Origin of the sequence: Nonomuraea sp. B5E05, from assembly GCF_039880665.1 — a bacterium.
In the GTDB taxonomy this organism is placed as follows: Bacteria; Actinomycetota; Actinomycetes; order Streptosporangiales; family Streptosporangiaceae; genus Nonomuraea.
In genome coordinates this window covers 1-108,020 of sequence record NZ_JBDPMJ010000018.1, presented here as the reverse complement: position 1 = coordinate 108,020, position 108,020 = coordinate 1, and the positions used below count along the sequence as shown (strand labels likewise).

Sequence of the window (108,020 nt, the reverse complement as noted above, 5' to 3'; positions counted from 1 at the left end):
ATCGCTGGCGCTACAAGAAAGCGTGTGAAGTCTGGGTCGCCCTTCTCGACGGCGGGGCTCAATAAGCGGGCACGACGGGAGGCGAGTTCAGGGGTGCTGAACCGTCGTGTCTTGGAGCTGGTGGAGGGGCTTGCCGTCGCGCAGTCGGACAGTCCCTCCACCAGTCCGTACGCTTCCTATGACAGAGGGGAAGACAGGCTGTCCAACTCCAACTAGGCTTTACGACAAGTCGAGTTGTTGGATGGTCGTCATGTCCTCTGAAGAGTTCGCGCCACCGAAGTACGCCCAGATCGTGCAGACGATCAGGCAGAAGATCGCGGACGGGACCTATCCGGCCGGCTCTCTGCTGCCCTCTGAGACGCAGCTTGTTCGAGACTTCAAGGTGAGCCGTCCAACGGTCGTACGCGCCCTCCAGGTTCTCCAGCTCCGCGGCGTCATCGAGCGGGAGCATGGCAAGGGCTCCTTCGTGAAGGCGGCCCCACCGGGCGCATCCAACCAGAATCCCCGTCTGGGACGGGCCGTCCTGGATCGCGTGGAAGCCGACGAGAGCAGCACGGTCATCGACGCCGGACCCGTGGCGGCCTCTGCGGCAGTCGCCAAACTGCTGGACGTGCCGGAGGGATCCACGGTCGTACGGCGCCGTGTTCTCTTCCACGATGACGAGCGTCCGACAGACCTGTTCACCGTGTGGTGTCCGGTGCATCAGGCCGAGGGAACGCAGCTCGGCGAGGCGGAGCCTCTCCACGCCGGCATCAGAGAACATCTCCGAGAGAGCAAGGGTCTCAAGCTCCAACACGTCGTCGAACGGCTGAGCGCTCGGCACCCCTCGACGGACGAAGCCAAGCTCATGGAGATACGCAAGAGCGCGCCGGTTCTCGGAGTGCTGGCCAGCGTGTTCAACGGCGGCGGACGGCCCGTGCTTGTCGTGGATCTAGTGCTGCCGGGCGATCTTCACGAGTTGGAAGACTCCTACTCGCTCTGATTCAGAACCTGCCCCACAGCTCCCCCATTTCGCAACACTCGGCCTAAGCCGGGACATTCTCCGCATTACTGCTTTCCTTGCTATGTCATGAATTGATCCGGTTGGCCACGTGGCTTATGTGCGCATTTCTCCTAGCTCTATAAAGATCTTGAAGAAATCCCGCTAACTCGTGTTGTCAAGTCCCTGAGCTGCGGGTACCTTCATGACAACTCGACAAGACGAGTTAGCGACAAGACGACAAGCTAGGAGCAAGCCTCATGGCACTGCAAGGTCCCATCCCCGTCACGTTCGACATGGTCTTCCCGCACGGCTGCTACATCGTGGGCGAGGTCGAGCCCGTCAAGGACTTCGACGCCTCGACCAACGGGCGCTTCGTCCAGACCCGCGACAAGCAGAGTGGAGAGCTCGTCTGGCAGGTCAGCGTCATGGACGCCGACCCCACGCTCAAGGCGGCTCAAAAGACCGTCTCCGTCAAGATCCTCAGCCCGGTGCAGCCGGTTCCTCCGGCTCCGATGGCCGGGCTGCCGTTCACGCCGGTCGAGTTCGACCACATGACCGCAACGCCGTACGTCAACCAGGCCGGAAGGCTGGCCTACTCGATCAAGGTCCGTGAGATGCGGGCTCCTCGTCCGGCCGGTAAGACGAACGCTCCTGCCAAGGACGCGGCGTGATGGGGCGGCGGAAGGCGCGTCCGGTCAGCACGATCGCGCTCAAGGTCGGTCAGGGCGCTGACGTGCGGAACCATCCGTATCCACAGCGCTCACCGGTCCTGGGACTGGTCTTCGGCGGCACGCAGGTGCTCGTCACCACCTCGGCCAACGATCACGTCACCCTCGACGACGTCGAGTTCGCTCGGACTCTGGCGCGAGAGGCCGCCATGTTCGCCGGAGCGGTGGAGCGCATGTTCCACGGCCTGCCGAACGGGCTTGGGATGGCGGGTCGATGACGCTCAGCCCGTACACCTACGTCACCGTCTCCATGGGTCCCGGTCAGCGGTCGCGGTTCACTGTCGCCTTCTGCTCGGCGGATCTGCAAGCGCGTGCCTGGCTCGGGGAGATCGGCAGACCCTGCTTCGACCTCGACACCTCGGACGCCTCAGTGACCGTCTCGACCTCGGGGCCGGTGACCGACGACGACCTGACCGTTGCTCGCACGATCTTCAACGCCGCCGCCCGGTACCTCGCCGACTGCGAGCGACTGCACTCCGGCGAGTCACACAAGGCCACCGACGGCGAGGCGGCCTGATGCTCAGCGGGGCCGCAGGAAGCGGCAACTTCCGGCGGCCCCTCGGTCTTCCGCACACGCGACATGCATGGAAGGACTTCACCCTAATGTTCAAGAGGATGCCCGGCGACGAGCCGCACCGCATCGTCTCGACCACGCCCGACACGGCTGTGGTCTTCAAACCAGCCGTGGTGCAGACCCCGGCCATCATCACTCTGGTCATCTTCATCGCCCGGTTCGTGGCAGGCCTTTTCCGGCTGACCGGGCGGCACCCCATCGCTCTGGCGGCGATCGCGGTTCCCGCCGGTCTCTGCCTGGTGTACGGCTGGCGCGCTGCGCTGCTGCTCGTCGTTCCGGCTCTCGTCGCCTTGGGCGCCTGGGCGGTCCTCGACCGGCCGACATTCATGCGATGGATCGGCTGGCGACTGCTCGCCTTCGCGCGCTGGTTCTGGATCTACCGGCGGCACTGGCAACCGGTCATGACCGTCGCCGGGCTTGCTCGGCACATACGCGGACGGGAGTACGTTCCGCGGCTGGTCAAGGTGACCTCGAACTCCTGGGCCGACCGGCTCACCGTCCGCATGCTCGACGGTCAGGCGGCCAAGGACTGGTCCGACAGGATCGAGAACCTGTCCCACGGCTTCGGGTCGGAGAGTTGCCGGGTGGCGGTGGCCAAGGCCGGTCAGCTCGTGCTGACCTTTCCACGTCACGATCCGCTTTCCACGCCGATGGCCGCGCTTCCCATCCCGGACACACCAACGGTCAGGCCGGTCGAGATCGGCAGGCAGGAGGACGGCTCGCCATGGCTCCTCCGGCTGCATGGGACTCATGTCCTCGTCGCCGGGGCCACAGGGGCAGGCAAGGGCTCCATCATCTGGTCGGCGATTCGTGGGCTCATACCTGCGATGCACGCGGGCCTGGTCGAGATCTGGGCGCTCGATCCGAAGCTGATGGAGCTGTCGTACGGCAAGGCTCTCTTCGGCGGTCGGTACGCGGCCGATCCCGCCGACTGCGCTGACCTGCTTGACGAGGCGGTGAGCGTCATGCAGAAGCGTGCGGCTCGCTTCGCCGGGGTTCAGCGGTCCCACACACCTACTCTCGACGACCCCTTCGTCCTGGTCGTGGTCGACGAGGTGGCGTTCCTTACCGCCTACCAGTCCGACAGGCAGCTCAGGCAGCGCATCTCCGCTGCTCTGGCCACGCTGACCACTCAGGGACGCGCGGTCGGCGTGGGCGTCCTGGCGGCTCTCCAGGACCCTCGCAAGGAGGTCATGAACATCCGCAACCTCTTCCCGGACAAGATCGCCCTCCGGCTCGACGAGTCGGAGCAGGTGGACATGGTGCTCGGTGACGGCGCACGAGATCGCGGCGCGCTGGCCGACCGCATCTCTCCTCGTCCGGAACGCGGCGCTGGCGTCGGATACGTGCGGCTGGAGGCCAGTCCCGATCCGATTCGCGTCCGCGCCGCGTACGTCTGCGACGACGACATCCGCGCGATGGTCGGTGAGGTCCGATGACACTGGCTCACTTCCTCGACGGCCTCCGTTGCGCTTCGTGCGGCGCGCTGAATGCCCTGTGGCTCGACCCGATGCGTGGCCTGGTCGAGTGCTCCGAGTGCGGACAGACCGCGCTCACGTTCCCCGAGATCGGAGAGGAGGTCCGTTGAGCGACCGCAAGACTCCGCGCGTTGTCCGCATGGCTCAACCACTCGCCCGCGACGTGGCCGAGGAGATCGCCAAGCTTCACGGCGTCTGCATCCGGCCCGTTGCGCTCAGGCGGCTCGACATGACGACCGGCAAGTCCGAGGTCGTCGATGTTCCGTGCGGCTCACCACTGGAGAGCAAATGTCCTCCGTGCGCCAAGCGCAACCGGCAACTCCGGATGGCGCAGTGCCGGGAGGGGTGGCACCTCGACGAGGAGCCGATCATCACGCCCGACGAGGCGACCGATGGGCAGCGCTGGCTCGTCGAGTTCCGGGCCGACATGCAGGCCAAGCGCGACGAGGAGGAAAAGGCCGGCGGTGACACCTCCGACTTGGATGCCGTGCTCACCGGGCTCGACATCGAGATCAACGAGGCCGGGATGCGCGGAAACGTGCTGGGCCGTACGGGATCCAAGCGGGTCCGCTCGACCAGGCGCCGCCAGGATGCGCCCGACCTGCCCAAGCGGAAGATGGCCAGCACGACTCTGGGTCGGACCTTCGAGGCGGCGGACGGCAGGACCTACCGGCCTTCTCTGTTCGTCACGCTCACCCTGCCGAGCTACGGCAAGGTCATGAACGGCGCTCCCATGGATCCGGACACGTATGACTACGTTCGGGCAGCTCGTGACGCGCTGCATTTCTCCAAGCTCGTGGACCGGTTCGTGCAGAACCTTCGCCGCGTCGCTGGCTACGACGTGCAGTACTTCGCCACGGTGGAACCTCAGAAGCGGCTCGCTCCGCATCTGCACATGGCCGTCCGGGGCACCCTTCCGCGCGCCGAGATGAAGCAGATCGCGGCGGCGACGTATCACCAGGTCTGGTGGCCTCAGGCGGACGAAGCCCGCTTCGAGGGTGACCGCCTGCCCATCTGGAACGACGGCTACGTGGACCCTGACACGGGCGAGGTCCTGCCCACCTGGGACGAAGCCCTCGACCAGCTCGGCGACGAGCCCATGCACGTGATCCGCTTCGGCGATCAGGTGGACGTGAAAGGTGTGCTCGCCGGGTCGCCGGACGCCGACCAGTGCATCCGGTACCTGTCCAAGTACCTGACGAAGAGCCTCGGCGAGAGCTTGGACGGTCAGGCCCAGCATGATCACGCGGCCCGCTTCGTCGATGCCCTGCGCTACGAGCCGTGCTCGCCGACCTGCCCGAACTGGCTCCGGTACGGCGTGCAGCCCAAGAACGCCAAGCCCGGGATGGTTCCCGGCTGCTGCCGATCCAAGGCCCACAAGCCCGAACACCTCGGTTACGCGGGTCGCCGGGTCCTGGTCTCCCGCAAGTGGAGCAACAAGACCCTCGCCGAACACAAGCAGGACCGCCGTACGTGGGTCCTGGAAGCGCTCGGCCAGGTCGACGAGCCCACCGACCCGCACCGCTCCGTCTGGCAGCCGGTCAGACCGGGCGATCCCGACGTCTCGCCGATCGGCGTCCGGCTCCTTCGATCCATCGCCGAACGCCAACGATGGCGCGCTCACCTGAGACGGCTGGAAGAACTTTCGGCAACTCCGCAGGCAGCCTGAGAGGAGGAGATCTTGGACCAACTGTTCACCGTCCCGGAAGCGGCCGAACTGCTCAGCACCTCGGTTCGCTTCGTCCGCCGACTGATCGCCGAACGCCGGATCGAGTTCGTGAAGGTCGGGCGGCACGTGCGCATCCGAGAGTCCGCACTGATCGCCTTCGTCGTCGCCGGGACCGTCGCGCCCATGACGACCTTCGACGCAACCGGGAGGGCCGCCTGATGGCGAACAAGGACAACCACCGTCGTTTCGGCAACATCCGTAAGCTGCCCTCGGGGCGATTCCAGATCCGCTATCCCGGACCGGACGGGCGGATCAGGACAGGTGAGGACACCTACGAGCGCAAGGGCGACGCCGACCGGGCGCTGACCCTGATCGAGGGGAAGATTCTTGCCGGAACGTGGACCGACCCCGAGCGGGCCAAGGTCAGGCTCGCGGAGTATTCGGCAACCTGGATCGACCAGCGCCCCGGGCTCCGGCCGAGGACGATCGATCTCTATCGCTGGCTGCTCAAGAAGCACATCACGCCGTATCTCGGCAACGTCTCACTCGGCAAGCTCTCCACGGCGATGATCCGGCAGTGGCGGGCGGACCTGCTCGGTAAGGGCGTCTCGGTCAGCATGGCGGCCAAGGCGTACCGACTCCTCCGCGCCGTGCTCATGACGGCGGCCGAGGACGACCGGATCATCTCCCGCAACCCGTGCCGGATCCGCGGGGCCGGCGACGAGCACGCCGAAGAGCGACCGGTCCTCTCCGTGGGGCAGGTCTTCGAGCTGGCTGACAAGGTCGGGCGCCGCCCGCTAGGCAGCATTCGCGGGCTCAAGAGAGGTGAGGGGCACCGTATCCGGTTCCAGCGGCATGGCGAGATGCGGACTTACCCGGAGGTCTTCCCGACGCGGGCAGAAGCCGAGCGGGCGCTGTGGCGGATGATCGACACCGGCCAGGCCGACTGCACGCATGATCGGCGGTACAGGGCTTTCGTGCTCCTGGCCACCTTCGCGAGCCTGCGATGGGGCGAGATCACCGCGCTGACCCGAGCGGACCTCGACCTCGACGCAAGTACGGTCCGCGTTCGCCTGGCCTATGTGGAACGCTCCACTGGCGAGCTGGTCCTTGGTCCGCCCAAGTCCAAAGCGGGCAAGCGCATCGTCGGCATTCCGCAGGCCATCATCCCGGCCCTGAAGGAACACCTGCGGCTCTACGTGAAGCCTGACGTGGGAGCGCTGATCTTCACCGGGGTCAAGGGCGGTCCGATGCGCCGGAGCGGGTTCAACAAGCTCTCGGGATGGGTCGAGGCGGTGAAAGCGATCGGTGTTCCGGGGCTGCACTTCCATGATCTCCGTCACACGGGAAACATGATCGCGGCGGACTCAGGAGCGGGGCTCAAGGACCTCATGGCACGCATGGGACACGACAACGTCCAGGCCGCGATGATCTACCAGCACGCCGTACGGGGAGCCGACAAACTGATCATCGAAGCCATCGACAAGCACCTGATCGGGCACGAACGGGCACGCGACGATGACGACGACGACCCGCCCGACCTGCTGGTTCCCGCCGGATGACCCACGAGCCCTAATGGCACGCTAATGGCACGCGGAGATCAACAGCTCTAGAAAACAACGAAGCCCAGGTACCGAATCCATCGGTCTACCTGGGCTTTCAGTCTGAGAGCGGGTGACGGGAATCGAACCCGCGCTGTCAGCTTGGGAAGCTGATGTTCTGCCATTGAACTACACCCGCGTACGACCCGAAGTCGCGTCCCCCACTGTAGCGGAAACTTGCCCCGGATCAGCAATCCCCGCACCCCGGACTTTCACCTCGGGCGGTAGGTTGCTCTGCGTGCTGCTATCCGACCGTGACATCCTCGCCGAGATCGACGCCGGCCGGCTCGTCCTCGATCCTTTCGACCAGGACATGATCCAGCCGTCCAGCATCGATGTGCGGCTTGACCGGTTCTTCCGGGTGTTCGAGAACCATCGTTACCCTCACATCGACCCGTCCGTGGAGCAGCCGGATCTTACGCGGATGGTGGAGCCGGCCGGGGACGAGCCGTTCATCTTGCATCCTGGGGAGTTCGTGCTGGCGTCCACGTACGAGATGATCACGCTGCCCGATGATCTGGCGTCGCGGCTGGAGGGCAAGAGTTCGCTCGGCCGGCTGGGGTTGCTGACGCATTCGACGGCGGGGTTCATCGATCCGGGGTTCAGCGGGCATGTGACGTTGGAGTTGTCGAACGTGGCGACGTTGCCGATCAAGTTGTGGCCGGGGATGAAGATCGGGCAGTTGTGCGTGTTCAGGCTCAGCTCTCCTGCCGAGCATCCGTACGGGTCCGACAAGTACGGGTCGCGCTATCAGGGGCAGCGGGGGCCCACGCCCTCACGGTCGTTCCGTAACTTCCATCGGACGAAGATCTGATCAAAGGTGAACATCAGGTGAACAGTCGGGGAACATGTCGGTACGCGATGTGGGGGCACCCCGGGTCGAGGCGATCCGGACGGGCCGTTTAAGGTCAGCTAGAGCTGCAAAAAGCGCCCAAACTACCGGGGTTTCCGGTGTCGTACAACCTGCTCCGGGTAGCCATTAGGCGAAGGGGACATGAAGTTCGTATTTCGCCTGGCTACCCGTACCCTCTTCCACGGACCATCCCCGCACATCTGGAGAACGACGTGCGCCTGCGTCTCACGCCTCGTGAGGACAGCTACTACGACCTGTTCGCCGACTCGGCGAACAATCTGGTCACCGCATCCCGGCTACTGGTAGAGATCATCAGCGACGGATCGGACAGGGAGGCCCTGGCCGAGAAGATGCGCGCCTGCGAGCACGCCGGCGATGAACGCACTCACGCGATCATGAACCGGCTCAACGAGAGCTTCATCACCCCCTTCGACCGGGAGGACATCTACCGGCTCGCCTCCAACCTCGATGACGTGATGGACGCCATGGAGGCGGCCTCCGACCTCATCGTGCTGTACCAGATCGACCATCTGCCCAAAGACGTCGTCAGGCAGGTCGAGGTGCTGGAGCGGGCCGCGGAGCTGACCGCGGAGGCCATGCCGCGGCTGCGTTCGATGAAGAACCTCAACGAATACTGGATCGAGGTCAACCGCCTGGAGAACCAGGGTGACCAGGTCTATCGGAGGTTGCTGGCCAAGCTGTTCAGCGGCGAGTACGACGCCCTCACGGTCATGAAGATGAAGGAGGTCGTCGACGCCCTCGAAGAGGCCGCCGACGCCTTCGAGCACGTGGCCAACACCGTCGAGTCGATCGCGGTCAAGGAAAGCTAAGCCCGGTGGACCTCACGCTCGGCCTCGTCATCGGCGTGGTCGTCATCGCACTGGCCTTCGACTACACCAACGGGTTCCACGACGCGGCGAACGCCATCGCGACCTCCGTCTCGACCCGGGCCCTCACCCCCAGGGCCGCGCTGTTCATGGCGGCAGCCATGAACTTCATCGGCGCCCACCTGGGCACCCAGGTCGCGCAGACGGTCGGCAAAGGCATCATCGACGCGCCCGACGGTTCACACGGTCTGGTCATCGTGGCCTCGGGACTTATCGGCGCGATCGCCTGGAACCTGATCACCTGGTATTTCGGGCTGCCCTCCTCCTCCAGCCACGCCCTCATCGGCGGCCTGATGGGCTCGGCGCTGGCCTCGGCCAGCGTGGTGCACTGGGACGGCGTCCTGGAGAAGGTCGTCATCCCGATGATCTTCTCGCCCCTGGTCGGTTTCAGCCTCGCCGCCGCGATCATGATCGCAATTTACTGGATCTTCCGCAACAGCCAGCCGGGCAAGACCAACCGCGGCTTCCGCTACGCGCAGACCGTCTCGGCCGCCGCCATGGCGCTCGGGCACGGGCTGCAGGACGCGCAGAAGACGATGGGTGTGATCTTCCTGGCGCTCACCGTCGGCGGTTTCGCCGAGCAGGACGACCCGATCCCCCAGTGGGTCATCCTGGCCGCCGCGGGGGCGATCTCGCTGGGCACGTACGCCGGCGGCTGGCGCATCATGCGAACGCTGGGCCGGCGCATCATCGCGCTCGACCCGCCCCAGGGCTTCGCCGCGGAATCGGCGGCGGCGACCGTGCTCTACGGGGCCGCCATCGGGTTCGGGGCGCCCATCTCCACCACGCACACGATCACGTCAGCGATCATGGGAGTGGGGGCCACCAAGCGGCTCAGCGCCGTGCGGTGGGGCGTCGCGGGCAACATCGTGACGGCGTGGATCCTCACCATCCCGGCCGCGGCGCTCGTGGCGGCCGTCTCCTACTTCATCCTTCACGCGATCATCGAGTAGGCGTCGTACACCGGCCTCGGGAGCCGCCGTACAGCAGTCTCAGGAACCCTGTGCGGCGGCCTCGGGAGCCGCGTACATCACGTCCACGTCCCACCGGTTGAAGCCCAGGGACTCGTACAACCTGATCGCCGCCGTGTTGGCCTCGTCCACGTACAACATCGCCTGGGCGAGGCCGCGCGCGCGGAGGTGGTGCAGCCCGGCCAGGGTGAGGGCCCTGCCGAGGCCGGTGCCCTGCTGTGAGGGGTCGACCCCGACGACGTACACCTCGCCCAGGGGCTCGTGGCCGTGCTCGGACGAGCCGTGCACCTTCGTCCAGTGGAAGCCGGCCAGCCGATCGCCGTGGAAGGCCAGGAAGAAACCCCCGGGGTCGAACCAGGGCTCCTGCTCGCGCCGCAGCAGATCGTCCATCGTCCACGCGCCCTGCTCGGGGTGGTGGGCGAAGGCCTCGGCGTTGACCTTGAGCCACGCCTCCTCGTCCTGGCCTGGCACGAACGTGCGCAGGGTGACGCCTGGTGGCAGGGCGAGGGGATCCAGCGGGGCGAACAGGGAGCGGCGCATCTGCCAGAGCGAGCGCACCCGTTCGAAGCCGAACGCGGCCGCCAGCGCCCCCGCCCCCTGATGCCCTCCGTGGGCCCACAGGCGCGGCCTGCCTCCCGTCAGCTCCATCACGGACGTCAGCAGCCGCGCGCCGTTGCCGCGCCGGCGGTGGGCGGGGTGGACGACGAGCTCCACGCTGGGGCCCTCGACCTCGTCGGTGGGGTCGACGTGGGCGTAGCCCGCCAGGGTGTCGTCCTCCATGAGAAGCAGGGAGCGGGCCTGCGGGTCGCCGCCGTAACGCAGATGGAGCATCACGTGTTCGTTGAGCGGCCGCACGCCGTCGGTCTCCGTCGCCGCCTGGACCAGGCCGAGCACGTCGGCGATCTCCTGGTCATCGAGTACTTGCCGAACTTCCACGCGCACACTCACAGAACGAACTCTAGGCCTATGACTGGCAAATAACGCCATGGGACGGCCCGGCAAATCGTTACCTTTGCGACATCGGCTGCACGGACAACAGCCGTAACGTCTTGGGCCATGACGTCTCGTTCCTTCCTCCGGCTGGCGCTGGCCGGAGCCGTCGCCTCGGGAGCGGTCACGCTCGCCGCCCTTCCGGCGGACGCGAGCAGACCATCGCGTACGGTCCCCGTACGGCTGCTCGCCCTCAACGACTTCCACGGCAACCTCGAGGCGCCGACCGGCTCCTCCGGCCGCATGGTCGACGAGCACGGCGACACGGTCGACGCCGGCGGCGCGGCCTACGTCGCGACCCACATGAAGGCCCTGGCCGACAAGAACACGATCGCGGTGGCCCAGGGCGACCTCATCGGGGCGACACCGCTGATCTCGGCCGCGTACCACGACGAGCCGTCCGTCGAGTTCCTGGGCAAGCTGGGGCTCAAGGTCGCCGCGGTCGGCAACCACGAGTTCGACGAGGGCTACGCCGAGCTGCGGCGGATCATGAAGGGTGGCTGCCACCCGGTCGACGGCTGCTCGCCCGCGGGCGAGTGGAAGGGCGCGAAGTTCGACTACGTCGGCGCGAACGTCCTGTTCAAGAACCGCCACGAGAAGACCGACGCGCTGGCGGCGCTCGGCGGCGCGAACGCGGCGAAGGTCAGGCAGGCGCTGTCTGGCTGGGGCGTGCCCGCGCTGCCGCCGGTGAGCGTCAAATGGATGAACGGCGTGCCGATCGGCTTCATCGGCCTGGTCACGCAGACGACGCCAGGCATCGTGTCGAGCGAGGGGATCAAGAACCTCACGTTCACGGACGAGGTCAAGGCCGCGAACGTGGCCTCCAAGCTGCTCAAGCTCGTGGGCGTCAAGGCCCAGGTCGTGCTCGTGCACGAGGGCGACCAGGTGAACCAGGGCCAGTCGCCGGACGCGTGCAGCGCGGTCCCCGGGGCGGGCAACCGCATCGCGACGCAGGTGGACCCGGAGATCGACGTGGTGCTCAGCGGCCACTCGCACCAGGCGTACGTGTGCACCGTGAAGGACCCGGCGGGCAAGGACCGGCTCTTCTCGCAGGGCGGCTCGTTCGGGCGGGTCATCACGCAGGTGGACCTGAAGGTGAACGCCAGGACGCGGGACATCGACCGCGCCTCGATCGTGGCGGACAACCACGTGGTTACCAGGACAGTCACCGCAGATCCTGAAATTTCGGCGTTCGTGGAGACGTGGAAGGAGCGCGTCGCCCCCGTCGCCAACAAGGCCGTCGGCACGATCACCGCCGACATCACGAACACGGCCGGCCCCTCCGGCGAGTCGCCCCTCGGCAACCTCATCGCCGACGCCCAGCTCGCCGCCACCAGGACCGGCGGCAACGCGCAGATCGCGCTGATGAACCCGGGTGGGGTGCGGGCCTCGCTGTCGCACGTGTCGTCACCGGCCGGCGAAGGCGACGGGACGGTCACGTACGGTGAGGCCTTCACCGTGCAGCCGTTCAACAACCTCATGCAGGTCGTCACGCTGACCGGCGCCCAGCTCAAGACGGTGCTGGAGCAGCAGTTCACCGGCGGGCCCAACAACCAGGCGTTCACCAAGATCCTGCAGCCCTCGGCGAACTTCACCTACGCCTACAGCACCAGCGCGCCCTGGGGCTCGAAGATCTCCGAGATGAAGATCGACGGGACGCCGGTGACCGACACGCAGACCATCCGGGTCGCGGCCAACAACTTCCTGGTGGGAGGCGGCGACGCGTTCCTCGCCTTCAGGGACGGCACCGACCTGTGGAGCGGGCCGCTGGACATCGACGCCTTCGTCGACCACCTCGGCAAGGACAACCCGATCGCGCCGCCCGCGACCGACCGCATCACCGTGACCGGCTGACCGTCCGCGCCCGCCCCCGCTTCTCAGGGGGCGGGCCACCCCCATCCGGTACGGCACCCCGCCGCACATGGCCGGGCCACAACCCCCATCCAGTACGGCACCGCCAACGTCACCCACCCGCCGCACGTGGCCGGGGGCCTCCAGGGAGACGCGACCTGACCCCGCACGGGGCCGGCCGCCGCAACGGCGCCCCGCCGGCCCGCCGGCTGCCCGACCTCTTGCCCGTCACCCGGAACCTCACACGCCGGCGGACCGGACTCGTCTCTGTCAGGGGTTGTGCACGAGCCACTTCCGGTCGATCTCCGCCTGGAGGTCGACCCCGTGGTGGCGGGCCAGCAGCACCACGTGGCAGAGCACGTCGGCCAGCTCGGCCCGGTAGCCCGCGTCGAGTTCGTCCTCGGTGCGCCCCTTCGTCCTGGCCCGGCCCGTGCGCATCAGGAACGCCTGGGTCAGCTCGCCGACCTCCTCCTGCAGTTTGAGCAGGAACCAGACGTCGTCCCGTTCGATCCCCAGCTTGTCCGCATAGCGCTGGGAGACGGACTCGACCTCGTCGGAGAGCCGGCGCAGATCCATGGCCGTGAGTGTAGGGCGCGGGCTCAGGAGCCCTCGTAGCAGGGGAGGACGAGCACGAAGCGGGCGCCAGGGAAATGGTCGGCGATGGTGAGCGTGCCGCCGTGGGACAGGGCGATCTCCCTGGACAGGGGCAGGCCGAGGCCGCTGCCGCTCTGGTCCTTGGCCTTGGCGCTGTCCAGCCTGGTGAACCGCTCGAAGACCCGTTCTCTGTCCTCGGGGGCGATGCCCTCGCCGTCGTCGGTCACCGTCGTCACCACCTTGCCGTCCATCACGGCCACCTCCAGGTCGATCCTGGTGTCGGCGTGCCGGGTGGCGTTGTCCAGGAGGTTCGTCAGGAGCCGGTCGATCTGCACGGGCGAGCCGTACACGGGGGCCGACGCGCAGAGGTCGGGGACGATGGCCACCCTGGAGTCTTCACGGCGGCGTACCTGCTCCACGCAGAGGCGGCACACGTCCACCACGCGGCGGGGCGCGACCGTGCCCGCGTCGAGCCTGGCCAGCATCAGGAGCTCGTCGATGATGCCGGTGAGCCGTTCGGCGGCGGTCAGCGCCAGCGCTCCCGTGGCGGGCCAGTCGGTCTCGTCCGGGATGGCGTTGGCCAGCTCGAGCTGGGTGCGCATGGCAGCGATGGGGCTGCGCAGCTCGTGCGAGGCGTCGGCGACGAAGCGCCGCTGGGTCTCGGCGGAGCGTTCGAGGCGGTCGAGGGTGTCGTTCGTGGTGGTGGCCAGGTCGGTGATCTCGTCTCCCGTGTCGGGCACGGGGACGCGCCTGCTGAGGTCCTGGCCGGTGATCTCGGCCAGCTTGGCGCGGATGCGCTCGACCGGGCGCAGCGCGAATCCGACCACGAGCCATGTGATGCCCGCGACGCTCGCCAGGATCAGCGGGGTGACGACGAAGGTCTGGGCCTCGAACCATGTGATGGCGCGGTCGACGTCGGTGAGCGACGACGCGCCGTACACGGTGACGGGGCCGTCCCGGGTCGGCACGGTCATGGACATCACCAGGAAGTGGGTCTGGTCGCCATTCTGCTCCTGCGGCGCCCACGTCTCCGAGATGTAGAGCTTGTCGAGCTCGGAGGGCCGGAACGCCCTGAGCTTCCGGTCGACGTGGCGGCCGGTGGTGGCCGCGAGCACGTCGCCTTCCGAGGTGACCACCTCCAGGAAGTGCACGCGCGGCGGGGCTGCGAGGGCCGTGGACAGATCTCCGGCTCTGGCGTCGCTCGCGACCCTGCGTACGGACACCTCGACCCTGTCCCGGACGACGTCGCGCAGGCTGCTGGGGACGGTGGCGAGCATGAAGGCGGACGTGGCGAAGAGGACCAGCGCCGCTATCGCGGTCGCGATCGCGGTCAGGCGCGCCCTGATCGAGCGGGGAAACAGTCGTATCACTAGCGTATGAACTCCAATGTCACCATGGGTGACATTTACCCGTATGAGGCAATCGCACCATTAATGACTCTGATCTGCTGCTATACCCTTCCCACACATTGATCGAACAATGATCCGGTTACGCACGGTTCAGTGGAGACGCTCAGGGCGATTCCGCCGAGAGCATGACCCCCCTGTCGCCCGCGGGCTCCGGCGGCCAGGGTGAACGCCATGAAACTTCTCGTACTGGGCGGCACGGAGTTCGCCGGGCGGGCCGTCGTCGAGGAAGAAGCGTGCGTCAAGGTGACCGGGTCCGACGCCGAGCTGCGCTGGACGCCCGAAGAGCGCATCCTCGCCGCGGGCATCGAGCCGTGGACCGACCTGCCGATCTGGCCGGATGAGCCGCCGGGGTCACGGGCGGCGGGCGTCCCCGCGGGTGCGGACGAGGTCGTACGCGGCGGCCGCCAGGGCGATCACGACCGACACCAGCACCGCCATCAGGCCGTGGCGGAAGGCAGTCGCCCAACCCTGGCCCAGCGCGCCGAAGAACGTGGAGCCCGCCACGGCGATCCCGATCGCCGACCCCAGCCGCTGCCCCGTCTGCAGCACGCCCGCCGCGCTCCCCCCGCCCTCAGGCGGCACCTCCGACAGCGTGATCGCCTGGTTGGGCGAGATGACCAGACCGCTGCCCATGCCCGCCAGCAACAGCGGCAGCACCGTCGCCAAGCCCACCGCTCGCCCAGGCACCAGCACGGTCGCCAGCATCGTCGCGCAGAGCCCGGCGATCACCATCGTCAGGCCCACCGCCACCACGCGCCGGCCGGCGCGCGACACGAGCCGCCCGCCGACCACCGAGGCCGACGCCGAGCCGAGCGCGAAGGGCGTGATCGCCAGCCCGGCCATCAGCGCGCTGTAGTGCAGCCCGACCTGCAGATAGAGGGTGAAGATGAAGAAGATGCCCGTGAAGCCGGCGAAGTAGAACAGCGCGATGGCCGTCCCCAGGCTGTACGAACGTTTGCCGAACAACGCCAGGTTCACCAGCGGCTCGCGCGGATAGCGCCGCTCCCAGAGCACGAAGGCGGCCAGCACCACCAGCGCGACGGGGATGAGCAGCCATTTCGTGTTCCCCTCCCACTGGTGCCGCTGGATGAACGGCAGCAGCAGCCCCACCACGCCCAGGCCGAGCAGCAGCACGCCGACCGGGTCCATGCTCTCGCGCCGCCCGGTCCCCGGCCGGGCCGGCAGCGCCCGCCAGGCCAGCGGCAGCAGCACGATCCCGATCGGCACGTTCACCAGGAACACCCACCGCCACCCCTGGTCGGCTCCGGCCAGGCCGACGAGCAGGCCGCCGATCAGCGGCCCCGCGGCCGTGGACACGCCGATGGTGGCGCCGAGCGCCCCGAACGCCCGCCCCCGCTCGGCCCCGCGGAACATCTGCTGGATCAGCCCCGACACCTGCGGGTTGAGCGTGCCGGCCGCCAGACCCTGCACGAACCTGGCCGCGATCAGCACGTTCATCTCCGAGGCGAGCCCGCACGCCGCGCTGGAGGCGGTGAAGAGCGCCACGCCCGTCATGAAGATCGTGCGCCGGCTCCTGGCGTCCCCCAGCCGCCCGGCGGGAACCAGCAGCAGCCCGAACGCGAGCGCGTACCCCGACACCGTCCACTGCAGCCCGTCCTCCGACGCGTCCAGCGCTTCGCGGATCGACGGGACGGCCACGTTGACGATGCTCACGTCCAGCCCGCTCATGAACGCCGCAATCAGGCAGATGGCCAGCGCGTGCTTGCGCGTGTCACCTCCCAATGCCCTCATCACGGGAGTCTCACCGCAGATCAGCGGCGGAAACGTGCCCCCGTACCAGAGGCAATGGTTCGTTTCTCCGCATAAGGCGAGTAACGTCCGATCATGGACACGATGGCCGTGGAGCAGAACGGCATCAACGCGGTACCCGAGTCCGAGCGGCACGGGCGGCCGAGAGATCTCTTCTGGCCGTGGGCGGGCTCGAACCTGTCGCTGTTCGGCGTCGCGTTCGGTGTCTACCGATTTCGTCCGTAGTGCTGCGGCCTTCAGCTGAAGGCCGGGGGTGAAGCGGACCGTCCCGCGTAGTGGGGCAAGAACAGCCGATTCGCCGCCAGGCGAACCGGCGTCCACCCCGATCAGACCGGCCGGTTCTGCTGCTCGATGTACTGCTTAGACGCGGGCGCATGTGGCCCGCCTGGAGTTGAGCGCGGCCCAGGTGGCGGTGCTGGACGGCCAGGCGCACACCGCCCGCGCGCTGTGGAACCTGTTGCACGAGTACTTCACCTTCCGGCAGGGCCGGTTCGCGTCGTTGAAGGAGTGCGACGAGGCGATCCGGGCAGCCCGCCGTGAGATCGATTGGATGGCGCAGTTACCCGCTCAGGCGGCGCAGGCGGTGTTGAAGACGTATCGGCAGGCGTGGGCGAATTTCTTCAACCCTGATCACCCCGCCCAGCGCCCGACGTTCAAGGCCCGGTTCCGATCCCGGCCGGCCGTGGACATTCCGCAGGCCCGCGACCTGCAGATCAAGCGGGTCAACCGGCGGTGGGGCGCGGTCAACGTGCCCAAGCTCGGGCGGGTACGGTTCCGGTGGACCAAGGACCTGCCCGGCCTCACCAAGGGCGGCCCGGCCGGGCGAATCACCGGAGCCCGGCTGGTCAAGGACGCCTTCGGCTGGCAGATCGTGTTCCGGACCCAGACCATGGCCACTCCGGTTCCAGATGCCCCTCCTGGTCCGGCCGTGGGGATCGACCGGGGGATCACCGTCGCCTTGGCCCTGTCGGACGGCACCATGCGTAAGCACGGGCCCTGGCTGCGCGACGGCGAGAGAGAGCGCCTGCGCCGGCTGGAGAAGAAGTCGGCCCGCCAGCGGCGCACCCGGCATCCTGGCGGGCATCCTGACGGGCATCGTGGCGGGCAGGCCTCGCATCGGCTGGCCCGCACCTACGACCAGATCGCCCGGCTCCGCGCGACGGCCAAGCGCCGAGCCCTTGACTGGCAGCACCAGACCACCACCGAACTGGCCCGCACGTTCGGCATCGTCGTGGTGGAGGATTCAACGATCACGAACATGGTCCGTTCGGCCACCGGCACGGTCGCCAACCCCGGCGTGAACGTCGCGCAGAAGACCGGGCTGAACCGCTCGATCGCCGGGCAAGCGTGGGGCCGGGCGGTCACCCTGCTGGAATACAAGGCCATCGACCAGGGCGGCCACGTCGTGAAGGTCCCCGCGCGGGGGACCTCACAGACCTGTCACCAATGCGGCCACCGTGACCCGGCGGCCCGGGACGGAATCAGGTTCTCCTGCGCCAACCCCGCGTGCGGCTGGACCGGCCACGCCGACACCAACGCCGCGATCAACATTCGCAACGCCGCAGGAACTGTGGTGTCAGGACGTGGAGACCTCGGGGCTGCCCGGTCCGCGAAGCGTCAACCCCCGCGCGCCGCTTAACCACTACGCGACGGGAGAATCTCCGGCCTTCAGTTCAGGCCGGGGAGGAGTTCAATCGTCGGGGTTGTCGATGCTGGCGCTCGGCGTACCGATCAGGCGGCACTACGCGGTGCTGATCGACGGGCTGCTCATGGTGCTGGGCGGTTACTACCTGCTGTTCGTCTCCACCAGCTTCCTCGCCACCTTCCAGGCCTTCCTGGCGATCATCGGCGTGGTGATGGCGGCCTGGGCCGCGGTCTTCCTGGTGGACATGTGGCGGCTACGGGAGGGCGGCCGCTCGTACGGCGGGCCGGGCGGCGCGGACCGCGAGCGGCTCCTGCGTCCCGGCGCGCCGGCGCTGCACTGGCCCGGCCTGGTGTCGCTGGTCGTGGCGTCGATCGTCGGGCTCGGCCTCATCACCTCGGCCGACGAGAACATCGCCAAGGTCCTGGGCTTCCTGATGAGCGACGAACTGCGGACCGGCACGTTCGGGGCGGCGAACATCGGCGTGGTGGTCGCCCTCGTGGTGGCCGGCGCGCTGTACTACCTGCTGACGGCGTTCACCCGGCGTGGCGGCCGCGGGACACGGTGACCTGGCGGTCACCCGGCGTTACGCTGAGTGGACATGTGCAACCTTCCGTTGCGGCTGCTGCAGTGGGCGACGCACGTCACGGCGTGCGGGCTGCTGCTCATCGCCATCGTCACCGTGCTGCGCGACGGCCTCGTGGCCGTGGCCGCCGGAGGTGTGCTGCTCGGCCTCGTCTACTCCACCGGCCCGATGATCGAACGCAGGCCCATCCCGGCGCTCGTGTGGCTGGGCCTGGTGACGGGCGGCTGGGCCGCGCTGGCCGTGGCGGCGCCGCCGTTCGTGTGGCCGGTGTTCGGGCTGCTCTTCGCCTACCTGCGGATGTTGCCGCTGTGGGCGGCCATGTTCGGGGTGACGGTGCTGACGTCGGCGGCGGTCGCGGCGGCGGCCTGGCACGCGGGCGAGCTGACGGTGCCGCTGGCGCTGGGGCCGGTGTTCGCGGCGGTGCTGGTGACGTTGCTCGGGCTGGCCTGCGAGGCGCTGCACGCGGAGGCGGCCCGCACCTAGCACGGCTGCTATTCACCAGCAGAATCAGCAGGGCTCGCGTGTCAGAGGATCGCGTCCATGGCGGTGGTGGCGGCGCGGGTGACGACCTCCGGCATGGGCAGCGCGGCGTCGCCGCGGCGGAGGGTGGCCATGGCGGCAGCGATCACCGCGCCCGTGAGCCGATGATCGCGTGCGCCTCGGTGTCGTCGATCTCGTCGGGAAAGGCCACCGCGAGGGCCTCTGCCCACTGGGCCTGGATGTCGAGACGCGTGTGAGCACCTCGCGCATGGATTCGCCGGGCCGCCGCCCGGCCAGTAGCTCGTTGACCGTCTCCACCTGATCCGGCTGGTCAGCGAAGACCAGGTCTTCTTTGGCGGGGAAGTAGGTGAAGAACGTCGCGGGGGAGATCTCGGCTGCCGCGTAGATGTCGGCGACCGTGGCGGCCTCGATCGGCCAGGCCATGCGAGAACGGCGATCAGCGTCCTGACGGGAAGGCGGAAGGCCGAACGCCGCGGCTGCGCCCCTCCCTGTTGCACGCTGTGCCTCCAGAAAGCCGAGGCGGGCCGCCGCCTTGCGAGAAGCATGGCCGCCCTGCTGCTACGTCAACGGGGTTTGTCGACCTAGAGCGCCAGGTCGACCACTACTGGCAGGCCGAACGACGTGATTATCAACACGTACTGCTGGCGTTGACCCCAAGTTTGGTTGAGGTGCTTAAGTGTTCCGCATGCACACAAACGTCCAAGCACCGGTTATCGAGGACTCCAGCGTCGATCACAGCGTCGACCGCGAGGCCATCACGCAGATCATCAAGAATGTCGAAACTGCCTACAACACCAACGACGCCGAGCTCATGGTGTCAGATCTGGCAAGCAATGCCATCATGGGCAACGCCGTCGGCACGCTGGCTCACGGTCGCGACGTGGTGCTCGAGGCGAGCCGGGCCGGACTCGCCGGGTTCCTTAAGGATGAGTACGTGCGATACGACGTGCTCGACGTCGTGTTCCTTCGTCCGGATGTCGCCATTGCCCACAAGGGAGCTCGCGCAGCAAACGACAAGGGTGAGCTCATCGACCGCGAGCATGTCATGGTCGCCCTCTACGTGCTTGTCAAAGAGAACGGCCGTTGGTGGGCGGTGGCCCGGCACAACACCCTGGTCCCGCAACCGGAGTGAGTGGCTCTCGGCGGGCCCTGGCAACCTGACTTCGAAGCATGTGCGCAGCCCGTTCGGTGTCTTGATCTTGGCCTTTGGTCGGGTGGCCATATCGGGGTACGACCGTAACCGCTCCAGCTGGTCTTCGGAGAACATCCGGGGCGACATCGACCACCCCACACAGTCACCGATCAGGAACCGTGCGAACGGTAGCGGCAGTGATCAACAAATGGAACCTGCCTGTATCGGTGCAGGTCAAGCAGATCCGTTGGAAATTTCCCAGGACTACATCCAGGCCGACCGCCTCGCCGGCCAGGCGGAGGGCACCGCCCAGGAGCGCAACGGCTCCGGATGGGGCGGGTGCGCGCTCACCCTGCTCGACCTCGTACGAACTCGCTACGACGCAGTGGCCGAGCGGATGGCACGGGTACTTGACGGGCCACTCGGCCACACCGTGATCGTCACCTTCGCCATCGCTGACCACGTTGAGGCGTGTGCCCGCCTGAACGAGCCCCATCGGGCGACCTCGGCATTCGCCCGGTTCGACGCCTGGGCAGCGGCCAGCGGCCGACCATGGGCGGCGGCAGTCGCCCACCGTTGCCACGCCCTGCTCGCCCCACGCGACGAAGCCGAGGCGCACTTCGACTCGGCGCTCGCGATGCACTCCCGGGGCGGGCGGCCTTTCGAACGAGCCAGGACTCAGCTGATGTACGGCGAATGGCTGCGGCGGGCACGGCGCCGCGCTGACGCCGGCGCGCAACTCAGCGCCGCCTTGGCCGGCTTCACCGCGATGGGCGCCGCGCCCTGGGCTGAGCGAGCCCGCATGGAACTGGCCGCGACCGGCGTCCCCGTCACGGTGCCGAGCCCTCGCGCCGACACCGCACCGCTCGACACCCTGACCCCTCAAGAACTGCAGGTGGTGCGGCTCGCCGCCACCGGGGCCACGAACCGGCAGATCGGCGCCCAGCTCTTCCTCAGCCCCAGAACCGTGGGCTTCCACCTCTACAAGGCCTCTCCCAAGCTGGGCGTCTCGTCGCGGGCCGAACTGGCGGGCATCGACTTCGGTCCTACCGGTGACCGGATTCGGCACGACGCGCAGCAAGGGGAAACGCCGAAACCCGGCCAGAGGAGTGCGCACCTCATGGGAGGCGTCCGCAGTGAACTGCCGGATCCGTTCGACGGCGTCGAGCGCGCATCCCCCGTACCGGTTCGGTCGCCTGACGCGAGGTGGCGTCGGCGGCACGCTCGTGGCGATTCTTGACGCGGACGGGACGCCTGGCGAAATGCCTGGCAGGGCCGGTGAGATGCCCTACGCGGTCGTGGGGCGCGGGTGGGCCGGGTCTAGCTCGCGAGGAGTCCCGGTCAGGCCGTCACGATGGCGAAGTCCGGCACCGGCCGGTCCAGTACGGCGACCAGCCGCTGCAGCGCCGCCGTGTTGCCCTCGCGTTCGACCCCTTCGACGCCCTTGCCCGCCAGCAACCCCACGAGCTGCTCCTTCGTCAGCCGCAGGGTCAGGTCGGCGGCGGCGTCGCGCGGGTCGCGCTGCTGGACGAGCACGCCGTTGCACAACGTCGTACGGTGCCGCTCCCCCAGGTCGGTCAGGTGCCAGTCGATGGCCAGCCGCTCGTGCCAGGCGCGCGGCCCGTCGACGCGGATGGCGATGGAGTCGAAGATCTGCTCGACGCTCAGCGCGGCGAGCAGGTCCGGAGAGGTGACGTCCATGGTGGCGGGCACGATGCCGTCGGCCAGCTCCAGGGCGCCCATGAGGTAGAAGTTGCGCCAGGTGGCGTTCTCGGCCCCGTGGCCCAGCCTGGTGTAGACCTCGGCGAGCAGGTCGCGGGCCTCCTTGTTGCCCTCGTCGGCGAAGACCGCGTGGTTGAGCAGTTGGGCGGCGAAGCGCAGGTCGTTCTCGCCGATGTAGCGCCGGGCGAACTCCACCACGCCGGCGGCGCCCCCCAGGCACGCGACGTAGCGGATGGCGCTCTCCCTGGGCGGGTGCTCCCACAGGTGGGCCGGGTTCCCGTCGAACCAGCCCAGGTAGCGCTGGTAGACGGCCCTGACGTTGTGGGAGACCGAGCCGTGATAGCCGTGGGTGTGCCAGGCCCGCTCCAGCTGGGGCGGCATGGTCATGGCCTCGGCGATCTCGGGGCCCGTCAGGCCCTTGTTGATCAGGCGCAGCGTCTGGTCGTGCAGGTAGGCGTACATGTCGCGCTGCTGCTCCAGGAAGCGCACGATGGCCTCGCCGCCCCAGGTGGGCCAGTGGTGCGAGGCGAAGGCGACGTCGGCCCGGTCGGCGAACAGGGAGACGGCCTCGGTCAGGTAGCGTGCCCACGCGCGGGCGTCGCGCACCGCGGCGCCGCGCAGGGACAGCAGGTTGTGCTGGTTGTGGGTGGCGTTCTCGGCCAGGCAGAGGGCGCGATGGTCGGGCAGGAGCAGGTTCATCTCCGCGGGGGCCTGGGCACCCGGCGTGAGGTGGAAGATCATACGGATGCCGTCGATCGTCTCCTCCTGGCCGGTACGCGTGAGGTCCAGCGTGGGCGGGATGAGCGACACGGTGCCCGTCGAGGCGGTCATGCCGAGGCCGCAGCCGATCTGCCCCTCGGGCGAGCGGGGCAGCGCCCGGCCGTACAGGTAGACGGCGCGGCGGGTCATCGCGTGGCCCGCGTAGACCCGTTCGGACGCGGCGTGCTCCAGGAACCCGGCGGGGGCCAGGATCGGCACGCCGCCGTCGGTGACGCCGCGCACGCCGCCGAAGTGGTCGACATGCGTGTGGGTGTAGATGACGCCGGTGACCGGGCGATCGCCGCGGTGGGCGCGGTACAACTTCAGCGCCGCGGCGGCGCACTCGGTGGAGATCAGCGGGTCGATCACGACGACGCCCCGATCGCCCTCGACCAGCGTCATGTTCGACAGGTCCAGGCCGCGCACCTGGTAGACGCCGCTGGTGACCCCGTACAGTCCCTGCCTGGCGCAGAGCCGGCTCTGCCTCCAGAGTCCGGGATGGACCGTCTCCGGGCAGTCCTCCTGGAGGAAGTCGTAGGAGTCGCCGTCCCAGACGACCCGGCCGTCCGCCGTTCTGACCACCGCCGGGCTGAGCTTCGCGATGAAGCCGCGGTCGGCGTCCGCGAAGTCGCCCTGGTCGTGAAGTGGAAGGTCTGCCATGCCGTGTGGCATGCCCGAGAATCACTCCCGATAGCTCAATAGACTTCCCTAATAGCATGAATCTCGGGCAATAAGGACATATGACAGCCGGGCGTTGCCGGTCGCCGTTCGCGTATTCTCGCGGTCGTGAGAGCTTGCGTGTTCGACCTCGATGGCGTGCTGGTGGACTCCGAGCCCGTGTGGGAGGAGGTGCGCCGGGCGTTCGTGGCCGAGCACGGCGGCGCCTGGCAGCCCGAGACGCAGTCCAGGCTCATGGGCATGAGCACCGCCGAGTGGGCCGCCTACCTGCACGAGCTCGGCGTACGCAGGCCACCCGCCGAGATCGCCCGCGGCGTCGTCGACCAGATGGCCGCCCGCTACCGCGACGGGGTGCCGCTGATGCCGGGAGCGGTGAAGGCGGTGCGGCGCCTGGCCGAGCGCAACACGCTGGGGCTGGCCAGCTCGTCCCCGCGCACGCTGATCGACGTGGTGCTGGACGCCGCCGAGCTGAAGGAGTGCTTCGCCGCCACCGTGTCCACCGAGGAGGTCGCGCGCGGCAAACCCGCCCCCGACGGCTACCTGGAGGCGGCCCGGCGGCTGGACGTCGACCCCCGCGGCTGCGTGGCGGTCGAGGACTCCAGCAACGGGCTGCGCTCCGCCCACGCCGCCGGCATGCATGTGATCGCCGTACCCCACCCGCGCTACCCGCCGGCGCCCGACGCGCTCGCCCTGGCCTGGCGCGTACTGCCCAACCTCGACGCGCTCACCCCCGAGCTGCTCTCGTGAACGCCGGGCCGGGTTGGCTAAGCTTTGGGAACCGTGCGCGATATAACGGTCTTCAGCGGCAGTGCCCACCCCGAGCTCGCGGAGGAGATCTGTGCCCATTTGGGCACTCCCCTGCACCCCGTCCAGGTCCACCGGTTCGCCAACGACGTGCTCGAAGTGCAGTTGCAGGCCAACTGCCGCGAGCGTGACGTCTTCCTCATCCAGCCGCTCGTCCCGCCGACGCAGGAGAACCTCGTCGAGCTGCTGCTGATGCTCGACGCCGCCCGCGGCGCCTCCGCCGCACGCACCACGGTCGTCCTCCCCCACTACGCCTACGCGCGCAGCGACAAGAAGGACGCTCCCCGCATCTCCATCGGCGGCCGGCTGGTCGCCGACCTGATGGTGGCCGCCGGTGCCAGCCGGGTGCTGGCGATGACGCTGCACTCGCCGCAGGTGCACGGCTTCTTCAGCGTCCCCGTCGACCACCTGCACGCCCTGCGCGAGCTGGCCGCCCACTTCCGCCAGTACGACCTGTCCAACACGGTCGTCGTCTCCCCCGACCTCGGCAACGCCAAGGAGGCCGCCGCCTTCGCCCGCCTGCTCGGCACCGACGTCGCGATGGGCGCCAAACAGCGCTTCAGCGACGACCGCGTGGTGATCAGCTCCGTGATCGGCGAGGTGGCCGGCAAGGACGTGATCATCCTGGACGACGAGATCGCCAAGGGTTCCACGGTCATCGAACTGCTCGACCGGCTGCGCGAGCGGGGCGTCAGATCCGTCCGCGTGGCCTGCACCCACGGATTGTTCTCGGCCGGGGCGGTGGAACGGCTCGGCGAGCTGCCGGAGGTCGAGGAGATCGTCTGCACCAACACCGTGCCGCCGCCCAAGCCCTGCGACAAGCTCACCGTCCTGTCGATCGCGCCCGCCCTGGCCGAGGCCATGCGCCGCATCCACGACGGCGAGTCGGTGAGCGCCCTGTTCAACACCGGCCCCTGAGCCTCCGCCATGCCGTTGGGGTAACCGCCATCATGTCCACATCTCACGGGAGCAAGCGCCGTGCTTGATACGAGGTTCAAGCACGGCGGACACCGCCGAGAAACTGGCCGCCGAGCTCGGCGACGCGGTGGCCGTACAGCCCGGCGCGACCTCCTGCGTGGTGAACATCACCACCGACGCCGCCCGCGCCTTCCCCGGGCAGATCGGCTACGGCACGTCCAAGGCGGCGCTCGAGGCCCTCACCCGGGCGGCGGCTCTCGACCTGGCCCCCAGCGGGATCCGCGTCAACGCCGTCGCTCCAGGCCCTGTGCAGACAGGGTGGATGGACGCCGACACGTACGAGCATGCCCGCTCCGTCGTGCCCATGAGACGGGTGGGCGAGCCGGCCGACATAGCCGACGCCGTCGTGTTCCTCGCCTCACATCAGGCCCGCTGGATCACCGGCCAGGTGCTGCAGGTGGCCGGAGGCCACGCGCTCTGACGTCCACGAACCCGCCCGTTGGTGCTCAGCCGAAGCCGCCGTTGCTCATGAGCAGCTGGCCGTTGATCCACTGGCCCTGTGGCGAGCAGAGGAAGTCGACGAGGTCCGCGGTGTCCTGTGGCGTGCCGAGACGGTTGAGCGGCGTCTGGCGGATGCACTGCTCGCGGACCTCGTCCGGCATCCACCCGGTGTCCACCGGTCCTGGGTTGACCACGTTGGCGCTGACGCCGAGGTGGGCCAGCTCGTGCGCGGCCGCCAGCGTGATGCGGTCGAGGGCGCCCTTGCTAGCGCCGTAGGGCAGGTTGCCGACGGTGTGATCGCTGGTGAGGGCGACGATCCGGCCGGTTCCGTGGGCGCCGCGGAAGCGGCGGCCGTATTCGCGGATCAGCAGCCAGGTGGCCCGCGCGTTCACCGCGAAGTGCCGGTCGAAGCTCTCCACGGTGGTGTCGAGCAGGCCCGAGTCGACCGACTCGCAGTGGCACATGACCAGCGCGGTGACGTCGCCCAGCGCCTGCTCCGCCTCGTCGAAGATCCTGGTGGGGGTGGCCACGTCGGAGAGATCCGCCTCGATCGCCACCGAGGCCGCGCCGGCGTCCGCGAGGGCCGCGGTGATCGCGTCGGTCGCGCCCGGCTCGACGCCCCAGGCCATGCGCTCGTCGTAGGGGGACCAGTGGGAGAAGGCGATGTCCCAGCCCGACGTCGCCAGCCGCCGGGCGATCCCCGCCCCGATGCCGACGGTGCGGCCCACGCCTGTGATCAGCGCGACCTTTCCTGTACGCCGTGAATCGATCATAGTGGCCATCATGCACGCAGCGACCGAACGCCTGCTGAAGGATTTTCTCGACAGGATCGAACCTGCCGTCCCCCTGGTCGCACTCTGGGCGCACGGCTCGCTCGGGGCCGGCGACTACCGTCCGGGCCGCAGCGACCTCGACCTGATCGCGGTGCTCGACTCGCCCGTGACGATGCAGCAGTGGCGGAACATCAAGGCCGTGCACCGGTCGCTCGAACAGCCCCTCGCCGGCCTGCTGCACTGCTCCTACATGCCCCGCCAGGAGCTGGACGATCTCGCTGCCGAGCATGTGACCTGGGCCCACGAGCGCATCTTCCGCCGTCCCGTCACCGCCGTCACGCGGCGCGAGTTGCACACCGCGCCCCTGCGGCTGTACGGCCCGCCGCCCGGCGAGGTGCTGCCGCCGGTGTCGGACGAGGACCTGATGGCGTTCGTCCGGTCAGACCTGCGGGACTTCTGGCTGGCCAAGACCCGGGCGCGGCGGCGCTGGCTGCAGGACGTCTGGGTGGACCTGGGCGTGCTGACGGTCGCCAGGGCCACGGTCACCCTGCGGGAGGGCCGCCTGATCAGCAAGCGCGAGGCTTTCGACGTGCTGGCCGGGATGGACGCGCCGGAGAACGTGGTGGCCGACATCCGCGCCCGCAGGTACGGCACTCCGCCTCCGGTGCTGAGCCGGTTCAGGAGGGCGCGGCTGGCGCGGGCGTTCGTCAGGTCGGCCATCAGGAAGGCCCTGGCCTGAGGGTCGCCGCCGCGCACCTGGGAGTCCCTGGAATACCACGAACGGCTATCGTTGGCGCGTACTACCTGAATTGGGGAAAGGGCGGCAAATGGGGGAGATCAGGCAGTCCTATCTGGTGGCCGCGACGTCGGCGGTGTCGCTCCTGCGCCACCCCGCCGTGAGCACGTCGTGGGACAAGCCGAGCGCGCTGACGGAGTTCGGCGTCGCGGGACTGGCCGGGCACCTGGCTCACCAGCTCGTCAGGGTAGGCGACGTGCTCCCGGCGGACGGCGAGGTCCAGGAGCCCGTCGACCTCCTCGAGCACTATTCGCGCTCGCCGTGGGTGCAGGCCGGCCTCGACCATGAGAGCAACGTGGGCATCAGGCGCGGCGGCGAGGCGGCCTCGGCCTGCGGGCCCGCGGCGCTGGCGGACAAGGCTCAGGCGCTGCTCGACCACCTGAGCGCCGCGCTGCCCGCCGAGCCGGCCGACCGGGTGGTGATGCTGCCCTGGGCCGGCTGGTGCCTGCGGCTGGACGACTTCCTGCTCACCCGGCTGGTGGAGCTGGTCGTGCACTCCGACGACCTGGCGGCCAGCGTGGGCGTGGACACGCCCGAACTGCCGCCGGCCGTCATCGAGCCCGTCGTGGACCTGCTGGCCCGCCTGGCCGTGCACCGCCACGGAGCCACCGCGGTCATCCGCACCCTGAGCCGGGCCGAGCGCGCACCGGCGGCGATAAGCGCCTTCTGAACGAGGTCGGCACGGGTGCCTTCCGGTCATGACGTGCTCCCGAACCGGGGCGCCGCCATGACGTGCTCATACGCAGGGCCGTGACCAGTCGCGGCCCTGCAGCGCGTTGCCCGGACAACTTATGGAATGAATCATTCCGTTCTGCTAACATGAGAGTAGAACGTTCCGTTCCAATGTGTTGAAGGGGTTCGCATGACCATGCTCGTCACCGGGGCCACCGGGACCGTCGGCCGTCACGTCGTCGAGGAGCTCCTCGAAGCCGGCCGGCCGGTTCGGGCCCTCACCAGGAACCCTGCCAAGGCCGCCCTCCCCGAAGGCGTCGAGGTCGTCGCCGGAGACCTCGCCGATCCCCGCTCCCTGCACGGCGTCTTCGACGGCGTCACCGGCGTGCACTTCATCAACTTCGCGGGCGACGACTACGCTCCCCTGCCCGACGGCGCCGAACTCGTCGCCCTGGCCGTCAAGGCGGGCGTACGGCGGGCCACGGTGCTCGGCGGACGCGAGGACGGCACCCTGGAGCAGGCGCTCGCCGCGACCGACCTGGAGTGGACGCTGCTCCACCCGGTCGAGTTCATGTCCAACACGCTGCGGTGGTGGGCCCACTCGGTCAGGGCGGAAGGCGTCATCAAGGAGCCGTTCGGCGACCGGCTGAGCGCGCTGGTGCACGAGCGCGACATCGCCGCTGTGGCCGCGAAGGTGCTGGTCGAGGGGGGACACGGCGGTAAGGCGTACACGCTGACGGGCCCCGAGGCGATCACGACCAGGGAGAAGGTGGCGATCCTGGCGAACGCGATCGGCAGGGACGTCGCGTTCGTCGAGCTGACGGTCGACGAGGCCAGGGCGAAGTGGGCCGCCGACGGCATGGGCGAGCAGACCATCGAGTTCCTGGTGGACGCGCTCGGCAACACCCCCGAGGTCGGCTACACGGTGGTGCCGACCGTGCGTGAGGTCACCGGCCGGGAGGCGCGCGGCTTCGCCCAGTGGGCCTCGGAGAACGCCGGCGCCTTCCGCGCGTGATCCATGCCCTCGACCGGCGCCCGCGCAGCAGGCGGGCCCCGGTCGAGGCAGCTCGACGCCCTCCCGATTCGCTCTCCCTCGATCGGCGAGCGGCGGTTACTACTTTCGTCGTCATACATCTCGCCGGCCGCCCCATACGCTGTGGACATGCGGTTCGTCCTGCTCGGCTCCGGTGTGTTCGCGGCCTCGCTGCTCGTGGTGCACGGGCAGGTCGGGGTGGCGTCTAGCATGCCCCTCCCGGTGCTGGTCGCGATCGCCGCCGCCGCGGGCCTGGCCGCCTGGCAGGTCAGGCGGTCCTGGTGGCCGCTGGCCGTCGTGGGCGCCGTCGGGTACGCCTGGCTGGTGATGTGGCCGCCGCTGATGGTCGCGTCCTACTACGCGGGCCTCACGCTGAGCAGGGGCCGCGGCATAGCCGCCTACCTCGGCGGCTGCCTGGCGGTGTGCGGGATCTCCGCGCTGGTCGGCGAGTGGCAGGACGGCCCTCACCGGCTCGCCACCGCGAGCCCGGCCAACGCGGTGGCCATGGCGCTGGCCGTGATCGGGCTGCCGCTGGCGCTCGGTCTCTGGGTACGCGCCCGCCGCGAGGTCCTGGAAGCGGCCAGGGAGCGGGCCGAGCGGCTGGAACGCGAGCAGGTCATGCGCGCCGAGCAGGCCAGGGCTCAGGAGCGGGCCAGGATCGCCAGGGAGATGCACGACGTGGTCGCGCACCGGGTCTCACTGATCGTCCTGCACGCCGGGGCGATGGAGATGCGGGCGGCCGACGACGAGACCGCGCGGTCGGCCGCCATGATCGCGGGGATCGGGCGGGAGGCGCTGGCCAACCTGCGCGACGTGCTCGGGGTGCTCCGCTCCCCTCCACAGAGCCTGCTGGGCGCGGGCGCGCCGGAGGATTTGCGGCCGCCGCCCACGCTGGACGACCTCGACCGGCTGCTCGACCAGACCCGCGCCCTGGGCATCGCGGTGACCAGGCACGACGAGGGCGAGACGCGGCCGGTGGAGGCGACCGTGGAGCGGACGGCGTACCGCGTGGTCCAGGAGGCGCTCACCAACGTGCACAAGCACGCCGGGAACGCCGGCGCGGACGTGCGCATCCGCTTCGGGAGCGACGCGCTGGAGGTGGAGGTGCGCAACGAGGCGCCCCGGCCGCCGCACAGGGAGCCGGGGTCGCCGTACGAGGAGCTGCCCGGCGCGGGCTGGGGCCTGATCGGGCTCCGGGAACGCGTCGAGCTGCTCGGCGGCACCCTGCGCGCCAACGCCGAGGAGGGCGGCGGCTTCCTGGTGAGCGCCAGGATCCCGGCGTGACCCGCAGCACAAGGAGGTTCCGATGATCAGGGTGCTCGTCGTGGACGACGAGGAGCTCGTACGGTCGGGGTTGCGGCTGATCCTGGAGGCCGCCGGTGACATCGCGATCGTCGGCGAGGCCCGTGACGGCGCCGAGGCCGTGGCGGCGGCGCGGCGGCTGCGGCCCGAGGTCGTGTTGATGGACGTGCGCATGCCGGGCATGGACGGCCTGACCGCCGCCGCCCGGCTGCTGGCCGTGCCCGACCCGCCCAAGCTGGTCATGCTGACGACGTTCGACCTGGACGAGTACGTGCACGAGGCGCTCCGCCTGGGCGCGGTCGGGTTCCTGCTCAAGGACACCCCGCCGCGGGAGCTGGCCGCCGCCGTGCGTACGGTCGCGGGCGGCCAGGCCATGCTCTCCCCGTCGGTGACCAAGCGCCTGCTGGCCTCGTACGTGGATCGTGCCCCTTCACGCGCCGAGGCCGCGCGCAGGCAGCTCGCCGGGCTCACCGGACGGGAGGAGGACGTGGTCAGGGCCGTGGCCCGCGGCCTGTCCAACGCCGAGATCGGCCGCGAGCTGCGCCTGACGGAGGCCACGGTGAAGGCGCACGTGAGCCGGGTGCTGGCCAAGCTGGGCCTGGCCAACCGGGTCCAGGCCGCCATCCTGGTCCACGACGCCGACCTCGGCTAGAGCCGCCGTCCTGGTGCGCCACGCCGGCTTCGGGCAGGGCCGCCGTCCTGGTCCACGAACGCCCGGCCGTGGCTAGCCGGCGGTGTTCGCGTAGTGGCAGGCGGCCTGCGCCCCGGGCACGGCCGGCAGGATGTCGAGGAGCTCCGAGCGGCACTTGCCGTCGACCCCCGCCTCGGCCGCCCTGCCGGAGGCGAGCACCTGGCAGCGGGCGTGGAAGCGGCAACCGCCGGGGATCCTGGTCGGGTCGGGTGGCTCGCCGGTCAGCACCACCCGCTCCGGCGACTCCGGCAGCACCGACATCAGCGCCTGCGTGTACGGGTGGCGCGGCGCGGTCAGCACCTGCTCGACGGGCCCCGACTCGACGATCCTGCCGAGGTACATGACCGCGACCCGGTCGGCGATGTTCCAGGCCAGCCCCAGGTCGTGGGTGACGACCAGCGCCGACAGGCCGAGGTCCTCCCTGAGTTTGAGCATCAGGGCGAGGATCTCGCCGCGAACGGAGGCGTCCAGCGAGGCGACCGGCTCGTCGGCGACCAGCACCTGCGGGTTGAGCGCGAGGGCCCCGGCGATCACCACGCGCTGCCGCTGGCCACCGGAGAGCTCGTGCGGGTAGCGCAGGAAGAACCGCTCGGGCGGCCGAAGCCCGGCTCTGGACAGCGCCGAGGCGACGGCGCTCTCCTCGTCGGCCAGGCCGTGGATGCGCGGCCCCTCCGCCACCGCCTCGTAGACGGTGTGCCGGGGGTTGAGCGAGCCCGTCGGGTCCTGCAGGACGAGCTGCACCTGCCTGCGGTAGGCCTTGAGCGCCTTGGAGCCGTAGTCGAGCGCCGTGCCGCCGTAGCGGACCTCGCCCGAGGTGGGCCGTTCGAGGCCGAGCAGGGTGCGGGCCAGCGTGGTCTTGCCGCAGCCGGACTCGCCGACCAGGGCCACGATCTCGCCCTCGCCGATCGACAGGTTGACGCCGTCGACCGCGCGGGCGCGCCGGCCACGCGCGACGAACTCCACGTGCAGGTCGCGGGCCTCCAGCAGGCTCGGCCCCGCGGTCGAGACCTTCTCCTTCGGGGCCTGCGTCTCCGTCATGAGGCCTCCTCCTTCGCCCTGACGTGTACGCAGGCGGCCGTGCGGTGCTCGCCGGCCGGCCACAGCTCCACGTCGAGGGTGGCGCACTCGTCGAGCGCGACCGGGCAGCGTGGGTGGAACGAGCAGCCGGTCGGGAGCTGCATCGGGTCCGGCGGGTCGCCGCCGAGGCCCTTCGGCGCAAGCCGCGCGGCCGGGTCGCCCACCGTCGGGAACGCCGCCGCCAGCGCCTTGCTGTAGGGGTGCTCGGCGTCGTGGAACACCTCGCCTGACGGGCCCTGCTCGACGATGCGGCCCGCGTACATGACCGCGAGCCGGTCGCACACGTCGGCGAGGACGGACAGGTCGTGCGAGATCATGATGAGCGAGATGCCGTGCTCGGCGACCAGGTCCTTGATCAGGGTCAGCACCTGGGCCTGCACCATGACGTCGAGCGCGGTGGTCGGCTCGTCGGCGATGATCAGGCGGGGCGAGCAGGCCAGGGCCATCGCGATCATCACGCGCTGCCGCTGCCCGCCGGACAGCTCGTGCGGGTAGCTGCGGGCCCGCCAGGTCGGCAGGCCGACCTGGTCGAGCAGCTCGGCCACGCGCTTGCGGGCCGCCTCCGGCTTGGCCTGGCCGTGGACCAGCAGCGGCTCGGCGATCTGGTCGCCGATCTTGCGCACCGGGTTGAGCCCGTGCTGCGCGCCCTGGAACACGATCGAGGCCTCGGCCCAGCGTACGGCCCGCATGCGGCCCCACTTCATGGTGAGCACGTCCTCGCCGTCGAGCAGGATCCGGCCACCGACGCGCGCGTCCCGCGGCAGCAGCCGCAGCAACGCCATGGCCAGCGTCGACTTGCCGGACCCCGACTCGCCGGCGACTCCGAGTGCCGCCCCGGAGTCGAGCGTCAGCGACACCCCGCGTACGGCCGGCACCTCGCCGGAGGCGATGCGGTAGGTCACCGAGACGTCGTCGAGTTCGAGGAGATTCATGCGGCCCTCCTCAGCCGGGGGTTGAGCACGGCCTCCAGGGCCCGGCCGACCAGGGTGAACGCCATGACGACGGCGAGGATGGCCAGGCCGGGGATGAGGATGTACCACCAGGCGCCCTCGTTGGCCGCGCCGAAGTCGTACGAGCCGCGAAGCATGGTCCCCCACGAGGTCTTGTTGGCGCTGGCGCCGAGGAAGGCCAGCGTCGACTCGGTCACGATGGCGCTGGCCACCTCCAGCGTGGTGCTGGCCAGCAGCAGCGGCGCCACGTTGGGCAGCACGTGGCGGGTCGTGATGTGCCAGTGGCCGGCTCCGAGCGCCTTGGAGCGCTCGATGTACGGCCTGGACTCCACGGCCAGCGTCTGCGCCCTGATCAGCCGGGCGGTCGACGGCCAGGTGGTGATGCCGATGGCCATGATGATCGTGAACGTGCTGCCGCCCAGGATCGCCGCCAGCACCAGGGCGGTGACCAGCGAGGGCAGGACGAGGAACCAGTCGGTGACGCGCATGAGCACGGCGCCAAGCCAGCCGCGGAAGTGGCCGGCGGCGATGCCGACGACCATGCCGATCACGATGCTCAGCAGGGCGGCGAGGAACCCGATGAGCAGCGACGTGCGCGAACCCCACCAGACCATCAGCAGGATGGAGCGGCCGGACTCGTCGGTGCCGAACGGGAACGCCAGGCTGGGCGCGTCGAAGTCGTCCCCGGTGGTGTCGATGACGCTGGTCACGCTCTCGTCGATGAACAGCGGGGCGACCAGCGCGAGCACCACGGCGACGACGAGCACGACCACGCCGGCGACGCCGGCCCGGTGGCTGCGGAAATCGGCCCAGAAGCGGCTCAGCGCCTGCCGCCTGCGGGTCGTGGCGACACTGGTCATGCCGACCTCACTCTCGGGTCGAGCATGTGGTAGACCACGTCGGCCAGCGTGTTCATGACGATCACCGCCACCGTGATCAGCAGGAACGTGCCCTGCATGAGCGTGAAGTCGGGCACGCTGATCGCTTCGTAGAACAGCTGGCCGAGCCCCGGCCAGGTGTAGATCGTTTCGACGGTGACGGCTCCGCCGACCACGAAGCCGACGCGCATGAACACGAGCGTCACCGTGGGCAGCAGGGCGTTGGGCACGGCGTGGCGGCGGCGTACGTCGTCGTCGCGCAGCCCTTTGGCCCTGGCCACGGTCACGTAGTCCTGGCTGACCTCCTCCAGCAGCGACGAGCGCATGACCAGGAGGTACTGGGCGTAGACCACGGCGACCAGCGTCAGGCACGGGAGCACCATGTGGGAGGCCACGTCGAGCACGTAGGCGAACCCGTCGGGCGCGTCCACGCTCTCGATGCCGCGGAACGGGAAGACGCCGGGGATCGGCCCGATGCCCACCCCGAAGACCATCATGAGCAGCAGCCCGAGCCAGAACGTCGGCACCGACCACAGCAGCAGCGACGCGCCGGTGGAGAAGCGGTCGAACGCGCTGCCGCTGCGCCAGCCGGCCCGCGTGCCCTGCCAGATGCCGAGGCTGACGGCGATGACCAGGCCCGTTCCCGCGAGCAGCAGGGTCGGGCCGAGCCGCTCGCCGATCAGGTCGAGGACGGGACGCTTGTACTCGTACGACATGCCGAGGTCGAGGCGGAGCGTGTCGCCGACGAACTTGAAGAACTGCTCGATCAGCGGCTTGTCCAGGCCGAGCCGGCTGCGTTCGAGGTCGAGCTGGGCCGGGGTCATGTTGCGGCCCTGCGCCAGGCTGCGTACGGGGTCGCCGGGCAACATCCGGAACAGGAAGAACGTGCCGACGATCACCATGGCGATGCTGAACAGCGCCCCACCGGCCTTCGACAGCGCGTAGCGCAGCGTGCCGCCGCGGGTGGGGCGCTCGTCACCAGGGCCCGCCGCCTGCGCGGCGGCGGGCTCTGCCGCTTCGAGCGGAGCGGTCATTCGCGCTCGTCTGCGACGCTCTTGCGCCGCCTGCTCAGGTAGAAGCCACCCAGCCCGATGACCAGCACCGCGGCGACGACACCGGCGATGACGCCGGTGTTCGATCCGCCGCCGCCGTCGCCGCCGGCTGCGCTCGCCCCCGTGGCCTTGACGTCGACGGTGTAGAACGGCCAGTAGCCGCTGCCGCCGTAGAGCAGGCCCTTGTCCTCGGGGATGGGGGTGATGCTGGTGATCCGGTCCTTGCGGTAGCCCTCGAGGTCGTTCGTGTAGTAGATCGCGATGACCGGGGCGTCGGTGTAGAGGCGCTCCTGCATCTGCTTGATGATCTCGGCCCGCTTGGGCCGGTCGAGCTCCGTCAGCTGCTCCTTGTAGAGCTTCTCGAAGGTCTCGTCACAGTAGAACGACTCGGTGCCGCCGCCCTCGCCGTCCTTGGTGGGCCGGCGCGAGCACAGGTGCGTCGCCAGGACCTCCTCGGGGTCGGGGTTGACCGACCAGCCGCTGATCGCGATGTCGAACAGGCCGGTGTAGCCCGTCTCCTCCGTGAACTTGCTGGATTCGAGCTTCTTGGTGGTCAGCGTGATGCCGATCTCCTTGAAGAACCCGGTCAGGTATTCGGCGAGCTTGTCCTCGAGCGGGGTGTCGGTGTGGATGCTGAAGCGGAACTCCAGCTTGCGGTCACCGTCGGGCATCGTGCGGACGCCGTCGGCGCCCTTCTTGTAGCCGGCGTCGTCGAGGATCTGGTTGGCCTTGGCCGGGTCGTAGGTGACCTTGGTGTCGCCGGTGGCCTCCCAGAAGAAGTCCTTGTACATCGGCGGCACGATCGAGCCGTCGGCCGGCTTGGCCAGGCCGTCCCACACCTCGTCGACCAGCTTCTGCTTGTCGATGGCGTAGTGCAGCGCCTGGCGCACCTTGACGTCCTTCAGCGCGGGGTGGCCGTCGCCGAGGGGCTTGTCGTCGGTGGTGGTGGCGCCGTGGTTGATCTGCAGGTAGCTCGCCCGCCGGCCGTCGGTGTTCCAGGCCTCGATGTTGGGGTCGTTCTGGATGGCCTTGAACTCCGGCGGGTCCAGCCGGCCGATCAGGTCGATCTCGCCCTTCTGCAGCGCGGCGATCGCGGCCTGGGGGTTGTCGTAGAAGATGACCTGCAGCTCGTCGACCTTGGCCTTGCCCCGCCAGTAGTTGGGGTTGGCCTGCAGCTTGACGTACTGGTCCTTCTTGTGCTCGGTCGCGAAGTACGGGCCGCTGCTCACCGTGGGGTACGTCTCGGCGTCGTGGTTGGCCATGTCGGTGACCGACTCCCAGACGTGCTTGGGCACGATCGGGACGGGGTTCTCGAGCATGGACGCCTGCGGCGACTTGAGCTTGATCGTCAGCTCCTGGCCGTTGGCCGTGACGCTCTCGAAGTTCTCCACCGCCGGGCCGTTGGCGGTCTTGGCCGCCTCGTCCGTCATGATCTTGTTGAACGTGAAGGCGGCGTCCTCGGCCGTGATCGGCTTGCCGTCGGACCACTTGGCCTCACGGATCTTGAACGTCCACGTGAGGCCGTCCTCCGAGGTCTCCCACGACTCGGCCAGGTCGGCGCTGGGCTGGAGCGTCTTGGAGTCGGGGACCGTGAGGAAGCCGTACATCCAGCGGTGGATCGACGTGGAGACCAGGCGGACCGCCAGGAACGGGTTCATGGAGTCCATCGACTGCGTGGCACCGACGCGAACGATCTTCTTCCCCGCCGTCGGTTCCTGAGCAAGGGCCATTGTCGTGCCCTGACCTGCTACTAAGAGCGCGACGCCCAGCGCAGCCAGGCGTGCGAGCCATTTCCTCATATGTGCCTCACCTTCAGGCGGGGGGTTCCTGTGTAGAGAAAGGCACACCATACGGAGACCGTGTGTCAACGCGTGGCGGAAAATTGTTTCACCTTCGTTTCTTTTGGCGGTGTAAATTTTCAACCCGCTCTGCACACCTGTGACCTGGCATCCCACCCTACGGCGACCCTTCCGGGCACGCGACCGCATACATCCGAACCCACCGGATAGGGGGCGGGAAACAGCCGGAACCAAGGGGGAGATCGCATGATGCAGGGCAAGACCATCGCGTTCCTCGTCGCTCCTGAGGGAGTCGAGCAGGTCGAGCTCACCGAGCCATGGAAGGCGGTCAAGCAGGCGGGCGGCACGCCCAGGCTGATCTCCACCGCGCCGGGCCAGATCCAGGCGTTCAACCACCTGGACAAGGCCGACACGTTCGCCGTGGACGACACGGTCGACAACGTCGACGTGGGCGCCTTCGACGGCCTGCTGCTTCCCGGCGGCGTGGCGAACCCCGACTTCCTGCGTACGGTGCCGCAGGCCGTGCAGTTCGCGCGGTCGTTCTTCGACGCGGGCAAGCCGGTGGCGTCGATCTGCCACGCGCCGTGGACCCTGGTCGAGGCGGACGTCGTACGCGGCCGCACGCTGACGTCCTGGCCGAGCCTGCAGACAGACCTGCGCAACGCCGGCGCCACGTGGGTGGACCAGGAGGTCGTGGTGTGCACCGCTGGGCCCAACAAGCTGGTCACCAGCCGCAAGCCGGACGACCTGAAGGCCTTCTGCCAGGCCGCGACCGACGCGTTCGGATAGGAGCGCGGAACTGACGGAGAGGGAGGGCGCCGGACCCGGCGCCCTCCCTCCGTCGTCGAACCGGCGTCAACGCCTTGTCCCCTGGAGAGAAATGGTCTAGATGTAGACCAAATGGAGCGTCCTCCATCCCCCCAGGGAGACCTCAGTGACCACTGAAGAGGATTCCAGGCGACTCGCCGAACTCGGCTACAAGCAGGAGCTTGCCCGCACCTGGAGCGGATTCTCGAACTTCGCCATCTCCTTCTCGATCATCTCCATCCTCGCCGGCTGTTTCACCACGTTCGGACAGGCCTGGAACAACGGCGGCCCCATCGCCATCTCCTGGGGCTGGCCGCTGATCTCCGTGTTCATCCTGATCATCGGCTTCTGCATGTCGGAGCTGGTGTCGGCGTACCCGACGGCGGGCGGCATCTACTGGTGGGCCGCCAAGCTGGGCAAACCGATCCACGGCTGGTTCACCGGGTGGCTCAACCTGATCGGCCTCATCGCCGTCACCGCGTCCGTCGACTACGGGTGCGCGACGTTCCTCAACATCACCATCAACCGGCTGACCGGCGGAGCATGGGAGGGCACGCTCCCGCAGACGTTCCTGCTGTTCGTGATCGTCCTCGCGCTGCACGCCCTGATCAACATCTACAGCCACCGGCTCATCTCCCTGCTGCAGAACGTCTCGGTCTGGTGGCACGTCGCGGGCGCCGCGATCATCGTCGCCATTCTGATCTTCGCGCCGGACGACCACCAGTCGCTCGGCTTCGTCTTCGGCGGCACCAACGACAGCTCCTTCGGCACCGGCTCGGAAGGGCTGCCCTTCTGGCTGTACGTGCTGCCGCTCGGCTTCCTGCTCACCCAGTACACGATCACCGGCTTCGACGCCTGCGCGCACGTGTCGGAGGAGACGCAGGGCGCGGCCAGGAGCGCCGCTCGCGGGCTGTGGCAGTCGATCTTCTACTCGGCCATCGGCGGGTGGATCCTGCTGCTGTCGTTCCTGTTCGCCGCGACGAACGTGGACGCGCTCAACGAGCAGGGCGGTTTCGTCGGCGCCATCTTCGAGACGGCCCTGTCGTCGCCGCTGGCCACCGCGATCTTCGCGATCTCCACGGTCGGCCAGTTCTTCTGCGGGATGAGCTGCGTGACGTCGATGTCGCGGATGACGTACGCGTTCGCGCGTGATGGCGCGATCCCCGGCTGGCGGCTGTGGTCGCGGGTCGACCGCAACCGCACCCCGGTCAACGCCATCCTCGGCGGCTGCGTCACCGCCGCGCTGATCACGCTGCCCGCCCTCTACGCCCCTCCCGGCCTGACCACGCCGGTCGCGTTCTACGCGGTCGTGTCGATCGCCGTCATCGGGCTCTACCTGGCGTTCCTCATCCCGATCTGGCTCCGCCTGCGCATGGGCGACGCCTTCACCCCCGGCCCGTGGACGCTCGGCAGGAAGTACAAGGCGCTGTGCTGGATCGCCTGCGTCGAGATCGTGATCGTCTCGATCTACTTCGTCATGCCGTTCTCGCCGGAGGGCGTGCCCGGCAACCCCGACTTCACCTGGACGTCGGTCAACTACGCGCCGATCGCGGTGGGGGTGGTGCTGATCGGCATCGCGCTGTGGTGGGTGCTGTCGGCCCGCCACTGGTTCACGGGCCCCCGCCGCACGATCGACGAGGTCCCCGTCCCCTGACGCTCATCGTGGGTACGGCTCCCCGCGGGCCGTACCCACGACTCGGCGCAGCGGCGCGGCCCGCTCTCTCCGGCACTGCTCACGCGGGTTCCTCGAGCTTGCGGGCGATGCCTTCCAGCGCGGACAGGTCCGCGGGCGAGAGCCGGTCGATGACGTGGCGGCGGACCGATTTCAGGTGGGCCGGGGCGGCCTCCTCGAGCGTTTCCATGCCGTGCTCGGTGAGGACCAGATAACAGCCCCGGCCGTCGTCCGGGTCGGGCTCGCGCCGTACGAGACCGCGGGTTTCCATGCGGGTGGCGTGCCGCGACAGGCGGCTGCGCGACCAGCCCATCTTGGCGGCCTGCTCGTGCAGCGTGCTGGTGCGGCCCGGGCGCTCGGAGAGCGTGCTGAGCACCTCGTAGTCGGGCTCTGACAGGCCGATCGCGGCCAGGTCGTGCGTGGTGCGCGACTGGATCGCGATCATCATGCGGCGCAGGGCGCGCCAGGCGCGTTCCTCGTCCGCGTCGAGCCAGCGCACCGTCTCTCCCGAGCTTTTCTTTGACATGTAAACAAGTTACCAGCTAGGTTCATTTCCATGTCAACGAAACCTCTGCGGGTCCTCGTCCTCATGTGCAGCACTCGTCCCGGCGCCCTCGGCCCGGCGGTCGGCCAGTGGCTGATCGACACCATCGCGCCACGGGCAACGGAGCTGGGCGTGGAGCTGCTGCCGGTGGCGCTCGGCGACCTCGCCCTGCCGTTCCTGGACGAGGAGGAAGAGCCGGCGTCCGGCCTCTACCGGCACGAGCACACCAAGCGGTGGAGCGCGATGGTGGACGCGGCCGACGGCTTCATCGCGGTCACCCCCGAGTACAACTACGGCATGCCGGCGGCCTTCAAGAACGCCCTCGACTACCTGGGCCGGGAGTGGGCGTGGAAACCGATGGGGTTCGTCAGTTACGGCAACACCTCGGCGGGCACCCGGTCGGTCCAGCACGCCAAGCAGGTGGTGACCACGCTGCGGCTGGTACCGCTGGGCGCCACGGTCGCCCTGCGCATCGCCGACGCCCTCGACGACGGACGGGTGCGCCCGGACGCCGGCCGCGACCGGGCCGCCATCGGCGTCTTGGACGAGCTCGCCCGCCTCGCCCACGCGCTGCGCCCGATGCGCGAGCGGACCCGCTCGGGTCCTGGGCCGGTGCCGGGGTCCTACGTGAGAGCGCTGACCCCGGACGACGCCCCGGAGGTCCTGGTGCTCCAGCGTTGCTGCTGGCTGGAGGAGGCGCTGGCCAACGACACCCTGGCCATCCCCGCCCTGGAGGAGTCACTGGACCAGGTCCGCGCGTGGCTGGCCATCTGGCAGGCCACGGGCCTGTGGCGGGACGGCCGCCTCCTGGGCATGGTGCGCACGCGCCGCGTGGACGACGACTGGCACGTGGGCCGCCTCGGCGTCGTCCCCGATCTGCGCGGCCAGGGCGTGGGGCGCTGGCTGCTCCGCGAGGCCGAAGCCGCGGCCGACGCCTCCTGCCGCCGCATCGTGCTGGCCACCGGCGCCCGGAGCCGGCGCAACCACAACCTCTACCATGCTCAGGGATACCGCACGGAGTCCTCCGACGGCTCCACGGCCTTCCTCGCCAAGCCCGCCACCGCGGACGGCGCCGTCCGCGAGCCGGCCGAGGCGAGGTGACGGAACCGCCGCCCGGCCGGAACCGTGGTGGAGCCGCACGCCGTGCGGACCGGTCTCGGCCGTCCAGATGCCGGTGAGCAGCTCGGAGCCGGGCGGCGTGGCAGGAAGTACAGGGCCGTGCCCACGTGCTTGCACTCTGCTAGCATCTTGTGCATGGCAACGCTTTACATCCGCGATGTCCCCGAGTCGGTCGCCGAGTCGCTGAAAGAGCGTGCGGCCGAAGCAGGCATGTCCCTTTCGGCCTACGTTGCCAGAGAGCTAGCCGATATCGCCGCCCGTCCGACCAACGCCGAGATAGTTAAGCGCCTGAAGGCGCAAGATCGTTCTCAAGGGCCTACGACCGCCGACATTCTCGAAGCCGTCGCGGAGGGCAGGCGGTGATTGTCATTGACTCATCAGCGATGATCGAGGCACTGACCGGCCGCGAGGCGAGCACGGAGCTGCTTGACGCCCTTCAAGCAAGCGTCCATGCTCCACACCTGCTCGATGTGGAGGTGCTTTCGACTCTCCGGGGACTGGCACTGGGCGGCAAGTTGACCACGATCGCAGCAGAGCAGGCACGGGCCAACTATCTCGCCTTCAGCATCTCCCGTTACGAAATCAGGGGTATCTCGGATCGGGTTTGGGAGCTGCGGCACAACTACACCGCGTACGACGCCTCTTATCTCGCGCTGGCCGAGGCACTTGAGGCTCCCCTCCTCACCTGTGACGGCAAGCTGGTCGGAAGCGGGCACAACGCCGACGTGCAGGTGTTTCCGCGCGCCTGACCCCGGTCAGGCGGCTTCGAAGGCGGCGGCCACGGCCGCGCGGACGTCGGCCATCGAGACCGAGCCCAGCTCGCGCCTGAGCGAGGTCATGTCGACGTCGGGCATCCCGCAGGCGACCGCCCAGTCCCACGGCGTGAGGTCGCCGTCGACGTTGAGCGCGAACCCGTGGCTGGTGACGCCCCGGCTCTGCCGCATCCCGATGGAGACGACCTTGCGGCCGGTCTCGGCCGTCCAGACGCCGGTGAGCAGCTCGGAGCCGGGCGGCGTGTCGCGGCGCTCGGCCGGCAGGCCCAGCTTGCCCAGCGCCTCCACCATCCGCAGCTCCACCTCGCGGACGTAGTCGACGATGCCCTGGTCGTCGTCGAGCTTGACGATCAGGTAGCCGACCAGTTGCCCGGGCCCGTGGTAGGTGAGCTGCCCGCCGCGCCCGGTCTCGACCACGGGGATGCCACGCGCCGGGTCGGGCAGGTGGTCGAGCGGGGTGCGGCGGCCGACCGTGTAGACGGAGGGGTGGCTCAGCAGCCAGAGCGTGTCCGGTCGTTCGTCCCGCTGGCGCTGCCCGACCAGGTCGGTCATGCGCTCCATAGCTTTGTCGTAGTCGACGAGCTCATCCTCGATGAGCGTCAGCGGCCTAGCCCTCATGACTTCGAGGATAAGCCGGGTCGCGAACGGGAAGTACACCGCCTTCCCGGCCCTCTGCCCAGACCCTGGTCAGGCGAGCACGCAGGGCGCCGCTCGATCCGGGCGGGCAGAGCGTCCGCGAGTTGCAGGTAGGACGCTTGCAGCCCATCCGGGTCAATCTTCACGACCAGGAGGTTAGGCGGCCAGGTTCGGGTCGAGACAGGCAGGCCCGGCCCTGGCCAGCCATGGCCTTACGGCCGCAGGGCTGGCCTGGGTGCGCAAGACCGACCGGCTGGAGGCCGGTTCGCTGGTGTGGGAAACCCATCCAGGAAAGGAGGGTAACGTTGAGAAGCTTTGGACGAAGCTCCTCAACGGCCAGGCCAGGTAGCGCCGTCATCGCGCCCAAGGTCGCAGCCCTGCGGGACACCCATCCGTACCGGCGACGTCCAGCCTTGTAACCCTTCGGCCACTTCTCACCAAGCAGGGGTGTCAATCGACGAAGGGAGCATGGCCGGTGCGTCGCAAACAGCCGAAGATCGCCACGGATCCTGTGGCTTTCGAGGCCTTCTACCGGCGACATGTCGATGCCGTCACCCGCTTTCTCGCCCGCCGCGTCGACGACCCTCACACGGTCGCGGACCTGGTGGCCGAGGTGTTCATCGCGGTGCTCGACTCGGCCCACACCTACCGGGCCGACCTGGGCACGGAGATCGCATGGTTGTACGGCGTGGCCCGCAACACGATCTCAGCCGAGCGACGGCGGGTCTACCGGCAGCACCAGTTATCGGACCGGATGAACGGCCGCCGGCAACTGGCCGCCGACGACGTCGCCAGGCTCGAGGAGCGCATCGACGCGGAGCGGGACGCCAGGAAGGCCTTCGCGGCCATGGAGGAGCTGCCGGAGGGCGAGCGCGCCATGCTGGAGCTGGTCGCCATCGACCAGCTCACGGTCACGGAGGCGGCGCACGCCCTCGGCATCCGCCAGGGCGCCGCCAAGGTACGCCTGCATCGCGCCCGCCGGACGCTACGCAACCTGTCCTTCGTCATGGATGGAGCACGATGAACTTCGAGGAGCAGTTGCTGATGGATCTGAAGACCGAGATCGCCGCCCGCGCCGACCGGCGTCGTCGCCTCACCCGCACGCGGTCCGTGCTGGGAGTGGCCGGAATGGCCGCCGTGGCCGCCGTCGCCCTACCCCTGCTGACCGGCACGGGGACACCCGCGTACGCCGTGAGCACGAACACCGACGGCACGATCAGCGTCCAGATCAACGAGTTCAGGGACGCCGACAAGCTGGAGGGCGACCTCAAGGAGGTCGGCGTCCGGGCCGACGTCAGCTACGTGCCGATCGGCAAGCAGTGCGAGCCGGGGCGCGGGGCGGTCGTCGGCGGGGAACCGGCCGGCATCGAGGAGTTCCGCAAGTCCGTGAGCTACAAGGCCGCCCGCGTCCGGACCGGAGGCGTCGACATCGACCCCCGGTACGTCGCCCAGGGCCAGACCCTCGTGATGGAGTTCGCCGAGAACAAGGAGGGCTCCGGTGAGCCGAACATCACCGCGCGCTTCAAGGCTCAGGTGATCGCCGGTCCGGTCAAGCCCTGCACGCTCGTCGACTGGAACGTCACGCCGTAACGGACGCTTCACGGGAACTGCGTCGAAAGGGAGGGCCGAGGGGTTCCGGCCCGGCGCGGCGGTGGCCCGGCTCCGGATCGGAGCCGGGCCACCATGCCGTGAACGCCCGGCTGTTACGCCGCTGTTAGCGCGACCTCAGAAGACTGCCTCCTCTGAACCGGCCCATCGGAAGGGAGCAGCCAGATGGAACACCCGCCCAGCACCGAAGACGCTGCGGTCCATCACAGCGGACGACGAGCCTGGCACCGAGCGGCCCGGCTCATGAGGGATCATCCCCTCTCCTGCTATTTCCTCATGACCTTCACTCTGTCCTGGTGCTGGATGGGCCTGGCGTTCGGCGTTCTGCGGCTCCCCATGATGGGAGTCGGCGGAATCCTGGGACCGCTGATCGGGCCGTGCCTGTCCGCCTTCGTCATGACGGCGGTCACGCAGGGCAGGGCGGGCGTGCTCCGCCTCCTGAGGCGGTTCGTCCTGTGGAGGGTCTCGCCGCTGTGGTACGTCGCGGTCCTCCTGGGCTGGCCCCTGCTCGTCGTGGCCGCAGTTCTGGCTCACGTCGGCACACTCGACGTCGTAGGAGCTCCCGCCCTGGGGTTCGGCCTGACGTACCTGGGCGCCTTCGCGCACATCCTCGTTCTCGGCGGCCCTCTCGGAGAGGAACCGGGGTGGCGCGGCTTCGCTCTGCCGGGCCTTCAGGAGCGCCTCGGGCCCCTGCTCGGATCGCTGCTGCTCGGGGCGTTGCACGCCGTCTGGCACCTGCCCGTCTTCCTGCTGGTTCCCGGCTACAACGGCAGCCCGCCGGACCTGGTGGGCATGCTCGCCGTGTTCGCGTGGTTCACGGCCGGCGTCACCGCGGGGGCGGTGACCTTCACGTGGCTGTTCAACAACACGCGCGGCAGCCTGCTCATAGCGATGCTGCACCACGCGACCGCCAACTGCGTGGGTCTCGTGGTGCAGGGCTTCTTCGCCGGCGCGGACGCACGCGACGCTCTGGGCCAGGTCCGCACGCCCCTGCAGATCGCCCTGGCGCTGGTCGTCATCGCGGCCACTCGGGGACGCCTCGGTTACGGACGCCACCGGCGCGAGATCGGCGCCCCCGGAACCGACGACCGGCGCTCCGAGGGTTACGCCGCCCGGTAACCCTTCGGCTCCTCGGGGACGAGGATCCACATCGCCACGTAGACCACCCAGAGCGGCCCCGGGATGAGCGAGAGCAGCAGCCAGAGGATCCGGACGAGGGTGGGAGGAAGGCCCATCTTGTCGGCGAGACCGCCGCAGACGCCGGCCAGAATCCTGTGCTCTCTTGAGCGGTACATGCTATGCCTCCGTGTGGTTACGACCTACCCGTACAACGGACGAGCGGTCCGACGGACTCCCGTCAGGAACCCTGAGAAAACCCTGTAAGGGTCAGCCACTCTTCTGCCATGCCCAGATGTCGGCTGGTCAGGCCTCGCATCGGGTCCACGTGGATGAGCAGGAAGTCGGTCAGCCCCTGACGCACCCTGAGATAGTTCTCGTCCTCTGCCCACACCTGGTCGTCGAACCACACGAACGGCCGCCGTCCGGCGTAGGCGGCCACGTGCGGGGTCTTGAACATCTCGCCGTGCTCGCTCGGGGGGTCGGTGGTCAGCGGGATGACGGGGAGCGAGGGCAGGCCGATCCTGGGCGCGATCCAGTCATTGGCGTGCTGCTCCCACGTGGTCGCCCAGGCCAGCTCGGACCCGGTGGCGATGGCCAGGTCGAGCAGCCTGCGACCGTGCCCGGGGTTGAGGTGCACGGTGTAGACCTCGCCCCCGATCGTGCACCGGTAGCGCCGGTAGCCGGGCGTCGGCCGGCCCATCGGGTTGAGCACGCCGTCGACGTCGAGCAGCAGCAGCGGCTTCACAGCGGGGCTCCCGCCCGATGTTCCTGCGGGCTGACGCCGTGGACGCGCTTGAACGCCGCGCTCAACGCGAACGGGCTGCCGTAGCCGACCTTCCTGGCGACCGAGCCGATCGTGGTGCCGGGCTCGCGCAGCAGGTCGGCGGCCAGGGCCAGCCGCCAGCCGGTGAGGAAGGCCATCGGCGGCTCGCCGACCAGCTCGGTGAAGCGCCTGGCCAGAGACGCCCTGGACACGCCCACCTCGGCGGCCAGCCCGGCCACCGTCCAGGGATGGGCGGGGTCGTTGTGCATCATCCGCATGGCCCGGCCCACCACCGGATCGCCCATGGCGCGGAACCAGCCGGGCGCCTCGTGGGTGGCGAACCACGCCCGCAGCACCGCGATGAGCAGCACGTCGAGCAGCCGGTCGAGCACGGCCTCCTGGCCGGGCTCGTCCTTGACGATCTCGTCGGTGAGCAGCGTGATGATCGGGCCGCCGGGCTGCACGATCAGCCGGGGCAGCGCTTCGAGCAGCCTCCTGCTGACCGCGCCCTCCAGGTTGTAGGTGCCGGTCAGCATGACGGTGCCGCCGTCGGGGTCGTTGCCCCACGTGCGCACGCCCAGGTCCATCGTCCCGGCGAGCGTCCGTCCGTCGGGCGTCGCGCAGTGCTGGCCGGGGTGGATGACGACCTGCGGCTCGGTGCCGGGGTGGTCGGCCACGGTGTACGGCTCCGGCCCTCGGACGACCGCGACCTCACCCGGCAGCAGGCGAGCGGGTGCGCGCCCGTCGAGCACGATCCACGACTCGCCCGACACCTGGGCGATCACCGACAGCGGGGCCTCGTCCTGGATGCGCAGCGACCAGGGCGGATCGAGGACCGAGCGGAGCAGGAAGGCGCCGCGGGCACGCGGGCCGTCGAGAAGCGCCGCGAGCTGGTCCATGGGTCAGACGATCGCATAGCGGATTGCGCATCTCAACCACGGACAGCCGTACGGATATCGTCAGCGGACGGCCGCGGCCGGGCAACTGCTCGGCCCCCGTTTCCGCTAACCTCACCTCGTCACTCCCGCTTTCTTGGAAGGTTTCGTCGTGATCGGCTGGCTAGAAGCGGTGGTGCTGGGGCTGATCCAGGGGCTCACGGAGTTCCTGCCGATCTCCTCCAGCGCCCACATCCGTGTGGTCTCCGCTTTCGCCGGCTGGCAGGATCCGGGCGCGGCGTTCACCGCGGTCATCCAGCTCGGCACGGAGACGGCCGTGCTCATCTATTTCCGCACGGAGATCTGGAAGATCATCTCCACCTGGACCCGCTCCCTGTTCGTCAAGGAGCTGCGCGGCCACTGGGCGGCCCGCATGGGGTGGTACATCATCGCCGGCTCGCTGCCCATCGGCATCCTCGGCGTGCTGCTGAAAGACCAGATCGAGACCGTCTTCCGCGACCTGCGGCTGGTCGGCACCACGCTGATCGTCTTCGCCTGCATCCTGTGGCTCGCCGACCGCACCGCCCGCAACAAGCTCACGCTGGAAAAGCACCTCAGCCTCCCCCACGCCCTCGTCTACGGCTGCGCCCAGGCACTCGCCCTGATCCCCGGCGTGTCCCGCTCGGGCGGCACGGTCACCGCCGGCCTGCTGCTCGACTACCGCCGCGAGGACGCCGCGAAATACTCGTTCCTGCTGGCGATCCCCGCCGTCCTGGCCTCAGGCTTGTACGAACTGCGCGAGATCGGCGAAGGCCCCGCCCCCGCGTGGGGGCCCACCATCCTGGCCACGATCGTCTCGTTCGCCGTCGGCTATCTGGCCGTGGCCTGGTTCCTGAGATACATCAGCACCCACCGCTTCACCCCGTTCGTGATCTACCGGATCATCCTCGGGTTCTTCGTCATCCTGGCGGTCACGTTGGGGTGGATCCCGGCCAACGGCTGAGGGTGCGTGGATAGCGGCTGCACAGGGCGAAGACGGCGGCGAACAACGTCCAGGCGGCGACGTACGCGACGGGGTGGGCCCAGGTGTCGCCGACGAGGCCGGACAGCGCGGCACGGCCCTCGAAATAGCAGGCCAGGCCGCCGATCGCGCCCGGGATCGCACCCCACCAGCGCCGCCACCACACCTCGTTCGTGACCACCTCGAAGACCACGAGGGCGATCGGGCCGCCGAGGAGGAACCTCATCCCCGGCGGGTCCGACATGAACGCGGAGATCACCATGACCACCACCGCGGAGCCGGCCGTCAGCAGGACGACGGCCCCGAAGGGGGCGGGCTCGTCGCGCGGATCGAGGTCGGGCGGCTCGAGGTCGGGCGGCTCGACGTCGGGCGGCTCGACGTCACCGAGATCGTCGTCGGGCCGGTCGTCGTCGGGCCGGTCGTCGTCGGGCCGGTCGTCGCCGCGCGGAGGAGGGCCGTCGGCGGGGACGTGCTCTTCACGGGGGTCGTTGTCGTCAGGCACGGCGACCATTCTGGCCCAGACCGGCCGCGAGCGGCGGCCCTGGTCGAATGGCCTCGTGGGCCGAAGAGCGGGGTAGGCGTCCGGGTAATCCGCAGACCGAAGATCTGATCCTGTCGAAGGCGATCGCGTCGTTCCAGCCGCGGGGCTACCTGACGGGCGCGCTCTCCCTGGAGGAGGTCACGGGGGCCGCCTCTGCCCGGTAGGTGAGCAGCGTGAACAGCAGGGCCGCAAGGCCCAGCCCGGTGGACAACACGATCACGCCCGTCCTGCCGTACCAGCCGAGTGCCGCGCCGCCCGCCAGGCCGGCCACGAACAACCCGAGATACTGCGCCGACGACAGCAGGCCCAGACCGACCGAGACGTTGTCCGGCACCGCGGCGACGGTCCTGAACTGCTGGGCGGGCGCGACCAGCCAGCCGAGCGCGCTCCACAGGAACGCCCACACCAGCGCGACGGGCAGCGCCAGGTTCGCGACGGGCACGAGGGCCAGGAACACGGTGCCGGTCACCAGCGCGATCAGGATCATGCGGCGCGGGCCGTACGCGTCGGTGAAGCGCCCGCCGAGCGTGTTTCCGACCACGGCGCCCAACCCCCACGCCCACAACACGGCGGTCAGCGGCAGGTCGAACAGCGACCCGAGATAGGTGTAGGCGGCGAAGCTCGCGGCGAACATCAGCACGTGCGTGCCCAGCACCGCCAGCACCCGCCGGTCGGCCAGCGGCACGAACCGCTCCTTCAGCCGCCCTGACACCGGGATCCTGACGTCGGGCACCAGGGCGGCCACCCCGGCGAGCCCGGCCACCCCGAGCCCGGTGACCAGCCAGAGCGTGGCCCGCCAGCTCGTGGCGCCGCCCAGCCAGGTGCCGAGCGGCACGCCGACCGCGGACGCCATGCTCACCCCGCCGATCACCAGCGCCAGCGCGCGACCCCGGCGTTCCGGCGGGCTCAGCGCGCTCGCCACGGCCGACGCGGTGGGCGTGAACATGGCGGCGCCCGCGGCGGCGAGCACGCGGGTGGCCAGGACCGTCGCGTACGTCGGCGCCAGCGCGGTCAACGCGTTCCCCACCACGAACACGCCCATCCCCGCCAGCAGCAACGTCCTGCGGGGCAGCCGCGCGGTCAGGGCGGCGAGCAGGGGCGAGAGCACCGCGTACGCCAGCGCGAACACGGTCATGAGCTGGCCGGCCGCCGCCGTGGAGATGCCGAGGTCCGCCGAGATGGGCGGCAGGAGTCCGGCGGTGACGAACATGCCCGTACCGATCGCGAAATTTCCGGCGGCCAGCGGGTAGAGACGTGTGCTCAAGGGAGGCTCCATCCGTACAGTTGGACGCACATCAAACTGTCGCACTGTTTTATGGTTGTCAAACAATGCGACCGAGATAGGATGGGATCCATGCGCCTGCTCCCGCACCCGGCGACGGAGGACATCGAGCTCACCGAGGTCCTGCGGGCACTCGCCGACCCCGTCCGGTTGAAGATCGTCGCCCGGCTGGCCACGGTCGGCACGATGACGTGCGGAGAGGCCACCGACCACCTCGGCGTGCACAAGTCGACGGCCTCACACCACCTCCGGGCCCTCAGGGAGGCCGGCGTCGTCTGCACCAAGCAGGAGGGCCGGCTGAAATACATCAACCTGCGCCGCGACGACCTCGACGCCCGCTTCCCCGGCCTGATCGACTCGATCCTCACCGCCTCCCGCGACGACTCGGCCGCCGCGGTCTCCGGCGACCAGCCGGTCCCCGCCGCGTCCGGTGACGACCCGACCCTCATCGCGGCCGGCGAGCGCGGCCGGCGCTGACCCGCTCACATGACCGGCCCCGACCTGCCCATCCGCCACGTCCTGCCCCAGCTGCTCGGCACGCTCGGCCGGCACGGCGCCACCGTCCTCACCGCCCCACCCGGCACCGGCAAGACGACGGTCGTCCCGCTCGCCCTGGCCGAGACCGGGATGCGGGTGCTGGTGGCCGAGCCGCGGCGCCTGGCCGTGCGCGCGGCGGCCCGGCGCATGGGTGTGAGCTACACGATCCGCGGCGAGCGCCACACGGGCGCCGACCCCAGGGTCGAGGTCGTCACCACCGGCGTGCTCCTCCAGCGCCTCCAGCGGGACCAGGAGCTGGCCGGGGTCGACGCGGTCATGCTCGACGAGTGTCACGAGCGCCACCTCGACGCCGACACAGCGCTGGCGTTCCTCCTCGACGTACGCGGCACGCTCCGGCCCGACCTGCGGCTGCTGGCCACGTCCGCCACCGCCGACGCGGGCCCGTGGTCGCGGCTGCTCGGCGGGCCCGTCGTCGCGGCCACCGGCGCCACGCACCCGGTCGAGACCGTGTGGGCGCCGCCGCCGCGCCCGATCACCCCGCCGCACGGCCTGCGCGTCGATCCCGCCCTGCTGTCCCACGTCGCCGCGACGGTGCGCGTGGCGCTCGCGGAGCGGGACGGCGACGTGCTGTGCTTCCTGCCCGGCGTCGGCGAGATCGCGAAGGTCGCGGGGCTGCTGGCGGGGGCCGGGGTGGAGGTCCTGCAGGTGCACGGCCAGGCTCCGGCCCGCGTCCAGGACGCCGTGCTGTCGCCCGGCACCGCCCGCAGGGTGGTGCTGGCCACGTCGGTCGCCGAGTCGAGCCTGACCGTCCCCGGCGTACGGGTGGTGGTCGACTCGGGGCTGGCCCGCGAGCCGCGCACCGACCACGCCCGCGGCCTCGGCTCGCTCACCACGGTCAGGGTCTCGAAGGCGTCGGCGGACCAGCGGGCCGGGCGAGCGGGCCGCGAGGCGCCCGGCGCGGTCTACCGCTGCTGGCCGGCGGCCGACCACGAGCGCCTCGCCGACCACCCGCGGCCGGAGATCGTGCTGGCCGACCTGACCGGGTTCGCGCTGCAGGCGGCCTGCTGGGGCACGCCGGACGCGTCCGGCCTGGCGCTCCTCGACCCGCCGCCGGCCGCCGCGATGTCCGCCGCCACCCGCGTCCTGGAGGCTCTCGGAGCCGTGGAAGGGCGGCGGGTGACCGACCGGGGGCGGCGGATGGCGCTCGCCGGCGTGCACCCGCGCCTGGCCCGCGCCCTGCTCGACCTCGGGCCACGCGCCGCCGAGGTGGTGGCCCTGCTGTCGGAGCAACCGCCGCGCGACGCGGGCGACGACCTGGTGGAGCTCTGGCGTACGGCCCGGCGCGGCGGCACCCCGTACGCGGCCCGCTGGCGCCAGGAGTCCGCCCGCCTCCGGCGCACCGCCACCACGGCCGGACCACCCACCCACAACGGAACCGCAGAACCGTCTGCCCACGGCGGAACCGCAGGGGCGGCCGCGCACGCGGGAGCCTCGGGGGCGGATGACGCGCTGGCCGGGGTGGCGGTGGCACTGGCGTTTCCCGAGCGGGTGGCGCGCAGGCGGGGTGGCGGGTATCTCATGGCGTCGGGCACGCGGGCCCAGCTCGCCGAGGGTTCGAAGCTGGCCACCGCCCCCTGGCTGGCCATCGCCGTCGCCGACCGCCCGGCCGGGTCGGCCTCGGCCCGCATCAGGCAGGCGGTCGTGATCGACGAGGCCACCGCCAGGCTGGCCCACCCCGTCACCACGGAGGACGAGGTGGCCTGGCGGGTCCCGCCGGGTGAGCGCCGCGGTGACGTGTCCGCCCGCCGGGTGGAGCGCCTGGGCGCGATCGAGCTCTCCTCCACCCCGCTCAAGGACGCCGACGTCCGCGATGCCATCCTGTACGGCCTGCGCACGGAAGACGTACTGACCTGGACGAAGCAGGCCAGGGACCTCAGAGACCGCATGGCCTTCTGCCACCGCGCGATCGGCCCGCCCTGGCCCTCGATGGACGCGCTCATCGACCTGGCCGATCAGTGGCTCGAACCCGAGCTGTCCAGGGCCCGCCGCCGCGCCGACCTCGAACGCATCGACGTGGCCTCGGCGCTGCGGCGCCTGGTCCCGTGGAGCGAGCGTCTGGAGGAAGCCGCTCCCGAACGCGTCGAGGTCCCGAGCGGCTCGCGCATCCGCGTGGACTACTCGGGCGAGCAGCCGGTGCTGGCGGTGAAGCTGCAGGAGTTGTTCGGCCGGCAGGAGACACCGGAGATATCCGGTGTGCCGGTCCTGGTGCACCTGCTCTCTCCGGCGGGCCGGCCGGTGGCGGTCACCGCGGACCTGGCGTCGTTCTGGCGGGACGGCTACCGGTCCGTACGCGCCGAGTTCCGCGGCCGCTACCCCAAGCACCCGTGGCCCGAGGACCCGCTCACCGCGCCACCGACCAGACGTACGAAGAGGGGCGGAGCATGATCGACCGGCTGGCGGAGGCGGTTCGCGACAACGCCGGGTGGTGCGACCTGATGTGCCGCGCCCACGGTTCTCCCGGCACGTTCACCGGGAGGGCCTGGACGAACGCCGCCAGGACCCCGCTCTTCTATCCGGACGCCGTCACCCTCTCCCCCGCCGCGACGGCGGCCGACGTGCTCGACCGCATCGACTCCGGCCCCGGCGCCTCGGTCAAGGACAGTTACGCCACGCTCGACCTGCCCGGCTTCGACGTGCTGTTCGAGGCCCAGTGGTTGTGGCGGTCCGCTCCCGGACGGACGGACACCAGCCGGACGGGCACCGGACCGGCGGCCCGGCGGCGCCCGGGTGCGGGAATCGGGTGGGAGGTCGTCGGCGACGCGGCCACGCTCGCCGACTGGGAGCGGACGGCCTTCTCCGGCGAGGTACGCGGCCTCTTCCCGGCCTCGCTCCTCGGCCACGTGCAGATCCTCTGCGGCCGGATCGACGGCGAGATCGTCTGCGGATCGGTGCTCACCGGGAGCGGTGCGGTGGCGGGCGTCTCCAACGTGTTCGCCTCCGGCTGCGACCTGGACACCGCGTGGGCGGGCACGGTCGCCATGGCGGCCTCGCTGTTCCCCGGCCGCCCGCTGGTCGGCTACGAGAGTGACCCGGAGGCCGCCCTGGGCCACGGCTTCGCCACGATCGGCCCGCTCCGCGTGTGGCTCAAACCATGATCGCCACCACCGGCGTGACCGCGTCCAGCGGGGGGCGGGGTCCCAGGGGGAGATCGGTCAGAGGGCGGTTCAGGGCAGGAGGTCGTCCAGGGTCGGGTCGGCGACGGCGGGGAAACTCTCGGACCCCACCCCCACGTCCTTGAACCCGCTCGACGTGGCGATGCACACCACGGGCCCGTCGAAGTCGCGCCCGAGCCGCCGGTAACCGGCCACCCCCGCCGCCCCCGACAACTCCTGCCACATCCCCTGCCCGGCCAGGTCGCGCTGCGCGGCGCGCAGCTCCTCGTCGGTCAGCAGCACCGCCTCACCGCCGCTGTCCCGCACGGCCAGCACCCCGCGGTGCCCGCCGACCGGCCCGGCGATGCCGTACGCGTCGCTCCGCCCGAGCTCGACGATCGCGGCGGGCGCACCGGCGGCCAGCGCCCTGGCGTGGGGGCCGCCCGCGGCGGTCTCGCAGGAGAACATCCGCGGCAGGGTCTCGGCGACCCCGAGCCGCCGCAGCTCCGTGAACCCCTTCCACACCCCGTAGAGCAGCTCGGCGTAGCCGGTGGGCGCGAAGACGGCCGCGGGCACCCGCCCGAGCTGCCGGAACAGCTCGTACGCGATCGTCTTGTAGCCCTCGGGCCCGAACGGGTGCCCGGTGTGCGTCACGGTCTGGTTGCTGACGGGGTGGTAGCCGAGCCGGTCGACGACCTCGCGCAGCAGCGGCCAGCGCGCCTCGACGGGCACGGAGACGACCTTGGCCCCGTACGCCCGTGCGAACGCCTGGACGGCGGGCGGCGACGCGGCCGAGGTCAGCACGATGGCGGGCAGGCCGGCCCTGGCCGCGTAGGCGGCGGCGGAGGCCCCGTGGTTGCCGGAGGAGGCCACGACGATGCCGGGCGCGCCCGAGGCGAGGGCGGCGCTCACGGTGACCCGGTTGAGGCGGTCCTTGTGCGACCAGGTGGGGTTGCGCGACTCGTCCTTGACGTGAACGCCGTCGAACGCCACCAGCGGTGTCCCGCCCTCCCCCAGCGTGGGCGCCTCCAGGGGCGGCAGGAGCGGCGACCAGCGTGCGATGTCGGCGCCCGGCTCCTGCGCGAAAAGGCCCGGGTCGACCCGGTCGTAGTCGTAGTCGACGTCGAGTGGGTAGGCGATCTCGGCGGTGCTGGTCCGAGGGCAGCCCCGGGTCAGCGGCGGGAACAGCGGATATCCGGCCGAGGGGTCACCGAGGGAGCGCTGGCGGCGGGCGAGAGACGGTCCGTTCACGCGTACCGACTCTAATCAGACTCGCAACCGCATGGGAAAAGCTGCACACTCTAGTCATGTTGTGGGCAGGCAGGTCCGCTGTCGAGATCGCGACGGCCGTCAGGAGCGGGGACGTCACGGCCGCGACGGTCGTCGAGGAGCATCTCCACGCCATCTCGGAGCGAGATCCCAGATTACGGGCGTTCCGGCTGGTCCGGGAGCAGGCGCTGGACGAGGCGCGGGCGTTGCAGAAGCGGCGCGACCTCGCGGAGCTGCCGCTCGCCGGCGTGCCGGTGGGGGTCAAGGACAACCTGGAGGTGGCCGGTGCGGCCATGCGCGCCGGGTCCAGGGCGACGCCGGACGTGCCCGCGCGGCAGGATCACGAGACGGTGGCGCGCCTGCGCGCGGCGGGTGCGGTGGTCGTCGGCCTGACCAACCTGCCCGAGCTGGGGCTGGTCGCGTTCGGCGACAGCGCCTACGGCATCGCGCGCAACCCGTGGGATCTGACGCGCACGCCCGGCGGCTCGTCGGCGGGCAGCGCCGCGGCCGTGGCGGCGGGCATGGTGCCGCTGGCGCTCGGCAACGACGGCATGGGCTCGGTACGCATCCCGGCGGCGTGCTGCGGGGTGCTGGGCATCAAGCCGGGCACCGGGCTGGTGCCGCCGCCCTCCGACGACTGGGACCGGTTGTGCGAGAACGGCCCGCTGGCCCGTACGGCGCCGGACCTGGCGCTGGCGCTGTCGGTGCTGGCCGGGGACCCGTCGCTGGCCCAGGCGTGGCGGTCAGGCCGGCGGGAGGAGCCGCGCCCGCCCATGTTGCGCTCGGTCTGGGCCGACGACGACAAGGTGTGGGAGCCGCAGCCGCCGTCCGACGGCCCGGAGCCGTTCGACCTGCGGGTGGCCTACGCCCCGCAGCCGCTGCCCGCGGGCATGACCGTGGACAAGGAGTTCCAGGCCGCCGTACGCGCGGCGAGCGAGACGTTGCGCGTGGCCGGGCACACGGTGGTCGAGCACACCCGCAAGCTGCCCGGCTGGCTGGGCCCGGCGTCGGTCGCGGCGTGGCTGGTCAGGACCGCGGCGGCGGCGGACGGCCTGGACAGGAGCCGGCTGGAGCGGCGTACGCGGGCGCTGAGCCGCGCGGGCCGGGCCCTCGGCGCGCTCAAGCTGGACGGCGCGAGCGGCCGGGAGCGCTGGAGCGGCTACGGCGCCGACCAGTGGTTCGGCAACGCCGACGCCATGGTCATGCCCGCCCTGGCCGCGATCCCGCCCATGGCCGACCGCTGGGGCAGGCGCGGTTTCGTGCGCAACACGGTGACCAACGTCAGATACGCCCCCGCCACCGGCGCGTGGAACATGTGCGGCTGGCCCGCGATCACCGTGCCGATCGCCACCCATTCGACCGCGCTGCCCATCGCGGTGCAGGTCATCGCCCCGCCCGGCGGCGAGCCTCATCTGCTCGGCCTGGCGGCCCAGTTGCAGGCCGCCCACCCGCCGCTCCGCCCGCCGGGTCTCGGTTTCTGACGACCGGCCCTTCCGGAGGGGCCGGTGGGGACCACAACGTCCCCCGGTCTGAGCCGGGGGACGCCGTGACGGGGACTGTCAGATGCCGATCGGGTGCCAGACGGTCTTGGTCTCCAGGAACCGGGTCATCCGCCCGAGCCCGGGGTCGGCCGTCCACTCCTCCGGCGCGGGCCGCAGCACGCGCTTGAGGTTTTCCGCCGCCGCCTGCTCGCACCGCAGCGCGAGATCGGCGTCGTCGACCCCGGTCAGGTCGAGCCCGTTGACGTCCATGTGGGCGGCCAGCCAGGGAGCCAGCTCGGCCTGCGACCCGGTGAGGATGTTGACCACCCCGCCCGGCAGGTCGGAGGTGGCCAGCACCTCGGCCAAGGTGATCGCCGCGAGCGGGGACGGCTCGGAGGCCACCACCACGCACGTGTTGCCGGTGACGATCACCGGGGCGACCACCGACACCAGTCCGAGCAGGGGATCGGCGGGCGCCACCACGGCCACCACGCCGGTCGGCTCGGGCGACGACAGGTTGAAGTACGGGCCCGCCACCGGGTTGGCCGCACCGTGCACTGCGGCGATCTTGTCGGACCACCCCGCGTACCAGACCAGCCGGTCGACCGTCGCGTCGACCCGCTCGGCCGCCGCCCGCTTGCCGCCGCCGAGCTCCTCGACGAACTGGCCGCGCCGGCCCTCCAGCATCTCGGCCACGCGGTAGAGGATCTGCCCCCGGTTGTAGGGGGTGGCGCTCGACCAGCCGGGGAACGCCTTGCGGGCGGCCACCACGGCGTCGCGGGCGTCCTTGCGCGAGGCGCGCGAAGCGTTGGCGAGGAAGTCGCCCTTGGCCGAGGTCACCGGGTAGGACCTCCCACTCTCCGAGCGCGGGAACGCCCCTCCGATGTACAGCTTGTAGGTCTTTCTGACGGACAACCTACTCATCGCCGCGCCCCCTCCACGTGGACTCCTGCGACATCTGGACCTGCACGAAGACCTGGCCGCACCGGCTCACGCCGCAGCGGTGGGCGAACCAGCCGGTGCGCACGGGGCGCCCGACCCTGGCGAAGGCGTGCCCGTCCGCGGGCTGCACGCGACGGGCGCGGCGCAGCCCGCACCTGGAGCCGGGCCTGCGGCCCGGTTGGTGACGCTCACACATCGAGGTACGCCTCCAGCCCGTGCAGCCCGCCTTCCCTGCCGTAGCCGGACTCCTTGTAGCCGCCGAAGGGCGAGGCCGGGTCGAACTTGTTGAACGTGTTGGCCCAGACGACCCCGGCCCTGAGCCGGTCGGCCATCCACAGGATGCGCGAGCCCTTCTCCGTCCAGATGCCGGCGGACAGCCCGTACGGGGTGTTGTTGGCCTTCTCGACGGCCTCGGCGGGCGTGCGGAAGGTCAGCACGGACAGCACGGGACCGAAGATCTCGTCCCTGGCGATGCTGTGCGACTGCGCGACCCCGGTGAAGACGGTGGGCGGGAACCAGAAGCCCTTGTCCGGCAGCTCGCAGGACGGCGACCAGCGCTGCGCGCCCTCGCTCTCGCCGAGGTCGCTCAGCGAGCGGATCTTCGCGAGCTGCTCGGCCGAGTTGATCGCGCCGATGTCGGTGTTCTTGTCGAGCGGGTCGCCCAGCCTGAGCGTGCTCAGCCGCCTGCGCAGCGCCTCCAGCACCTCATCGTGGACGGACTCCTGCACCAGCAGCCGGGACCCGGCGCAGCACACGTGGCCCTGGTTGAAGAAGATGCCGTTGACGATGCCCTCGACGGCCTGGTCGACGGCGGCGTCCTCGAACACGATGTTGGCCGCCTTGCCGCCCAGCTCCAGGGTCAGCTTCTTGTCGGTGCCCGCCACCGCGCGCGCGATGACCCGGCCCACCTCGGTGGAGCCGGTGAAGGCCACCTTGTTCACGTCGGGGTGGCCCACCACGGCGGCGCCGGTCTCGCCCGCGCCGGTCACGATGTTGACCACGCCCGGCGGCAGGTCGGCCTGGCGGCAGATGTCGGCGAAGGCCAGCGCGGTCAGCGGCGTCGTCTCGGCCGGTTTGAGCACCACCGTGTTTCCGCAGGCCAGCGCGGGAGCGATCTTCCAGGCGAGCATGAGCAGCGGGAAGTTCCACGGGATGACCTGCCCGGCGACGCCGAGCGGCCGGGCGCCGCCGAACCCCGCATAGGCCAGCTTGTCGGCCCACCCCGCGTAGTAGAAGAAGTGGGCTGCGACCAGCGGCACGTCCACGTCGCGCGACTCGCGGATGGGCTTGCCGTTGTCGAGCGACTCCAGCACGGCCAGCTCGCGAGCGCGCTCCTGAATGATCCGCGCGATCCTGAACAGGTATTTCGCCCGCTCAGCGCCGGGCAGCTCGCTCCAGGCCCCGAACGCCTTGCGCGCGGCCCGCACGGCCCGGTCGACGTCGTCGGAGGTCGCCGTGGCCACCTCGGCCAGCTTCTCCTCGGTCGCGGGGTTGATGGTCTTGAAGGGGGTGCCGGAGCCGTCGGCGAACTCGCCGTCGATGAACAGTCCGTACGACGGCTTGATGTCGACGACGTCGCGCGACTCGGGCGCGGGGGCGTACTCGAAGATCGCCATCATCAGTCCAGGGTGAAGTAGTCGGGGCCGGCGTAGCGGCCGGTGGCCAGCTTCTGGCGCTGCATGAGCAGGTCGTTGAGGAGCGACGACGCGCCCAGCCTGAACCACTCCGGCGTCAGCCAGTCGTCGCCGGCCGTCTCGTTGACCAGCACCAGGTTCTTGATGGCGTCTTTGGTGGTGCGGATGCCGCCGGCCGGCTTGACCCCCACCTGGCGGCCGGTCGCGTCGCGGAAGTCGCGCACCGCCTCCAGCATGATCAGCGTCACCGGCGGGGTCGCCGCCGGCGACACCTTGCCCGTCGAGGTCTTGATGAAGTCGGCGCCGGCCAGCATCGCCAGCCAGGACGCCCGCCGGACGTTGTCGTAGGTGGCCAGCTCCCCGGTCTCGAGGATCACCTTCAGGTGGGCCGCCCCGCAGGCCGCCTTCACCGCGACGATCTCTTCGTACACCTTCAGGTAGCGGCCGGACAGGAACGCGCCCCGGTCGATCACCATGTCGATCTCGTCGGCGCCCGCCGCCACCGCGGCCGCGGTCTCGCCGACCTTGACCTCGAGCGAGGAGCGGCCGCTCGGGAACGCGGTCGCCACCGAGGCGACCTTGACCCCGGCACCGCCGAGCGCCTCGACCGCGACCGGGACGAGGTCGGGATAGACACAGACGGCCGCCACCTTGGGTGCGCCGCCGCCGGGCCGCACGGCCTTGGTGCACATCGCGCGCACCTTGCCGGCCGTGTCGGCCCCTTCCAGCGTGGTCAGGTCGACCATCGAGATGGCCAGGTCGATGGCCCGCGCCTTGGCCGTGGTCTTGATCGAACGGGTGCCCAGCATGGCCGCCCGCTGGTCCGCGCCGACCCGGTCGACACCGGGCAGGCCGTGCAGGAATGCTCGCAACGCGGTGTCGGACGAAGCGACGTCCGTGAGCGAGGTAGTCACAGTTGACACCATCACAGCATCGCCGACCAGGGCCTCCAGCTCCAAACCAGACCACCTTAGGGCGATCGTGCCCCAGGTCCTAGGTACGCCTGGCGTGTCCGCTTACCAGAGATAAGGCATCCACCCGATGTGAGGGGCGGGGCCTTAGCACGAGTCTTAAAGGTGTCAGGAAGAAGCACGAAAAAGCAGGAGACACCGTGAATCCCGAGATCGAGTACGAGCTCATGAAGAACCACGCCAGCGAGCTGCGCAGGACGGCCGCCGAGCACCGGCGCGTACGCGAGGCGCAGCGGGCGAACAAGGCCGGGCGCCGGTCGATCTTCGGCAAGCGCCGTTCCTCATGACCGCCCCACGAGTGCCCGGCCACATCCTCCCTCGTGGCCGGGCCTACGTACCCCCATGAACGAGCGTAAAGACGTCGAAAGCAACCGATAAGGCATGACATGCTGGATGACATGCGGGGACGATCGGTCAGTCCCGTCTTCGTCGGGCGGCAGGAGGAGCTGAAGGCCCTCTCCGAGACGTTCGACGAGGCGCTCAAGGGCACGGTGACGGCCGTCCTCATCGGCGGCGAGGCCGGGGTCGGCAAGACCCGGCTCGTCCACCGCTTCGCCGAGCACTGCGCCGCCGGAGGCGCGCACGTGCTGTACGGCGGCTGCGTCGAGCTGTCCACGGAGGGCCTGGCCTACGCGCCCTTCACCGCCGCGCTCCGGCAGCTCGTCAGGGAGCGGGGGCCCGGCACGGTGACCGGGCTGCTCCCCGACGGGGCCGAACGCGACCTCGCCCGGCTGCTGCCCGAGTTCGGGGAGTTCAACGGCGACGGCGAGACCGACGCCGGCCGCGCGAGGCTCTTCGAGCAGTTCCTCACCCTCCTCGAACGCCTCGCGGCCGGCCGTCCCACCATCCTCGTCATCGAGGACATCCACTGGGCCGACAGGTCCAGCCGCGACCTCATCGCCTTCCTCAGCCGCAACCTGCACACGCCGCAGGTCCTCATCGTCATGACCTACCGCTCCGACGACCTGCACCGCCAGCACCCGCTCAGACCCGTGCTGGCCGAGCTGGGCCGGGTCAACGGCGTGCACCGGCTCGACCTGCCCCGCCTGTCGAGGGACGAGGTCGCCCAGCAGATGACCGGCATCCTCGGCGAGGTCCCCCAGTACGCCAAGGTGCAGAAGGTCTACGAGAGCAGCGAGGGCATCCCGCTGTTCGTCGAGGCCCTGCTGGACGGCGGCGAGGACCGCACGGTCCCCGACTCCATGCAGGACCTCATCCTCAGCGCCGTCGAACGCCTGCCCGAGGAGACCCAGCGCGTGCTGCGCGTCGCCGCGGCCGGCGGCACCAGGGTCAGCCACGCGCTGCTGGCCGCCGTGAGCGGGCTGTCCGACATCGAGCTGGAGACCGCTCTGCGCCCCGCGATCGCGGGCAACGTGCTGCAGATCGCCGACAACCGCGCCTACGTCTTCCGCCACTCCCTGATCCGCGAGGCCGTCCACGACGAGCTGCTGCCCGGCGAGCACCAGCGCCTGCACGCCAGGTACGCCGAGGAGATCTCCAAGGACCGCAGGCTGGTCCCGCCCGGCCGTGCCGCCGTCGAGCTGGCCCACCACTGGTACGGCGCCCGCAACGACCAGTGGGCGCTGATCTCCGCCTGGGAGGCGGCGCAGAAGTCGTTCAAGGCGTACGCCTACACCGAGGCCGTCCCCCTGCTCGAACGCGTCCTCATGTTGTGGGACCGCGTGCCCGACGTGGCCGAGCTCATCGGCGCCGACCACACCGCCGTGCTGGAACGGGCCTCCGAGGCCGCCAACGCCGGCGGCGACGTCGACGCGGCACTCAAGTTCGTCAAGGGCGCGCTGTGCGACCTGGACGAGGCCGCGGAGCCGGCGCGGGTGGCCCAGCTGATCGTGCGGCGGGCCGGCATCAAGAACTCCAAAGGGCACCCGGGGGTCATCGACGACCTCAGGCACGCGCTGCGGCTCGTCCCCGAGAACAGCCTCGACTGGGCCGAGGTCGTCACGCCGCTGAGCCGCCACCTCATGCTCAGAGGCGCGATCACCGAGGCGGGCGAGCTGATCGCCGACGGCCTGCGGCTGGTCAGGGAGCACGGCGAACGGAGCCTCGAAGCCGACCTGCTGATGAACCTGGCGCTCGGCCACTCGCTCAACGGCGAGCTGGAGTCCACGATCATGGTCAACGAGCAGGCCCTGGAGCTCGGCAGGGCAGCGAACGCCGGCCGCATCATCACCAGGGCCATGGGCAACAACATCGACGCCCTGACCGACATGGGCCGCGACGACGAGGCCCTGCGCATGGCGGAGGACGGCTGGCGGCTCGCCAAGCAGTACGGCAGGCTGCGCGGCAGCGGCCTGTTCATCCTGAACAACCGGGCCGAGGTGCTGGAGTCGCTCGGCCGCTGGGACGAAGCCATCGAGGTCGTCGAAGCCGCGCTCGGCCACGGGCCCGTCCTGCGCACCCGGTACGCCCTGCTGCGGGTGCGCGCCGACATCGCGCTGGCCAGGGGCGAGCTGGAGCTGGTCGAGGGCATCCTGTCGGAGATCGGCCTGCTGAAGCAGCGCCCGGAGGAGTTCGTCCAGGACATCACCAACAACGCCCGCCTGCTCATGCGCTGGCACCTCGCCAAGGGCGAGCCGGGCGCCGCCCTGGGCGTGGCCGAGGAGGTGCTGTCACGTCCCCAGCAGTCGAGCAAGGCCATGCTCGGCTGGCGGCTGCTCGCCCTGCTGCGCACGGTCTGTGACGCCACCGAGCCCGCCGAGCCCGCCGCGGCCGAGGGGATCGCGGCCGTGCGCCGACAGGCCGCCGACGTCGCGGCCGAGTTGTCGGTCATCGGGCCGGTCGTGGAGGCGTACCGGCTGTCGTACTGGGGCGAGTTCGACGCCGCGGCGGCGGCCTGGGAGCGGCTCCACCGCCCGCACAACCAGGCCAAGGCACTGCTGCAGGCGGCCGCCGTGGTCGCGCGCGGCGGCGACCGCGAGGGGGCGGCCGCGCGGCTGAAGACGGCGCTGCCGCTGGCCGAGGCGCTGCGCGCGACGCCGCTCGTCGAGGAGATCGAGGCGCTGTCCCGCCGCGTGGGCGGGCTCTCGCAGGGTCAGGAGCAGTCGGAGCTGCTGACGCCGCGCGAGCTGGAGGTGCTGCGCCTGGTCACCCAGGGCCGCACCAACCGGGACATCGCGGCCGAGCTGTTCATCTCGGCGAAGACGGTGAGCGTGCACGTGTCCAACATCCTGGCCAAGCTGGGCGTGACCACCCGGGGCGAGGCGGCCGCGGCGGCCCACCGGCGGTCCCTGCTGGCACCGTAGCCTTCCGGGGCGGCTCGGCCAAGGACACGGCTTAGGGGGCGGCTCGGCCAGGGACACGCCCTCAGGGGGCGGCTCGGCCAGCGACACGACAGCCTCAGAGGAGCGGCTCGACCAGGAGAACGACGCCGAACACCGCGAACGCCGCGGCGGCGCCGTACCTGATGACCTTCTCGGGCAGGTGCCTGCCCATCATCCGCCCCACGACGATGGCCAGCGCGTCCGCCGCCACCATGCCGACCGTCGAGCCGATCCAGGTGCCGACCCAGCCGTGCTGCGTCGCCAGCGTGATCGTGGCCAGCATCGTCTTGTCGCCCAGCTCGCTCAGGAAGAACGCCACCGTCACCGCGATCAGTGCGTTCCTGGTGGTGCGCCGGGCCTTCTGCGCCTCGTCCTCGGTCAGCTCGTCTCCGCGCAACGTCCACACCGCGAACCCGAGGAAGGCCAGCCCGGCCACCACGGAGATGGCCGTCGTCGGCAGGGCGTCGCCGATCAGGCCGCCCACGGCGACACTGAGCAGGTGCACGACGGTCGTGGCGATCGTGATGCCCAGGAGCACGGGCCACATCTTGAAACGGGTCGCGAACGTCATCGCCATCAGCTGGCTCTTGTCGCCGAGCTCGGCCACGAAAATGACGCCGAGACTGATCCAGAACGCTTCCAACGGTCCTCTTCCGCGCGACCAGGCCGGAAGCGAAAGCCCGGGGAGATGCGGGCACGGCTTCGGCCCGGCAGCGACTTGTCGCATGACTGCCAGGCCGAAGGTCTCGTCCGCCCGTCTGAGGCCCGTGTGACCGGGCGCGGTGAAGCGCCAGTGTGTCGATCACACGATTGGGACTACTCCCCTTCGGTAATTCCGACACACCATAACAGACCGGATCGGGCCGCTATTCCCCGAGGGCGCAACCGACCAGCACCGGCTCGTTGACCAGCGTGACCCCGAACTTCTCGCGCACCCCGTCGCGCACCTGCCTGGCCAGCGCCAGCAGGTCGGCGGTGGTGGCGCTCCCCGTGGGATTGGTGAGGGCCAGCGTGTGCTTGGTCGAGATGCGTACGGGCCCGAGCTCGTAACCCTTCGGGAAGCCGGCCTGCTCGATCAGCCAGGCAGCGGGCACCTTGACCGATGCGTCGGGCAGGTCCCATCGCGGATGGCCCGGAGCGCGCACCGCCAGCGCTTCCGCCTGCTCGGCCGTGAGGACGGGGTTGGTGAAGAAGGACCCTGCGCTGCGCGTGTCGGGGTCGCCAGGGTCGAGCACCATGCCCTTGCCCCGCCGCAGCTCCAGGACCGCCTCACGCGCCCGGGCGAGCGGCACCCGGCTCCCCGGCTCGGCCCGCAGCCGGCCGGCCAGCTCCGCGTACGCCAGCGGGCCGGACAACTCGGAGACATCCAGCGCGTACGTCACCGCGAGCACCACGTGCCGCGCCAGATCCCGCTTGAAGACGCTGTCGCGGTAGGAGAAGCCGCACTTCCGCGCCTCCAGGTCGACCACCTGCCGGGTGCGCCGGTCGTAGGCGCGCACGCACCTGATGGTCTGGGCGACCTCCTGGCCGTACGCGCCGACGTTCTGGATGGGGGTCGAGCCGACCAGACCCGGGATGCCGGACATGCACTCGAGGCCCGACCAGCCCTCTGCCACGGCGCGGGCGACCAGCGGGTCCCAGTCTTCGCCCGCCTCGACGGTGACCAGCACCTGCTCGCCGTCGCGCGAAACGGTCACGCCCTGGGTGGCGACCTTGATGACCAGCCCGTCGAAACCCTCGTCGGCCACCACGACGTTGCTGCCCCCGCCGAGCACCAGGGTGGGCACGGCGTTCCTGTCGGCCTCGGCCACCAGGGAGACGAGTTGCTCCGCCGTGAACGCCTCGGCGAAATCGCGGGCGGGCCCGCCCAGGCCCAACGTGGTGTACGGCGCGAGCATCTCCATGGGCCCACAGCCTACTAACGGGCGATCCGCCCGACAGACCGCCGCTACGCCCCGAACCGGCCATGAAGGCGGCCAGGCGGGATGGTTTCCCGCCAGGACACGGGCCGCCGCGGGACTCCCGCCGGGCCCGACCCGCAGAACCGTCAGGCGGAGGCGTGCAGGAGGCGGAGCACCCCGTCATAGTTGCGCCGCGACTCCCGCTCCAGATAGTCGCCGGGCACCTCGTGCCGGCCGAGGCGCTCCACGGGCGGCCGGTCGCGGGGCACGAGCAGGGTGCCGTGCAGGGCGAGCGAGAGCTCCAGGTCGGCGTTCCTGCCGTGACGGGCGTCCTCGGGCAGCGCTCCGAGCGCCGGCGACCGGCGTACCGCCATGAGGTCTCCGGTGAGCGCCCGCACCCGGCCCGGCCCTGCCTCGCGCCAGTTCCGGCCGTCGCCGAGCGGTTCCGCACCCCACCAGCCGGCCGCGACGGCGCCTTCGGCGATGGCCGCGATCAGCGGGGTCAGCGCGTCGCCGCGCAGCACGGTGGTCGTCTCCATCAGTACGTGGACCTCGGACGTATCGAGCCGCAGCAGCTTGGCCCGGCTCTCGCCCCAGGTGGCGGTGCCGCCGCGCCAGTGCGGCCGCTCGGCGACGTGCCAGGTGGCGATCCGGTCGGGCCGGCGGCGGGCCAGGTCGTCCAGCATGTTGCCGGCGCCGTCGACGTTGCCCAGGTCGAGGGCGAGCACCCGGGCCCGCGTGTGGTCGATCAGCGACTGCACGCACCGCTGCACGTCCTCGGGCCAGCCGTCCACGAGCAGGCCCACGCTCGTGGTGACGTCCGCGGTCTCGACGCGCTGCCGCTCGGTGTTGACGCCCAGGTCGTCGAGGCGGCTGGTGGCCAGCGAGGCGTCCCAGGTGCGCTGGGCGTGCAGCATGCCGTCGCGCTCGTCGTCGCCGTGCTGGCCGGGGTCACCGGAGAAGCCCAGCTCGGCGGCGGGGTTCTGGCGTGCGTGCGTGCCACGCGGCTTGGTCCCGGCCGTGCCGACACCGGTCGCCGCCGCGCCCGGGCCGCCTGCGGTGTCGCGGCCGGAGCCTGAGGTGCCCGCCACGTCCTCGATGCGCGGGGGCCGGAGATGGCCAGGGGGTTTGGCGTCGGTGACGGCGGAGACGGGGATCGATCGGACCGTGGGCCAGACTTCTCGCGCGGCTTCAGACATACCGTCACGGAGTACCCGAAAGCGGGCCGACTTATCATCCCGGCCCGCCGAGGTTGCGGGCCGACTCGTCACCCCGGCCCGCCCGGGCTCAGGTCAACTGCACCACCGCACGCGCCTTGGACAACACCTGTGCCTCGCCCGACCTGGCGACGAGCCCGACGACCACCCGCTTGTCCTCGAGTTTCTCCTCGATCACGCCGCTGACCGTGATCGTGGCGCCCTGGTCGTCATCGGGCACGACCACCATCGACGAGAACCGCACGCCGTAGTCGACCACCGCCCCGGGATCTCCCGCCCAGTCGGTGACGAACCGGCCGGCCTGCGCCATCGTGTACATGCCGTGCGCGATCACGTCGGGCAGCCCGACCATCTTGGCGAACCGCTCGTTCCAGTGGATCTGGTTGAAGTCGCCGGAGGCCCCGGCGTACATGACGAGGTTGGAGCGGCGCACGTGGTAGTCGACGGGGGCGAGCTCCTGGCCGACCTCGACCTGGTCGTACTTCACCGTGGCGGTCATCAGGCGGCCCCTCCGCGCTCGACGATCGTGTTGTAGGTGACGCAGACGGGCTCGCCCTCGACGGTCGTCACGTCGCTGCGCACGGTCAGCAGCTCGTTGCTGCCGGCGGTGCGGATGTCGGTGATCGTCGCGGTCGTGACCAGCTCGTCGCCGGCGATGACGGGACGTACGTACTCGAAGCGCTGCTCGCCGTGGACGACCATGGCGAAGTTGAGCCCCAGGCCGGGGTCGGCGAGCGCCTCGCCGCCGCTCTGCAGGCTGAAGACGATCGGGAACGTCGGCGGCGCGATCACGTCGGGGTAGCCGGCGGCCTGCGCGGCCGCTTTGTCGCGGTAGAGAGGGTTGTTGTCGCCGATCGCGGTGGCGAACTCCCTGATCTTCACCCGGCTGACCTCGTAAGGGGCGCTGGGCGGATAGCTCCGGCCCACGAAGTCACGGTTCAAGGCCATCGGTGGCTCCTCGTATGTGTCCAGCCGAGCGCTGCTGAGGGCGACGCTAACAGAACAACGTTCGGCTGTCGCGGGAGATGGCCGTGATTTTGCCGGGGTGCGAACACGACGAACCGGCGCCCTGCGAAGGGGACGCCGGCTGTGCGATGGAGCGTGTGGAGGGCCGAGGCCCCCTGCCCGGTGCGAACCTAGCGGGTCTCGCGGTGCGCGCGGTGGCAGCGGCAGTTGGGGCAGTATTTCTTCAGCTCAAGCCGATCCGGGTCGTTGCGCCGGTTCTTCCGCGTGATGTAGTTGCGGTGCTTGCACTCCTGGCAGGCCAGCGTGATCTTCGGCCTAACGTCGGTGGCAGCCACTTGGGAGTGCCTTTCTACGTTCGGGACATGGACACACCCGTGCCCAGGCCGTCGACCTGGGATTGGGCAGTAGCGGAGGCCGGACTTGAACCGGCGACACAACGATTATGAGCCGTTTGCTCTGCCTGACTGAGCTACTCCGCCTTTGAGCCGGTTAGCAACACCGGCCACCGTAGAGAATACCCGACGTGGCGAGCACATCAGCAACTCGCTCCATCGGGCGGGGTCTCTAGTATGCCTCAGCAACCTCGGCTACCGAAATCCGGAGCCCCGGGAAGAGGGGTCGCGTAGGGGGCTCGTGCGTCACCAGCGACGATAGACCTCCTCCGCCCACCCATACAAGTCTGATATGTCTACGATCTCCCCGTCGTCGGCGACGACCGTGCCCCGGTAGCAGCCGAACGCCTGCGCCTCCCTGCTGCGCATGTACCCCATCCTGCGCACGTCGGACTTCCTGACATGCTCGGGGACGAACTCCAGGTCCACCCGCTCGCCTGTGACCCGCCAGGGCGCGTGCCAGTCGGAGGTGTCGTACCGCCAGACCAGCTCCTCGCTGATCTTGTGGACGTGGCCGTCCAGGATGAGCGCGTTCTCCACGCTGCCGGTGCCGTCGGTCCACTTGCCGCCGATCTGCACGGCCACGTCACGCCCGCCAGGCCGGCCGGCGGCGGCGCCCCAGTTCCAGAGGATGTCCGAGGGCCAGCGGCCCCGGCCCAGGTCGAGGGTGGCCAGCGCGTCGCCGGTCGTGAACGTGTACGTCCTGCCGTTGACGCGTACGGTGCCCTCGGCGGGCCGGCCGACGTCCTTGACGGTGTACTGGAAGCGCCGCGACGACCACGGCACGACCAGCGACAGGCTCTCCCTGTCCGGGACCCGGTGCACCAGGACGTCCGCCTCCATCTCGGCCGACTTGAGCCGCAGCCGCGTCCCCGCGGCCGTCTCGTCCACGCTGATGCGCACCGGCCCGGCGCCGATCCGCACGCTGCCCTCCCCGCAACGCTCGGAGAAGGAGACCTTCCTCGCGGGCACGAGCAGGCCCCGGCTGGCGACCTGCTCGCCGGTGCGCCGGTCCAGGAACCAGGCCGACTCGCCCGCCAGGTAGTCGAGGCTGCTCGCGCTGAACGCGAACACCTGCCCGGGGCTGGTCACGCACCAGTAGTCCCAGCGCATGGTCCGGCCCCAGCCGCGGAGGTTGGCCCGGTGCAGCGGGACCCGGCTCCAGCCGATGGCCGCCGGGTTGAGCCGCCCGTCAGGCAGGCACAGGTCGACCCGCGCGGTGATCTCCCGTTCGCTGACGGCGTGCGGACTCGTCTGCATGGTGCTCCCCGTCATCGCCCCAGCCCCACGCTGAGGTACTTGTAGTCCAGGTAGTCGGACACGCCGAGGCTGCCGCCCTCGCGCCCGTAACCGCTGTTCTTGACCCCGCCGAACGGTGCCTGGGGCGGGGCCAGCGGCCCGCCGTTCACGGTGACCATGCCGAACCGCAACTCCTCGGCCACGCGCACGGTCCTGGTCAGGTCGGACGTCCACACGTAGGCGGTCAGCCCGTACGGCGTCGCGTTCGCCCTGGCCACCACGCCCTCGACGTCCTCGAACTCGATCACCGGAGCGACCGGGCCGAACGTCTCCTCCCGGCACACGAGCATGTCGTCGGTGACCCCGGCCAGCACGGTGGGCGGGTAGAACGTGCCGGGCCGGTCGAGCGGCCGCCCGCCGGTCAGCGCCCTGGCCCCGCCCGCCAGCGCGTCGTCGACGTGCCGGGTCACCTTGGCCAGCGCGGCGGCGTCGATGAGCGGGCCCATGTCGACGCCGGGGGTGACGGCCTCGGCGTGGCCCACCAGCGCCGCGGTGAACTCCGCGGCCACGCGGCGGTGCACGAAGACGCGGTTGGGCGACGTGCACGCCTGCCCGGCGTTGAGAAACTTGCTGCGGGCCACCGCGGCGGCCGCGGCGACCGGGTCGGCGTCGGGGAAGACGAGCACGGGCGCGTGCCCGCCGAGCTCCACGCTCATCCGTTTGACGTCGTCCGCGCTCTGCCTGATGAGCTCCTTGCCGACCTCGGTCGAGCCGGTGAAGGAGACCTTGCGCACCCGCCGGTCGGCCATCACCGCCTCGGCGAAGCGGGCGGGTTCGGAGGTCGGCACGACGTTGAACACGCCCGGCGGCAGGCCCGCCGCGGCGAACGCCTCGGCCGCGGCGATCGCCGACAGCGGGGTCAGCTCGGCGGGCTTGAGCACCACCGTGCACCCGGCGGCCAGCGCCGGGCCCAGCTTGCGCGTGATCATCGAGACGGGGAAGTTCCACGGCGTGATGCCGGCCACCACCCCCACCGGCTCGGGCATCAGCCAGATGCGGTTGCCCTCGGCGGCGCCCGGGACCGTCTGCCCGTAGACGCGGCGGGCCTCCTCCGCGGCCCAGAGCAGGTGGTCGGCCCCGGACCGTACCTCGGCGACGGCCTCGGCGAGCGGCTTGCCCTGCTCGGCGGTCACCGTCGCGCCGATCGCCTCGGCGCGCCCGGCCAGCTCGTCCGCCGCGCGGCGCATGAGGACGGCCCGCTCGTGGGCGGGCAGGGCACGCCAGAGCGGCAGCGCGGCGGCCGCGGCGTCGACCGCCCGGCCGGCCAGCTCCGGTCCGCAGTCGGCGACCTCGGCGATCGCCGCTCCCGTGGCGGGGTCGTGGACGGTGAACGTCCGCCCGTCGGGCGCCGCGTGCCATGAGCCGCCGATCAGCGCGCCTCGCCTCGTGTCAGCCGTCTCCATCTGTCTCCCGCATCCCGTCGATCAGTGCTTGCATGGCGGCCTTCTCGTGTGCGTGCTGTAACTTGCTGGCCAGCGCGATGTCGCCGGCCACCAGGGCGTCCCTGATGGCGACGTGCTCGGCGTGTGAGCGGGGCAGCCGCCAGGGCACCAGCCGGAAGCCGCGCTGGGCGGTCTCCGTCCTCGCCCAGAGCCCCTGCAACATGCGGTGGGTCAGCCTGCTGTGCTCGGTGTCGCACAGCAGCGAGTGGAACCGCCGGTTGAGCGTGGCGAACGCGGCCACGTCGCCCTCACGGGCGGCCACCTCGCCGCGGGCGAGCACCTCGTCGACCTCCGCCAGCCGCGCGCCGGTCAGCCGCTCGCCGCTCAGTTCCAGCGCGAGCGCCGTCAGCGCTGCCCGCACGCTGTAGAGCTCGCGTACGTTCTCCACGGTGAACGCCGCCACCACCGCGCCCACGTGCGGCCGCTCCACCAGCCACTCTTCCGAGCAGAGCTGTTTGATGGCCTCGCGCACCGGCGTCTCGCTGATGCCGACGGCCTCCGCCACCACCCGGGTGATGATCTTCGTTCCCGGAGCCGCCTCGCCGGTCATGATCAGATGCTTGATGTGCTCCGCCGCCAGATCGGCCTTGGTACGGAAACGGGAACGCGGTTCGGCCATGTCGACAGCCCTTCAGACCTGCTGGACGGTGAGCGGCTCGATCGCCGCGTAGTCCAGCTCTACACCGAGTCCAGGACCATCCGGAACGCCTACCAGACCGGAGGAGTCGGGCAGCAGCGGCTTGGTCAGCATCGTGTGGAAGACCTCCGGGACGATCACCGGCGGATCGTAGGGGTACTCCAGCCAGTCGCAGTTCGGCAGCGACGCGCAGAGCTGCAGGTTGCCGGCCACGCCCAGCCCCGTGGCCCACGCGTGCGGGATCACCCGCCGCTGCCTGGCCGCCGCCATCGCGCCGAAGTCCCGCAGGGCGCCGATCTCCTCGCTCTCGTTGGCGTCCGGCTGGAAGATGTCGAAACAGCCGTCCTCCAGCATGCGTACGAGCTGGCCGATGCCCCGGTTGTGCTCGCAGCCCGCGATGGGAATCGGCGAGGCGGCGGTCAGCTCGCACAGCGCCCGGTAGTCGTGCCGGGGCAGCGGCTCCTCCAGCCAGGCCACGTCCAGCGCGGCCAGCTCCCTGGCCGTCGTGAGCGCGCGTTCGTAGTCCCACACCAGACGGCTGCCGTCCGGCGCGTACCGCCAGCGGGAGGCCGCCTGGTTGGCGTCCACCATGATGGCCACATCAGGGCCGACCGCCTCGCGAACGGCCGCGACCTGCGCCACGTCCTCGGCGACGGTGGCGGCGTGCACCCGCAGTTTGATCCCCTGGAAGCCCTCCTCGACCACGCGCAGGCTGTCCTCCACCCGCTGCTGCGGGCTGCGGACCTCGCCGAAGCTCGCGTAGGCGCGCACCGCCCCCGAGTGCCCGCCCCACAACTTGTACAGCGGCTGCCCGCAGGCCTTGCCCACGGCGTCCCACACGGCCACGCCGACCACCCAGGGCCGGGGGAAGACGTATTCGGCGACGTACCTCAGCCGGTTGGCCACGTGGGTGGTCGCGAACGGGTCGAGGCCGAGGAGTTGCGGCCTGATCCAGCCGCGGATGGCCTCCAGCATCATCGGCCCGGTGCCGTGGCCCATGTCGCCGCCCGCCACGCCCACCACGCCCTCGTCGGTCTCGACCTCGACGACGACCGCCGACATGGCGCGGTGCGCACCCTCAGGGGCCCACGACGGGACGAACGGCCTCGGGTAGGGCATCTCGATGACCCGCCCCCGCACGTCTGTGATCCTCATCTGCCCTTCACCCCTTGGTCGCGCCGTCGGCGAGACCCTTGATCAGGTATTTCTGCACGGCCAGCGCGAAGACGACCACGGGCAGCACGGTGAGCACGCCCACCGCCGCCAGCGGCCCCCACAGCCCGCCCTTCTCGGTGTCGGCGGCGATGCCCGCGATCGCGACCGGGATGGTGACGGCCCTGTCGTTGGTGAGGATCAGCGCGAACAGCAGTTCCTCCCAGGCCAGGATGATGCAGAAGATCAACGTGGAGATCAGCCCGGTCAGGCTGGTGGGCACGATGATCCGCAAGAAGGCGCCGAACCGGGTGCAGCCGTCGATCATCGCCGCCTCCTCCAGTTCCGCGGGCAGGCTGCGGAAGAAGGCCCGCATCAGCCACACCACGTACGGCACCAGGAAGGTGACGTAGGCCAGGATCACGGTGATGTACTGGTCGGTCAGCCCGAGCTTCCTGGCCACCAGGAACAACGGCACGACCAGGGCGATGGGCGGCACCGCGCGGGAGGCCAGGATCAGCCCGCCGACCACGCCCGCTCCGCGCATCCTCATGCGCGACAGCGCGTACGCGGCCATCGACCCGGCCACCATCGAGATGGCCGACGCGCCGGCCGCCACGATCACCGTGTTGATCATGCGGGGCAGGATGCGGGCCTGCTCGAAATAGCTGACGTAGTTGTCGAGGGTCAGCTCGCTCAGCCAGCGCGGCGGGACGGTGAAGATGTCCTTCGGCAGCTTGAACGAGATGCTGACCATGTAGACGACGGGGAGCAGGAAGAGCAGCGTCACCAGGACGGCCCCGGCGATCGCGGCGTAGCGTCCCGCTGTTGACCTCACCATCGGTTCTCCAGGCGGTGGCTGACGCGGAACAGGACCATGGTCAGGAGCAGGGTCAGCACCAGCACGATCGTCGCCATCGAGGAGGCCGTGCCGAACTCCAGGCTCCTGAAGCCCTTCTCGTAGATGTAGAGGTTGAGCACGTTCGTGGCGTTGCCGGGGCCGCCCCTGGTGGCGGCCAGCGCGATGTCGAACATCTTCACCGCGCCCAGCCAGCGCACGATGAACGCGGCGGCCATCACCGGCACGAGCAGCGGCAACGTGATGTGGCGCAGCGTCTGCCAGCGGCCGGCGCCGTCGGACCGAGCGGCCTCGTACACGTCGCCGGGCAGCGCCATGATGCCGGCCGCGGCGATGAGCACGACGAACGGCGTCCACCGCCACGTGTCGATGATGATCACGCTGGCCATGGCGAGCGTCGGGTCCCCGATCCACTCGACCGGGCCGATGCCCACGAGCCCGAGCACGTAGTTGACCACGCCCCAGAGCGGGTCGAGCAGCATGCGCCACACGCCGCCCGCCACGACGGGCGCGACGACCATGGGGACCAGGAACAACGCGCGCAGCGCGCCCCGCCCCCGCCACTCGACGTTGAGCAGGAACGCGATGGCGAATCCGAGCACCATCTGCAGCGGCAGCGCGATCACCAGGTAGACGGCGGTGACCTTGAGCGACTCCAGGAAACCGGGGTCGTTCAGCACGGTCGCGTAGTTGCGCCAGCCCACCCAGCCGGTCGGCTGGAACGTGGCCAGGTCGAAGTCCGACAGGCTGACCCAGATCGTGTAGAAGATCGGGTAGAGGAGCATGCCGGCCAGCAACACCAGGGCCGGGGCCAGGAAGAACCAGGCGGTGCCCGGCTCTCCCAGCCGCACCCGTCTGGCGATCACTGCCCGTAGCCCTTGGACTTCAGCAGCTCGGTGATCTCCTGGGCGGCCTGCTGGACGGCCTGCTGGGAGGTGGCCTGGCCGGACATCGCGCGGCTGGTCTGCAGCGCCAGGATCTGCTGCACAGCGTCCGACTCAGGCAGGCGCGGACGCCACATCTGGCCCTTGCTGACGACCTCGTAGCCCGACTTGAGCGCTTCGTACACCGGCTTCGCCCACGCGGCGGGCGGGGTGCCGTCGAGCGTGGAGTTACGCGCGGGGAACGTGCCGAAGGCCTTGGCGGTGAACTTCTCGCCCTCCTTGGACGTGACCCACTGCAGCCAGGTCCAGGCGGCGGCCGGGTGCTTGGACTTCTTGGAGATGCCCGCCGTCCAGATGCCGCGGTGGGCGCCCGCGCCCGTCGTGCCCGCGGGCATCGTCGTGATGCCGACCTCGTCGGGCGAGAGCGTGGTGGTGTCCTTGTCGACGGCGGTGCCCTTGAAGACGCTGCCCCACATGAACATGGTGGCCGTCTTGCCCTGCCTGAACGCCTCCAGCGGCTCGTTGAACTGGTAGGTGCTCGCGCCGGGCGGCGCGTACTTGAGCAGGTCCACCTGCGTCTGGAGGGCCTTGACGCCGGTCTCGTCGTTGAAGGCGACCCGCATCTTGTCGTCGAGCAGCCGGCCGCCGCCGGAGTTGAGCACGGTCTGCCAGATGGTGGGGGTCAGCGGGTCCTTGGTGAAGTACGTGCCCACCGCCCACGCGTCGGTCTTGCCGTCGCCGTCGGTGTCCTGCACCAGCTTCTCGGCGTCCGCGAAATACTGGTCCCAGGTCGTCTCGGCGCTCGGCTCCTCGACCCCGGCCTTCTTGTAGAGGGTCTTGTTGTAGAACATGAGCAGCAGGTTCGACCGGACAGGCACGGCGTACTGCTTGTGCTCCCACTGCCCGGCCGCCAGCGGCGTGGGGTTGAAATCCGCCCAGTCATAGTCAGGAACGTTCCACTTGGCCAGCTCCGGGCCCTTGAGGTCGTAGAGCGCCCCGGTCTTGGCGAGCTGCGGCAGCCAGGGGTCGTCAGCCAGCACCGCGTCGTAGGTGGCCTCCGTGCCGGTGAGCTCCAGCATCGTCTTGGCGAGCTGGTCGTTGTACGGGACGCCGTCGACGGTGACCTTGATGTTCGGATATTTCTTGTTGAACTCGGGCACGAGCTGGTCCTGCCACTGTTTGGCGAACGCGTCGTTGGCGATGACGCGGATCGACACGGGGGCACCCGCGCTGCCGAGGCCGCCTCCGTCGGCCGGGATCTCCTCGGCGGGGGAGCCGCAGGCGGCGAGCGCCAGTGCGAGCGCGGAAGCCGTCGCGGCCAGCCGGATGTTCCTTGGCATGTGCCAGCTCCTTCGGGGGTGTTCGTTCCGGGGATGAAATTTCAGGCGGCGGGATCGATCGCGAGCTTCACGATGTCCCTGCCGTCGAGGGAGTAGCCGCCGCCGAGCGCCTCCAGGGCCTGCCTGGCCTTGGCCAGTGGGAGGCGGTGGCTGACGAGCTGGTCGAAGGGCGGGCCCGCGCGCTCCAGGAGGGCGAGCGCGCTGTGATAGCGGCGCTGCATGTCGGGGCCGGCGCCGTAGACGCCGGCGATCGTGAGGTCCCGCTTCAGCAGGTCGCTGTAGGGGTTGAAGGGGACGGCGCCGCGGTCGGTGAAGTTGCCCAGCTCCGCCAGCACGCCACCGTCGCCCACCAGCCCGACGGCCTCGACGAACGACTCGGGCGAGCCGGCCGTGCCGATCACGGCGTCGGCCGGGCGGCCCGTGCCGAGCGCGTCCAGGACCGCGCGCCTGCGTGCGGCCGGATCGTCCGCGCGGCCGAGGCCGACCACCTCGTCCGCGCCGAGCGCCCTGGCCAGCGCCAGCCGGGCCGGCGGCCCGCCGACCGCCACGACGCGCGCCGCGCCGGCCGCCCGGGCCGCCACCACCGCCATCAGCCCGATCGCGCCGACGCCCTGGACGACCACGGCCGAGCCGATCCTGACGCCGGCGCGTTCCACGCCGTGCAGCGCCACCGACAGGGGCTCCTGGAGCACGGCCGTCTGCGGGGGCAGGTCGGTCCGGTAGAAGACGGTGCCGGCGTTGGAGGCGTGCAGGTGGCTGGCGAAGCCGCCGGTGAGGTACGGCGGGCGGTCGGCGGGCGAGGCGAAGCCGTACGAGGGGCGGCGTTCGGGGCAGCTGCCCGGTCGCCGCCGCACGGTGCACTCGTAGCACCGGCCGCAGCTCAGGGACGGGAAGACGCCGACGCGGTCGCCGACGCGCACCGCTTCGCCCGCGTGGTCGGTCGTGACGCCCTCGCCGAGCGCGGCCAAGCGCCCGACGATCTCGTGGCCGAGCAGGGCGGGGAACCGGATGCTGGCCAGGCGGCCGCGGTAGATGTGCGCGTCGGTGCCGCACATGCCGCACAGCTCGACCTCCAGCAGGAACTCGCCGGGGCCGGGCTCGGGCAGGGCGTATTCGCGGACCTCCACGGCGCCGGAGGCGCTCATGACGATCGCCGCGCGCGCCGTCCCGCTCATCCCCGCCTCCGCATTCTGGATTCTATAGAATGCAGTTGAAGGTAGTTTGTCCGAATTTGACGGTCAAGGGGTTGCGGCAATGTTTCTCAGCGGCTCATCGGCCGGCATGACGGGCCGCCGCCGGGGTCAGGGCAACGAGAAACGCCCGGCTCCGCGGGTGCGGACCGGGCGTCTGTTCGGATGGCGAGCCCCCAAACGGAATCGAACCGTTGACCTTCTCCTTACCATGGAGACGCTCTGCCGACTGAGCTATAGGGGCCTGTCCGGCGCTGCGGACAGGTGTAACCATACACGGCGCTCAGCCCTGATGCGAACTTGTTCCGGCCTCCGCGGGGACCTCCGCGCGGCGCCGAGCGGGCAGCGCGACGACCTCGCACAGGTCGGCCAGATCGACGAGCATGGCCACCTGCGCGACCGAGGTGCAGTCGGCGATCAGGCACCCGTGCCTGCGCACGCGCAACACCTGCCGACCGGCCCTCATGGCCGGCAGGATCTCGTAGCCGTCGAGGCCGACCCATCGCCTGTCCATAGCCGCACACATTAGCCACCGGGTATCTCAATTTCCGGCCGCCACACGCGTCACCGGGCCGTACGCGGCGGGCGGTAGCGGTAGAAGCCGGCGAAGTCCTTCTTCTCGGCGATGTCGTCGACGCGCACGATCGCCCCGGTCTCGGGCGCGTTCATCATCGTTCCATTGCCCAGGTAGATGCCGACATGATGGGTTTTGACGGTCTTTTTGGTGATCTTTCCGAAGAACGCTAAGTCTCCCGGCTTCGGGGACTTCACCCGGCGCATCTTCCGTACGTGCGCGTCGGTGTTGCCCGGCCCCAGCACGTCTCTGCCGTGCGCCAGCGCGTACACCCATCTGGCCAGCCCCGAGCAGTCGAGGCCGCGCGTTCTGGCCGCCGGGCAGGGCTTGATCCTGCCCCGGTAACCCCTGCAGGTGCCCTTCGACGGGCCGGGCTCCTCGGCGTGGCCGCCACCCCACGAGTACGCGATGCCGTACCGCTCGATCTCGTAGGCGAGCTGGACGATCCTGGGCGGCAGGGACAGGTCGAGCGGCACCGAGGCCGTGGCGGTGAGCAGGATCAGCGCCGCCGCCACAACCAGCCGCCGCTTCATCCCAAACCCCCTTCAACACCGGGACTTGGGATTTATCCTGCCTTATCGCGCTTTCAGGGTGAGTTTCACTGAACCGACGGTCACGTTCATGCCGACCGTGCCCTTCGACTTCCTGGGCTTGGTGGTGAACACGAACGTCACCTTCTTCGCCCGCGGCAACTCCTCGATCCGGCACGACACCGCCGTCCCGCTGAACTTGCACGCCGGCGCCTCGACCACCCGCTGCCCGCCGAACGCGCGCCCCGACACCTTGATGTCCTTGACGGGATGCGGACCCGTGTTCGTCACGACGACCCTGTACGACGTCCGGCTCCGGGCCTCGCCCGAGACCATCACCTCGGCGGGCGGGTTGGCCAGCGCCTTGAGCTGGGACTCGCTGCCGTTGAACGCGTTCTGGCCGCCGGCCAGCGTGCCCTTGTCCGCCGACTGCCAGAACGTGTGCCTCTTCCAGCTCTTCGGCAGCGCACCGGGCTCGCTGCCCCAGCGGGCCAGCCAGAGGGGATTGGACGTGAAGGCGGCCGAGTTCCCCGTGCAGGTGCGCCACCAGCTCGTCGTGGTGTAGATGATCACGTGCCGCCCGGTCGCCCTGCGGTAGCGGACGGTGAAGTCCTTGATCCAGCCGACCATGTCCTTCGTCGACAGGCCGTAGCAGGAGTTCTTGCCGTTCTTGTCTTTGTACGGATTGTCCTCCACATCGAGGACCCCGGGCAGGGTTTGGCCGTCGCCGATCCAAGCGCCGCCATTTTGAAGGAAATAGTCGGCTTGAGTTGTCCCGTCGGATTCGTGCGGTTGCGCAAAGTGATAAGCACCGCGGAAGAGCCCTGCCTCCGCCGCGCCGCCGAACTGCGTGCCGAAACGCGGGTTGCGGTAGTCGGCCCCCTCGGTGGCCTGCACGAACGCGAACTTCCCGCCCCCGGAGGCCACGCTCTCCCAGTCGATGTCACCGGTCCAGTTGCTGACGTCGACCCCGGGAACGCCGTCGGCGGCCTCGGCGACTCCCGTCATACCCGTCGCCAGAACGACCGCTGATAACCACAGACGTTTCACGCCGGAGATCCTTCCGGAGCCATACACAAATGTGCAAGTCCGGCAATATCCACGTTCTTCGACGTATCAACTGAAATGACCGGCCCCAGCGCGAGCGGCCGCGCCGCCGCCGTCCACTGCCGCCAGCGCTCGTCATCGACCTCGGCGTCATGGTGGATCGTGTGCCGCACCCGGCGCTCGTACCGGCTTCTCGCGACGTGGGGCGGCACCTCGCACCAGACCTCGCGCACCCCCGCGGGCGGGACGCCCGCGCGGTCGAGCCCGGCCAGCACCACGGGACGCAGCGGCGCGAGCCACGGGCTCTCCAGCACCGCGCCCGGCGGGGAGCCGGCGAGCAACGTCCACATGCTCTCGCCCGCGGCCATCCCGAGGCGCCTGCTCCACTCCCGCGCCTCCACGCCGTCGGGCCTGGCGAGGACGTCGGCCAGCGTCTCCTTGAGATCGTCCTTGGAGAACACGGGCAGCCCGAGTTCGCGGCCGAGCGCCCGGGCCAGCGTGCTCTTCCCCGCTCCCGGCAGCCCGTTCACCAGCACGGCAAGTCTGCGCATGACCCGACATGCTGCCAGAACCACCGCCCCGGGCCCTCATCCGGAAAAAACTTCTCCGTCATCCGGAAACCCGCACCTCAGAGCCCCGAAATCGCCCCCGTAGAAGCGAACGTCGAAGACGTCGTTTCCGCAGGTCACAACGGTTTGTGAACGTCACATTCGCGTTTGCCAAACCCGGTTTCCCCTGCACAAACTTGTCCCATTCCGGATTTCCCGCCCCGACCAGGGGTTTCTTCGCCATGCCCAGAGGAGACCGACCATGATCCACGCCCGGGGCCTGACCCGAGAGTTCACCGTCAGGAAGGAGACCGTCACCGCCGTTCGCGGCATCGACCTCGACGTGGAGGCCGGCCGGCTCGTGGCGTTCCTCGGCCCCAACGGCGCAGGCAAGTCCACGACCCTGCGCATGCTCACCACGCTGCTGCCGCCCACCTCGGGCACCGCCAGGGTGGCGGGCCACGACGTAAGCAGACACCCGGCCGCCGTCCGCGCCCGCATCGGCTACGTCGGCCAGAAGAACAGCGCGGGCGAGAACTTCTTCGTCCGCGACGAGCTCATCACCCAGGGCCGCTGCTACGGCCTGAGCATCCGCGACGCGGCCGCCCGCGCCGACGAACTGCTGGACCTGCTCGACCTCCAGCCGCTGGCCAGGCGCAAGCCCGGCACCCTCTCCGGCGGCCAGCGCCGTCGCCTGGACATCGCCCTCGGCCTCATCCACCGCCCCGACCTGCTCTTCCTGGACGAGCCCTCGACCGGCCTCGACCCGAACAGCCGCGCCGACATCTGGCAGCACATCCTCCGGCTTCGGGAGACGTTCGGCACGACGCTCTTCCTCACCACGCACTACCTGGAGGAGGCCGACACCATGGCCGAACGCGTGGTGATCATCGACGGCGGGAAGATCATCGCGGACGGCACCGCCGAACAGCTCAAGAACGACCTCGCCGGCGACCACATCACCATCACCACCAGCACCGAGCAGGAGGCCGCGACGGCCGCCCGCATCGGCAACGGGACCGCGACCGGCACCACCGTGCGCCTCCAGGTGCCCAACGCCGCCGCCGCGCTGCCCGACTATCTCCGCACCCTGGACGGCTCCGGCATCAAGGTCACCACCGCCGAGACCGCCCGCCCCACCCTTGACGACGTGTTCCTCGCTCTTACCGGGAGAAGCCTCACCGATGACGACATTCCTGCGTGACACCGCCACCGTCTTCTCGCGCGAGGCCAGGCCGGCCCTGCGCGAGCCCGTCGGGCTCCTCTTCGAGATGGGGCAGCCGCTGTTGTTCCTGTTCCTGTTCGGGTCGCTGCTGGACGGGGCGGTCGGCTCGTCCTGGCAGTGGTTCGTGCCGGGGATCCTGGTCATGATGTGCCTGACCGGCCCGATGGGCGCCGGTTACACGCTGCTGGTCGAGCTGATCGGCGGCTCCATGGAGCGCCTGATGGTGACACCGCTCAACCGCACCGCGATCCTCGTCGGCAGGACCATGAAGGAGATGATCGTCCTGCTGGCCCAGGCCGTGCTGATCATCGCGCTGGCGCTGCCCCTCGGCTTCGAGCTCCATCCGGCGGGCGTGCTGGCCGGCCTGGTGCTGCTCGTGATCTTCGGGGTCGGGCTGGGCTCCCTCTCGTTCGTCCTCGCCATCAAGTCGGCGCCAGGCGGAACCCTGTTCTACATCGTCAGCCAGTCGATCCTCTTCCCGCTGCTCCTGTGCTCGGGCGTGCTCCTCCCGCTGGACACCGGCCCCGCCTGGCTGCGGGCCATCGGGTACGCCAACCCGGTCACGTACATCGTCGACGCCCAGCGCGCCCTCTTCGCCGGCCACCTCGCGAGCCCCTCCATCCTGTACGGCACCGCCGCCGCCTGCGCGGTGGCCGCGGCCGGGCTCTACCTCGGCAACCGGGCCATGCGCCGGGGCATTTGATCGCGGGCACGATGGAGACATGACGGATTTGCTCCTGACCGGCACGGTCCCCTATGTCCCCGTGGCGCACCGCATGGACCTGATGCGCACCGCGACCCTCCCGCCGCTGGAGCAGACCACGTGCGCGTTCGCGTTCGTGTCGGACCGGGCGGGCCGCACTCTCATGACGCGCGTGGACGGGCGGGGCTGGGACATCCCCGGCGGCCACCTGGAACCCGGGGAGACGGCGGCGGACGCCGTGGTCCGCGAGTTGTACGAGGAGACCGGCCTGCGCCTGCCCTCGTCCGCGCTGTCCGCCTTCGCCTGGCAGCGCATCGAACTGCTCGCCCCGGCGCCCGACGGTTACCGCTATCCGCCGCTGACGTACATGGTGATGTTCCGGGCCTCGCTCCCCGAGCTGGGCTCTCCGACCCGGCCGCCCGCCGGGTCGGAGGCCACCGGCGCCGGCTGGCTGGCGTTCGAGGAGATCAACCGGGTCTGCGCCGGCCGCTCATGGCTGGCCCTGGTGGACGGCGCGGGCCCGCTCTAGGTCGGCGCTGCGGTAGAGCCGCTCGGGGATACGCGCGAGCGTGGACGGATGCACCTGCGGGCCGAGCCCGTACAACTTCTGGAAGCTCATGATCAGCGGGCGCCAGGCGTCGGGGTCGATGCGGTCGTCCGTGCCCGCCATGCGGATCTCCTCGTGCACCCAGACCCGCTGCACCCGCACCTCGAACGCCAGGATCCCGCCCTCGTCCCCCACGGGGTGGTGGCGTTCGACGACGGCCTCCATGGCGACCGGGCACTCGCCCACCCGGGGCGGCGCCACCGTCTCGGACGGGACGGCGTTCAGCCCCGCCCGGCCGAACTTGTCCGCCACGTGCCGGTAGCCGCGCACGTGCTTGCGCTCGGGCACGGGGTCGGACCCGGTGGTCAGCGCCAGCCGGTCGACGGCCGGCGCGAGCGCGTCGGACGGGAGGTTGAGCACGCATTCGCCGGTCTTGAGCATGTTCTGTGCCGTTTTGGCCCGCGCCCCGAGCCCCAGCACCGCCCGCCAGCCCAGCCAGAACGCCGACGACATGGGCGCCAGGTTGGGGGTGCCGTCCTCGTTCATGGAGGAGATGAGGACCACGGGGGTGCCGAAGTAGAGGATGTTCGGCTCGATGACGGTGTGGGTGCCGGCGACAGTGCTCATGGCGCTCTACTTTCGCGGCAGATGAGGGCCGGGCGCTGGCGGCCTTCGGACGTCTTGTCGGAGCCCCTGCTCGGCCCGCTTGCCCCCTGGACCGCCGGCGGCAAGGATCGTGAGCCGGCACGCATCCGTCGGCGAAGGACCACCCCCATGAAGATCCGCTACAACCCGCTGCTGGGCTGGACGTTCCTGATCCTGGGCTCCGTCCTGGTCCTCTTACAACTCTGGCTCTTCCTGCTCGGAGCGTTCAGCCCGACGATCGTCGTCGGGCTGATCGTCGCCGGACTCGGCGTCGTCTACTTGCGGCGGCCGTATTTCCGGGTCGAGCCGCAGGCCATCGTTCTCGCCGCGCCGATCGGGCCGGCCGAACGCAGATTCCCCATCCCTGCGGGCGGGAGCCCGCGCCTGGAGGGCAACCGCATCGTCGTCGACGAGGCGGGCAGGGCCCGGAAGGTGCCCGTGCGCAAGGGGATGGCGCACCCGGCGGACTGGGCGGCGTACACCGCCGGCCTGCCCCGCGGCCCCCAGGCCTGACCAGGCACGCCCGTCACTCCCACGCGGGGTCGTGCGCCAGTTTCTCGGCGATGCGGTCGTGGAAACTCTTGCGGGTCAGGGCCTGCTCGATGTCGGCGACGACCCGGGTGAGCGGATAGGGGATCTCGGCCTCGATCTCGGCGACGGCGGCCTCGGTGGCCCGCCACTCCGCCGCCAGGCGGCCGACGACGCCGCGGGCGTGGTCGGTGAGCGTCACCTTCTTGCTGCGCGCGTCGTCACCCGGCACGGTCTCGACCCAGCCTGCCTCCCGCATGGCGGCCACCTTCTGGCTCAGCGCCGAGTGCGTCCGCCCGACCGACTCGGCGAGTTCGGTGATGGTCATCGGCCCGAGGGCGTTGAGCCGGAGCAGCTCCATCACGAAGCTCGGTTTGAGCCCGTCGATGCGCCTCTCGGAGTAGAGCCGGGCGATGTCGGCGTCCATCGACGCCTGCAGGACCCGCAGCGGCCGCCAGAGGCTCTCAAGGGTGGGATCCGGGGTGTTGGGGTCAGCCATGAGACAACTATAACAGTTCTTATATAAGGACTGTTATTTCATGGGGTGATCCGGGTGTCCCGCGCCCTACACGCCCGGCCGGAATCGTGCCAGACTGCCTGCTCAGGGGTGCCATACGCGGCGAAGGGGGACGACCAGGATGGGATTGCACGTCGAGAGCCGACCATCCGATTCGCCGTACATCGAGCGGGTGTGGCGCAGCAGGAGCCATGACATCGCCCGGATGACGTCGGTCGCGACCGCCCATTGCGAGCTGGTGCTCTGGGAACACCGCGGTCAGGTCAGCGTGGCCGTACGAGGGCCCGAGACGGCGGCGAGCGCCGCCCCCGTGCCCGAGGACGCGACGTTCTTCGGGATCACGTTCTCGCTCGGCACGTCCATGCCCCATCTGCCCAGCGGCCGGCTCGTCAACGGCGCCGTTGAGATCCCCGGCGCGACGCGCAGGTCGTTCTGGCTGAAGGGCTCCACCTGGTGCCTTCCCGGCTATGACGACGCCGAGGCGTTCGTCCGGCGGATGGCGCGCGAGGGGGTGGTGGACTGCGACCCCGTCGTCGCCACGGTGCTGCGCGGCGCCGCGCCGGACGTGTCAGAACGCACCGTCCAGCGGCGTTTCATGGCGGCGACCGGCCTCACGCGCGGCGCCGCCCAGCGGATCTCGCGCGCCAGGCAGGCGGCGGTCCTGATCCAGGAGGGCACGCCGGTCGGCGACGTGATCCACCGGCTCGGCTATTTCGACCAGCCGCACCTGGCGCGGTCACTGACCCGCTATGTCGGGCGGACCGCCACGCAGTTGAGCGCTCAGAAGCCGGATGAGCCGCTGTCGCTTCTGTACAAGACGTGAGCGCCCCTCCCGCCTAACCTTCATATCGGCGCATACGCGCCACCCCGTGAACACCTCCGACGACTAGGGGACCGAACCATGGCTAAGATCATTTCTAGCTTCTTCATCTCCGTGGACGGCGTGGTCGAGTCGCCGGACCAGTGGCACTTCCCCTACTGGAACGACGAGATGGGCGCCGTGGTCGAGGCCGGCATGCAGACCGCGGCGATGCTGATGGGCCGCAAACTGTACGACGAGTGGTCCACGTACTGGACGACGACGGACGCCGACCCGGAAGTGGCCGCGTCGATGAACACCGCCCGCAAGTTCGTCGTGTCCAGCACCCTGGAGAAGGCCGACTGGGACAACACCACCATCGTCTCCGGTGACGTCGCGGCCAGGCTCCGCGAGATCAAGCAGGAGATCAGCGGCGGCGACATCGGGATGTCCGGCTCCGCGACGACCGTGCGGTGGCTGCTGGCCAACGGGCTGCTCGACGAGCTCCACCTGCTCGTCCACCCGATCGCCGTGGGCCACGGCCAGCGGTTGTTCGAGGACACCCCGACCCACCCGCTGAAGCTGGTCAAGTCGGAGACCTTCCAGACCGGCGTGCTCAACCTGACGTACGTTCCCGACGCCGGCTGAGCACCTGTCGCGCGGGTCAGAGCAGCCGTCGCTGCACGACGTCGGCCATGACCGTGGTCACGACACTCTCGACGGCTCCGGCCTCCGGCGGGGCACCTTCCTGGCCGGCGTACAGCAGGTGGGCGGACCCGATGAGAGCGAGCGCCAGCGTGTCGACGTCGGCGTCCGCGGCGATGCGGCCCATCTCGCGCTCTTCTGCGAGGTAGGAGGCGATCATGGTGGTGGCCTCGGCCAGGAGCGGGATCCCGGTGGGCAGGGTCCGGCGCAGGCGGGCTCGCAGCTCGTCCCTGAAGGTGATGAGGCCGACGATCGCCACGGCGACCGACTCGAACACGCCGGTCAGCGCTCCGGTGAGGTTGCCGGCGACGGTGCCGGTGCCGGCGGAGTCGCGCAGGGCGACCGCCTGGGCGTCGATGCGGCCGACGCGGTCGAGGATGAGCTCGGCGAGGAAGGCGTCGAAGTCGGCGAAGTGCCGGTGCAGCACGCCCTTGGCGCAGCCGGCCTCGGTGGTGAGCGCCCGGCTGGTCAGCCCGCTCGGCCCGGCCCGGAGCAGGATGCGCTCCGCGGCGTTGAACAGCTGCTCGCGCACGTCGCGCATGGCCACCCCTGTCGGCACCGCGCGTCCCTCCTCGAACCGTCGCCGGGCACCCCCAGGCTAGACGAGTGGGCACACGCCCACTATTGTGGGCGCATGCCCACTATCCCGCGGGAAAGTAACCAGCCCCATCGCCTCCGGCAGGTCGCCGAGTCGTTCGGCACGGACGCCGAACGCTACGACCGCACCCGCCCCCGCTACCCTGACGCCCTGGTGGAGCGCATCGTCGCCGCCGGCCCCGGGCCCGACCTGCTCGACGTCGGCTGCGGCACCGGCATCGCCGCCCGCCAGTTCCAGGCCGCCGGCTGCGCCGTGCTCGGCGTCGAGCCCGACGAGCGCATGGCCGCCCTGGCCCGGCGCACCGGAGTCGCATGCGAGGTGTCGACGTTCGAGGCCTGGGACGCCGCGGGCCGGACCTTCGACACGGTCATCGCCGGGCAGACCTGGCACTGGGTGGACCCGGTCGCCGGCGCGGCCAAGGCGGCGGAGGTGCTGCGGCCCGGAGGACGGCTGGCCCTGTTCTGGAACGCGTTCCAGCCTCCGCCCGGCCTGAACGAAGCCTTCGCCGCGGCCTACCGCCAGGTGCTGCCCGAGATGCCGGGCTATGACCACACGAAGCCGGTCAAGGAGGCGTACGCCGCGATGTGCGCCGTGGCCGCGGACGGGATGCGCGAGGCCGGCGCGTTCGGCGACCCGGAGCAGTGGCACGTCGACTGGGAGCACACCTACACCCGGGACGCGTGGCTGGACCAGGTGCCCACGCACGGAGGCGGCAACCGGCTCCCGCCCGCCAGAATGGACGAGCTGCTGTCGGCCATCGGCGCCGCGATCGACGCGGCGGGCGGCGCCTTCACGATGAGCTACACCGCCGTGGTGGTCACCGCGGCACGAACCGCCTGACGGCTCAGGGCCGCGTCAGGAGCCCGGCGAGAGCGTCACGGCTGCTCTGGAGCTCGTCCATACGCTGGTCCATCGTCGCCAGCTCGCCGTTCAGGATGTCCCACAACTCGGCGCACCACTCGATGTCCGGGCGCTCGCCCCGCGCGCACGGCAACACCGACCGGATCACCTCGGTGGACAGGCCGGCCCTCAACAAGGCGCGCACCTGCCGCACCGTGACCACCGCGTCCTCGTCGAACTGGCGGTAGCCGTTGGGGCCGCGGCTGGTGTCGAGCAGACCCTGCGCCTCGTAGTAGCGCAGCAGGCGGGCGCTGACCCCGGTGCGCCGGGACAACTCACCGATCAGCATGCGGTTTGACCTTTCCATCGATGTCAGGCCTTAACGTCGCCGTGGTAACGGACATTCCACCTGATGAGCATGCTGGAGCGACGTATGTCCTTCTTCGTTGTCCAACGCGACGGCCACACGGCGAGTGCCGGCGATCTGGCGCCGCTCGCCTTCGCCGGCTACGCCCACTTCACCGCCATGCAGGTGCGCGGCGGCCAGGTGCGGGGCCTCGACCTCCACCTGGACCGGCTGCGCTCCGCCTCGCTGGAGTTGTTCGGCCGGGCCCTGCCCGACGACCGGGTGCGCGCCGGCCTGCGGGCGGCGCTCCAGGCAGGGCCGGCCGACCTCTCGCTGAGCGCCACGGTCTACTCCCCGGCGGGCGAGTTCACCGTGGCGGGCCCCGAGGTGGAGCCGGAGCTGCTCGTACGCACCGGGCCCGCCTCGACCGGCCCGCTGGGCCCGCTCGCCCTGGCGGCGATCGAGCACGAACGCTTCCTGCCGGCCGTGAAGCAGGTCGGAGAGGCCGCCAAGACCTATTACCTGCGCCAGGCCGTCGGCCAGGGCTTCGACGACGCCGCCTTCGTCGACCGCCGGGGGCGGCTCAGCGAGGGCTCGATCTGGAACGTGGCCTTCTGGGACGGCTCGGCGGTGGTGTGGCCCGAGGCCGAGATGCTGGCCGGGACCACGATGGGCATCGTCCGCAGGCAGCTGGACCGCCTCGGCGTGCCCCAGCGCGTCGAGGAGGTCACGCTCGCCGGCCTGCCGGCGCTGGCGGGCGCCGTGGTGATGAACTCGTGGACGCCGGGGCTCGCCGTGCACCGGATCGGCCCCGTGTCCCTGCCCGAGGCGCCGTCCTTCGTGGAGGTGCTGCACGAGGCGTACGAGGCCGAACCGCTCACCGCGCCGTAGGGTCGGCGGGCTCGGCGCCGCCCGGCTGCGGGATCGCGACGACGCCGAGGGTGATCTGCCGCCGCCCTGGCCCGGGGGTGGCGTGCGCGAGGGGGTCGATCAGGTCGCGCAGGCGCGCGCGGAGCCGGGCCAGCTCGTCGTCGTCCACCCACACGTGGACGGACGTGTAGGTCAGCCCTTGTGCGACCGGATCGTCCGGGTCGCCCTCCAGATAGGCGTGCGCCTGCGCCATCAGGCCCGTGACGAAGGCGGTCACCGCCCGCTCGTGGTCGCCGGTCGACAACCTCGCGGGATCGGGCACCGCGCCCTGGACGGCGCGCTCGTCCAGCTCGTACGTGTGCTCGACCGCTCCGCGCACCTTCCGCTCGCCGACGACGCGGATGACGCCCGCGTCCACCAGCCACCGGATGTGCCGGTAGAGGCTGCTGTACGGGACGTCCGGCAACGCCTGGCGCAGTTGTGTCCCGGTGCGGGGGCCGAGGGCCAGGATCTGCGCCACCCGGATCCGGACCGGGTGCAGCACACCGACATCGCTCACGGGCATCCTCCGATCGTCCTCGCGGAAATCGTAGCGCTCCATTGACTCCATTTTTGGCTATGGTCTTAAATATGAGATCAATCGACCTGGGAGAATCGCCATGACCATCACCGCATCAGACCTGCGCGAGCGCCTCGCCACGCTGGCCGGCCGGCATCGCGTGCCGGGCGCCGCACTCGCGGTCCTGCACGGCGGGGCCGTCGTCGAGGCGGCCACGGGAGTGCTCAACACCCGCACCGGCGTCGAGGCCACCCCGGACTCCGTCTTCCAGATCGGATCCGTCACCAAGACGTGGACGGCCACGCTCGTCATGCAGCTCGTGGACGAGGGGCGGCTGGACCTCGACCGGCCGATCCGCGACCACCTCCCGGAGTTCGCGCTCGCCGACGAGGACGCCGCCGCGGCCGTCACCCCTCGCCACCTGCTGACGCACACAGCGGGATTCCCGGGAGAGGACCTCACCGACTACGGCAGGAACGAGGACGCCGTGGCCGCCCTCGTCGCCAACCTGTCGGGCGCGCCCAAGGTGACCGAGCCCGGCGCGCTCTTCTCGTACAACAACGCCGGTTTCGTCGTCCTCGGCCGCCTGGTCGAGGTGCTGCGGGAGGGCGCCTGGGGCGAGTTGACGCAGCGCCGGCTGGCCGGGCCGCTGGGGCTGGGAACCGTCGTCACCCTGCCGGAGCAGGCGCTCATGCACCGCGCCGCCATCGGCCACGTCGAGACGGGCCCCGCTCCCGTCTGGTCGCTCCCGCGCGCGCTCGACCCGGCCGGCGGGCTGGCCATGAGCGCCACGGACCTGCTGGAGTTCGGGCGCCTGCACCTGAACCACGGGCTCGCCCCCGACGGCACGCGCCTGCTCTCGCGCGCCGCCGCCGAGGCCATGAGCACGCCGCAGGTGACGCCGCCGCCGCTGTCCGCCTTCCCCCGCTCGTACGGGCTGGGCATGGAGGTGCACGACTGGGACGGCGGCACGGTCACCGGCCACTCAGGGGCGACGATCGGGCAGAAGGCCTACCTGCGCATGGTCCCCGGAGCGGACGTGGCCGTGGCCCTGCTCACCAACGGCGGAGCCGCTGACGAGCTCCACGCCGACCTCGGCCATCCGCTGCTGAACGAGCTCGCCGGCGTACGCGCCCCCGCGCCGGCGAGCCCTCCGGAGGCCGGGACGCCCATCGACCCCCGCCCGTACGTCGGCGACTTCGACATGGGGCTGGCCACCATCAGGATCGGCCATGACGAGCGGAACGTGTTGACGATGACCACGATCCCGCGCTCCAGCTACGTCGAATCCCTGGTCACGAACCCGGTCGCGACGCTGGCCGCGCTCGACGGCTCCCGCTTCGTCGAGGTCGGGCAGGACGACGGGGAGCGCCGGGAGGTCGTCTTCCTCGACCCGGGAGCCGACGGGCGCTTCCGGATCCTGCACAACAGCCGCGCGATGTTGCGCATCTCCTGACGCGACGGCGATGAGGCGCTCGCGGTTGCGCCGGGCACGGGCGCGGACAGGAGCGATCGGCCTGGGCAGCGTGACCCTCGACGGGCTGCGCCGGGCGCTCCCGGCGGGCATCGCCTGCGTGCAGAACGCGTACAGCCTCGAGTGGAAAGGGGACTCCAACTCCTTTCCACTCTCAACCTATAGCGCACCCGGGGGCTTGCGGCAAGACCCGGGTCGTGCCGCACAATCGTCGGCCAAGGCCAGAACACCCTGTGTGAACGGGGAAACGAAGTGCGGGTGCCGTTGCCGGCGTACGGGTGGGTCCACGCACACTCAGATCGGAGCTGATGACGTGAACCCGCTGACCACCAGCGCGTTTGACCTTCCCGACCACCTCGCCCCCAAGGCCGACCCGGCGCTGATCGCCGGCGACGAGCGGCACTTCGCGGCCATCGCCGAGAGCCTCGAGCAGTCGATCGCCGAACTGTCCGACCGCCTCGAAGCCGAGCGCAGGGCCCCCGGCGGCAAGGGGCGGCAGGCGCTGGACCGGGACCTGGAGATCCACCGGCTGACCGCCCGCCTGCGCGCCCTGCGCCGCTTCGGTCTGGACCTGTGCCTCGGGCACATGGTGGGCGCGGACAACCCCGAGCCCGTGTACGTCGGACGGCTCGGCCTCACGGACAGCGCCGGTCGCCGGCTGCTGATCGACTGGCGCTCCCCCGCGGCCGAGCCGTTCTTCGGCGCCACCCACGCCAACCCGATGGGCCTGGCCAGCCGCCGGAGATACCGCTGGACCCGCGGCCGGATCAGCGACTACTGGGACGAGGTGTTCACCCAGGACCAGATCGACGGCCACGCCGCGCTCGACGACCAGTCCGCCTTCATCGCCAGCCTGGGCGGCAGCCGCTCGCCCCGGATGCGCGACGTGCTCGGCACCATCCAGGCCGACCAGGACGCCATCATCCGCGCCGGATCCCGCGGCGCTCTCGTCGTCGACGGCGGTCCCGGCACGGGCAAGACCGTCGTCGCCCTGCACCGCTCCGCCTACCTCCTCTACTCCGACCCGCGCCTCGGTCACCGCAGGGGCGGCGTGCTGTTCGTCGGCCCCCACCAGCCCTACCTGGCCTACGTCTCCGACGTACTGCCCAGTCTCGGGGAGGAGGGCGTACAGACCTGCACCCTGCGGGACCTCGTCGCCGAGGGGGCCGCCGCGGCGATCGAGGCCGACCCGGACGTGGCCCGCCTGAAGTCGTCCGCGGACCTGGTCAAGGCGATCGAGCCGGCCGTCAGGTTCTACGAGAACCCGCCCACCGAGGGGATGGCGGTCACGACCCACTGGTCCGACATCTGGCTGAGCGCCGACGACTGGGCCGAGGCGTTCGAAGCGCCGGAACCCGGCACCCCGCACAACGAGGCCCGTGACCGGATCTGGGAGGAACTGCTCACGATCCTGGCCGACAAGCACGACGGCGACGTCTCCCCCGACCTGCTCCGCAGGTCGCTGCTGCAGAACAGGGAACTGCTCACGACCTTCAACCGCGCATGGCCGCTGATCGAGGCCTCCGACCTGGTCGGAGACCTGTGGACGGTGCCGGCCTACCTGCGCAAGTGCGCCCCCTGGCTCAGCCGCGAAGACGTCCTGCGGCTTCAGCGCGACAATGCCCAGGCCTGGACGGTGTCCGACCTGCCGCTCCTCGACGCGGCACGGCAACGGCTCGGCGACCCGGAGGCGTCACGGCAGAGGCGCCGCAGGGAAGCGTCCGTCGCCGCCGAACGCGAGCGCATGGCCGGCGTCGTCGACCACCTGCTCGAGGCCGACGACGACGGCGAAGGCGTCGTGACGATGCTGCACGGGCAGGACCTGCGGGACGCCCTGGTGGACGAGGACGCGCTGCCCGGCACCGAACCCGACCTGCTCGCCGGCCCGTTCGCCCACATCGTCGTGGACGAGGCCCAGGAACTGACCGACGCGGAATGGCAGATGTTGCTGCTGCGCTGCCCGTCCAGGAGCTTCACCATCGTCGGCGACCGCGCCCAGGCCAGGCACGGGTTCACGGAGTCGTGGCAGGAACGGCTCGAACGGATCGGGCTCGACCGCGTCGGCCTGGCCTCCCTGAGCATCAACTACCGGACGCCGGGAGAGATCATGGCCGAAGCCGAGCCGGTCATCCGGGCCGTGCTCCCGGACGCCAACGTGCCGACCTCCATCCGCAGCAGCGGCGTCCCCGTCGTCCACGGATCCACCGCGGATCTGAGCTCGATCCTCGACACCTGGCTCGCCGCCCACGCCGACGGGACCGCCTGCGTCATCGGCGACCCCACATTCCCGGGGGCGCCCCGCGTCCGGTCGCTGACCCCGGAGCTGGCCAAGGGGCTCGAGTTCGACCTCGTCGTACTCGTCGACCCGGAGGCGTTCGGCACGGGCGTCGAAGGAGCGGTCGACCACTATGTCGCCATGACCCGGGCGACCCGGCAACTCGTCATCCTCACGAGCTCCTGACGCCGGCGGCCGGACTGCGGGCGAGCGACGGTCTCCGCGCCCGCGGTCCGGCCGCCTCGGGTCCGGGGGCGCAGCGTGACGATCTTCGGGAAAGTGGCGGATAATCTGGCCCTGTGTGCACGTACGCGGAGGTCACCTACAAGGTCCACTACGTGTGCGTCCCGTGCCGGCAGAGCCGCAAACTGGGCTGGGACGGCGCGGAGCACCTGTGCACGCGCTGCCGCCGGCCGATGCTCCTCGCCGGCCATGACTTCGCCGCGCCGCGCAGGACGAAGGACCGCGAGTGGGCGGCTGTCGAGGCCGTGCTGGGCGCGGGGCTGCGGTACGAAGGCTTCGAGCCGTGCGGTTGCGGGCAACAGCCGAAATACCGCCCGCGCACGAGCGCGCAGGTGCGGGCCCGGCGCCGGATCGCGGCCCGCAAAGGGCTGGCCGACGCCCAGGCACTGGCGCTGCGCGACCCTGGTGACGCGTAAGCCAGGACGACGTGGCACGATGGCCGGACCGCGATCTCCGAGCACCCGGACCGGAGCTCGTGGTCCGCCGGCAACGACCATCCAGACCGTACACCCGCAGCGGAGGAGAACCCCCGGTATGGCCGTCATCCACCGCACCGCCCTCAAGCCGACCAAGCTGGAGCTTCTCACCTCCTGGCTCCCCTCCCGGCCGTGGTATCTCGGCGGGGCGGGCGCACCTCATCTGTCCAAGGCCGGCGGCTTCCGGCTGGACGACCCGCAGGGTGAGGTGGGAATCGAGTTCATGGTGGTCACCGATGCCTCCGGCGCCCGCCTGACCAACTACCTGGTGCCGCTCACCTATCGCGGCGCCCCGCTCGACGGCGCTGAGCACGCCCTCATCGGCACCATGGAACACGGCGTGCTGGGGCGGCGCTGGGCCTACGACGGCTGCCACGACCATGTGCTCCTCGCCCAGTTGGAGGCCCTTATCGAGGGCCGCGTCCAGGCCCAGGACCAGAACGCCAGCGACACCCCCGACCGGGAGGTCACCCGGTCCTACAGCGGTGCCGGCCTCACCGGCTTCACCACCGCCACCGACGACCAGGAGGGCACCCTGCTGCCCGCGTCGCAGGCTACGGCCCTCCGCTTGCACCGGGCCCTGCGTCCTTCACCGGACGACGGGTCTTCCCTTCCACCGCAGGCGCTCGGCCACGTCGCCGGCTCCTGGCGGATGCCGGACGGCTCCCGGGCCCGGGGGTTGTTCGTCGTCCTGCACCCTCGTACGTAGGTCTCCGCGCGCCGCCGGGAATGAGCGTGCCTCGCGCAGCGCGGACTAGAGCTCCCGGCGCCGCCTCGCGACATGGACGGTGATGTCGGCGGCGATCTCGACCGTCGGAGGCAGCACCCGCATGATCCGGCTGAACACCTGCTCCTGCTCCTCGGCCGGCAGGACCAGATAGGCCGAGACGGTCGAGAGATAGCCGACGTAGTCGCGGGCGCTCATCGTCAACCGCCGCTCGACCACGGACTGCCGGACATCGGCGAACCACGCGGACCGCTGGAGCTCCGTGCCCGGCCACTGCATGTCCTCCTCCGGAGGCGTCCCGTCAGGAGACGGAACCTCGTCGCTGGCCAGGAACGGTGACCGTGCCACGCGAACGGCCTCCTGCACGGCCGGGTCGGCCAGCTGGACAGGACCGCCGAACGACGCGAACACGCCGCCCGGTTCGAGCAGCGCGGCCATGCGGGACCACCGCTCCTCCGGGTCCGTCCAGTGCAGCGCAGCCGCCGCATAGACCAGCCCGTACGTCTCGCCCGGCCGCAGGTCCTCGAAGGCGGCCCGCACGGTGCTGACGTTCGCCGGCACGTGCCTGCGCAGCTCGGCGAGCATGGCCCCGTCGGGCTCGGTCGCGGTCACGGTGATCCCTCGCTCGGCGAACAGGCGGGTCGCCTTGCCTGTGCCGGCGCCGATCTCGAGGGCGGTCAGAACGGGCTGAGCCGCGTACGCCATCACCATGTCGACCAGCCGCGCGGGATATCCCGGGCGGAACCGTTCGTAGGCTTCCGCCATCACCCCGAAGCTCAATGCGCGATTGGACATGCCGAGCATCCTGGCACAAGCCTATTGTGCGCCAATGCACGGAAGCCAGAATGAGAGGTGAACCGGAGAGCGGGAAGCCGGCAACCGATCCGGCAGATCTCCGGAGCGCCGCCAACGATCAACTGGCGAGCAAGGCGGGAGCATGGGCCGGCGGGGCCGCATCCGTCGAGGGATTCCTCCGGTGGGTCGTCGCCGATCTCGACCGCATGCCGGCGTTGCGCGTTCATGACGCCGAGTTCCGCCATTACGGCTCCGGATATGCGTCCTACGTCGATGTCTTCATCACCAAGCGCGACGGATCGATGCGCCGTTCCGAGAACGGCTGGACACACGTCGAGGGGTTGCCCCTGGCACTGTGCCGGCTCGCTCCGCTGGCGGCACTCTGCAAGCCCGACGAACGGTCTTCGGGGCCCGGCGGTGCCGGTAGCCGCGGTTTGCCGGCTCTGTCGCTGGTCACGGATGCCGCTCCTCCGGGATGGGTGGAGGAGTACCGGCAGATTCGCCAGGTGCTCGATCGGCACGACATCGCCTTGCTCGATCCTGCGATCCTCAGCCTGCCGTTGGAGGCCGGGCTCGTGGTGGAAACGGTCCTCGACAGCGCGCCTTACAGCGTGTTCGACGCCTGGTTCCACTGGATCGACTGAGGCAGGCCGGCGGCGATCGCGGTGAACTGTGCCATGACGAGTGCGCCATGACCGTCAGGGCCGCACTGCTGATCGCGCGCGTCGTTCACGAAGCGAGGGTGATCGCGGCCAGCTCGCGCCAGTCCCGCCGCCTGCCGTCACGGGTCGCCTCGGCGAACACGGTCTCGCCGAGGCGGTTCCGCGCCTCCGCGGCGATCCGGGAGACGTCCGGCTGCGAACGATCCGGTGTACCGCGCACGCCGTCGCTCGCCGCGAGCAGGCGCACGGCCTGCTCGTACTGCCCCTGGCGCAGCGCGAGATCCGCGATCCCGACCAACATCTCGGCGATCGTCGGTGGATAGGTGCGCTCCATGGACCGGGCCGCGCGCAACGCTTCGGCCCGATAGGCGCGAGCCTGCTCGAGATCGTCGGTGAGGTAGGCGTACAGGTGCATGGTCGTGGCGCGGACGGGGTCGGCCATCTCCGCGTCGCCCAACACCGCCTGCACCGTGGCCAGGTGCTCGCGCACGTCGTCCGGCTCGCCGCGCCAGCGCGCCAGCTGCGCCTTCGAGAGCGCCAGCTCGACGAGCGCGTCCGGCCAGGCGATCCCGCCCGCGCACCGCTGCGCCTCCGCCATGGCGGACGTGCTGGACTGCTCATCGCCGAGCAGCCAGTAGAGCTGGGCCAGCCGCGCCCGCACGCCGACCACGTCCTCGGTCGCGCCCACCTCGGTCAGCGCCACGACCGCCTCTTCGTAGTGCTCACACGCGCGTGCGAGCTCGCCGCGCGTGGCGAGCCGATCGGCCAGGAAGGTCAGCGCGAGCGAGATCCCCATCCGGTCACCCAGCGTGCGGAACTCGGCGAGGGCGAGCTCGGCGTCGGTGTCCACGTCGGTCTCGTCGCCGCCGAGCGTGAGCCGGAACCGGCCACGAGTGAGCCTGGCCTGCGCCCGCACCCACGGATCGTCACCGGCGATGAGCGGCTCGAACGCGGGCAGGAGCTCCGCCGGGCCCTGCAGCGTCAGCTCCAGTACCCTCGCGAACGCTAGCAGCGGATGGCGCGACCCGCTGCGCTGGGCGAACCGGTGCGCCTCGTGGATCCACTCCCGCGCCTGATACTGGTCGCCGCTGACCCCGGAGCTCATGAACACGGACACGACGAGGCAGGCCAGCGCCCGCACCTCGTCGGAAACCTCACCGGGCAGCGAGGTCGCCGCGATGCCCAGCTCGGCGCCCTCGGCCCTGTGCCCGCTGAGGAAGTAGTACCAGCCCGCCGCACCGGCCAGCCGCATCGCCTCCTCGGCCCATCCCGCGGCGATCGCCCCGCGCAGGGCCGCGGTGATGTTGTCGTGCTCGGCCTCCAGCGTGGACAACCATTCCAGCTGCCCGGCCCGGCGCAGGTGCGGATCGGCCGTCTCGGCCAGCTCGGTGAAGTAGGCGAGGTGCGCCCGGCGCGCCGCCTCGGTCTCCCCGGCATCGGCGAGCCGGTCCGCCGCGTATTCCCTGATGGTGTCGAGCATGCGGTAGCGCGGCGAACCCTCGCCGTCTTCGGCGAGCAGCAGCGACTTCTCGATCAGCGCGGTCAGCAGTTCGAACACCTGCTCTCCGGCGACCGCCTCGTCCCGGCACACCCGTTCGGCCGCTTCCAGGCTCGCCCCGCCGGCGAACACCGACAACCGGCGCAGCACGCCGCGCTCGGCCTCGGTCAGCAGATCCCAGCTCCAGTCCACGACCGCGCGCAGCGTCCTGTGCCGGGCGAGCGCCGTACGGCTGCCGCCGGTCAACAGGCGGAAACGGTCATCGAGCCGGTGTGCCAGCTGGTCGACGGACATCGTCCGCAGCCGCGCCGCGGCCAGTTCGATCGCCAGCGGCACCCCGTCGAGCGCCCGGCAGATCCGCGCCATGTCCGCCAGGGTGCGTGCGTCGGAGCCGATGCCCTTGCGCACCAGATCCGCGCGGTCCCGCAGCAGCCGCACCGAGGGCGAAGCGCCGACCTCGGACGGGGCCGCCTCCTTCGCGGGCAGCGCGAGCGGCTCGACCTGCCACAGCACCTCCCCGGTGATGCCGAGCGGCTCCCTGCTGGTGGCCAGGATCCGCAACCTCCGGCACTCCCCCAGCAGCCGATCGGCGAAAGCCGCGGCCGCCTCGATCACGTGCTCGCAGTTGTCCAGGACCAGCAGCATCGCGCGCTCGCGGACCGCGGCGACGAGCCGATCCATCGCCTCCCCGCCCCGCGCACCACCGAGCAACGGCTGGTCACGCAGGCCGATCGCGGTGAGGGCGGCCTGCGCCAGCTCCCCACCCGCACGCACCGAGGCCAGCTCGACCAGCCACGCCCCGTCCGGCAGCTCGGAGAGCATCGTCCGCGCGGTTTCCGTGGCCAGCCTGGTCTTGCCGGAGCCGCCCGCCCCCGTCAGCGTGACCAGCCGGTGCCTGGCGGCCAGCCCCGCGACCGCGGAAAGCTCATCGTCCCTGCCGACGAAGCTCGTCAGCTCGGCGCGCAGGTTGGTCCTGCGGTGCTCCGCCCGCTCGCCCAGCTCGCCCCGCAACACCGCGGTGTGCAGCGCGGAGAGCTCGGCCGACGGGTCGGCGCCCAGCTCCTCGGCGAGCCGCTCGCGGGTGCGCTGGTAGAGGGTCAGCGCCTCGTTCCCACGCCCGGCCTCGGCGAGCGCCCGCATCAGGGCCGCCACGAACCCCTCCCGCAGCGGGTACGCGGCGACCAGCCCGGTCAGCTCGGAGACCAGCTCCGAGCCACGGCCGAGGCGGAGGTCGGCATCCACCCGATCCCCGAGCGCGGCGACGTGCAGCTCCTCCAGACGTGCGACGGCGGCGTCGAACGCGTCGCTGCCCTGCAGGGCGATGTCCGCCATGGGCGCGCCGCGCCACAACGCCAGGGCCGAGCGCAGCAGCTCCGCCCGCGCCGCGGGCTCGGCGGCGCGGGCCTGACCCACCAGCTGCTCGAACCGGCACACGTCCACGGCGTCGGGAGCCACCGCCAGCCGGTAGCCGCCGGACTCCGCCTCGATCACGCCCTCCGGCACCACCCTGCGCAGCCGGGACACCAGCGCCTGCAGCGCATTCACCTCGTCCGCGGGCGGGCGTGGCCCCCAGATCCAGTCCACCAGCCGCGCCCGGGGGACGATCCGGCCAGGCTGGAGGGCGAGTGCGGCCAGCAGCGCGCGCAGCCGGGCGCCAGGAACCTCCACCACGGCCCCATAGCGGTCGCGCACCGCGAACGGTCCCAGCAAGTCGACGCGCACACCAGTCATTCTGCCGAACCGCGACGACTTCCCGAGCCGGTCGGCTGCGGCCTGTCAGCGGCCGTGTCAGCCCGGCGACGGCCCGATATCAGAGCGGTCGGCGAGGGTTGGACACGTCCAGCACGCGCGGCCTGCCCCTGAGAGGAACAACCATGGAACACACCGTCTCCACCATGCCGACCGCCCGTCAGCCCGGCTGTCCCTTCGACCCGCCGGCAGAGCTGATCGAGGCCCGCGAGCACGGCCCGATCAGCCGCTTCCCCTTCCCCGACGGACACCAGGGCTGGCTGGTCACCGGTTATGACCTGGTCCGGTCGGTCCTGGCCGATTCGCGGTTCAGCTCGCGTAAGGAGCTCATGCGCCACCATCCGATCATCGACTACGGCGACATCGAGGTCCCTCCGGCGCCGCCCGGCGAGTTCCTGCTCATGGACGAGCCCCGGCACAGCCGCTACCGCAAACCGCTGGTCGGCAAGTTCACCGTGCGGCGGATGCGGCTGCTCACCGAACGCGTCCAGCAGGTCACCGCCGAGCACCTGGACGCCATGGAGCAGGCCGGGCCGCCGGCGGACCTGGTGACCGCCTTCGCCAAGCCCATCCCCGCCGTCATCATCTGTGAGCTGCTCGGCGTGCCGTACGAGGACCGAGGGCGTTTCCAGGACAACATCGACAAGTTCCTCGGCGGGGAGGCCAGTGACGAGGACCTGATCGCGGCCTACACCGCGACCCAGCAGTACCTCGCGGAGCTGGTCGCCGCCAAACGCGCCAACCCCACCGACGACGTGCTCAGCGACCTGACCGACAGCGACCTGACCGATGAGGAGCTACGGGGGATCGCCCTGATCCTGCTGTCGGCCGGGTTCGACACCACCGCGAACATGCTGGCGCTGGGCACCTTCGCGCTGCTGCGCAACCCGGCGCAGCTGGCCGCGCTGCGCGCCGATCCCGCGCTCGCCGACCAGGCCGTGGAGGAGCTGCTGCGGTATCTGAGCGTCGCCAAGATGTTCATGCGCACGGCACTGGAGGACGTCGAGCTGGGCGGCCACACCATCAAGGCCGGTACGGCGGTCATCCTGCAGTACAACGTCGCCAACCGCGACCCCGAACGCTTCGCCGACCCCCACACTCTCGACCTCCGCCGGCAGGACGGCGGGCACCTGGCCTTCGGCCACGGCATCCACCAGTGCCTGGGCCAGCAGCTGGCCCGGGTGGAGATGCGGGTCGCCTTCACGGCGCTGCTCGACCGCTTTCCCACCCTGCGCCTGGCCGTACCGGCCGAAGAGGTCGCCCTGCGCCCGGAGACCGCCGACATCTACGGGGTCAAGAGCCTCCCGGTCACCTGGGACGCGTAACGGCCGGCCTGGCATCGGCGCGAATGGGGCACGTCAGGTGAGCGTCAGCGCGTACTGGAACTTGGCCGGCTTCGCTCCCTCCGGCACCTCGTACACGATCACCCCTTTGCGGGTGTCGCGCACGTGGATCGTCGAGCTGCCGCCGAAGGACTGTCCCTCACGCACGTCGTGGAAGGACGACCGGTACTGCTGCCCCCTCACCGTCGATCAGCGTCGCCTCGTTCGTCCTTCGTCGAGTTCGAACCGCTCCCGGTCGGGACCTACCACCCGCTGTTCACGGCCACGGACGGGACGTGAGACCCAGTCCTTCCCCATCACCATCGAGGCGAAAGAGTACTGCTAGGGATCGTCTGACGAATCGCCGCGTCACTGCCTGAGCCTGCCCGTGCACCGGGTCGCGCTGCTCGCAGGTGAGGGCGGCCGCCGCGGCCGCCCTCACGCGGGGGCCGTTGCGCGATGAGTCGAACGGGTCTCAGTCGCAGTACCTCCACTGGGTGGAGGTGGTGCCGTAGATCCCTCCGCCGTAGATCGCCTTGATGGATCCCGTCCACCTGATGCACGTGCCGGCGGCCTTGCCGCTGGCCGCCGCGTAGTGGGCGTAGTTCCCCTCGTCCTTGATGGTCTTCATGCCCTGACGCTCCAGGACGGCCTCCGTGTAGCTGGCGACGCCGTCCGCCCGGCCGACCCTCAGGGTGACCACACAGTTCTCCTGATAGGTGCCGTTCCACAACACGTAGACCTCGCCCAAGGGCATGTTGTTCCCGTTGTCCCAGAGATCCTCCCTGGTGAGCTGCGTGTAGGCGCCGTTCGGCCAGCCGCACCCCTGCTCGCTGACGACGGCCTGGCTCAGGGTGTGAGCCGAGGCGGGCGAGGCCACGAACATGATCGAGGCGAGCCCAAGGCCACACGCCACACCGGTGCGCGCGAGTATGCGCCGGTACGTCCGAGACATGGAAAGTCCTCCCAAGTACGGCTACATCTGCTCCGGCAGGAGCCGCCCCCGGAGATCGCCACATGGACATGGGCCGATTCCCCCGCCGGCTTGGCTTCAGCATGCCGCAGCACGTACACGCTGTCCTTACCGGAGCCTGCACAGTTATTTGACGCTGGATCCACTGTCAGGCACTCCGGGGCCCGCGCCGACCATCTCGCACCACCTGAAGGTGCTGCGCGAAGCCGGCCTGATCGACCACCAGCGACGCGGCACCTGGGTCTACTCCTGGATCATGACGCTCAAGCGCCTGACCGGCGTGCTGACCCTTCCCGAGAAGCTCGACGCGGACGTACGGTGAACCTCGCGCGCCGGCCGGCCGTCACGCGCCAGGAGGCTGGTACGCCACCTCCATCCGCGTGGCCTCATCGACCTCCTCTGGCGCCAGCAGGACGACCGTCTTCGTCCGTACCGCCCCAGTCGCCGATATGGTGAGCCCCACAGCGGCCGAAGCCGCGTTGCTCGGCAGGTCGAGGATCACATACGTGTCCGTATCCCCGAACGCGAAATACATCTGCTCGACCCGGCCGCCGACACTTTCCGCCATGCGTTCCACCGCCTGCCGCCGTCCGGTGCCGCCATCTCGCAACACCCCTTTGAGGCCCTCTGCGGTATAGGTCGCCTGGATCAGGTACTTGGGCATGGTCGACTCCCTCTCCTCGTGCCGCCACCCTTCGTTGAGGCGGCCGTTGCGGTCACGGGGTCGAAGTTCTCGGCTTAGGGTGACGGTAATCCCACCCGCTGTACTGGTTTTCCCCTGTCGCAGCCGTACGCCGCACAGTGCACCTGACGGCACCCGACCCCCGGCATCGTCCCCGCCTGCCGTCTTGCCCTTGACGTTGGGAAGAGCCTGTCCGAACAGCGGCGTCAGCGTCTCGGACGAGGGCTTCGACACCGTCACGGCGGGCGAGCCGGCCGGCGCCTTCGGTGCCGGATGGTCAGGGCCGGAAACGTGCACGGTGGCCGCAACCACCATGGCCGCGGCGAACAAGCCGCCGGAAAGCCCGGTGCCGATCATGGTGCTCCTCCTCGGTCGCCCAGGACCCTGATGATCGTCTTGAACACGGCGCCACACGTCCCGGACCACGTTCGGTCCGGGACATTCCGTGCACCGCAGCCTCGATCTTCACGATGCGGGCAGCAGCGCAGCTTCACCCCACACCGCCGGCGTCACCGGAGCCGATCACATCATCGACGGCGGCGTCGTCGTCACGGTCGTACGGTGGTTGACCAGGTCTTGACGCCTGCCTTACCGACGCAGGCCGATGCCCGGATCTAACCTTGAGTTGGAAGGGGCATGCCATGATCACCAATATCGTGATCGCGCTGATCGTCATGCTCACGGTCGGGCTGGTGGCCAGCGTCCGAGTCGTCAATCAGGTCGAGCGAGGCGTGGTCTTCCGCTTCGGCAAGGCCCAGCGGGAGGTCCGCCCGCCAGGACTCACCTTCCTCATCCCGGTCGCCGACCGGATGAAGAAGGTGAACATCCAGATCGTCACGATGCCGGTGCCCACGCAGGAAGGCATCACCCGTGACAACGTCTCCGTCCAGGTCGACGCCGTCGCGTACTTCCGGGTCGAGGAGCCGATGCGGGCGGCCATCGCGGTGCAGAACTACCTGTTCGCGATCGAGCAGGTAGCGCAGACCTCACTGCGCTCGATCATCGGCAAGAGCGATCTGGACGACCTGCTCTCCAACCGCGAGGAGCTGAACAAGGGCTTGGCGCTGATGATCGACAGCCCCGCGCTCGGCTGGGGCATCCACATCGACCGCGTGGAGATCAAGGATGTCCATCTCCCCGAGGGCATGAAGCGATCCATCGCCCGCCAGGCCGAGGCTGAGCGGGAACGCAGAGCCCGTGTGATCACCGCGGACGGAGAGTTCCAGGCCGCGCAGAGACTCGCCGACGCTTCGGCCATCATGAATCAGGCCCCCGGCGCGCTCCAGCTGCGCCTGCTGCAGACCGTGGTGGAAGTCGCGGCCGAGAAGACCTCCACGCTGGTCATGCCGGTGCCCGTGGAACTACTGCGCTTCTTCGAGCGCTCCGCGAATAGCACCCCGGTCGCGGAGGCCACCGAGCAGCCCGCCGGCTCCTCGGAAGGGGAGCCTGAAAGGCAGCCGGCCGTGCAGAGCTCCGCCACGCCCGAACTGGCCCCGTCAGGGCGTTCCTTCGAACGATCCGCCGCAGAACCGGCCGCAGAGAGCGGCGCCTCGCGCACTACATAGAGGCTACGGAAGCTGATCAAGCACCGCCCTCCGCAGGTGGGGTGCGCCTCCTGCTGGGAACCGCTCACTGACAGGGCTGCGCCAGCACGGCTTCCTCTGCGCACCGCGCCGCCGTCGGGGTCGCCGCGAACGTCCTCTGGAAGGGACGTTGCGGCCCGCTTGACCTGAACTTTGGTTCAGGTGCTGGGCTGTTCGCCGAACCTCTTCGGTCCGACGAATGCGAGCAGCATGGATGGCACAACGTCGTCTTCATCCACTTCAACGGCCTCGACCTCCCCTCCTTCCGCGCTGACCCTTCCTGTTGTGCTCGTCGGAGTGGTGCTCGTAGCGATGTCGATCTCGGGCACCGCAGTCGCGTTGCCGAGCATCGGGGCCGATCTCCATACTTCGGGGTCCCCGCTGAACTGGGTCGTGGCCGGTTACAACCTCGCGTTCGCTGCCATGACGCTCGTCGCGGGCTCGACCGCCGACCGAATCGGGCGGCGCAGGGTGTTCATCGCCGCCGCACTCATCTTCGCCATCGGGTTCGTGGTCACCGCGTTCAGCTCGTCGATCGTGCTGACCGATGTCGCGCGGATCATCTCCGGTGCCGGAGGCGCGGGGATCATGGCCGCCGGCGGCGCCATCCTCGCTTCCAGCTACGACGGCGCCGCCCGCAACCGGGCGTTCGCGCTGATGGGCACAATGGCCGGAATCGGCATTGCCGTCGGTCCCACCCTGTCCGGATTGCTGATCGCGGCCACCGGGTGGCGCGGAAGTTTCGCCGTTTACACCCTGATCGGCCTGCTCATCGCCCTCGGCGCTACGCGGACACACGAATCCCGGGCCGGCGACACCGGCAGGACCGACTGGGCCGGGAGCGTTCTGTTCATCGCCGCGTTGGCCCTGCTCATGTTCGCGATCCTCGAAGCCCCGGCGTTCGGATGGACCCATCCCACCATCCTGGTCATCGCCCTTGCCGGGCTCGTGGCGTTGGTGGTCTTCGGCGCGCTGCAGCGCCGCAGCCCCTCCCCGGTGCTCGCACCCTTCCTCGTCACCCATCGGAGGTTCATGGGCTGGAGCCTGGCGACACTGACGACCTCCGTCGGATTCCTTGGCGCCCTGGTTTTCCTGCCCACCTACCTCCAGGCCGCAGGCGGCCTGTCTCCCGCCGCCGCAGGCGTGGCGATGCTGCTGCTCACCGCGCCCGTGCTGGTGACGCCGATGTTCGCCGTGACCCTCATCAACCGCGGCGTCTCGCCAGGCACACTCATCCTGATCGCCCTTCTTCTTGTCGTGGGCGGGAACTTCTGGCTCACGGCCCTGACGGCGGATCACGTGGTCGCGGTGGTGGCGGCACCGCTGCTCATGATCGAGATGGGCATGGGCGCGTCGTTCGGCATCACCGACGGCCAGGCCATGAGCATCGTTCCCGCCGACGCCGTCGGCATGGCCGCCGGATTCCTCAACACACTCCGCGGCGCAGCCGAAGCTCTGGTGATCGCCGCGTTCGGTGCCTCCCTCATCGGGTTCCTGAGCGCGCGGCTCGGCGACTCCGCCCGCGCCGCCGCCGTCAGCGCCGGTCGCCTGTCGGCCGATGGCTCGTCCGAGGAGCTTGAGGCGTTCACCTGGTCGTGGCACATGACCCAGCTCGGTATCGCCGCGCTCTGTCTGATCCTCTCCATCGGCGTCGCCGCTTTGATCGTCAGCGGCCGGTCCAGGCCCCGGGCCGACACCGCCGACTGATTCGCTCGACACGCCGGCATGACCGCGAGCGGCGAAGCGCTTGACCTGAACCGCAGTTGAGGTTCTAAGGTGAGTGGCTGGTCTCGAAAGGAACACCCGATGTCGGTCTACACCCCGCGCGGTCTGCCTCACGACCGAGCCGCGGCGTGCCTGGCGTACCATCGGCAAGGTCGTGTAGCCGCGCCGCAACAAGACCATTGCCGACTGGCACGACATCACCGCACGCTTCGGCGAGATGCGGGCTGCCACGAACGGACATGACCGCCGTGCCCTCGGCCGGTGAGGACCTCATGGACGCCAGCCCGGACGATCGACTCACGCTCGGCGAGGTCGTCGACCGGACCGGCGTGCCGGCCTCCGCACTGTACTTCTACGAACGCAAGGGACTCGTCTTCGCCGAGCGCAACGCGGGGAACCAGCGGCTGTACCCACGGCACATGATCCGCCGGATCTCGCTGATCATCGTCGCGAAACGCCTGAGCATTCCACTGACCGACGTGGCTGCTGTGTTCGCGACTCTTCCCACCGACCGCGCACCGAGCCACGAAGACTGGCAGCGTGTCTCCCGCGCTTGGAAGAAGCGGCTGGAGGAACGCCGCCGCGCGATCGAGGACCTTGAGCGCGAACTCACCGGGTGCATCGGCTGCGGTTGCCTTTCCATGAGAGCGTGCCTGCTGCTGAACCCCGACGACGCCCTCAGAAGCCACGGCCCGGGGCCCGTACGCCTGCAACAAGCGCACCCGGCCAGCGGTCGGACAGCTCGAAGGCAGCCCTCGCGCTGAGGCTTTCGCTGGGGACCCGATCACGTGGGCGTCGCGCCGCCCAGTCGGCGCTCGAGGCGGTGCGCTGCCCAGGTCAGCTCGTCAGCTGCCCGGCCAGTGCCGTGTCCTTGACGATGACTGGCAGTTGCCGGCGCGGACCACCTCGGCCGGCACGGAGCTGTTGTAGAGGACGAGCCCGGTCACCGCCGCGAACAGCGGTCTGGTGTCCGAAACAGGGGTCGGCGGACCACAGCTCAGGAGGAAGTGGGTTTGATCAGGCTGACCGCGCGAACCACTGCGGCGAGGGCATCGGGATTGTCGGTGCGGTGGTGGACGTCCAGAGCTGTGTCGGCGAGCTTGATCACGTGTTCGTCGCCGTGCCGGACGGCGAGGTCGAACACTTCCGCGGCCGATCCGGGGATATCGGGCAGATTGTCCTGGGGTGCGGCCTCGGTCGGGGCGTAAGCGGCGGTCACCGCGGCGCTGGCCGCCCATGCGGCGTTGAGGCTGGCGCTCCAGACATCCGCCGGCAACGCGGGTAGAGTCCGCAGCACAGCCGTCGGTGCCGTCGCGCTGTGGACCAGCATGACGGGCGAGCCATGCGCGTGAGTGACGTAACGGAGGGTCGCCGCGTCCGCGAGCTCGGTGAGACGCGTACGAGCCTGCTCGGCATCGGCGGCCGGCTTGAGTGCGGCAAGCGACGGCCCCCACCCAGCGGATTCAGCCAGCTGGTCGAGCCGGTGGTTGATGCCCATGCTCTGGTCGGGGACACGCGGGACCTCAGCGATGGCACGCTCCGGTTCGGCGGTGCCGGACGGCACGTCGAAGCCTGCGATGGCCTGCCAGCGCGCCGCCCAGTAGCCGAGCGCCTGGCCCAGTTCAGCAAGACGCCCCTCGTCCTGCTGCCGGAGCAACGCATGGACCGCGTGCCCGGTGCGGATCACTCCATGGGTGGCCCCGGCAGCGATACCGGGCAGCAATCGTGGCCACCAGGTTTCCATTACGGCACGCCACGGCTGCTCCTTCACCTCCCTGTCGAAGAACGTCAGCCAGTCGCCGAGACGCTTCGGATCACCCAGCGCCTCCCGCCAGTCCTCGGCGCCAATCGGCGAACTGCTGCTCGGAAGCTCGTCCAGCCGGCCGACATAGCTGTCGAGCCAGCGGTGTACGTCACGGTCGTATCCATGCCTGACCATCGCCTCGACCGCCATCGGGCCGTGGTTGGTCAGCCATCCGTCGAATTCGGGGCCCGTCCTGTGCAGCCGCTCGTACGCTTCTTCCAGTGTCCCGGTGTCGTCCATGACACCGGACGCTAGCGGCCGACCGCCGACATGCGCCTTGGGCCGGCGACCGAGAGGATCTACTCCTTTGGACCTAATCCCTCGCTCAAGGCGCCCGCGATTGCGGGAAACCTGCGGACCCGATGACCATGCTGGCTCTGTCATCAGCGCTGCCGTCGTTTCCGTACAAGACGGTCGCGGTGACCACTTCGTAGCATGGGCGCGGGCGCCCCGCCACTGCGTCGGCATGGCGCTGCGGCCCGCTTGTCGATCTACCCGGCGACCTCGTCGCCGGACTATGAGGAGAACAGCACATGCGTGATCTGGTCTATACCGGATTCATTTCGCTTGACGGCATCGTGGACTCCCCCGGCGGTGGGCCGGGAGAGGAGCACCGCAGCGGTGGCTGGGTGTTCAAGGACATCGAATTCCTGCCCGAGGCCTTCTCGCTGAAGGGCGAGGAGCTTGAGGATACGACGGCGCTGATGTTCGGCCGCCGGAGCTACGAGGCGTTCGCACCGGTCTGGCGCGACTCGGATGACCATGCCGCCTACAAGGAACTGCCCAAGTACGTGGTCTCGACCACGCTGTCCGACGACGACCTCGTCGAGGGGTGGGGGCCGACGACGATCCTGCGCTCGGCCGACGACGTCGTCGGGCTCAAGAAGAGCGAGGGTGGCGCGATCTTCATCCATGGCAGTGCGGAGCTCGCCCGACGGCTGTCGGAGGCCGGCCTGATCGACCGGTACAACCTTCTCCTTTTCCCAGTGCTGCTCGGAGCCGGGAAAAGCCTGTTCAGCAAGGCGGACAAGGACAAGCAGGTACTGACCCTCCGGGCGTCCGCAGCCTACCCCAACGGCATCGTGAAGCTGATCTACGACGTCGTCAGCTGATCCAGATCCAGGGCGATCGCACCATCGCCGCCCTCGCGGAGTTGTCGCGCCGTACGCCCGACGTACCGGCGCAGCGCACGGCGCGGGCGTGCCCCTTCGGGTCCAGAAGGGGTCTGAGAACCAGTAGCAGGCGTCGTCGCTGCAGGCGGGCAGGCCGTCGATGTGGCGTTGCGGCCGACCCAGTGCGAGGCGGCCAGCTTGGAGGAGGCGTCCAGGGCACGGTTGGCGACCAGCCTCAGCTCTCGCCGCTCAAGATCACCGATAGGGTGCGCCAGAAGCAAAAGGAGCCTCTGACGTGTCACCCTCAGCCCCTTTAGCCTGGATAGCGGCCCTTGCCGCTGCGGCCTACCCAACCTGGAACACCTGGAAGAACTGGTTCGACTGGTCCTCCCTGTTCGCGGCCGCCGGCATGTCGGAGGAGTACTACGCGAAGGAGCACTACGGGGGCTTCGCCGAGGGCGTCGTGAGCTGCGTACGTCTGTACGACTCGATCGACCACTCGCCGTTTCTGCTGCTGCGCGACGACCTCGCCACACTCACCGAACTCGCGACGACCTGGGCCCTGCCTGTGCTGGCCGTGCTGATCGCCCTCGTGCGGCGGCATTCGGCGACTGCGGGACCGCGTGCCGCCTGGCTGCTGGCGCTGATCGCGCTCGTCCGGCCGCTCTCGGCCGACTACAAGGGGGACGGCATCTGCTCCGGCTCGCTGCCCATGTTCACCCCGGACTGGTTCGAGGCTCTTTCCGGCGGCTGGGGGCTCTGGGAGCTGTGCCTGCTGGCGGCTGCCCTGCTCATACTGCTCGCATCCGGCTCCCCGGCGCCGCCGATCTCTGGACGGCGCACCCTGACGGCGGCCATGGACGCCCTGGTGGTGTACGGACTGGTGACCCTCGCCCCGCTCCTCACCGGAGACGAATCCCTGCGCGTCGGCCTGCTGCGCCAACTCCGGTTCGACGACATCCGCGACGACCCCGCCCGGCTGCTGGTGCTCGTGCTGCCGGTCGGCTACCTCCTGTTGAGACACGGCCGGCGGGGAAAGGGGTAAAAGGACGGTTCACGGCCGGACAGGCCGCCTCGCCAGAGGTACGACTACCCGCAGCTGCAGGCCTTCCTCCGCCGTCGCGGAATCGTTCCCCCTACGTATCGTCGTGGGGTCGAGGTAAGCCAGCGATTGGAATCGAGCGGATGTTGTCATGGCTGGCCCGGCACACGTTGGTTACACCGTCGCCCAGAACGCCGATCCGACCACTACGGTTTCTTCGTCGCGATCGCGGCAGCCCTCTCCTGCCACCGCCGGCCATCCAAAATGAGACGACGTCTAAGCCTGGATCCACGGTTTGAAATCTGATGCTGGTGTTGTGAAATGCGGCGAGGTGCCCTCTGAACTGGGAAGATTGGAGTTCTCTACGCTTCAATCAGCCAGCCCAGGAAGGCACCTCGTAAGTGCGA

General features: G+C 70.2%; 114 protein-coding genes, 3 tRNA genes and 3 pseudogenes (1 of these 120 running past the window's edge). 64 read left to right on the top strand and 56 right to left on the bottom strand.

The window, feature by feature from the left end:
- The 10 genes from ABGB01_RS29810 to ABGB01_RS29765 form a co-directional block, all read left to right on the top strand.
- A protein-coding gene (locus ABGB01_RS29810; protein WP_347776846.1) for a hypothetical protein crosses the window boundary here: on the top strand, nucleotides 1–65 show its 3' end. 169 nt of this gene lie to the left of the window's left edge; the window shows 65 of its 234 coding nt (coding positions 170–234); its start codon lies beyond the left edge, outside the window; the stop codon is at nucleotides 63–65.
- A 176-nt stretch (nucleotides 66–241) separates the two neighbouring features.
- The gene (locus ABGB01_RS29805; RefSeq protein WP_347776845.1) at nucleotides 242–982 is read left to right on the top strand and encodes a GntR family transcriptional regulator; all 741 of its coding nucleotides are present in this window, start codon (nucleotides 242–244) and stop codon (nucleotides 980–982) included.
- A 257-nt stretch (nucleotides 983–1,239) separates the two neighbouring features.
- On the top strand, nucleotides 1,240–1,653 hold the full coding sequence (locus ABGB01_RS29800; protein WP_132338833.1) for a plasmid replication, integration and excision activator: 414 nt from the start codon (nucleotides 1,240–1,242) through the stop codon (nucleotides 1,651–1,653).
- Nucleotides 1,650–1,928, top strand: coding sequence for a hypothetical protein (locus ABGB01_RS29795; RefSeq protein ID WP_347776844.1), 279 nt, complete (start codon nucleotides 1,650–1,652; stop codon nucleotides 1,926–1,928). Before ABGB01_RS29800 ends, ABGB01_RS29795 begins: the two co-directional genes overlap by 4 nt.
- Complete coding sequence (locus ABGB01_RS29790) at nucleotides 1,925–2,227, top strand: hypothetical protein (protein WP_347776843.1); 303 nt, start codon at nucleotides 1,925–1,927, stop codon at nucleotides 2,225–2,227. The genes ABGB01_RS29795 and ABGB01_RS29790 overlap by 4 nt, the downstream gene beginning before the upstream one ends.
- A gap of 86 nt (nucleotides 2,228–2,313) precedes the next feature.
- Nucleotides 2,314–3,723, top strand: a complete 1,410-nt coding sequence (locus ABGB01_RS29785; protein ID WP_347776842.1) for an FtsK/SpoIIIE domain-containing protein — start codon at nucleotides 2,314–2,316, stop codon at nucleotides 3,721–3,723.
- The gene (locus ABGB01_RS29780; RefSeq protein ID WP_347776841.1) at nucleotides 3,720–3,872 is read left to right on the top strand and encodes a hypothetical protein; all 153 of its coding nucleotides are present in this window, start codon (nucleotides 3,720–3,722) and stop codon (nucleotides 3,870–3,872) included. Before ABGB01_RS29785 ends, ABGB01_RS29780 begins: the two co-directional genes overlap by 4 nt.
- A 29-nt stretch (nucleotides 3,873–3,901) precedes the next feature.
- Nucleotides 3,902–5,431 (top strand): replication initiator, encoded by a 1,530-nt coding sequence (locus ABGB01_RS29775; RefSeq protein ID WP_347776840.1) that lies wholly within the window; start codon nucleotides 3,902–3,904, stop codon nucleotides 5,429–5,431.
- 12 nt (nucleotides 5,432–5,443) lie between these two features.
- Nucleotides 5,444–5,650 carry a helix-turn-helix domain-containing protein gene (locus ABGB01_RS29770; protein WP_225271124.1) on the top strand — a complete coding sequence of 69 codons (207 nt, stop codon included), beginning with the start codon at nucleotides 5,444–5,446 and terminating at the stop codon, nucleotides 5,648–5,650.
- On the top strand, nucleotides 5,650–6,993 hold the full coding sequence (locus ABGB01_RS29765; RefSeq protein ID WP_347776839.1) for a site-specific integrase: 1,344 nt from the start codon (nucleotides 5,650–5,652) through the stop codon (nucleotides 6,991–6,993). Before ABGB01_RS29770 ends, ABGB01_RS29765 begins: the two co-directional genes overlap by 1 nt.
- Before the next feature lie 107 nt (nucleotides 6,994–7,100).
- Here ABGB01_RS29765 and ABGB01_RS29760 read toward each other — a convergent pair.
- Nucleotides 7,101–7,171: transfer RNA gene (locus ABGB01_RS29760), tRNA-Gly, on the bottom strand.
- A gap of 99 nt (nucleotides 7,172–7,270) precedes the next feature.
- Here ABGB01_RS29760 and dcd point away from each other — a divergent pair.
- From dcd to ABGB01_RS29745, 3 genes are all read left to right on the top strand, one after another.
- On the top strand, nucleotides 7,271–7,846 hold the full coding sequence (gene dcd / locus ABGB01_RS29755) for a dCTP deaminase (RefSeq protein ID WP_347649155.1): 576 nt from the start codon (nucleotides 7,271–7,273) through the stop codon (nucleotides 7,844–7,846).
- A gap of 251 nt (nucleotides 7,847–8,097) precedes the next feature.
- Nucleotides 8,098–8,715 (top strand): DUF47 family protein, encoded by a 618-nt coding sequence (locus ABGB01_RS29750; protein ID WP_106243913.1) that lies wholly within the window; start codon nucleotides 8,098–8,100, stop codon nucleotides 8,713–8,715.
- A 5-nt stretch (nucleotides 8,716–8,720) separates the two neighbouring features.
- A complete protein-coding gene (locus ABGB01_RS29745) occupies nucleotides 8,721–9,725 on the top strand; it encodes an inorganic phosphate transporter (RefSeq protein WP_347617010.1) in 1,005 nt (334 codons plus the stop codon).
- A gap of 39 nt (nucleotides 9,726–9,764) precedes the next feature.
- Here the strand turns inward: ABGB01_RS29745 and mshD are convergent, their stop codons facing one another.
- Complete coding sequence (mshD, locus tag ABGB01_RS29740) at nucleotides 9,765–10,691, bottom strand: mycothiol synthase (protein WP_347776838.1); 927 nt, start codon at nucleotides 10,689–10,691, stop codon at nucleotides 9,765–9,767.
- 108 nt (nucleotides 10,692–10,799) lie between these two features.
- Between mshD and ABGB01_RS29735 the strand changes: the two genes are divergently transcribed.
- On the top strand, nucleotides 10,800–12,587 hold the full coding sequence (locus ABGB01_RS29735; protein ID WP_347776837.1) for a bifunctional metallophosphatase/5'-nucleotidase: 1,788 nt from the start codon (nucleotides 10,800–10,802) through the stop codon (nucleotides 12,585–12,587).
- Nucleotides 12,588–12,854: 267 nt separating this feature from the next.
- Here ABGB01_RS29735 and ABGB01_RS29730 read toward each other — a convergent pair whose 3' ends face one another.
- A complete protein-coding gene (locus ABGB01_RS29730; protein ID WP_347776836.1) occupies nucleotides 12,855–13,160 on the bottom strand; it encodes a pyrophosphatase in 306 nt (101 codons plus the stop codon).
- Between the two features lie 23 nt (nucleotides 13,161–13,183).
- On the bottom strand, nucleotides 13,184–14,548 hold the full coding sequence (locus ABGB01_RS29725; RefSeq protein WP_347776835.1) for a HAMP domain-containing sensor histidine kinase: 1,365 nt from the start codon (nucleotides 14,546–14,548) through the stop codon (nucleotides 13,184–13,186).
- Between the two features lie 267 nt (nucleotides 14,549–14,815).
- Here ABGB01_RS29725 and ABGB01_RS29720 point away from each other — a divergent pair.
- Nucleotides 14,816–14,938: pseudogene (locus tag ABGB01_RS29720) on the top strand (reductase); the annotation flags it as partial.
- On the opposite strand, the gene ABGB01_RS29715 reads toward ABGB01_RS29720, so the two are convergent.
- Nucleotides 14,939–16,339: an MFS transporter gene (locus ABGB01_RS29715; protein WP_347776834.1), complete on the bottom strand. Its 1,401-nt coding sequence runs from the start codon at nucleotides 16,337–16,339 to the stop codon at nucleotides 14,939–14,941.
- Between the two features lie 93 nt (nucleotides 16,340–16,432).
- Between ABGB01_RS29715 and ABGB01_RS29710 the strand changes: the two genes are divergently transcribed.
- From ABGB01_RS29710 to ABGB01_RS29695, 4 genes are all read left to right on the top strand, one after another.
- Nucleotides 16,433–16,582 (top strand): hypothetical protein, encoded by a 150-nt coding sequence (locus tag ABGB01_RS29710; protein WP_347776833.1) that lies wholly within the window; start codon nucleotides 16,433–16,435, stop codon nucleotides 16,580–16,582.
- A 151-nt stretch (nucleotides 16,583–16,733) separates the two neighbouring features.
- Nucleotides 16,734–17,996 (top strand): transposase, encoded by a 1,263-nt coding sequence (locus tag ABGB01_RS29705; protein ID WP_347776832.1) that lies wholly within the window; start codon nucleotides 16,734–16,736, stop codon nucleotides 17,994–17,996.
- 64 nt (nucleotides 17,997–18,060) lie between these two features.
- Nucleotides 18,061–18,567 (top strand): hypothetical protein, encoded by a 507-nt coding sequence (locus ABGB01_RS29700; protein ID WP_347776831.1) that lies wholly within the window; start codon nucleotides 18,061–18,063, stop codon nucleotides 18,565–18,567.
- A 33-nt stretch (nucleotides 18,568–18,600) separates the two neighbouring features.
- Nucleotides 18,601–19,068, top strand: a complete 468-nt coding sequence (locus tag ABGB01_RS29695) for a hypothetical protein (protein WP_347776830.1) — start codon at nucleotides 18,601–18,603, stop codon at nucleotides 19,066–19,068.
- A 342-nt stretch (nucleotides 19,069–19,410) separates the two neighbouring features.
- Here ABGB01_RS29695 and ABGB01_RS29690 read toward each other — a convergent pair.
- Nucleotides 19,411–19,509, bottom strand: a pseudogene (locus ABGB01_RS29690) (TetR family transcriptional regulator); the annotation flags it as partial.
- Between the two features lie 262 nt (nucleotides 19,510–19,771).
- Between ABGB01_RS29690 and ABGB01_RS29685 the strand changes: the two are divergent.
- Nucleotides 19,772–20,218, top strand: a complete 447-nt coding sequence (locus ABGB01_RS29685; protein WP_347776929.1) for an SgcJ/EcaC family oxidoreductase — start codon at nucleotides 19,772–19,774, stop codon at nucleotides 20,216–20,218.
- A 40-nt stretch (nucleotides 20,219–20,258) separates the two neighbouring features.
- On the top strand, nucleotides 20,259–21,458 hold the full coding sequence (locus ABGB01_RS29680) for a helix-turn-helix transcriptional regulator (protein WP_347776829.1): 1,200 nt from the start codon (nucleotides 20,259–20,261) through the stop codon (nucleotides 21,456–21,458).
- A gap of 101 nt (nucleotides 21,459–21,559) precedes the next feature.
- Here the strand turns inward: ABGB01_RS29680 and ABGB01_RS29675 are convergent, their stop codons facing one another.
- Complete coding sequence (locus ABGB01_RS29675) at nucleotides 21,560–23,359, bottom strand: alkyl sulfatase dimerization domain-containing protein (RefSeq protein ID WP_347776828.1); 1,800 nt, start codon at nucleotides 23,357–23,359, stop codon at nucleotides 21,560–21,562.
- A 126-nt stretch (nucleotides 23,360–23,485) separates the two neighbouring features.
- Between ABGB01_RS29675 and ABGB01_RS29670 the strand changes: the two genes are divergently transcribed.
- From ABGB01_RS29670 to ABGB01_RS29660, 3 genes are all read left to right on the top strand, one after another.
- Nucleotides 23,486–24,124: an HAD family phosphatase gene (locus ABGB01_RS29670; protein WP_347776827.1), complete on the top strand. Its 639-nt coding sequence runs from the start codon at nucleotides 23,486–23,488 to the stop codon at nucleotides 24,122–24,124.
- Nucleotides 24,125–24,157: 33 nt separating this feature from the next.
- Nucleotides 24,158–25,099, top strand: coding sequence for a ribose-phosphate diphosphokinase (locus tag ABGB01_RS29665; RefSeq protein ID WP_347776826.1), 942 nt, complete (start codon nucleotides 24,158–24,160; stop codon nucleotides 25,097–25,099).
- A gap of 64 nt (nucleotides 25,100–25,163) precedes the next feature.
- Complete coding sequence (locus tag ABGB01_RS29660) at nucleotides 25,164–25,580, top strand: SDR family oxidoreductase (protein WP_347776825.1); 417 nt, start codon at nucleotides 25,164–25,166, stop codon at nucleotides 25,578–25,580.
- A gap of 25 nt (nucleotides 25,581–25,605) precedes the next feature.
- Here ABGB01_RS29660 and ABGB01_RS29655 read toward each other — a convergent pair whose 3' ends face one another.
- Complete coding sequence (locus tag ABGB01_RS29655; RefSeq protein WP_347776824.1) at nucleotides 25,606–26,373, bottom strand: SDR family oxidoreductase; 768 nt, start codon at nucleotides 26,371–26,373, stop codon at nucleotides 25,606–25,608.
- A 10-nt stretch (nucleotides 26,374–26,383) separates the two neighbouring features.
- Between ABGB01_RS29655 and ABGB01_RS29650 the strand changes: the two genes are divergently transcribed.
- The 5 genes from ABGB01_RS29650 to ABGB01_RS29630 all read left to right on the top strand — a co-directional run bounded on the left by ABGB01_RS29650 (nucleotide 26,384) and on the right by ABGB01_RS29630 (nucleotide 30,828).
- Nucleotides 26,384–27,112: a nucleotidyltransferase domain-containing protein gene (locus tag ABGB01_RS29650; protein WP_347776823.1), complete on the top strand. Its 729-nt coding sequence runs from the start codon at nucleotides 26,384–26,386 to the stop codon at nucleotides 27,110–27,112.
- Nucleotides 27,113–27,200: 88 nt separating this feature from the next.
- On the top strand, nucleotides 27,201–27,839 hold the full coding sequence (locus ABGB01_RS29645; protein ID WP_347776822.1) for a maleylpyruvate isomerase N-terminal domain-containing protein: 639 nt from the start codon (nucleotides 27,201–27,203) through the stop codon (nucleotides 27,837–27,839).
- A 192-nt stretch (nucleotides 27,840–28,031) separates the two neighbouring features.
- The gene (locus ABGB01_RS29640) at nucleotides 28,032–28,856 is read left to right on the top strand and encodes an NmrA family NAD(P)-binding protein (RefSeq protein ID WP_347776821.1); all 825 of its coding nucleotides are present in this window, start codon (nucleotides 28,032–28,034) and stop codon (nucleotides 28,854–28,856) included.
- A gap of 147 nt (nucleotides 28,857–29,003) precedes the next feature.
- Complete coding sequence (locus ABGB01_RS29635; RefSeq protein ID WP_347776820.1) at nucleotides 29,004–30,158, top strand: histidine kinase; 1,155 nt, start codon at nucleotides 29,004–29,006, stop codon at nucleotides 30,156–30,158.
- A gap of 22 nt (nucleotides 30,159–30,180) precedes the next feature.
- Entirely contained in the window at nucleotides 30,181–30,828 is a 648-nt protein-coding gene (locus ABGB01_RS29630) for a response regulator transcription factor (protein WP_347776819.1), read from the top strand.
- Between the two features lie 72 nt (nucleotides 30,829–30,900).
- Here the strand turns inward: ABGB01_RS29630 and ABGB01_RS29625 are convergent, their stop codons facing one another.
- The 5 genes from ABGB01_RS29625 to ABGB01_RS29605 are packed head-to-tail and all read right to left on the bottom strand — an operon-like array spanning nucleotide 30,901 to nucleotide 36,482.
- Complete coding sequence (locus ABGB01_RS29625) at nucleotides 30,901–31,905, bottom strand: ABC transporter ATP-binding protein (protein WP_347776818.1); 1,005 nt, start codon at nucleotides 31,903–31,905, stop codon at nucleotides 30,901–30,903.
- Nucleotides 31,902–32,876, bottom strand: coding sequence for an ABC transporter ATP-binding protein (locus ABGB01_RS29620; protein WP_347776817.1), 975 nt, complete (start codon nucleotides 32,874–32,876; stop codon nucleotides 31,902–31,904). The genes ABGB01_RS29625 and ABGB01_RS29620 overlap by 4 nt, the downstream gene beginning before the upstream one ends.
- Complete coding sequence (locus ABGB01_RS29615) at nucleotides 32,873–33,754, bottom strand: ABC transporter permease (RefSeq protein WP_347776816.1); 882 nt, start codon at nucleotides 33,752–33,754, stop codon at nucleotides 32,873–32,875. Before ABGB01_RS29615 ends, ABGB01_RS29620 begins: the two co-directional genes overlap by 4 nt.
- Nucleotides 33,751–34,806, bottom strand: coding sequence for an ABC transporter permease (locus tag ABGB01_RS29610; RefSeq protein ID WP_347776815.1), 1,056 nt, complete (start codon nucleotides 34,804–34,806; stop codon nucleotides 33,751–33,753). Before ABGB01_RS29610 ends, ABGB01_RS29615 begins: the two co-directional genes overlap by 4 nt.
- A complete protein-coding gene (locus tag ABGB01_RS29605) occupies nucleotides 34,803–36,482 on the bottom strand; it encodes an ABC transporter substrate-binding protein (protein ID WP_347776814.1) in 1,680 nt (559 codons plus the stop codon). Before ABGB01_RS29605 ends, ABGB01_RS29610 begins: the two co-directional genes overlap by 4 nt.
- 387 nt (nucleotides 36,483–36,869) lie before the next feature.
- Here ABGB01_RS29605 and ABGB01_RS29600 point away from each other — a divergent pair, with 387 nt between their 5' ends.
- Both ABGB01_RS29600 and ABGB01_RS29595 read left to right on the top strand, forming a co-directional pair.
- The gene (locus tag ABGB01_RS29600) at nucleotides 36,870–37,412 is read left to right on the top strand and encodes a type 1 glutamine amidotransferase domain-containing protein (RefSeq protein ID WP_347776813.1); all 543 of its coding nucleotides are present in this window, start codon (nucleotides 36,870–36,872) and stop codon (nucleotides 37,410–37,412) included.
- A gap of 145 nt (nucleotides 37,413–37,557) precedes the next feature.
- Nucleotides 37,558–39,084: an amino acid permease gene (locus ABGB01_RS29595; RefSeq protein ID WP_347776812.1), complete on the top strand. Its 1,527-nt coding sequence runs from the start codon at nucleotides 37,558–37,560 to the stop codon at nucleotides 39,082–39,084.
- Nucleotides 39,085–39,163: 79 nt separating this feature from the next.
- On the opposite strand, the gene ABGB01_RS29590 is transcribed toward ABGB01_RS29595, so the two are convergent.
- Nucleotides 39,164–39,628 (bottom strand): MarR family transcriptional regulator, encoded by a 465-nt coding sequence (locus tag ABGB01_RS29590; protein ID WP_347776811.1) that lies wholly within the window; start codon nucleotides 39,626–39,628, stop codon nucleotides 39,164–39,166.
- 30 nt (nucleotides 39,629–39,658) lie between these two features.
- On the opposite strand from ABGB01_RS29590, the gene ABGB01_RS29585 reads away from it, so the two are divergent.
- The 3 genes from ABGB01_RS29585 to ABGB01_RS29575 all read left to right on the top strand — a co-directional run bounded on the left by ABGB01_RS29585 (nucleotide 39,659) and on the right by ABGB01_RS29575 (nucleotide 41,514).
- Complete coding sequence (locus tag ABGB01_RS29585) at nucleotides 39,659–40,747, top strand: bifunctional NAD(P)H-dependent oxidoreductase/GNAT family N-acetyltransferase (RefSeq protein WP_347776810.1); 1,089 nt, start codon at nucleotides 39,659–39,661, stop codon at nucleotides 40,745–40,747.
- A 153-nt stretch (nucleotides 40,748–40,900) separates the two neighbouring features.
- Entirely contained in the window at nucleotides 40,901–41,128 is a 228-nt protein-coding gene (locus ABGB01_RS29580; RefSeq protein ID WP_347776809.1) for an antitoxin, read from the top strand.
- Nucleotides 41,125–41,514, top strand: coding sequence for a type II toxin-antitoxin system VapC family toxin (locus tag ABGB01_RS29575; protein ID WP_347776808.1), 390 nt, complete (start codon nucleotides 41,125–41,127; stop codon nucleotides 41,512–41,514). The genes ABGB01_RS29580 and ABGB01_RS29575 overlap by 4 nt, the downstream gene beginning before the upstream one ends.
- Nucleotides 41,515–41,520: 6 nt before the next feature.
- Here the strand turns inward: ABGB01_RS29575 and lipB are convergent, their stop codons facing one another.
- On the bottom strand, nucleotides 41,521–42,156 hold the full coding sequence (gene lipB, locus ABGB01_RS29570; protein WP_347776807.1) for a lipoyl(octanoyl) transferase LipB: 636 nt from the start codon (nucleotides 42,154–42,156) through the stop codon (nucleotides 41,521–41,523).
- Between the two features lie 493 nt (nucleotides 42,157–42,649).
- Here lipB and ABGB01_RS29565 point away from each other — a divergent pair, with 493 nt between their 5' ends.
- The 3 genes from ABGB01_RS29565 to ABGB01_RS29555 all read left to right on the top strand — a co-directional run bounded on the left by ABGB01_RS29565 (nucleotide 42,650) and on the right by ABGB01_RS29555 (nucleotide 44,901).
- Nucleotides 42,650–43,198, top strand: coding sequence for a sigma-70 family RNA polymerase sigma factor (locus ABGB01_RS29565; protein ID WP_347776806.1), 549 nt, complete (start codon nucleotides 42,650–42,652; stop codon nucleotides 43,196–43,198).
- Nucleotides 43,195–43,764, top strand: a complete 570-nt coding sequence (locus tag ABGB01_RS29560) for a hypothetical protein (protein WP_347776805.1) — start codon at nucleotides 43,195–43,197, stop codon at nucleotides 43,762–43,764. The genes ABGB01_RS29565 and ABGB01_RS29560 overlap by 4 nt, the downstream gene beginning before the upstream one ends.
- A 294-nt stretch (nucleotides 43,765–44,058) precedes the next feature.
- Nucleotides 44,059–44,901: a CPBP family glutamic-type intramembrane protease gene (locus ABGB01_RS29555; RefSeq protein ID WP_347776804.1), complete on the top strand. Its 843-nt coding sequence runs from the start codon at nucleotides 44,059–44,061 to the stop codon at nucleotides 44,899–44,901.
- Here ABGB01_RS29555 and ABGB01_RS29550 read toward each other — a convergent pair.
- From ABGB01_RS29550 to ABGB01_RS29540, 3 genes are all read right to left on the bottom strand, one after another.
- A complete protein-coding gene (locus tag ABGB01_RS29550) occupies nucleotides 44,886–45,077 on the bottom strand; it encodes a PspC domain-containing protein (protein WP_106243857.1) in 192 nt (63 codons plus the stop codon). The two genes, ABGB01_RS29555 and ABGB01_RS29550, sit on opposite strands and share 16 nt — an antisense overlap.
- A gap of 62 nt (nucleotides 45,078–45,139) precedes the next feature.
- Complete coding sequence (locus ABGB01_RS29545; RefSeq protein WP_347776803.1) at nucleotides 45,140–45,646, bottom strand: HAD domain-containing protein; 507 nt, start codon at nucleotides 45,644–45,646, stop codon at nucleotides 45,140–45,142.
- Entirely contained in the window at nucleotides 45,643–46,563 is a 921-nt protein-coding gene (locus ABGB01_RS29540) for an AraC family transcriptional regulator (RefSeq protein ID WP_347776802.1), read from the bottom strand. Before ABGB01_RS29540 ends, ABGB01_RS29545 begins: the two co-directional genes overlap by 4 nt.
- A 148-nt stretch (nucleotides 46,564–46,711) precedes the next feature.
- Here ABGB01_RS29540 and ABGB01_RS29535 point away from each other — a divergent pair, with 148 nt between their 5' ends.
- Nucleotides 46,712–47,542 (top strand): undecaprenyl-diphosphate phosphatase, encoded by an 831-nt coding sequence (locus ABGB01_RS29535; RefSeq protein ID WP_347776801.1) that lies wholly within the window; start codon nucleotides 46,712–46,714, stop codon nucleotides 47,540–47,542.
- On the opposite strand, the gene ABGB01_RS29530 is transcribed toward ABGB01_RS29535, so the two are convergent.
- Together ABGB01_RS29530 and ABGB01_RS29525 are read right to left on the bottom strand one after the other, a co-directional pair.
- Nucleotides 47,511–48,062 (bottom strand): hypothetical protein, encoded by a 552-nt coding sequence (locus tag ABGB01_RS29530; protein ID WP_347776800.1) that lies wholly within the window; start codon nucleotides 48,060–48,062, stop codon nucleotides 47,511–47,513. The genes ABGB01_RS29535 and ABGB01_RS29530 overlap by 32 nt on opposite strands.
- A 145-nt stretch (nucleotides 48,063–48,207) precedes the next feature.
- Complete coding sequence (locus ABGB01_RS29525; protein WP_347776799.1) at nucleotides 48,208–49,365, bottom strand: MFS transporter; 1,158 nt, start codon at nucleotides 49,363–49,365, stop codon at nucleotides 48,208–48,210.
- A gap of 90 nt (nucleotides 49,366–49,455) precedes the next feature.
- On the opposite strand from ABGB01_RS29525, the gene ABGB01_RS29520 reads away from it, so the two are divergent.
- Genes ABGB01_RS29520 through ABGB01_RS29510 form a run of 3 tightly spaced genes read left to right on the top strand, consistent with a single transcriptional unit; the run spans nucleotide 49,456 to nucleotide 53,036 of the window.
- The gene (locus ABGB01_RS29520; protein ID WP_347776798.1) at nucleotides 49,456–49,860 is read left to right on the top strand and encodes a helix-turn-helix transcriptional regulator; all 405 of its coding nucleotides are present in this window, start codon (nucleotides 49,456–49,458) and stop codon (nucleotides 49,858–49,860) included.
- Between the two features lie 9 nt (nucleotides 49,861–49,869).
- Nucleotides 49,870–52,326 carry an ATP-dependent helicase HrpB gene (gene hrpB / locus ABGB01_RS29515; protein ID WP_347776797.1) on the top strand — a complete coding sequence of 819 codons (2,457 nt, stop codon included), beginning with the start codon at nucleotides 49,870–49,872 and terminating at the stop codon, nucleotides 52,324–52,326.
- The gene (locus tag ABGB01_RS29510; protein WP_347776796.1) at nucleotides 52,323–53,036 is read left to right on the top strand and encodes a hypothetical protein; all 714 of its coding nucleotides are present in this window, start codon (nucleotides 52,323–52,325) and stop codon (nucleotides 53,034–53,036) included. Before hrpB ends, ABGB01_RS29510 begins: the two co-directional genes overlap by 4 nt.
- A gap of 69 nt (nucleotides 53,037–53,105) precedes the next feature.
- On the opposite strand, the gene ABGB01_RS29505 is transcribed toward ABGB01_RS29510, so the two are convergent.
- Nucleotides 53,106–54,284: a pyridoxal-phosphate dependent enzyme gene (locus ABGB01_RS29505; protein WP_347776795.1), complete on the bottom strand. Its 1,179-nt coding sequence runs from the start codon at nucleotides 54,282–54,284 to the stop codon at nucleotides 53,106–53,108.
- Nucleotides 54,285–54,340: 56 nt separating this feature from the next.
- Here ABGB01_RS29505 and ABGB01_RS29500 point away from each other — a divergent pair, with 56 nt between their 5' ends.
- Complete coding sequence (locus ABGB01_RS29500; protein WP_347776794.1) at nucleotides 54,341–55,783, top strand: amidase family protein; 1,443 nt, start codon at nucleotides 54,341–54,343, stop codon at nucleotides 55,781–55,783.
- A 78-nt stretch (nucleotides 55,784–55,861) separates the two neighbouring features.
- Here the strand turns inward: ABGB01_RS29500 and ABGB01_RS29495 are convergent, their stop codons facing one another.
- Genes ABGB01_RS29495 through deoC form a run of 4 tightly spaced genes read right to left on the bottom strand, consistent with a single transcriptional unit; the run spans nucleotide 55,862 to nucleotide 59,285 of the window.
- On the bottom strand, nucleotides 55,862–56,707 hold the full coding sequence (locus ABGB01_RS29495) for an aldehyde dehydrogenase family protein (protein ID WP_347776793.1): 846 nt from the start codon (nucleotides 56,705–56,707) through the stop codon (nucleotides 55,862–55,864).
- Nucleotides 56,700–56,921: a hypothetical protein gene (locus tag ABGB01_RS29490; RefSeq protein ID WP_347776792.1), complete on the bottom strand. Its 222-nt coding sequence runs from the start codon at nucleotides 56,919–56,921 to the stop codon at nucleotides 56,700–56,702. The genes ABGB01_RS29495 and ABGB01_RS29490 overlap by 8 nt, the downstream gene beginning before the upstream one ends.
- Nucleotides 56,914–58,341, bottom strand: a complete 1,428-nt coding sequence (locus ABGB01_RS29485) for an aldehyde dehydrogenase family protein (RefSeq protein ID WP_347776928.1) — start codon at nucleotides 58,339–58,341, stop codon at nucleotides 56,914–56,916. The genes ABGB01_RS29490 and ABGB01_RS29485 overlap by 8 nt, the downstream gene beginning before the upstream one ends.
- Nucleotides 58,342–58,343: 2 nt before the next feature.
- On the bottom strand, nucleotides 58,344–59,285 hold the full coding sequence (gene deoC / locus ABGB01_RS29480; RefSeq protein WP_347776927.1) for a deoxyribose-phosphate aldolase: 942 nt from the start codon (nucleotides 59,283–59,285) through the stop codon (nucleotides 58,344–58,346).
- Between the two features lie 185 nt (nucleotides 59,286–59,470).
- Between deoC and ABGB01_RS29475 the strand changes: the two genes are divergently transcribed.
- Nucleotides 59,471–59,617 carry a hypothetical protein gene (locus tag ABGB01_RS29475; protein ID WP_347617065.1) on the top strand — a complete coding sequence of 49 codons (147 nt, stop codon included), beginning with the start codon at nucleotides 59,471–59,473 and terminating at the stop codon, nucleotides 59,615–59,617.
- A gap of 111 nt (nucleotides 59,618–59,728) precedes the next feature.
- On the top strand, nucleotides 59,729–62,593 hold the full coding sequence (locus ABGB01_RS29470) for an AAA family ATPase (protein WP_347776791.1): 2,865 nt from the start codon (nucleotides 59,729–59,731) through the stop codon (nucleotides 62,591–62,593).
- Between the two features lie 94 nt (nucleotides 62,594–62,687).
- On the opposite strand, the gene ABGB01_RS29465 is transcribed toward ABGB01_RS29470, so the two are convergent.
- From ABGB01_RS29465 to ABGB01_RS29370, 20 genes are all read right to left on the bottom strand, one after another.
- A complete protein-coding gene (locus ABGB01_RS29465) occupies nucleotides 62,688–63,254 on the bottom strand; it encodes a TMEM165/GDT1 family protein (protein ID WP_347776790.1) in 567 nt (188 codons plus the stop codon).
- A gap of 223 nt (nucleotides 63,255–63,477) precedes the next feature.
- The gene (locus ABGB01_RS29460; RefSeq protein WP_347776789.1) at nucleotides 63,478–64,515 is read right to left on the bottom strand and encodes a UDP-N-acetylmuramate dehydrogenase; all 1,038 of its coding nucleotides are present in this window, start codon (nucleotides 64,513–64,515) and stop codon (nucleotides 63,478–63,480) included.
- A 143-nt stretch (nucleotides 64,516–64,658) separates the two neighbouring features.
- Nucleotides 64,659–65,711, bottom strand: coding sequence for a hypothetical protein (locus ABGB01_RS29455; protein WP_347776788.1), 1,053 nt, complete (start codon nucleotides 65,709–65,711; stop codon nucleotides 64,659–64,661).
- Between the two features lie 88 nt (nucleotides 65,712–65,799).
- On the bottom strand, nucleotides 65,800–66,228 hold the full coding sequence (locus tag ABGB01_RS29450) for a MaoC family dehydratase (RefSeq protein WP_347776787.1): 429 nt from the start codon (nucleotides 66,226–66,228) through the stop codon (nucleotides 65,800–65,802).
- On the bottom strand, nucleotides 66,228–66,677 hold the full coding sequence (locus ABGB01_RS29445) for a MaoC family dehydratase N-terminal domain-containing protein (RefSeq protein ID WP_347776786.1): 450 nt from the start codon (nucleotides 66,675–66,677) through the stop codon (nucleotides 66,228–66,230). The genes ABGB01_RS29450 and ABGB01_RS29445 overlap by 1 nt, the downstream gene beginning before the upstream one ends.
- Nucleotides 66,678–66,865: 188 nt before the next feature.
- Nucleotides 66,866–67,030: a 50S ribosomal protein L33 gene (gene rpmG / locus ABGB01_RS29440; RefSeq protein WP_019632658.1), complete on the bottom strand. Its 165-nt coding sequence runs from the start codon at nucleotides 67,028–67,030 to the stop codon at nucleotides 66,866–66,868.
- A 70-nt stretch (nucleotides 67,031–67,100) separates the two neighbouring features.
- Nucleotides 67,101–67,174: transfer RNA gene (locus tag ABGB01_RS29435), tRNA-Met, on the bottom strand.
- Nucleotides 67,175–67,333: 159 nt separating this feature from the next.
- Nucleotides 67,334–68,347, bottom strand: coding sequence for a DUF2804 domain-containing protein (locus tag ABGB01_RS29430; RefSeq protein WP_347776785.1), 1,014 nt, complete (start codon nucleotides 68,345–68,347; stop codon nucleotides 67,334–67,336).
- A gap of 11 nt (nucleotides 68,348–68,358) precedes the next feature.
- On the bottom strand, nucleotides 68,359–69,789 hold the full coding sequence (locus ABGB01_RS29425; RefSeq protein ID WP_347776784.1) for an NAD-dependent succinate-semialdehyde dehydrogenase: 1,431 nt from the start codon (nucleotides 69,787–69,789) through the stop codon (nucleotides 68,359–68,361).
- Nucleotides 69,776–70,447, bottom strand: coding sequence for a GntR family transcriptional regulator (locus ABGB01_RS29420; protein ID WP_347776783.1), 672 nt, complete (start codon nucleotides 70,445–70,447; stop codon nucleotides 69,776–69,778). The genes ABGB01_RS29425 and ABGB01_RS29420 overlap by 14 nt, the downstream gene beginning before the upstream one ends.
- 12 nt (nucleotides 70,448–70,459) lie before the next feature.
- Nucleotides 70,460–71,620: a mandelate racemase/muconate lactonizing enzyme family protein gene (locus ABGB01_RS29415; protein ID WP_347776782.1), complete on the bottom strand. Its 1,161-nt coding sequence runs from the start codon at nucleotides 71,618–71,620 to the stop codon at nucleotides 70,460–70,462.
- 7 nt (nucleotides 71,621–71,627) lie between these two features.
- Complete coding sequence (locus ABGB01_RS29410) at nucleotides 71,628–72,458, bottom strand: carbohydrate ABC transporter permease (RefSeq protein WP_347776781.1); 831 nt, start codon at nucleotides 72,456–72,458, stop codon at nucleotides 71,628–71,630.
- Nucleotides 72,452–73,342 carry a sugar ABC transporter permease gene (locus tag ABGB01_RS29405; protein ID WP_347776780.1) on the bottom strand — a complete coding sequence of 297 codons (891 nt, stop codon included), beginning with the start codon at nucleotides 73,340–73,342 and terminating at the stop codon, nucleotides 72,452–72,454. The genes ABGB01_RS29410 and ABGB01_RS29405 overlap by 7 nt, the downstream gene beginning before the upstream one ends.
- Nucleotides 73,339–74,700, bottom strand: coding sequence for a sugar ABC transporter substrate-binding protein (locus ABGB01_RS29400; RefSeq protein WP_347776779.1), 1,362 nt, complete (start codon nucleotides 74,698–74,700; stop codon nucleotides 73,339–73,341). Before ABGB01_RS29400 ends, ABGB01_RS29405 begins: the two co-directional genes overlap by 4 nt.
- 41 nt (nucleotides 74,701–74,741) lie before the next feature.
- The gene (locus ABGB01_RS29395; RefSeq protein WP_347776778.1) at nucleotides 74,742–75,875 is read right to left on the bottom strand and encodes an alcohol dehydrogenase catalytic domain-containing protein; all 1,134 of its coding nucleotides are present in this window, start codon (nucleotides 75,873–75,875) and stop codon (nucleotides 74,742–74,744) included.
- Between the two features lie 186 nt (nucleotides 75,876–76,061).
- Nucleotides 76,062–76,134 (bottom strand) — tRNA-Thr (locus ABGB01_RS29390).
- A gap of 39 nt (nucleotides 76,135–76,173) precedes the next feature.
- Nucleotides 76,174–76,404: a transposase gene (locus tag ABGB01_RS29385; protein ID WP_347776777.1), complete on the bottom strand. Its 231-nt coding sequence runs from the start codon at nucleotides 76,402–76,404 to the stop codon at nucleotides 76,174–76,176.
- Between the two features lie 50 nt (nucleotides 76,405–76,454).
- Nucleotides 76,455–76,997 carry an NlpC/P60 family protein gene (locus ABGB01_RS29380; RefSeq protein WP_347776776.1) on the bottom strand — a complete coding sequence of 181 codons (543 nt, stop codon included), beginning with the start codon at nucleotides 76,995–76,997 and terminating at the stop codon, nucleotides 76,455–76,457.
- Nucleotides 76,998–77,039: 42 nt separating this feature from the next.
- Complete coding sequence (locus ABGB01_RS29375; protein ID WP_347776775.1) at nucleotides 77,040–78,044, bottom strand: lysozyme; 1,005 nt, start codon at nucleotides 78,042–78,044, stop codon at nucleotides 77,040–77,042.
- Nucleotides 78,041–78,592, bottom strand: a complete 552-nt coding sequence (locus ABGB01_RS29370) for an AAA family ATPase (protein ID WP_347776774.1) — start codon at nucleotides 78,590–78,592, stop codon at nucleotides 78,041–78,043. The genes ABGB01_RS29375 and ABGB01_RS29370 overlap by 4 nt, the downstream gene beginning before the upstream one ends.
- A 259-nt stretch (nucleotides 78,593–78,851) precedes the next feature.
- On the opposite strand from ABGB01_RS29370, the gene ABGB01_RS29365 reads away from it, so the two are divergent.
- The 3 genes from ABGB01_RS29365 to ABGB01_RS29355 are packed head-to-tail and all read left to right on the top strand — an operon-like array spanning nucleotide 78,852 to nucleotide 81,046.
- Nucleotides 78,852–79,793, top strand: a complete 942-nt coding sequence (locus ABGB01_RS29365; RefSeq protein WP_347776773.1) for an ATP-binding cassette domain-containing protein — start codon at nucleotides 78,852–78,854, stop codon at nucleotides 79,791–79,793.
- Entirely contained in the window at nucleotides 79,774–80,517 is a 744-nt protein-coding gene (locus ABGB01_RS29360) for an ABC transporter permease (RefSeq protein ID WP_347776772.1), read from the top strand. Before ABGB01_RS29365 ends, ABGB01_RS29360 begins: the two co-directional genes overlap by 20 nt.
- A gap of 19 nt (nucleotides 80,518–80,536) precedes the next feature.
- Nucleotides 80,537–81,046 (top strand): NUDIX domain-containing protein, encoded by a 510-nt coding sequence (locus ABGB01_RS29355; RefSeq protein ID WP_347776771.1) that lies wholly within the window; start codon nucleotides 80,537–80,539, stop codon nucleotides 81,044–81,046.
- Here ABGB01_RS29355 and ABGB01_RS29350 read toward each other — a convergent pair.
- On the bottom strand, nucleotides 81,008–81,691 hold the full coding sequence (locus tag ABGB01_RS29350) for a flavin reductase family protein (protein ID WP_347776770.1): 684 nt from the start codon (nucleotides 81,689–81,691) through the stop codon (nucleotides 81,008–81,010). The genes ABGB01_RS29355 and ABGB01_RS29350 overlap by 39 nt on opposite strands.
- Nucleotides 81,692–81,838: 147 nt before the next feature.
- Between ABGB01_RS29350 and ABGB01_RS29345 the strand changes: the two genes are divergently transcribed.
- Nucleotides 81,839–82,222, top strand: coding sequence for a hypothetical protein (locus tag ABGB01_RS29345; RefSeq protein ID WP_347776769.1), 384 nt, complete (start codon nucleotides 81,839–81,841; stop codon nucleotides 82,220–82,222).
- A 13-nt stretch (nucleotides 82,223–82,235) separates the two neighbouring features.
- On the opposite strand, the gene ABGB01_RS29340 is transcribed toward ABGB01_RS29345, so the two are convergent.
- Nucleotides 82,236–82,736, bottom strand: coding sequence for a MarR family transcriptional regulator (locus ABGB01_RS29340; protein ID WP_347776768.1), 501 nt, complete (start codon nucleotides 82,734–82,736; stop codon nucleotides 82,236–82,238).
- A gap of 139 nt (nucleotides 82,737–82,875) precedes the next feature.
- Between ABGB01_RS29340 and ABGB01_RS29335 the strand changes: the two genes are divergently transcribed.
- Nucleotides 82,876–83,577, top strand: a complete 702-nt coding sequence (locus tag ABGB01_RS29335; RefSeq protein WP_347776767.1) for a helix-turn-helix domain-containing protein — start codon at nucleotides 82,876–82,878, stop codon at nucleotides 83,575–83,577.
- Between the two features lie 78 nt (nucleotides 83,578–83,655).
- Complete coding sequence (locus ABGB01_RS29330; RefSeq protein WP_347776766.1) at nucleotides 83,656–84,201, top strand: dihydrofolate reductase family protein; 546 nt, start codon at nucleotides 83,656–83,658, stop codon at nucleotides 84,199–84,201.
- Between the two features lie 16 nt (nucleotides 84,202–84,217).
- On the opposite strand, the gene ABGB01_RS29325 is transcribed toward ABGB01_RS29330, so the two are convergent.
- Nucleotides 84,218–84,817, bottom strand: a complete 600-nt coding sequence (locus ABGB01_RS29325; protein ID WP_347776765.1) for a TetR/AcrR family transcriptional regulator — start codon at nucleotides 84,815–84,817, stop codon at nucleotides 84,218–84,220.
- Between the two features lie 75 nt (nucleotides 84,818–84,892).
- On the opposite strand from ABGB01_RS29325, the gene ABGB01_RS29320 reads away from it, so the two are divergent.
- Nucleotides 84,893–85,696 (top strand): methyltransferase domain-containing protein, encoded by an 804-nt coding sequence (locus tag ABGB01_RS29320; protein WP_347776764.1) that lies wholly within the window; start codon nucleotides 84,893–84,895, stop codon nucleotides 85,694–85,696.
- Between the two features lie 4 nt (nucleotides 85,697–85,700).
- Here the strand turns inward: ABGB01_RS29320 and ABGB01_RS29315 are convergent, their stop codons facing one another.
- Nucleotides 85,701–86,045: a MerR family transcriptional regulator gene (locus ABGB01_RS29315; RefSeq protein WP_347776763.1), complete on the bottom strand. Its 345-nt coding sequence runs from the start codon at nucleotides 86,043–86,045 to the stop codon at nucleotides 85,701–85,703.
- Between the two features lie 84 nt (nucleotides 86,046–86,129).
- Between ABGB01_RS29315 and ABGB01_RS29310 the strand changes: the two genes are divergently transcribed.
- Nucleotides 86,130–86,933, top strand: coding sequence for an aminotransferase class IV family protein (locus ABGB01_RS29310; RefSeq protein WP_347776762.1), 804 nt, complete (start codon nucleotides 86,130–86,132; stop codon nucleotides 86,931–86,933).
- On the opposite strand, the gene ABGB01_RS29305 is transcribed toward ABGB01_RS29310, so the two are convergent.
- Entirely contained in the window at nucleotides 86,920–87,471 is a 552-nt protein-coding gene (locus ABGB01_RS29305; RefSeq protein WP_347776761.1) for a helix-turn-helix domain-containing protein, read from the bottom strand. The genes ABGB01_RS29310 and ABGB01_RS29305 overlap by 14 nt on opposite strands.
- A gap of 100 nt (nucleotides 87,472–87,571) precedes the next feature.
- Between ABGB01_RS29305 and ABGB01_RS29300 the strand changes: the two genes are divergently transcribed.
- The 4 genes from ABGB01_RS29300 (at nucleotide 87,572) to ABGB01_RS29285 (ending at nucleotide 92,648) form a co-directional block, all read left to right on the top strand.
- Nucleotides 87,572–88,927, top strand: coding sequence for a serine hydrolase domain-containing protein (locus tag ABGB01_RS29300; protein WP_347776760.1), 1,356 nt, complete (start codon nucleotides 87,572–87,574; stop codon nucleotides 88,925–88,927).
- A 331-nt stretch (nucleotides 88,928–89,258) separates the two neighbouring features.
- The gene (gene helR, locus ABGB01_RS29295; protein WP_347776759.1) at nucleotides 89,259–91,406 is read left to right on the top strand and encodes an RNA polymerase recycling motor ATPase HelR; all 2,148 of its coding nucleotides are present in this window, start codon (nucleotides 89,259–89,261) and stop codon (nucleotides 91,404–91,406) included.
- A gap of 113 nt (nucleotides 91,407–91,519) precedes the next feature.
- The gene (locus ABGB01_RS29290; RefSeq protein ID WP_347776758.1) at nucleotides 91,520–91,879 is read left to right on the top strand and encodes a hypothetical protein; all 360 of its coding nucleotides are present in this window, start codon (nucleotides 91,520–91,522) and stop codon (nucleotides 91,877–91,879) included.
- A gap of 118 nt (nucleotides 91,880–91,997) precedes the next feature.
- Entirely contained in the window at nucleotides 91,998–92,648 is a 651-nt protein-coding gene (locus ABGB01_RS29285) for a 1,4-alpha-glucan branching protein (RefSeq protein WP_347776757.1), read from the top strand.
- Between the two features lie 45 nt (nucleotides 92,649–92,693).
- On the opposite strand, the gene ABGB01_RS29280 is transcribed toward ABGB01_RS29285, so the two are convergent.
- Nucleotides 92,694–93,461 carry a class I SAM-dependent methyltransferase gene (locus ABGB01_RS29280; protein WP_347776756.1) on the bottom strand — a complete coding sequence of 256 codons (768 nt, stop codon included), beginning with the start codon at nucleotides 93,459–93,461 and terminating at the stop codon, nucleotides 92,694–92,696.
- A gap of 50 nt (nucleotides 93,462–93,511) precedes the next feature.
- Here ABGB01_RS29280 and ABGB01_RS29275 point away from each other — a divergent pair, with 50 nt between their 5' ends.
- Entirely contained in the window at nucleotides 93,512–94,105 is a 594-nt protein-coding gene (locus tag ABGB01_RS29275; RefSeq protein WP_347776755.1) for a hypothetical protein, read from the top strand.
- Nucleotides 94,106–94,190: 85 nt separating this feature from the next.
- Here the strand turns inward: ABGB01_RS29275 and ABGB01_RS29270 are convergent, their stop codons facing one another.
- Nucleotides 94,191–97,352 (bottom strand): BTAD domain-containing putative transcriptional regulator, encoded by a 3,162-nt coding sequence (locus ABGB01_RS29270; protein ID WP_347776754.1) that lies wholly within the window; start codon nucleotides 97,350–97,352, stop codon nucleotides 94,191–94,193.
- Between the two features lie 143 nt (nucleotides 97,353–97,495).
- On the opposite strand from ABGB01_RS29270, the gene ABGB01_RS29265 reads away from it, so the two are divergent.
- The gene (locus ABGB01_RS29265) at nucleotides 97,496–98,695 is read left to right on the top strand and encodes a cytochrome P450 (RefSeq protein WP_347776753.1); all 1,200 of its coding nucleotides are present in this window, start codon (nucleotides 97,496–97,498) and stop codon (nucleotides 98,693–98,695) included.
- Between the two features lie 33 nt (nucleotides 98,696–98,728).
- Here the strand turns inward: ABGB01_RS29265 and ABGB01_RS29260 are convergent, their stop codons facing one another.
- Both ABGB01_RS29260 and ABGB01_RS29255 read right to left on the bottom strand, forming a co-directional pair.
- Nucleotides 98,729–98,896 carry a hypothetical protein gene (locus tag ABGB01_RS29260; RefSeq protein ID WP_347776752.1) on the bottom strand — a complete coding sequence of 56 codons (168 nt, stop codon included), beginning with the start codon at nucleotides 98,894–98,896 and terminating at the stop codon, nucleotides 98,729–98,731.
- Nucleotides 98,897–99,167: 271 nt separating this feature from the next.
- Nucleotides 99,168–99,647: a hypothetical protein gene (locus tag ABGB01_RS29255; protein ID WP_347776751.1), complete on the bottom strand. Its 480-nt coding sequence runs from the start codon at nucleotides 99,645–99,647 to the stop codon at nucleotides 99,168–99,170.
- A 187-nt stretch (nucleotides 99,648–99,834) separates the two neighbouring features.
- Between ABGB01_RS29255 and ABGB01_RS29250 the strand changes: the two are divergent.
- Nucleotides 99,835–99,987, top strand: a pseudogene (locus ABGB01_RS29250) (ArsR family transcriptional regulator); the annotation flags it as partial.
- A 21-nt stretch (nucleotides 99,988–100,008) separates the two neighbouring features.
- Here ABGB01_RS29250 and ABGB01_RS29245 read toward each other — a convergent pair.
- Nucleotides 100,009–100,704, bottom strand: coding sequence for a GYD domain-containing protein (locus ABGB01_RS29245; protein ID WP_347776750.1), 696 nt, complete (start codon nucleotides 100,702–100,704; stop codon nucleotides 100,009–100,011).
- Between the two features lie 284 nt (nucleotides 100,705–100,988).
- Here ABGB01_RS29245 and ABGB01_RS29240 point away from each other — a divergent pair, with 284 nt between their 5' ends.
- The 3 genes from ABGB01_RS29240 to soxR all read left to right on the top strand — a co-directional run bounded on the left by ABGB01_RS29240 (nucleotide 100,989) and on the right by soxR (nucleotide 104,419).
- Nucleotides 100,989–101,912, top strand: a complete 924-nt coding sequence (locus ABGB01_RS29240; protein WP_347776749.1) for an SPFH domain-containing protein — start codon at nucleotides 100,989–100,991, stop codon at nucleotides 101,910–101,912.
- A 180-nt stretch (nucleotides 101,913–102,092) separates the two neighbouring features.
- Nucleotides 102,093–103,637 carry an MFS transporter gene (locus tag ABGB01_RS29235; protein WP_347776926.1) on the top strand — a complete coding sequence of 515 codons (1,545 nt, stop codon included), beginning with the start codon at nucleotides 102,093–102,095 and terminating at the stop codon, nucleotides 103,635–103,637.
- Between the two features lie 257 nt (nucleotides 103,638–103,894).
- Nucleotides 103,895–104,419, top strand: a complete 525-nt coding sequence (gene soxR / locus ABGB01_RS29230; protein ID WP_347776748.1) for a redox-sensitive transcriptional activator SoxR — start codon at nucleotides 103,895–103,897, stop codon at nucleotides 104,417–104,419.
- A gap of 233 nt (nucleotides 104,420–104,652) precedes the next feature.
- On the opposite strand, the gene ABGB01_RS29225 is transcribed toward soxR, so the two are convergent.
- Nucleotides 104,653–105,699 (bottom strand): questin oxidase family protein, encoded by a 1,047-nt coding sequence (locus tag ABGB01_RS29225; protein WP_347776747.1) that lies wholly within the window; start codon nucleotides 105,697–105,699, stop codon nucleotides 104,653–104,655.
- A gap of 293 nt (nucleotides 105,700–105,992) precedes the next feature.
- Here ABGB01_RS29225 and ABGB01_RS29220 point away from each other — a divergent pair, with 293 nt between their 5' ends.
- Together ABGB01_RS29220 and ABGB01_RS29215 are read left to right on the top strand one after the other, a co-directional pair.
- A complete protein-coding gene (locus tag ABGB01_RS29220; protein WP_347776746.1) occupies nucleotides 105,993–106,571 on the top strand; it encodes a dihydrofolate reductase family protein in 579 nt (192 codons plus the stop codon).
- A 295-nt stretch (nucleotides 106,572–106,866) separates the two neighbouring features.
- The gene (locus tag ABGB01_RS29215; RefSeq protein WP_347776745.1) at nucleotides 106,867–107,616 is read left to right on the top strand and encodes a hypothetical protein; all 750 of its coding nucleotides are present in this window, start codon (nucleotides 106,867–106,869) and stop codon (nucleotides 107,614–107,616) included.
- Nucleotides 107,617–108,020 lie beyond the last annotated feature (404 nt).

Excerpts from the sequence above, each read along its gene's own strand:
- ABGB01_RS29715 (WP_347776834.1), bottom strand. The coding sequence starts at position 16,339 with ATGAGGGCATTGGGAGGTGACACGCGCAAGCACGCGCTGGCCATCTGC.
- deoC (WP_347776927.1), bottom strand. The coding sequence starts at position 59,285 with ATGGTGTCAACTGTGACTACCTCGCTCACGGACGTCGCTTCGTCCGAC.
- ABGB01_RS29785 (WP_347776842.1), top strand. The coding sequence starts at position 2,314 with ATGTTCAAGAGGATGCCCGGCGACGAGCCGCACCGCATCGTCTCGACC.
- ABGB01_RS29280 (WP_347776756.1), bottom strand. The coding sequence starts at position 93,461 with ATGTCCAATCGCGCATTGAGCTTCGGGGTGATGGCGGAAGCCTACGAA.
- ABGB01_RS29635 (WP_347776820.1), top strand. The coding sequence starts at position 29,004 with ATGCGGTTCGTCCTGCTCGGCTCCGGTGTGTTCGCGGCCTCGCTGCTC.
- ABGB01_RS29345 (WP_347776769.1), top strand. The coding sequence starts at position 81,839 with ATGAAGATCCGCTACAACCCGCTGCTGGGCTGGACGTTCCTGATCCTG.
- ABGB01_RS29400 (WP_347776779.1), bottom strand. The coding sequence starts at position 74,700 with ATGCCAAGGAACATCCGGCTGGCCGCGACGGCTTCCGCGCTCGCACTG.
- ABGB01_RS29650 (WP_347776823.1), top strand. The coding sequence starts at position 26,384 with ATGCACGCAGCGACCGAACGCCTGCTGAAGGATTTTCTCGACAGGATC.
- ABGB01_RS29540 (WP_347776802.1), bottom strand. The coding sequence starts at position 46,563 with ATGGACCAGCTCGCGGCGCTTCTCGACGGCCCGCGTGCCCGCGGCGCC.
- ABGB01_RS29805 (WP_347776845.1), top strand. The coding sequence starts at position 242 with ATGGTCGTCATGTCCTCTGAAGAGTTCGCGCCACCGAAGTACGCCCAG.
- ABGB01_RS29285 (WP_347776757.1), top strand. The coding sequence starts at position 91,998 with ATGGCCGTCATCCACCGCACCGCCCTCAAGCCGACCAAGCTGGAGCTT.
- ABGB01_RS29370 (WP_347776774.1), bottom strand. The coding sequence starts at position 78,592 with ATGCGCAGACTTGCCGTGCTGGTGAACGGGCTGCCGGGAGCGGGGAAG.
- ABGB01_RS29310 (WP_347776762.1), top strand. The coding sequence starts at position 86,130 with ATGTCCTTCTTCGTTGTCCAACGCGACGGCCACACGGCGAGTGCCGGC.
- ABGB01_RS29550 (WP_106243857.1), bottom strand. The coding sequence starts at position 45,077 with ATGTACCGCTCAAGAGAGCACAGGATTCTGGCCGGCGTCTGCGGCGGT.
- ABGB01_RS29640 (WP_347776821.1), top strand. The coding sequence starts at position 28,032 with ATGACCATGCTCGTCACCGGGGCCACCGGGACCGTCGGCCGTCACGTC.
- ABGB01_RS29430 (WP_347776785.1), bottom strand. The coding sequence starts at position 68,347 with ATGCAGACGAGTCCGCACGCCGTCAGCGAACGGGAGATCACCGCGCGG.
- ABGB01_RS29420 (WP_347776783.1), bottom strand. The coding sequence starts at position 70,447 with ATGGCCGAACCGCGTTCCCGTTTCCGTACCAAGGCCGATCTGGCGGCG.
- ABGB01_RS29315 (WP_347776763.1), bottom strand. The coding sequence starts at position 86,045 with ATGCTGATCGGTGAGTTGTCCCGGCGCACCGGGGTCAGCGCCCGCCTG.
- ABGB01_RS29360 (WP_347776772.1), top strand. The coding sequence starts at position 79,774 with ATGACGACATTCCTGCGTGACACCGCCACCGTCTTCTCGCGCGAGGCC.
- ABGB01_RS29645 (WP_347776822.1), top strand. The coding sequence starts at position 27,201 with ATGGGGGAGATCAGGCAGTCCTATCTGGTGGCCGCGACGTCGGCGGTG.
- ABGB01_RS29500 (WP_347776794.1), top strand. The coding sequence starts at position 54,341 with ATGTTGTGGGCAGGCAGGTCCGCTGTCGAGATCGCGACGGCCGTCAGG.
- ABGB01_RS29265 (WP_347776753.1), top strand. The coding sequence starts at position 97,496 with ATGGAACACACCGTCTCCACCATGCCGACCGCCCGTCAGCCCGGCTGT.
- ABGB01_RS29450 (WP_347776787.1), bottom strand. The coding sequence starts at position 66,228 with ATGACCGCCACGGTGAAGTACGACCAGGTCGAGGTCGGCCAGGAGCTC.
- ABGB01_RS29330 (WP_347776766.1), top strand. The coding sequence starts at position 83,656 with ATGGCTAAGATCATTTCTAGCTTCTTCATCTCCGTGGACGGCGTGGTC.
- ABGB01_RS29220 (WP_347776746.1), top strand. The coding sequence starts at position 105,993 with ATGCGTGATCTGGTCTATACCGGATTCATTTCGCTTGACGGCATCGTG.
- lipB (WP_347776807.1), bottom strand. The coding sequence starts at position 42,156 with ATGAGGGCTAGGCCGCTGACGCTCATCGAGGATGAGCTCGTCGACTAC.
- ABGB01_RS29520 (WP_347776798.1), top strand. The coding sequence starts at position 49,456 with ATGCGCCTGCTCCCGCACCCGGCGACGGAGGACATCGAGCTCACCGAG.
- ABGB01_RS29240 (WP_347776749.1), top strand. The coding sequence starts at position 100,989 with ATGATCACCAATATCGTGATCGCGCTGATCGTCATGCTCACGGTCGGG.
- ABGB01_RS29470 (WP_347776791.1), top strand. The coding sequence starts at position 59,729 with ATGCGGGGACGATCGGTCAGTCCCGTCTTCGTCGGGCGGCAGGAGGAG.
- ABGB01_RS29300 (WP_347776760.1), top strand. The coding sequence starts at position 87,572 with ATGACCATCACCGCATCAGACCTGCGCGAGCGCCTCGCCACGCTGGCC.
- ABGB01_RS29340 (WP_347776768.1), bottom strand. The coding sequence starts at position 82,736 with ATGGCTGACCCCAACACCCCGGATCCCACCCTTGAGAGCCTCTGGCGG.
- ABGB01_RS29495 (WP_347776793.1), bottom strand. The coding sequence starts at position 56,707 with ATGAGTAGGTTGTCCGTCAGAAAGACCTACAAGCTGTACATCGGAGGG.
- ABGB01_RS29600 (WP_347776813.1), top strand. The coding sequence starts at position 36,870 with ATGATGCAGGGCAAGACCATCGCGTTCCTCGTCGCTCCTGAGGGAGTC.
- ABGB01_RS29630 (WP_347776819.1), top strand. The coding sequence starts at position 30,181 with ATGATCAGGGTGCTCGTCGTGGACGACGAGGAGCTCGTACGGTCGGGG.
- soxR (WP_347776748.1), top strand. The coding sequence starts at position 103,895 with ATGACCGCCGTGCCCTCGGCCGGTGAGGACCTCATGGACGCCAGCCCG.
- ABGB01_RS29490 (WP_347776792.1), bottom strand. The coding sequence starts at position 56,921 with ATGTGTGAGCGTCACCAACCGGGCCGCAGGCCCGGCTCCAGGTGCGGG.
- ABGB01_RS29460 (WP_347776789.1), bottom strand. The coding sequence starts at position 64,515 with ATGGAGATGCTCGCGCCGTACACCACGTTGGGCCTGGGCGGGCCCGCC.
- ABGB01_RS29225 (WP_347776747.1), bottom strand. The coding sequence starts at position 105,699 with ATGGACGACACCGGGACACTGGAAGAAGCGTACGAGCGGCTGCACAGG.
- ABGB01_RS29675 (WP_347776828.1), bottom strand. The coding sequence starts at position 23,359 with ATGGCAGACCTTCCACTTCACGACCAGGGCGACTTCGCGGACGCCGAC.
- ABGB01_RS29655 (WP_347776824.1), bottom strand. The coding sequence starts at position 26,373 with ATGATCGATTCACGGCGTACAGGAAAGGTCGCGCTGATCACAGGCGTG.
- ABGB01_RS29245 (WP_347776750.1), bottom strand. The coding sequence starts at position 100,704 with ATGATCGGCACCGGGCTTTCCGGCGGCTTGTTCGCCGCGGCCATGGTG.
- ABGB01_RS29735 (WP_347776837.1), top strand. The coding sequence starts at position 10,800 with ATGACGTCTCGTTCCTTCCTCCGGCTGGCGCTGGCCGGAGCCGTCGCC.
- ABGB01_RS29385 (WP_347776777.1), bottom strand. The coding sequence starts at position 76,404 with ATGGACAGGCGATGGGTCGGCCTCGACGGCTACGAGATCCTGCCGGCC.
- hrpB (WP_347776797.1), top strand. The coding sequence starts at position 49,870 with ATGACCGGCCCCGACCTGCCCATCCGCCACGTCCTGCCCCAGCTGCTC.
- ABGB01_RS29765 (WP_347776839.1), top strand. The coding sequence starts at position 5,650 with ATGGCGAACAAGGACAACCACCGTCGTTTCGGCAACATCCGTAAGCTG.
- ABGB01_RS29445 (WP_347776786.1), bottom strand. The coding sequence starts at position 66,677 with ATGGCCTTGAACCGTGACTTCGTGGGCCGGAGCTATCCGCCCAGCGCC.
- ABGB01_RS29730 (WP_347776836.1), bottom strand. The coding sequence starts at position 13,160 with ATGGATCTGCGCCGGCTCTCCGACGAGGTCGAGTCCGTCTCCCAGCGC.
- ABGB01_RS29605 (WP_347776814.1), bottom strand. The coding sequence starts at position 36,482 with ATGAACCCGTTCCTGGCGGTCCGCCTGGTCTCCACGTCGATCCACCGC.
- ABGB01_RS29395 (WP_347776778.1), bottom strand. The coding sequence starts at position 75,875 with ATGAGCGGGACGGCGCGCGCGGCGATCGTCATGAGCGCCTCCGGCGCC.
- ABGB01_RS29410 (WP_347776781.1), bottom strand. The coding sequence starts at position 72,458 with ATGGTGAGGTCAACAGCGGGACGCTACGCCGCGATCGCCGGGGCCGTC.
- ABGB01_RS29555 (WP_347776804.1), top strand. The coding sequence starts at position 44,059 with ATGACCTTCACTCTGTCCTGGTGCTGGATGGGCCTGGCGTTCGGCGTT.
- ABGB01_RS29590 (WP_347776811.1), bottom strand. The coding sequence starts at position 39,628 with ATGTCAAAGAAAAGCTCGGGAGAGACGGTGCGCTGGCTCGACGCGGAC.
- ABGB01_RS29365 (WP_347776773.1), top strand. The coding sequence starts at position 78,852 with ATGATCCACGCCCGGGGCCTGACCCGAGAGTTCACCGTCAGGAAGGAG.
- ABGB01_RS29625 (WP_347776818.1), bottom strand. The coding sequence starts at position 31,905 with ATGACGGAGACGCAGGCCCCGAAGGAGAAGGTCTCGACCGCGGGGCCG.
- ABGB01_RS29355 (WP_347776771.1), top strand. The coding sequence starts at position 80,537 with ATGACGGATTTGCTCCTGACCGGCACGGTCCCCTATGTCCCCGTGGCG.
- ABGB01_RS29275 (WP_347776755.1), top strand. The coding sequence starts at position 93,512 with ATGAGAGGTGAACCGGAGAGCGGGAAGCCGGCAACCGATCCGGCAGAT.
- ABGB01_RS29510 (WP_347776796.1), top strand. The coding sequence starts at position 52,323 with ATGATCGACCGGCTGGCGGAGGCGGTTCGCGACAACGCCGGGTGGTGC.
- ABGB01_RS29485 (WP_347776928.1), bottom strand. The coding sequence starts at position 58,341 with ATGGCGATCTTCGAGTACGCCCCCGCGCCCGAGTCGCGCGACGTCGTC.
- ABGB01_RS29710 (WP_347776833.1), top strand. The coding sequence starts at position 16,433 with ATGGACACGATGGCCGTGGAGCAGAACGGCATCAACGCGGTACCCGAG.
- ABGB01_RS29620 (WP_347776817.1), bottom strand. The coding sequence starts at position 32,876 with ATGAATCTCCTCGAACTCGACGACGTCTCGGTGACCTACCGCATCGCC.
- ABGB01_RS29615 (WP_347776816.1), bottom strand. The coding sequence starts at position 33,754 with ATGACCAGTGTCGCCACGACCCGCAGGCGGCAGGCGCTGAGCCGCTTC.
- ABGB01_RS29580 (WP_347776809.1), top strand. The coding sequence starts at position 40,901 with ATGGCAACGCTTTACATCCGCGATGTCCCCGAGTCGGTCGCCGAGTCG.
- ABGB01_RS29775 (WP_347776840.1), top strand. The coding sequence starts at position 3,902 with ATGGCTCAACCACTCGCCCGCGACGTGGCCGAGGAGATCGCCAAGCTT.
- ABGB01_RS29685 (WP_347776929.1), top strand. The coding sequence starts at position 19,772 with ATGCACACAAACGTCCAAGCACCGGTTATCGAGGACTCCAGCGTCGAT.
- ABGB01_RS29800 (WP_132338833.1), top strand. The coding sequence starts at position 1,240 with ATGGCACTGCAAGGTCCCATCCCCGTCACGTTCGACATGGTCTTCCCG.
- ABGB01_RS29350 (WP_347776770.1), bottom strand. The coding sequence starts at position 81,691 with ATGAGCACTGTCGCCGGCACCCACACCGTCATCGAGCCGAACATCCTC.
- ABGB01_RS29695 (WP_347776830.1), top strand. The coding sequence starts at position 18,601 with ATGTGCAACCTTCCGTTGCGGCTGCTGCAGTGGGCGACGCACGTCACG.
- ABGB01_RS29335 (WP_347776767.1), top strand. The coding sequence starts at position 82,876 with ATGGGATTGCACGTCGAGAGCCGACCATCCGATTCGCCGTACATCGAG.
- ABGB01_RS29320 (WP_347776764.1), top strand. The coding sequence starts at position 84,893 with ATGCCCACTATCCCGCGGGAAAGTAACCAGCCCCATCGCCTCCGGCAG.
- ABGB01_RS29425 (WP_347776784.1), bottom strand. The coding sequence starts at position 69,789 with ATGGAGACGGCTGACACGAGGCGAGGCGCGCTGATCGGCGGCTCATGG.
- ABGB01_RS29270 (WP_347776754.1), bottom strand. The coding sequence starts at position 97,352 with ATGACTGGTGTGCGCGTCGACTTGCTGGGACCGTTCGCGGTGCGCGAC.
- ABGB01_RS29380 (WP_347776776.1), bottom strand. The coding sequence starts at position 76,997 with ATGAAGCGGCGGCTGGTTGTGGCGGCGGCGCTGATCCTGCTCACCGCC.
- ABGB01_RS29415 (WP_347776782.1), bottom strand. The coding sequence starts at position 71,620 with ATGAGGATCACAGACGTGCGGGGGCGGGTCATCGAGATGCCCTACCCG.
- ABGB01_RS29455 (WP_347776788.1), bottom strand. The coding sequence starts at position 65,711 with ATGTCTGAAGCCGCGCGAGAAGTCTGGCCCACGGTCCGATCGATCCCC.
- ABGB01_RS29790 (WP_347776843.1), top strand. The coding sequence starts at position 1,925 with ATGACGCTCAGCCCGTACACCTACGTCACCGTCTCCATGGGTCCCGGT.
- ABGB01_RS29560 (WP_347776805.1), top strand. The coding sequence starts at position 43,195 with ATGAACTTCGAGGAGCAGTTGCTGATGGATCTGAAGACCGAGATCGCC.
- ABGB01_RS29585 (WP_347776810.1), top strand. The coding sequence starts at position 39,659 with ATGTCAACGAAACCTCTGCGGGTCCTCGTCCTCATGTGCAGCACTCGT.
- ABGB01_RS29780 (WP_347776841.1), top strand. The coding sequence starts at position 3,720 with ATGACACTGGCTCACTTCCTCGACGGCCTCCGTTGCGCTTCGTGCGGC.
- ABGB01_RS29255 (WP_347776751.1), bottom strand. The coding sequence starts at position 99,647 with ATGTCTCGGACGTACCGGCGCATACTCGCGCGCACCGGTGTGGCGTGT.
- ABGB01_RS29610 (WP_347776815.1), bottom strand. The coding sequence starts at position 34,806 with ATGACCGCTCCGCTCGAAGCGGCAGAGCCCGCCGCCGCGCAGGCGGCG.